102 protein-coding genes, 1 tRNA gene and 11 pseudogenes (1 of these 114 running past the window's edge) are annotated in these 113536 nt (G+C 66.6%); 58 read left to right on the plus strand and 56 right to left on the minus strand.

Going from position 1 to position 113536, the window contains the following annotated elements; translation table 11 throughout:
• Both nudC and KZO24_RS00330 read left to right on the plus strand, forming a co-directional pair.
• Positions 1-179 carry the end of an NAD(+) diphosphatase gene (nudC, locus tag KZO24_RS00325; protein ID WP_370424436.1) on the plus strand. 712 nt of this gene lie to the left of the window's left edge, so only the last 179 of its 891 coding nucleotides appear in the window; the start codon falls outside the window, past its left edge; it ends in the stop codon at positions 177-179.
• A gap of 86 nt (positions 180-265) precedes the next feature.
• Positions 266-682 carry an STM3941 family protein gene (locus KZO24_RS00330; protein WP_486486699.1) on the plus strand — a complete coding sequence of 139 codons (417 nt, stop codon included), beginning with the start codon at positions 266-268 and terminating at the stop codon, positions 680-682.
• Here the strand turns inward: KZO24_RS00330 and KZO24_RS00335 are convergent.
• The gene (locus KZO24_RS00335; protein ID WP_069708889.1) at positions 679-1074 is read right to left on the minus strand and encodes a DUF1489 family protein; all 396 of its coding nucleotides are present in this window, start codon (positions 1072-1074) and stop codon (positions 679-681) included. The genes KZO24_RS00330 and KZO24_RS00335 overlap by 4 nt on opposite strands.
• A gap of 139 nt (positions 1075-1213) precedes the next feature.
• A complete protein-coding gene (gene mgtE / locus KZO24_RS00340; RefSeq protein ID WP_271180975.1) occupies positions 1214-2617 on the minus strand; it encodes a magnesium transporter in 1404 nt (467 codons plus the stop codon).
• 305 nt (positions 2618-2922) lie between these two features.
• Here mgtE and KZO24_RS00345 point away from each other — a divergent pair, with 305 nt between their 5' ends.
• From KZO24_RS00345 to KZO24_RS00355, 3 genes are all read left to right on the plus strand, one after another.
• Positions 2923-3393, plus strand: coding sequence for a peptidylprolyl isomerase (locus tag KZO24_RS00345; protein ID WP_008831009.1), 471 nt, complete (start codon positions 2923-2925; stop codon positions 3391-3393).
• A gap of 116 nt (positions 3394-3509) precedes the next feature.
• The gene (locus KZO24_RS00350) at positions 3510-4568 is read left to right on the plus strand and encodes a L,D-transpeptidase family protein (protein WP_271180887.1); all 1059 of its coding nucleotides are present in this window, start codon (positions 3510-3512) and stop codon (positions 4566-4568) included.
• 114 nt (positions 4569-4682) lie between these two features.
• Positions 4683-5162, plus strand: a complete 480-nt coding sequence (locus KZO24_RS00355; protein ID WP_008831011.1) for a hypothetical protein — start codon at positions 4683-4685, stop codon at positions 5160-5162.
• A gap of 130 nt (positions 5163-5292) precedes the next feature.
• Here KZO24_RS00355 and KZO24_RS00360 read toward each other — a convergent pair whose 3' ends face one another.
• From KZO24_RS00360 to KZO24_RS00370, 3 genes are read right to left on the minus strand one after another with little or no spacing between them, the layout of a single operon-like run.
• Positions 5293-5496 (minus strand): hypothetical protein, encoded by a 204-nt coding sequence (locus KZO24_RS00360; RefSeq protein WP_008831012.1) that lies wholly within the window; start codon positions 5494-5496, stop codon positions 5293-5295.
• Positions 5496-5672: a DUF4169 family protein gene (locus KZO24_RS00365; protein ID WP_271180888.1), complete on the minus strand. Its 177-nt coding sequence runs from the start codon at positions 5670-5672 to the stop codon at positions 5496-5498. Before KZO24_RS00365 ends, KZO24_RS00360 begins: the two co-directional genes overlap by 1 nt.
• A 12-nt stretch (positions 5673-5684) precedes the next feature.
• Entirely contained in the window at positions 5685-7172 is a 1488-nt protein-coding gene (locus KZO24_RS00370) for a helicase HerA domain-containing protein (RefSeq protein WP_008831014.1), read from the minus strand.
• 356 nt (positions 7173-7528) lie between these two features.
• Here KZO24_RS00370 and adh point away from each other — a divergent pair, with 356 nt between their 5' ends.
• The 4 genes from adh (at position 7529) to KZO24_RS00390 (ending at position 13312) form a co-directional block, all read left to right on the plus strand.
• Entirely contained in the window at positions 7529-9049 is a 1521-nt protein-coding gene (gene adh / locus KZO24_RS00375; protein ID WP_271180889.1) for an aldehyde dehydrogenase, read from the plus strand.
• A 231-nt stretch (positions 9050-9280) separates the two neighbouring features.
• Positions 9281-9748 carry a DUF779 domain-containing protein gene (locus tag KZO24_RS00380; protein WP_486486700.1) on the plus strand — a complete coding sequence of 156 codons (468 nt, stop codon included), beginning with the start codon at positions 9281-9283 and terminating at the stop codon, positions 9746-9748.
• Between the two features lie 62 nt (positions 9749-9810).
• Entirely contained in the window at positions 9811-10986 is a 1176-nt protein-coding gene (locus tag KZO24_RS00385; RefSeq protein ID WP_008832867.1) for an FIST N-terminal domain-containing protein, read from the plus strand.
• A 121-nt stretch (positions 10987-11107) separates the two neighbouring features.
• The gene (locus tag KZO24_RS00390; protein WP_370424435.1) at positions 11108-13312 is read left to right on the plus strand and encodes a hybrid sensor histidine kinase/response regulator; all 2205 of its coding nucleotides are present in this window, start codon (positions 11108-11110) and stop codon (positions 13310-13312) included.
• 108 nt (positions 13313-13420) lie between these two features.
• On the opposite strand, the gene KZO24_RS00395 is transcribed toward KZO24_RS00390, so the two are convergent.
• The 4 genes from KZO24_RS00395 to pedF form a co-directional block, all read right to left on the minus strand.
• Positions 13421-14101, minus strand: coding sequence for a response regulator transcription factor (locus tag KZO24_RS00395; RefSeq protein WP_271180892.1), 681 nt, complete (start codon positions 14099-14101; stop codon positions 13421-13423).
• 61 nt (positions 14102-14162) lie between these two features.
• A complete protein-coding gene (locus KZO24_RS00400; RefSeq protein WP_271180893.1) occupies positions 14163-15908 on the minus strand; it encodes a methanol/ethanol family PQQ-dependent dehydrogenase in 1746 nt (581 codons plus the stop codon).
• 500 nt (positions 15909-16408) lie between these two features.
• Positions 16409-17272, minus strand: a complete 864-nt coding sequence (locus tag KZO24_RS00405) for a substrate-binding periplasmic protein (RefSeq protein ID WP_370424434.1) — start codon at positions 17270-17272, stop codon at positions 16409-16411.
• 3 nt (positions 17273-17275) lie between these two features.
• Positions 17276-17719 carry a cytochrome c-550 PedF gene (pedF, locus tag KZO24_RS00410; protein WP_271180895.1) on the minus strand — a complete coding sequence of 148 codons (444 nt, stop codon included), beginning with the start codon at positions 17717-17719 and terminating at the stop codon, positions 17276-17278.
• Between the two features lie 155 nt (positions 17720-17874).
• On the opposite strand from pedF, the gene KZO24_RS00415 reads away from it, so the two are divergent.
• From KZO24_RS00415 to KZO24_RS00430, 4 genes and pseudogenes are all read left to right on the plus strand, one after another.
• Positions 17875-18864 (plus strand): PQQ-dependent catabolism-associated beta-propeller protein, encoded by a 990-nt coding sequence (locus KZO24_RS00415; protein WP_271180896.1) that lies wholly within the window; start codon positions 17875-17877, stop codon positions 18862-18864.
• Positions 18865-19094: 230 nt separating this feature from the next.
• A pseudogene (locus tag KZO24_RS00420) lies at positions 19095-20494 on the plus strand (porin).
• 217 nt (positions 20495-20711) lie between these two features.
• Positions 20712-21209 (plus strand): cytochrome b, encoded by a 498-nt coding sequence (locus tag KZO24_RS00425; RefSeq protein ID WP_271180898.1) that lies wholly within the window; start codon positions 20712-20714, stop codon positions 21207-21209.
• 140 nt (positions 21210-21349) lie between these two features.
• Positions 21350-23602, plus strand: a complete 2253-nt coding sequence (locus KZO24_RS00430) for a TonB-dependent receptor (protein ID WP_271180899.1) — start codon at positions 21350-21352, stop codon at positions 23600-23602.
• Positions 23603-23749: 147 nt separating this feature from the next.
• Here KZO24_RS00430 and KZO24_RS00435 read toward each other — a convergent pair.
• Together KZO24_RS00435 and KZO24_RS00440 are read right to left on the minus strand one after the other, a co-directional pair.
• Positions 23750-24687: pseudogene (locus KZO24_RS00435) on the minus strand (quinoprotein relay system zinc metallohydrolase 1).
• A pseudogene (locus tag KZO24_RS00440) lies at positions 24684-25471 on the minus strand (quinoprotein dehydrogenase-associated SoxYZ-like carrier). The pseudogenes KZO24_RS00435 and KZO24_RS00440 overlap by 4 nt, the downstream one beginning before the upstream one ends.
• 58 nt (positions 25472-25529) lie before the next feature.
• Here KZO24_RS00440 and KZO24_RS00445 point away from each other — a divergent pair.
• Positions 25530-26084: a rhodanese-like domain-containing protein gene (locus KZO24_RS00445; protein ID WP_271180902.1), complete on the plus strand. Its 555-nt coding sequence runs from the start codon at positions 25530-25532 to the stop codon at positions 26082-26084.
• 162 nt (positions 26085-26246) lie between these two features.
• On the opposite strand, the gene KZO24_RS00450 is transcribed toward KZO24_RS00445, so the two are convergent.
• Positions 26247-26657, minus strand: a complete 411-nt coding sequence (locus KZO24_RS00450; protein ID WP_271180903.1) for a c-type cytochrome — start codon at positions 26655-26657, stop codon at positions 26247-26249.
• Positions 26658-26847: 190 nt separating this feature from the next.
• Between KZO24_RS00450 and KZO24_RS00455 the strand changes: the two genes are divergently transcribed.
• Positions 26848-28137, plus strand: coding sequence for a DUF3422 family protein (locus tag KZO24_RS00455; protein ID WP_486486701.1), 1290 nt, complete (start codon positions 26848-26850; stop codon positions 28135-28137).
• Between the two features lie 117 nt (positions 28138-28254).
• Positions 28255-28341 (plus strand) — tRNA-Leu (locus KZO24_RS00460).
• A 145-nt stretch (positions 28342-28486) separates the two neighbouring features.
• Here KZO24_RS00460 and KZO24_RS00465 read toward each other — a convergent pair.
• A complete protein-coding gene (locus KZO24_RS00465) occupies positions 28487-29857 on the minus strand; it encodes a sensor histidine kinase (protein ID WP_271180905.1) in 1371 nt (456 codons plus the stop codon).
• Complete coding sequence (locus tag KZO24_RS00470) at positions 29854-30531, minus strand: response regulator transcription factor (protein ID WP_271180906.1); 678 nt, start codon at positions 30529-30531, stop codon at positions 29854-29856. The genes KZO24_RS00465 and KZO24_RS00470 overlap by 4 nt, the downstream gene beginning before the upstream one ends.
• Before the next feature lie 456 nt (positions 30532-30987).
• On the opposite strand from KZO24_RS00470, the gene KZO24_RS00475 reads away from it, so the two are divergent.
• From KZO24_RS00475 to KZO24_RS00490, 4 genes and pseudogenes are all read left to right on the plus strand, one after another.
• Positions 30988-31533: a hypothetical protein gene (locus KZO24_RS00475; protein ID WP_486486702.1), complete on the plus strand. Its 546-nt coding sequence runs from the start codon at positions 30988-30990 to the stop codon at positions 31531-31533.
• Between the two features lie 160 nt (positions 31534-31693).
• Positions 31694-32221, plus strand: coding sequence for a hypothetical protein (locus tag KZO24_RS00480; RefSeq protein WP_486486703.1), 528 nt, complete (start codon positions 31694-31696; stop codon positions 32219-32221).
• A gap of 221 nt (positions 32222-32442) precedes the next feature.
• Complete coding sequence (locus tag KZO24_RS00485) at positions 32443-34605, plus strand: Y-family DNA polymerase (protein ID WP_486486704.1); 2163 nt, start codon at positions 32443-32445, stop codon at positions 34603-34605.
• Positions 34602-38010 (plus strand): annotated as a pseudogene (locus KZO24_RS00490) (error-prone DNA polymerase). Before KZO24_RS00485 ends, KZO24_RS00490 begins: the two are co-directional and overlap by 4 nt.
• Positions 38011-38107: 97 nt before the next feature.
• Here the strand turns inward: KZO24_RS00490 and KZO24_RS00495 are convergent.
• From KZO24_RS00495 to KZO24_RS00525, 7 genes are all read right to left on the minus strand, one after another.
• Complete coding sequence (locus KZO24_RS00495; protein ID WP_486486705.1) at positions 38108-40429, minus strand: PepSY domain-containing protein; 2322 nt, start codon at positions 40427-40429, stop codon at positions 38108-38110.
• A gap of 22 nt (positions 40430-40451) precedes the next feature.
• On the minus strand, positions 40452-40637 hold the full coding sequence (locus KZO24_RS00500) for a PepSY domain-containing protein (protein ID WP_486486706.1): 186 nt from the start codon (positions 40635-40637) through the stop codon (positions 40452-40454).
• 118 nt (positions 40638-40755) lie between these two features.
• On the minus strand, positions 40756-41283 hold the full coding sequence (locus KZO24_RS00505; RefSeq protein WP_486486707.1) for a hypothetical protein: 528 nt from the start codon (positions 41281-41283) through the stop codon (positions 40756-40758).
• Between the two features lie 74 nt (positions 41284-41357).
• Entirely contained in the window at positions 41358-41882 is a 525-nt protein-coding gene (locus KZO24_RS00510) for a glycosyltransferase (RefSeq protein ID WP_486486708.1), read from the minus strand.
• Positions 41882-42793: a glycosyltransferase gene (locus tag KZO24_RS00515; protein ID WP_486486709.1), complete on the minus strand. Its 912-nt coding sequence runs from the start codon at positions 42791-42793 to the stop codon at positions 41882-41884. Before KZO24_RS00515 ends, KZO24_RS00510 begins: the two co-directional genes overlap by 1 nt.
• Positions 42790-43440, minus strand: a complete 651-nt coding sequence (locus KZO24_RS00520) for a polysaccharide pyruvyl transferase family protein (RefSeq protein WP_486487196.1) — start codon at positions 43438-43440, stop codon at positions 42790-42792. The genes KZO24_RS00515 and KZO24_RS00520 overlap by 4 nt, the downstream gene beginning before the upstream one ends.
• Positions 43355-44065 carry a hypothetical protein gene (locus KZO24_RS00525; protein WP_486487211.1) on the minus strand — a complete coding sequence of 237 codons (711 nt, stop codon included), beginning with the start codon at positions 44063-44065 and terminating at the stop codon, positions 43355-43357. Before KZO24_RS00525 ends, KZO24_RS00520 begins: the two co-directional genes overlap by 86 nt.
• 226 nt (positions 44066-44291) lie before the next feature.
• Between KZO24_RS00525 and KZO24_RS00530 the strand changes: the two genes are divergently transcribed.
• The 6 genes and pseudogenes from KZO24_RS00530 to KZO24_RS00555 all read left to right on the plus strand — a co-directional run bounded on the left by KZO24_RS00530 (position 44292) and on the right by KZO24_RS00555 (position 49243).
• Entirely contained in the window at positions 44292-45158 is an 867-nt protein-coding gene (locus tag KZO24_RS00530) for a glycosyltransferase family 2 protein (protein WP_486486710.1), read from the plus strand.
• A 287-nt stretch (positions 45159-45445) separates the two neighbouring features.
• A pseudogene (locus KZO24_RS00535) lies at positions 45446-46009 on the plus strand (polysaccharide pyruvyl transferase family protein); the annotation flags it as partial.
• Positions 46010-46354: 345 nt separating this feature from the next.
• Positions 46355-46621 (plus strand): spike base protein, RCAP_Rcc01079 family, encoded by a 267-nt coding sequence (locus KZO24_RS00540; RefSeq protein ID WP_417629279.1) that lies wholly within the window; start codon positions 46355-46357, stop codon positions 46619-46621.
• Positions 46622-46623: 2 nt separating this feature from the next.
• Entirely contained in the window at positions 46624-47784 is a 1161-nt protein-coding gene (locus KZO24_RS00545; RefSeq protein WP_486486711.1) for an arabinofuranosidase catalytic domain-containing protein, read from the plus strand.
• An 8-nt stretch (positions 47785-47792) separates the two neighbouring features.
• Positions 47793-48911, plus strand: a complete 1119-nt coding sequence (locus KZO24_RS00550; RefSeq protein WP_486486712.1) for a putative Ig domain-containing protein — start codon at positions 47793-47795, stop codon at positions 48909-48911.
• Positions 48881-49243, plus strand: a complete 363-nt coding sequence (locus KZO24_RS00555; RefSeq protein WP_486486713.1) for a hypothetical protein — start codon at positions 48881-48883, stop codon at positions 49241-49243. The genes KZO24_RS00550 and KZO24_RS00555 overlap by 31 nt, the downstream gene beginning before the upstream one ends.
• 158 nt (positions 49244-49401) lie before the next feature.
• On the opposite strand, the gene KZO24_RS00560 is transcribed toward KZO24_RS00555, so the two are convergent.
• Entirely contained in the window at positions 49402-50196 is a 795-nt protein-coding gene (locus KZO24_RS00560) for a glycosyltransferase family 2 protein (protein WP_486486714.1), read from the minus strand.
• Positions 50193-51173 (minus strand): glycosyltransferase family 4 protein, encoded by a 981-nt coding sequence (locus KZO24_RS00565; RefSeq protein ID WP_486486715.1) that lies wholly within the window; start codon positions 51171-51173, stop codon positions 50193-50195. The genes KZO24_RS00560 and KZO24_RS00565 overlap by 4 nt, the downstream gene beginning before the upstream one ends.
• 276 nt (positions 51174-51449) lie before the next feature.
• Here KZO24_RS00565 and KZO24_RS00570 point away from each other — a divergent pair, with 276 nt between their 5' ends.
• The 3 genes from KZO24_RS00570 to KZO24_RS00580 are packed head-to-tail and all read left to right on the plus strand — an operon-like array spanning position 51450 to position 53716.
• Positions 51450-52541, plus strand: a complete 1092-nt coding sequence (locus KZO24_RS00570) for a glycosyltransferase family 4 protein (protein WP_271180919.1) — start codon at positions 51450-51452, stop codon at positions 52539-52541.
• Between the two features lie 36 nt (positions 52542-52577).
• The gene (locus tag KZO24_RS00575; protein WP_486486716.1) at positions 52578-53405 is read left to right on the plus strand and encodes an acyltransferase family protein; all 828 of its coding nucleotides are present in this window, start codon (positions 52578-52580) and stop codon (positions 53403-53405) included.
• A complete protein-coding gene (locus tag KZO24_RS00580) occupies positions 53387-53716 on the plus strand; it encodes a hypothetical protein (RefSeq protein ID WP_486486717.1) in 330 nt (109 codons plus the stop codon). The genes KZO24_RS00575 and KZO24_RS00580 overlap by 19 nt, the downstream gene beginning before the upstream one ends.
• A 110-nt stretch (positions 53717-53826) precedes the next feature.
• Here KZO24_RS00580 and KZO24_RS00585 read toward each other — a convergent pair whose 3' ends face one another.
• Both KZO24_RS00585 and KZO24_RS00590 read right to left on the minus strand, forming a co-directional pair.
• Positions 53827-54129 carry a polysaccharide pyruvyl transferase family protein gene (locus tag KZO24_RS00585; RefSeq protein ID WP_486487197.1) on the minus strand — a complete coding sequence of 101 codons (303 nt, stop codon included), beginning with the start codon at positions 54127-54129 and terminating at the stop codon, positions 53827-53829.
• Between the two features lie 203 nt (positions 54130-54332).
• Positions 54333-54824, minus strand: a pseudogene (locus tag KZO24_RS00590) (polysaccharide pyruvyl transferase family protein); the annotation flags it as partial.
• 69 nt (positions 54825-54893) lie between these two features.
• Here KZO24_RS00590 and KZO24_RS00595 point away from each other — a divergent pair.
• Positions 54894-56398: pseudogene (locus KZO24_RS00595) on the plus strand (lipopolysaccharide biosynthesis protein).
• Positions 56399-56402: 4 nt separating this feature from the next.
• On the opposite strand, the gene KZO24_RS00600 reads toward KZO24_RS00595, so the two are convergent.
• Genes KZO24_RS00600 through KZO24_RS00610 form a run of 3 tightly spaced genes read right to left on the minus strand, consistent with a single transcriptional unit; the run spans position 56403 to position 60348 of the window.
• Positions 56403-57869 (minus strand): hypothetical protein, encoded by a 1467-nt coding sequence (locus KZO24_RS00600; protein WP_486486718.1) that lies wholly within the window; start codon positions 57867-57869, stop codon positions 56403-56405.
• 18 nt (positions 57870-57887) lie between these two features.
• Positions 57888-59024 carry a glycosyltransferase gene (locus tag KZO24_RS00605; RefSeq protein WP_486486719.1) on the minus strand — a complete coding sequence of 379 codons (1137 nt, stop codon included), beginning with the start codon at positions 59022-59024 and terminating at the stop codon, positions 57888-57890.
• Positions 59017-60348, minus strand: a complete 1332-nt coding sequence (locus KZO24_RS00610) for an AAA family ATPase (protein WP_486486720.1) — start codon at positions 60346-60348, stop codon at positions 59017-59019. Before KZO24_RS00610 ends, KZO24_RS00605 begins: the two co-directional genes overlap by 8 nt.
• Positions 60349-60499: 151 nt before the next feature.
• On the opposite strand from KZO24_RS00610, the gene KZO24_RS00615 reads away from it, so the two are divergent.
• On the plus strand, positions 60500-60985 hold the full coding sequence (locus KZO24_RS00615; RefSeq protein ID WP_486486721.1) for a hypothetical protein: 486 nt from the start codon (positions 60500-60502) through the stop codon (positions 60983-60985).
• A 457-nt stretch (positions 60986-61442) separates the two neighbouring features.
• The gene (locus tag KZO24_RS00620) at positions 61443-62039 is read left to right on the plus strand and encodes a polysaccharide biosynthesis/export family protein (RefSeq protein ID WP_285019467.1); all 597 of its coding nucleotides are present in this window, start codon (positions 61443-61445) and stop codon (positions 62037-62039) included.
• A gap of 396 nt (positions 62040-62435) precedes the next feature.
• On the opposite strand, the gene KZO24_RS00625 is transcribed toward KZO24_RS00620, so the two are convergent.
• Positions 62436-63683, minus strand: coding sequence for an outer membrane beta-barrel protein (locus tag KZO24_RS00625; RefSeq protein ID WP_271180926.1), 1248 nt, complete (start codon positions 63681-63683; stop codon positions 62436-62438).
• Between the two features lie 210 nt (positions 63684-63893).
• Positions 63894-64766, minus strand: a complete 873-nt coding sequence (locus tag KZO24_RS00630; RefSeq protein ID WP_271180927.1) for a zinc-ribbon domain-containing protein — start codon at positions 64764-64766, stop codon at positions 63894-63896.
• Positions 64767-64929: 163 nt separating this feature from the next.
• Between KZO24_RS00630 and ftsE the strand changes: the two genes are divergently transcribed.
• Genes ftsE through KZO24_RS00650 form a run of 4 tightly spaced genes read left to right on the plus strand, consistent with a single transcriptional unit; the run spans position 64930 to position 67832 of the window.
• Positions 64930-65643, plus strand: coding sequence for a cell division ATP-binding protein FtsE (ftsE, locus tag KZO24_RS00635; RefSeq protein WP_271180928.1), 714 nt, complete (start codon positions 64930-64932; stop codon positions 65641-65643).
• Entirely contained in the window at positions 65640-66560 is a 921-nt protein-coding gene (locus tag KZO24_RS00640; protein ID WP_036525963.1) for a cell division protein FtsX, read from the plus strand. Before ftsE ends, KZO24_RS00640 begins: the two co-directional genes overlap by 4 nt.
• A 31-nt stretch (positions 66561-66591) precedes the next feature.
• On the plus strand, positions 66592-67131 hold the full coding sequence (locus tag KZO24_RS00645; RefSeq protein ID WP_008829997.1) for a YdcF family protein: 540 nt from the start codon (positions 66592-66594) through the stop codon (positions 67129-67131).
• Entirely contained in the window at positions 67128-67832 is a 705-nt protein-coding gene (locus KZO24_RS00650; protein ID WP_271180929.1) for a lysophospholipid acyltransferase family protein, read from the plus strand. Before KZO24_RS00645 ends, KZO24_RS00650 begins: the two co-directional genes overlap by 4 nt.
• On the opposite strand, the gene KZO24_RS00655 is transcribed toward KZO24_RS00650, so the two are convergent.
• The 3 genes from KZO24_RS00655 to hisC all read right to left on the minus strand — a co-directional run bounded on the left by KZO24_RS00655 (position 67829) and on the right by hisC (position 70761).
• On the minus strand, positions 67829-68608 hold the full coding sequence (locus tag KZO24_RS00655) for a transglutaminase-like domain-containing protein (RefSeq protein ID WP_271180930.1): 780 nt from the start codon (positions 68606-68608) through the stop codon (positions 67829-67831). The two genes, KZO24_RS00650 and KZO24_RS00655, sit on opposite strands and share 4 nt — an antisense overlap.
• Before the next feature lie 114 nt (positions 68609-68722).
• Positions 68723-69637, minus strand: a complete 915-nt coding sequence (locus KZO24_RS00660) for a prephenate/arogenate dehydrogenase family protein (protein ID WP_271180931.1) — start codon at positions 69635-69637, stop codon at positions 68723-68725.
• Positions 69634-70761, minus strand: coding sequence for a histidinol-phosphate transaminase (gene hisC / locus KZO24_RS00665; protein ID WP_370424431.1), 1128 nt, complete (start codon positions 70759-70761; stop codon positions 69634-69636). Before hisC ends, KZO24_RS00660 begins: the two co-directional genes overlap by 4 nt.
• 57 nt (positions 70762-70818) lie before the next feature.
• On the opposite strand from hisC, the gene metX reads away from it, so the two are divergent.
• The 4 genes from metX (at position 70819) to KZO24_RS00685 (ending at position 73744) form a co-directional block, all read left to right on the plus strand.
• Positions 70819-71928 (plus strand): homoserine O-acetyltransferase MetX, encoded by a 1110-nt coding sequence (gene metX, locus KZO24_RS00670; RefSeq protein WP_008829992.1) that lies wholly within the window; start codon positions 70819-70821, stop codon positions 71926-71928.
• The gene (locus KZO24_RS00675; protein ID WP_271180933.1) at positions 71925-72359 is read left to right on the plus strand and encodes a GNAT family N-acetyltransferase; all 435 of its coding nucleotides are present in this window, start codon (positions 71925-71927) and stop codon (positions 72357-72359) included. The genes metX and KZO24_RS00675 overlap by 4 nt, the downstream gene beginning before the upstream one ends.
• Positions 72356-72967, plus strand: a complete 612-nt coding sequence (metW, locus tag KZO24_RS00680) for a methionine biosynthesis protein MetW (RefSeq protein ID WP_008829326.1) — start codon at positions 72356-72358, stop codon at positions 72965-72967. The genes KZO24_RS00675 and metW overlap by 4 nt, the downstream gene beginning before the upstream one ends.
• Positions 72968-73054: 87 nt before the next feature.
• Positions 73055-73744, plus strand: a complete 690-nt coding sequence (locus tag KZO24_RS00685; RefSeq protein WP_271180934.1) for a hypothetical protein — start codon at positions 73055-73057, stop codon at positions 73742-73744.
• 3 nt (positions 73745-73747) lie between these two features.
• Here the strand turns inward: KZO24_RS00685 and KZO24_RS00690 are convergent, their stop codons facing one another.
• Positions 73748-74377 (minus strand): LysE family translocator, encoded by a 630-nt coding sequence (locus KZO24_RS00690; RefSeq protein WP_008829328.1) that lies wholly within the window; start codon positions 74375-74377, stop codon positions 73748-73750.
• 132 nt (positions 74378-74509) lie between these two features.
• Between KZO24_RS00690 and KZO24_RS00695 the strand changes: the two genes are divergently transcribed.
• Positions 74510-75454 carry an acyl-CoA thioesterase gene (locus tag KZO24_RS00695; RefSeq protein ID WP_486486722.1) on the plus strand — a complete coding sequence of 315 codons (945 nt, stop codon included), beginning with the start codon at positions 74510-74512 and terminating at the stop codon, positions 75452-75454.
• Positions 75455-75595: 141 nt separating this feature from the next.
• Here the strand turns inward: KZO24_RS00695 and KZO24_RS00700 are convergent, their stop codons facing one another.
• The gene (locus tag KZO24_RS00700) at positions 75596-75982 is read right to left on the minus strand and encodes a VOC family protein (protein ID WP_008829330.1); all 387 of its coding nucleotides are present in this window, start codon (positions 75980-75982) and stop codon (positions 75596-75598) included.
• A gap of 175 nt (positions 75983-76157) precedes the next feature.
• Between KZO24_RS00700 and KZO24_RS00705 the strand changes: the two genes are divergently transcribed.
• A complete protein-coding gene (locus KZO24_RS00705; RefSeq protein ID WP_008829331.1) occupies positions 76158-76829 on the plus strand; it encodes a glutathione S-transferase family protein in 672 nt (223 codons plus the stop codon).
• Between the two features lie 133 nt (positions 76830-76962).
• Here KZO24_RS00705 and KZO24_RS00710 read toward each other — a convergent pair whose 3' ends face one another.
• Positions 76963-78735, minus strand: coding sequence for a bifunctional metallophosphatase/5'-nucleotidase (locus tag KZO24_RS00710; RefSeq protein ID WP_486487198.1), 1773 nt, complete (start codon positions 78733-78735; stop codon positions 76963-76965).
• A gap of 55 nt (positions 78736-78790) precedes the next feature.
• On the minus strand, positions 78791-79039 hold the full coding sequence (locus tag KZO24_RS00715) for a metallopeptidase family protein (protein WP_486486723.1): 249 nt from the start codon (positions 79037-79039) through the stop codon (positions 78791-78793).
• A 381-nt stretch (positions 79040-79420) separates the two neighbouring features.
• Between KZO24_RS00715 and nagZ the strand changes: the two are divergent.
• From nagZ to tatC, 6 genes and pseudogenes are all read left to right on the plus strand, one after another.
• Positions 79421-80430 (plus strand): annotated as a pseudogene (gene nagZ / locus KZO24_RS00720) (beta-N-acetylhexosaminidase).
• A gap of 1 nt (position 80431) precedes the next feature.
• Positions 80432-81235 (plus strand): segregation and condensation protein A, encoded by an 804-nt coding sequence (locus KZO24_RS00725; protein WP_486486724.1) that lies wholly within the window; start codon positions 80432-80434, stop codon positions 81233-81235.
• Positions 81232-81861, plus strand: a complete 630-nt coding sequence (gene scpB / locus KZO24_RS00730) for an SMC-Scp complex subunit ScpB (protein ID WP_271180939.1) — start codon at positions 81232-81234, stop codon at positions 81859-81861. Before KZO24_RS00725 ends, scpB begins: the two co-directional genes overlap by 4 nt.
• Positions 81862-81970: 109 nt before the next feature.
• The gene (locus KZO24_RS00735; protein WP_008829337.1) at positions 81971-82213 is read left to right on the plus strand and encodes a twin-arginine translocase TatA/TatE family subunit; all 243 of its coding nucleotides are present in this window, start codon (positions 81971-81973) and stop codon (positions 82211-82213) included.
• Between the two features lie 20 nt (positions 82214-82233).
• Positions 82234-82620: a Sec-independent protein translocase protein TatB gene (gene tatB, locus KZO24_RS00740; RefSeq protein WP_486486725.1), complete on the plus strand. Its 387-nt coding sequence runs from the start codon at positions 82234-82236 to the stop codon at positions 82618-82620.
• Between the two features lie 155 nt (positions 82621-82775).
• Positions 82776-83605: pseudogene (gene tatC, locus KZO24_RS00745) on the plus strand (twin-arginine translocase subunit TatC).
• Between the two features lie 102 nt (positions 83606-83707).
• On the opposite strand, the gene KZO24_RS00750 reads toward tatC, so the two are convergent.
• From KZO24_RS00750 to KZO24_RS00760, 3 genes are all read right to left on the minus strand, one after another.
• Positions 83708-84037: a GIY-YIG nuclease family protein gene (locus KZO24_RS00750; protein ID WP_271180942.1), complete on the minus strand. Its 330-nt coding sequence runs from the start codon at positions 84035-84037 to the stop codon at positions 83708-83710.
• Positions 84038-84305: 268 nt separating this feature from the next.
• A complete protein-coding gene (locus tag KZO24_RS00755) occupies positions 84306-85997 on the minus strand; it encodes an amidohydrolase (protein ID WP_271180943.1) in 1692 nt (563 codons plus the stop codon).
• Positions 85994-86929 (minus strand): NAD(P)-dependent oxidoreductase, encoded by a 936-nt coding sequence (locus tag KZO24_RS00760; RefSeq protein ID WP_069708942.1) that lies wholly within the window; start codon positions 86927-86929, stop codon positions 85994-85996. Before KZO24_RS00760 ends, KZO24_RS00755 begins: the two co-directional genes overlap by 4 nt.
• Before the next feature lie 104 nt (positions 86930-87033).
• On the opposite strand from KZO24_RS00760, the gene KZO24_RS00765 reads away from it, so the two are divergent.
• The 3 genes from KZO24_RS00765 to KZO24_RS00775 all read left to right on the plus strand — a co-directional run bounded on the left by KZO24_RS00765 (position 87034) and on the right by KZO24_RS00775 (position 90944).
• Entirely contained in the window at positions 87034-88290 is a 1257-nt protein-coding gene (locus tag KZO24_RS00765; RefSeq protein WP_271180944.1) for a threonine ammonia-lyase, read from the plus strand.
• 237 nt (positions 88291-88527) lie between these two features.
• Positions 88528-89445: an arginyltransferase gene (locus tag KZO24_RS00770; protein ID WP_486486726.1), complete on the plus strand. Its 918-nt coding sequence runs from the start codon at positions 88528-88530 to the stop codon at positions 89443-89445.
• 332 nt (positions 89446-89777) lie between these two features.
• The gene (locus KZO24_RS00775) at positions 89778-90944 is read left to right on the plus strand and encodes a nucleotide sugar dehydrogenase (RefSeq protein ID WP_271180946.1); all 1167 of its coding nucleotides are present in this window, start codon (positions 89778-89780) and stop codon (positions 90942-90944) included.
• Positions 90945-91674: 730 nt separating this feature from the next.
• On the opposite strand, the gene KZO24_RS00780 is transcribed toward KZO24_RS00775, so the two are convergent.
• From KZO24_RS00780 to KZO24_RS00815, 8 genes are all read right to left on the minus strand, one after another.
• A complete protein-coding gene (locus KZO24_RS00780) occupies positions 91675-92088 on the minus strand; it encodes a hypothetical protein (RefSeq protein ID WP_373877732.1) in 414 nt (137 codons plus the stop codon).
• Between the two features lie 284 nt (positions 92089-92372).
• Complete coding sequence (locus KZO24_RS00785; protein ID WP_271180948.1) at positions 92373-92759, minus strand: DUF1801 domain-containing protein; 387 nt, start codon at positions 92757-92759, stop codon at positions 92373-92375.
• Complete coding sequence (locus KZO24_RS00790) at positions 92756-93388, minus strand: lysozyme (protein WP_271180949.1); 633 nt, start codon at positions 93386-93388, stop codon at positions 92756-92758. The genes KZO24_RS00785 and KZO24_RS00790 overlap by 4 nt, the downstream gene beginning before the upstream one ends.
• Positions 93389-93686: 298 nt before the next feature.
• Complete coding sequence (gene glnA / locus KZO24_RS00795; RefSeq protein ID WP_271180950.1) at positions 93687-95096, minus strand: type I glutamate--ammonia ligase; 1410 nt, start codon at positions 95094-95096, stop codon at positions 93687-93689.
• Between the two features lie 104 nt (positions 95097-95200).
• Entirely contained in the window at positions 95201-95539 is a 339-nt protein-coding gene (locus KZO24_RS00800) for a P-II family nitrogen regulator (RefSeq protein ID WP_008832116.1), read from the minus strand.
• 379 nt (positions 95540-95918) lie between these two features.
• A complete protein-coding gene (argC, locus tag KZO24_RS00805) occupies positions 95919-96842 on the minus strand; it encodes an N-acetyl-gamma-glutamyl-phosphate reductase (RefSeq protein ID WP_271180951.1) in 924 nt (307 codons plus the stop codon).
• A complete protein-coding gene (locus KZO24_RS00810) occupies positions 96839-96931 on the minus strand; it encodes a hypothetical protein (RefSeq protein ID WP_486486727.1) in 93 nt (30 codons plus the stop codon). The genes argC and KZO24_RS00810 overlap by 4 nt, the downstream gene beginning before the upstream one ends.
• 483 nt (positions 96932-97414) lie before the next feature.
• Positions 97415-98797, minus strand: coding sequence for a leucyl aminopeptidase family protein (locus tag KZO24_RS00815; protein ID WP_486486728.1), 1383 nt, complete (start codon positions 98795-98797; stop codon positions 97415-97417).
• Between the two features lie 49 nt (positions 98798-98846).
• On the opposite strand from KZO24_RS00815, the gene KZO24_RS00820 reads away from it, so the two are divergent.
• Both KZO24_RS00820 and map read left to right on the plus strand, forming a co-directional pair.
• Positions 98847-99674 carry a DUF4163 domain-containing protein gene (locus tag KZO24_RS00820; RefSeq protein ID WP_036525992.1) on the plus strand — a complete coding sequence of 276 codons (828 nt, stop codon included), beginning with the start codon at positions 98847-98849 and terminating at the stop codon, positions 99672-99674.
• A gap of 37 nt (positions 99675-99711) precedes the next feature.
• Positions 99712-100542, plus strand: a complete 831-nt coding sequence (map, locus tag KZO24_RS00825) for a type I methionyl aminopeptidase (protein WP_271180953.1) — start codon at positions 99712-99714, stop codon at positions 100540-100542.
• Positions 100543-100759: 217 nt separating this feature from the next.
• Here map and KZO24_RS00830 read toward each other — a convergent pair whose 3' ends face one another.
• A complete protein-coding gene (locus tag KZO24_RS00830) occupies positions 100760-100981 on the minus strand; it encodes a hypothetical protein (protein WP_486486729.1) in 222 nt (73 codons plus the stop codon).
• A 29-nt stretch (positions 100982-101010) separates the two neighbouring features.
• Here KZO24_RS00830 and KZO24_RS00835 point away from each other — a divergent pair, with 29 nt between their 5' ends.
• The gene (locus KZO24_RS00835; RefSeq protein WP_486486730.1) at positions 101011-101784 is read left to right on the plus strand and encodes a hypothetical protein; all 774 of its coding nucleotides are present in this window, start codon (positions 101011-101013) and stop codon (positions 101782-101784) included.
• Positions 101785-101849: 65 nt separating this feature from the next.
• Here KZO24_RS00835 and KZO24_RS00840 read toward each other — a convergent pair whose 3' ends face one another.
• The 6 genes and pseudogenes from KZO24_RS00840 to KZO24_RS00865 form a co-directional block, all read right to left on the minus strand.
• Entirely contained in the window at positions 101850-102740 is an 891-nt protein-coding gene (locus KZO24_RS00840; RefSeq protein ID WP_486486731.1) for a TonB-dependent receptor, read from the minus strand.
• Positions 102741-103381: 641 nt separating this feature from the next.
• Complete coding sequence (locus KZO24_RS00845) at positions 103382-104008, minus strand: TonB-dependent receptor plug domain-containing protein (protein WP_486486732.1); 627 nt, start codon at positions 104006-104008, stop codon at positions 103382-103384.
• 288 nt (positions 104009-104296) lie between these two features.
• Complete coding sequence (locus KZO24_RS00850) at positions 104297-105553, minus strand: adenosylmethionine--8-amino-7-oxononanoate transaminase (protein WP_271180979.1); 1257 nt, start codon at positions 105551-105553, stop codon at positions 104297-104299.
• A gap of 20 nt (positions 105554-105573) precedes the next feature.
• Positions 105574-106204, minus strand: a pseudogene (gene bioD / locus KZO24_RS00855) (dethiobiotin synthase).
• Positions 106205-106552: 348 nt separating this feature from the next.
• Positions 106553-107473 (minus strand): annotated as a pseudogene (locus KZO24_RS00860) (methyltransferase); the annotation flags it as partial.
• A gap of 114 nt (positions 107474-107587) precedes the next feature.
• A complete protein-coding gene (locus tag KZO24_RS00865; protein ID WP_271180959.1) occupies positions 107588-108751 on the minus strand; it encodes an aminotransferase class I/II-fold pyridoxal phosphate-dependent enzyme in 1164 nt (387 codons plus the stop codon).
• A 265-nt stretch (positions 108752-109016) separates the two neighbouring features.
• Between KZO24_RS00865 and ybeY the strand changes: the two genes are divergently transcribed.
• The 4 genes from ybeY (at position 109017) to KZO24_RS00885 (ending at position 112304) form a co-directional block, all read left to right on the plus strand.
• Positions 109017-109523 carry an rRNA maturation RNase YbeY gene (ybeY, locus tag KZO24_RS00870; protein WP_271180960.1) on the plus strand — a complete coding sequence of 169 codons (507 nt, stop codon included), beginning with the start codon at positions 109017-109019 and terminating at the stop codon, positions 109521-109523.
• 7 nt (positions 109524-109530) lie between these two features.
• Positions 109531-110448, plus strand: coding sequence for a hemolysin family protein (locus tag KZO24_RS00875; RefSeq protein WP_008831117.1), 918 nt, complete (start codon positions 109531-109533; stop codon positions 110446-110448).
• A gap of 55 nt (positions 110449-110503) precedes the next feature.
• The gene (locus tag KZO24_RS00880) at positions 110504-111388 is read left to right on the plus strand and encodes a LysR substrate-binding domain-containing protein (protein WP_486486733.1); all 885 of its coding nucleotides are present in this window, start codon (positions 110504-110506) and stop codon (positions 111386-111388) included.
• A gap of 193 nt (positions 111389-111581) precedes the next feature.
• Positions 111582-112304: a DUF2059 domain-containing protein gene (locus KZO24_RS00885; RefSeq protein WP_271180961.1), complete on the plus strand. Its 723-nt coding sequence runs from the start codon at positions 111582-111584 to the stop codon at positions 112302-112304.
• 119 nt (positions 112305-112423) lie between these two features.
• Here the strand turns inward: KZO24_RS00885 and KZO24_RS00890 are convergent, their stop codons facing one another.
• Positions 112424-113443 (minus strand): PhoH family protein, encoded by a 1020-nt coding sequence (locus KZO24_RS00890; protein ID WP_036525997.1) that lies wholly within the window; start codon positions 113441-113443, stop codon positions 112424-112426.
• Positions 113444-113536 lie beyond the last annotated feature (93 nt).

A 113536-nucleotide genomic window follows, 5' to 3' on the forward strand; every position in this document is an offset into this window, starting at 1 on the left:
ACGACCCGGCCATCGTCATCGACGAGACCGAACTGGAAGACGTGCGCTGGTTCACCCGCGAGGAATGCGTCGATGCGCTCGAAGCGGTAGCCGTGGGCGAGATGGGCCGCGCTTTCGGGGCGCCACCGAAGCACGCGGTGGCGCATGTGCTGCTCAAGTGGTGGGTGGAGCGCGGATGACCGGGGCTTTCGTTGCACACCCCGCGCCGGGCCGTGTGGTTCTGCTTGTGCTTGGAGCGTTTGCTTTCGTAGCCATTGCGCTTTGGATGGTGGGCGCATTCGGTCCGCCGCCTTCTGTCGGGCGCCATTCGCCTGAGGTGACGCGCATCATCGGCTGGCTCGGGATCGTGTTCTTCGGGCTGGCCGGGCTCAGCGGCATCCGGCGGCTGATCGCAGGTGACGAGGAAATGCGCATCGACGCGCAGGGCATCCGCTGGACCCGCTGGTCCGACCGGACGATCCCGTGGCGCGAAATCGTTGATGTCACGGTCTGGCGGCACAAACGGCAGAAGATGATCATGCTGCACCTGCGCGATCCCTCGCGCTATCGTGGCCGGGGGATCATGGGTGTTCTAGCGCGCGGAAACCGGGCGCTGACGGGCGGTGACGTGGCTTTGGTGATGACGGCGATGGACCGCAGTTTCGACGAGGCGATGGCCGCGATCGCTCGGTTCAGAACCTAGACCAGCCCCAGCTTCGCCAGTTCGCGTGCCAGCTTGGGCGGCATGGCGTCGCTCGCCGTCTCGCCTTCGGCAAGGTCGCGCGGGGCGGCTTCCTCGGTCAGATAGCGCCAGCCCTGATGCGCGCGCTTGGGCTGGGTGACGACCGGGATCAGGCGCGGTTCGAGGTGGATGTGCCAGCGGCCGTCCTCGCGCTGCGAGAACCGTACGATCGGCGATCGGCCGATCAGCGCATGCTCGAAGATCCAGTAGAGCGAGCCGCCGATCATCTCCTCGTGCCGCTTGGGGAGATAGCGGGTGGTCATCAGTGCCTCATCCGGGTGGCTTTCCAGCCATGCGCGCAATGAGGCGGGGCTTTCGGCGGAGAAGGCGATCTTGGTCATGTTGAGCGGCATGGGTGGGAGATAGGGCTTTCCCGGAGGTCAAGAAAGACCCAGGCTGTTCTTCTCCATCGTCATTGCGAGCGCAGCGAAGCAATCCAGGGCAGTTCAGCGCCGTACTGGATTGCTTCGCTGCGCTCGCAATGACGATGGGTCAGGCCAGCCCCACCACCACCGCGAGGCCGAGGAACGAGAAGAAGCCCATCGTGTCGGTCGCGGTCGTCACGAACACCGCCGAGGACACCGCCGGATCGACGTTGAACTTGTCCAGCGCCACCGGCACGAGGATACCCATCAAACCGGCGACCAGGTTGTTGATGACCATGGCCGAGGCAATCACGGCGCCCAGCAGCGGGTTGGAGAAGATCAGCCACGTCCCCACGCCGATCAGCAGGCCCAGCGCGAAGCCGTTGGCCAGCGCGATGCGGATTTCGCGCAGGATCATCCTGACGGTGTTGGAATCGGTCAACTGGTTGGTGGCGATGGCGCGTACGGCCACGGCGAGGGTTTGCGTGCCCGCATTGCCGCCCATGCCCGAGACGATCGGCATCAGCACTGCCAGCAGCGCGAACTTCGCGATCGCCCCCTGGAACAGCCCGACGACCGAGGCCGCCAGCATCGCCGTGGCCAGGTTCACCACCAGCCATGTCAGACGTGCGCGCACGGTCAGCAGAATCGGCTCGTTGATGTCGCCGTCGCCTGCACCGGACAGCAGCAGGGCATCCTCGCCCGCTTCTTCCTGAATGATGTGGACGATGTCGTCGACGGTGATCTGGCCGATCAGGCGGCCCGCAGGGTCCACCACCGCCGCCGAGATCAGCGCGTACTTCTGGAAGCGCAGCGCGACTTCTTCCTGATCCATGTCGGCCGGGATCAGCGTCTGGTCGCGGGCCATGACGTCGTAGAGCGGGATGTTGCGCGGCGTGCGCAGGATCCACGAAAGCGAGCAGGTGCCGATCGGGCGGTGCATCGGATCGACGATGAACACTTCCCAGAACTCGGTCGGCAATTCGCGATGTTCGCGCAGGAAATCGATGAGATCGCCCACCGTCATCGATTCGTGGACCGCGACGAGTTCGCGGCTCATCAGACGGCCGGCGGATTCTTCGGGGTAGGACAGCGCCGACTCGATCGCGGCGCGGTCTTCCGGCTCCATCTCGGCAAGGACGGCCTGCTGGTCGGCCTCGTCGAGATCCTCCAGCATCGCGACGGCGTCGTCGGTGTCGAGCTGTTCGGCGATCTCGGCGACGACGTCGGCCGGAAGCGCTTCCATCAGCGCCTCGCGGACCCAGTCGTTCAACTCGGCAATGACTTCCGAGCCCATCAGGTCGCGGATCGCGCCGGCCAGCGTCAGGCGCTCGCGTTCGTCGAACAGCTCGAACAAGTCGGCGATGTCGGCGGGGTGGAGCCCTTCGACGAGGTCGTAGACGCGATCGGTGTCTTCATCGTCGAGCGCGTCTTTGACGCTGCGCACGAATTCGGGCTTGAGGCGGTTGTCCTCGTCCAGCGATTCGGATTCGGGCGCGTCCTGACGCACGGTGTCTTCCGTGTGGTCCATCGGGTCGTGCTTGAGGTCCGCGTCGCTCATGCGGGCCGGTCTACGCAGCTATCTCGCAATTGCAACAGGGCTTTGCCATGGTCACTCGGGACTGCGCGGGCTTCGACAAGTTCAGCCGTGACCCTTCGACAAGCTCAGGGTGAGCGGAGGTGGTGTAAACCTCCCAAACCCGCTCAGGCTGAGCCTGTCGAAGCCCCTTCGGCATGGTGCCGGTTCACGCCCCCTCGTGACATTGCCGCGCCATCGCCTATATCGGGCGCCAAAGTTTACCGGCGCGATCGCGCCCGGCCTCATGGAGACAGGCAATGGCTGACGAATTCCTCACACTCTCGCTCGATACCGGCAACGGCGAAGGCGGCGACGTCAAGATCAAGCTGCGCCCCGACCTGGCCCCCGGCCACGTCGAGCGGATCAAGGAACTGGCCGGCGAAGGCTTCTACGACGGCGTGAAGTTCCACCGCGTGATCCCGGGCTTCATGGCGCAGGGCGGCTGCCCCAACGGCACCGGCATGGGCGGTTCGTCCAAGCCCGACCTGAAGGCCGAATTCAACGCCGAGCCGCACGTGCGCGGCGTGTGCTCGATGGCCCGCACCAGCGCGCCGCACTCGGCCAACAGCCAGTTCTTCATCGTGTTCGACAACGCGACCTTCCTCGACAAGCAGTACACCGTCTGGGGCCAGGTCGTCGAAGGCATGGAGCACGTCGACGCGCTCCCCAAGGGTGAGCCGCCGCGCGAGCCGGGCAAGATCGTCAAGGCGACCGTCAGCGAAGGCTGATCGGTCCCGAAACGGAACATGTAAGGGCGGTCCCGCGGGGCCGCCCTTTTCGTTTGCGGAGCTTTCCCGGTTTCGGGGCGTTTTCAAAGCAACAGAACCATAACTTTGGGTGATGCTTGAAACGTCTCGTTCCCCTCAGCCTTTCGTGTTTCGTGCTGCTGGCCTCCTGCGGGCCGCAGACGGAACAGGCGAAGGCTCCCGCGAAGAGTTCCGACACTCTGGCTTTCGCCGATGCCCCCGGCGGCGGCGAGACCGAGGCGGCCGACAGCCTGCTGATGCGGGCGCAAGTGGCGCTCGACCGTGCCGGGTTCTCGCCCGGCGTGATCGACGGGAAGGACGGGCAGTCCTACAAGCTGGCGCTCGGCGGCTTCCAGGAAGCGCGCGGGCTTCCCCGTAGCGGACAGCTCGATCCGGCAACCCAGCAGGCGCTGTTCCCCGGACAGGGTATGGCGGCGACGCGGCTGGTGGTGATCCCCGATGCCTTCGCGCGCGGGCCCTTCACGCGCAACCTGCCGACCAGAACCTCCCAGCAGGCCGGCTTCGACCATCTCGGCTACCGCTCGCTGACCGAGGCACTGGCCGAGCGGTTCCATACCACCCCCGATACGCTGGTGGCGCTCAACGGCCACGGCACGAAAGTCGGTTCGGGCACCACGGTGCGCGTTCCCGCGATCGCCAACGTGCCCGTCGCGAAGATCGAGGGTGACGAGCGCGGCTGGTCCGACACGCTGCAGCGCCTCGGCGTCGCGGGCGATCAGCCGACAGCCGAGAAGATCGTCGTCGACAAGTCCGAGGGCACGCTGCAGGCCTTTGACAAGCAAGGTAAACTCATCGCGCAATTCCCCGTCACCACGGGCAGCGGCCATGATCCGCTCCCGCTCGGCAAGTGGGAGATCAAGGGCACCTCGCGCAATCCGGATTACCAGTACGATCCGGACCTGTTCTGGGACGCCAACAAGAACGATACCGCAAAGCGCCTCGCCCCCGGCCCCAATGGCCCGGTCGGCGTGGTATGGATCGATTTGTCCAAGGACCACTACGGCATCCACGGCACGCCCGAGCCCGCGAAGATCGGCCGCACCGAAAGCCATGGCTGCGTGCGCCTGACCAACTGGGACGCGGCGCGCCTTGCACAGATGGTCCATTCGGGAACCGAAGTTCTGTTCCAGGCGTGAAAACGGACGGGTCGAGTCCTTAACGGGGCAGGGCGAATCCGGGCCTCTTGTCCGCAAGATGCGTGGAATCTAGCCGATTGGCATCGTTTCCAAGGATACAGGGAGTCCCCGCCCATGAAGATCCGCCTGATCGCCCTCGCGGGCATCTGCGCTTTTGCCGCAAGTTCCGCCAATGCGGCGACCGTCACCGCCGAGGCCAATGTCGCCCGCTCCGAAGGCAGCTGGGGCGGCGAACTCGCCGTCGGCGTGCCGGTTATCCAGGACGGTGGTTTCGCGATCACCCCGGCCGTCGGCGCGTTCTTCCACAAGCGCGACCATGACGGGTACTACGAGGACAACTCGCAGTGCTTCCGCCGCTCCAACGACGAGCAGGTCGGCGACGGTCATTGCGATAATTCGGGCACCAAGATCTTCGGCAAGGTGGAGGCGACTTACACGCTACCGATGTCGTTCACTCTTGGTCTCGGCGCGCGTTTCATCGGTAACGACCTGCGCGCCTACGGCACCGCCGCGATGCCATTGGCGCCGTTCCTCTCGGGCAAGGTGAACGTCGGCGATCACTATGTCGCGGCGGGTGTGCAGGCGAAGTTCTGATATCGAGGGGGCTTCGACAGGCTCAGCCTGAGCGGAATTGAGAGGTTTGCACTACTCCTGCCATTGGGAGGCCTACTCCAACCCCGCTCACCCTGAGCTTGTCGAAGGGTCGAAGTCCCCGCAGCCGAATTCAGCTTTCCAGCAGGTCCACGTAAGCCACCACATCGTTGTCGGTGGCGAGAAACAAGCCATCCTGCACGTCCTCGCTCTGTAGCGAGGCTATGCGCATGGCCTCGGACAGCGGGCCGTAGAACAGCGTGTTCGCCGCGCCGCCCTCGGCCCCGCCGTCGAGATGGTAGAGGCGCACGCTGGCGTCGTCATACGTGGTGCGCATCAGTCTTCCCGTTTGGCCCCGTCGAGGGTGCGATCGATCCGTGCGATCTCAGCCTGCGAGGCGGATTTCTCGGCCTTGGTGCGACCATGCTGGGCGCGGTTTGCCGCCGCCTTGGCCTTGTCGGCGGCGCGGGTTTTGGCCTTGCGGGCCATGCGCAGGTTGATGATCTCGGCCATGATGGCCCGACCTTACGCCTCGACCGGCGCGGTTGTCACGCCGAGATCCGGCAGGCCGACCGAGCGCTTGCCCGAGAAATCGGTGCGCACCACGATCAGGCCGTCCTTCTCCAGATAGTCGAGCAGACGCTGCACGCGGCGGGGCGAACTGGTGCCGTAGATCCGCGCGAGGTCCATGTCGTCCGGGCACGGCTTGCCGTCGATCGCGGCGCGGGCGATCACATAGAACGTCGCCAGCGCATCGTCGGGCACGTGCTTCGACAAGTTGATGAGGTCTTCCCAGCGCGCGTCGTCGGGGTTCTCGATCCCTGCGAGCGCGGCGGCGAAGCCCCGGCGGAACATCGTCGCGTCGAGGCCGCGCACCGAGATGCCCTTCATCCGGCAGCGGATGGTGAAGTCCTGGAACAGCGTGGTCGCGGACTGGAACGTGCAGTCCGGCTCCTCGGCCATCACGTTCATGATCTCGATCATCGCCGCGCGGGTTTCCTCGGCGCCGGGCTCGTTGCGCTCCCTTTCACGCTCGCGTTCGCGGGCCTGCGCGGTGGTGGGTTCGAGCAGTTCGGTCGCGGCGATGCGGCGGGCCAGCGTCTCGGCATCGTCCACACGCGGAGCGGGGCGGTGGAACTCGGGACGGTCCGGCTCGACGTGGAGATTGTCGTGCAGCAGTTCGCGCAGTTCCTCGGTGGTCGCCGTGGGCAGCGGGGCGAGGCCCGGCGTCACCGACTTCGCGCCGGTCTGCACCGTGCCGACGCTGACCGACACCGGCCGCCGCGCGATCGCAGGGCCAAGGCCCAGGAACTGCCCGCGCGCGAGGTCGCGGATCGTCTCGGCCTGCCGCCGCTCCATGCCGAGCAGGTCGGCGGCGCGGATCATGTCGATGTCGAGGAAAGTGCGGCCCATCAGGAAGTTGCTGGCCTCGGCCGCGACGTTCTTGGCGAGCTTGGCAAGGCGCTGGGTGGCGATCACGCCCGCCAGACCGCGCTTGCGGCCGCGGCACATGAGGTTGGTCATCGCCGCGAGGCTGACGCGGCGGGCCTCTTCCGAGACTTCACCGGCGGCGGCGGGGGCGAACATCTGCGCCTCGTCCACCACCACGAGCGCGGGATACCACTGCTCGCGCGGGGCATCGAACAGGGCATTGAGGAACTGCGCGGCACACTTCATCTGCTGGTCGATCTCCAGCTCGTCGAGCGCGAGGACCACCGAGGCGCGGTGCTGGCGGATGCGCGCGCCGAGGCGGGCGATCTCGGCCTCGCCATAGGCGGAGCCGTCGATGACGACGTGGCCGAACTGCTCGGCAAGGCTGACGAAGTCGCCCTCAGGGTCGATCACCACCTGCTGGACGATCCCGGCGCTCTCCTCAAGGATGCGGCGGAGCAGGTGCGACTTGCCGGACCCGGAATTGCCCTGCACCAGCAGGCGGGTCGCCAAGAGTTCCTTGATGTCGATCTCTACCGGCTCTCCGCGCTGGGCGGTGCCGATGACGATGTTCGCGCTCACGTCCGGGCTAGTGCCAAAGCGGGGGCGGGGTGCAAGCGGGGCGGGGCGGTTATCCGGAAAGTTGCTTGCTGTACCTGCGCGCGCTTACGCCGCCACCCCCGCGTCGTTACTCCAACGTCGTCCCCCCACTTCGTCATTGCGAGCGCAGCGAAGCAATCCAGAGCAGTCTCAAGCCGCCCTGGATTGCTTCGCTGCGCTCGCAATGACGAAGTGGGGGGACGAGGCGCGACAAAGGGTGACCGCCCGATTCGCAGCACATCTCGCCCGCCATCGTCCCAAGGTACAATTGGCCCGGCCGCCCCATCGGCCCACATTGCCTGTCGAAACCCCATGGGGGTCAGGTTCGGAGATTTGGGATGCTGGAACAGGCGATTGGCAAATTCGCGGGCGAGTCGCTCATCCGCGAGAAGTTCGACAACTTCATCGGCGGCAAGTGGGTGGCCCCGGTCAAGGGGCAGTACTTCGACAATATCTCGCCGGTGACCGGGCAGGTCGTGTGCCAGGTGGCGCGCGGCACGGCCGAGGACATCGAACTGGCGCTCGACGCCGCGCACGCCGCCAAGGCCGCCTGGGGCAAGGCCTCGCCCACCGAGCGCGCGAACACCTTGCTCAAGGTCGCCGACCGCCTCGAAGTCAACCTCGACAAGCTGGCGCTGGCCGAGACGATCGACAACGGCAAGCCCATCCGCGAGACGACCGCCGCCGACATCCCGCTGGCGATCGACCACTTCCGCTACTTCGCATCCTGCCTGCGGGCGCAGGAAGGCTCGATCGCCGAGATCGACCACGACACCATCGCCTATCACTTCCACGAACCGCTGGGCGTCGTCGGCCAGATCATCCCGTGGAACTTCCCGATCCTGATGGCCGCGTGGAAGCTGGCCCCGGCGCTGGCAGCGGGCAACTGCGTGGTGCTCAAGCCCGCCGAGCAGACCCCGATGTCGATCCTGGTGCTGGCCGAGGTAATCGCGGACCTGCTGCCGCCGGGCGTCCTCAACATCGTCAACGGCTTCGGCATCGAGGCGGGCAAGCCGCTGGCGCAGAACAAGCGCATCGCCAAGATCGCCTTCACCGGCGAGACGACGACCGGCCGCCTCATCATGCAGTATGCGTCGGAAAACCTGATCCCCTGCACGCTGGAACTGGGCGGCAAGAGCCCGAACATCTTTTTCGCCGACGTGATGGATCACGACGACGACTTTCTCGACAAGGCGCTCGAAGGCTTCACCATGTTCGCGCTGAACCAGGGCGAGGTCTGCACTTGCCCGAGCCGCGCGCTGGTGCATGAATCGATCTACGACCGCTTCATCGAAAAGGCGATCGCGCGGGTCGAGGCGATCAAGTTGGGCAGCCCGCTGGACGCCGCGACAATGATCGGCGCGCAGGCATCGAACGACCAGCTGGAGAAGATCCTCAGCTACATCCAGATCGGCAAGGATGAGGGCGCCAAGGTGCTGACCGGCGGCGAGCGTGCCGCGCATGACGGTGAACTGGCGCAGGGCTACTACGTGCAGCCGACCGTGCTGGAAGGCCACAACAAGATGCGCGTGTTCCAGGAGGAAATCTTCGGTCCGGTGCTTGCCGTGACCAAGTTCTCGACCGACGAGGAGGCGCTGGAGATCGCCAACGACACGCTCTACGGCCTCGGCGCCGGTGTCTGGACGCGCGACGGAACCCGGGCCTACCGCATCGGCCGCGGCATTCAGGCCGGGCGCGTGTGGACCAACTGCTACCACGCCTACCCCGCCCACGCGGCGTTCGGCGGCTACAAGCAGTCGGGCATCGGGCGCGAGAACCACAAGATGATGTTGGACCATTACCAGCAGACCAAGAACCTGCTCGTCAGCTACAGCCCGAAGAAGCTCGGCTTCTTCTGATGGACCCAAGCCGCGTCATTGCGAGGCTTCCGGAGCGTGGTGTCGCTCTGGATTGCCGCGGGCCTTCGGCCCTCGCAATGACGAAGGCGGGAAGCAATATCGCCTCTTCCCTTTCGTCATTGCGAGCGCAGCGAAGCAATCCAGGGCGGTATTATCCATGGCTGCAGGCGCCAAGAGCTCTCAACCCGGCGTCCCGCCACCATAACGGCGCCGGATACCTCGAAACGGCGGATGGCCCCCACGCCATCCGCCGCTTTTCGGCGTCATGAGCATGGCCGATCTCCCCCGCGCATCCTCGCCACACCGGCGGCGGAAGAATGGATCGAGCGGCTGCGCGCCATCCACGGCCCGCTGATGTTCCACCAGTCTGGCGGCTGCTGCGACGGCTCCGCGCCGATGTGCTTCACCGAGGGCGAGTTCCGTGTCGGCGCGCAGGACGTGCTGCTCGGCTCGCTCATCGGCAATACCCGCGTCTGGATCGGCGCGGCGCAGTTCGAGTACTGGCGCCATACCCAGGTCACCATCGACGTCGTGCCCGGACGCGGTTCGGGCATGAGCCTGGAGGCGCCTGAGGGCGTACGCTTCATCGTGCGCAGCCGCATCTTCACCGATGAGGAGAACGCGGCGCTCGAAGCGGCAGGTGACCCACTACGGGGCGATGATGCGAACGCGCTTGGCGGTGGGGGCGGTTCGGCCTAGACTTTCGCGCTTGGGTCACGGACCGCACCGAAGAGGGCGGCCGGAAGGAGAGGGACATGCGAATGGCAGCACAGATTCACGACGGTGACCGCCCGCTGGTGGCCTGTGCCTCGCACGCGCAGGACCCGGCTGATGCCGTCGCAGAACTGGTCGAGGCCATTGGCGGCGTGGAACTGGCAGGCGCGCTGCTGTTCTGCTCGCACCGCTACCCGCGCGAGGAACTGGCGCGCGTGCTCACCGCCCGGCTGCCGGGGGTGCCGCTGATCGGCTGCACCAGCGCGGGCGAACTCACCAGCCGGGGCTACGATACCGACAGCCTGCTGCTGATCGGCTTTCCCGCCGCCGGCTTTTCGATGGCTTCGCTGCGGTTCGAGGATCTCGACAACTTCGACCCCGTGACCGCGCAGGGCGCTATCCGCCAGCTCGTCGCGGGGGCGCGGCTGGACCACGGCGCGGCGGACGATCTGCATCAGGTGGCGCTGTTCTTCGTGGACGGCCTGTCGCACCGCGAGGAACTGCTGACGATGACCGCGCAGCATGCGCTGGGCGACGTCCAACTGATCGGCGGCTCCAGCGGCGACGGACTCTCGTTCCGCGAGACGGCGGTGCTGCACGAAGGGCGCTTCCACTCCGACGCGGCGGTGATCGCGGTGCTGACCAGCCGCCGCCCGATGCACGTCTTCTGCGCCAACCACTACCGCCCCGGCCCGGCCAAGATGGTCATCACCGAGGCGGACCCGGAAACCCGCACCGTCTACGAGATCAACGCCGCCCCCGCCGCCGAGGAATACTTGCGGCTTTCCGGCTCTCCGGGCGAGGAACTCGACGTCCACTTCTTCGCCGCGCACCCGCCGATGGTGCGCACCGGCGGCCAGTTCCACGTCCGCTCGGTGCAGAGCGCGAACCCCGACGGTTCGCTGACCTTCTATTGCGCGATCGACACCGGCGTCGTCCTGACCATCGGCGAGCCGGTGGACCGGCTGACCTGGATGCGCGAGCTGTTCCAGTCGGTCTCGCGCAAGGTGGGGGAGATCGACCATATCATCGGCTTCGACTGCGTGCTCAACCGGCTGGATGCCGAGGACCGCCAGATTCTGCGCGAAGTTTCCGACATCTATGTCGAGAACAACGTGCTGGGGTTCAGCACGTATGGCGAGCAGTTCCTGGCCGCGCACATGAACCAGACCTTCAGCGGGCTGGCGATCGGGCGGGCGGTGGATGAACCGGCACGGCCATGACGATGCCGTGCCCCTCCTCGTCATTGCGAGCGCAGCGAAGCAATCCAGAGCCGTTTAAACCACTCTGGATTGCTTCGCTGCGCTCGCAATGACGAAGTGGGTGTGAGGTCGGGAGACGATCATGGCCCTGACTGACCCCGAAACCCGCGACACCGAAACCGCCCGCCTGCGCGCCCGCATCGCGCAGCTGGAGAAGATCAACGCCGCGCTGATGGACCGCGTGGAACGCTCCACCGACATGCAGGGCGGGGCGTTCTCGATGTTCGAGACGGCGATCTCGCTCGACGCCATGGTGCGCGACCGCACCGGCGCGCTGGAAGTCGCGCTGGAGCGGCTCAACACCGTCAATGCGCAGCTCGCCGCCGCCCATGGCGATGCCACCGCCGCCCGCGTGATGCTGCGCGATGCCATCGAGTCCCTGTCGGACGGCTTCGCGCTGTTCGATGCGGAAGACCGCATGGTCCTGTGCAACCGCGCTTACCTGAAGATCTTTCCCAATTTTGAGGGCGTGCAGGGCGATGCGCCCGAATTCGCCGAACTCGCCAGCCGCCTCGCGCAGACCGGCGCCACCATGGGCTCGCGCATGGCACCCGAGCGCTGGCTCAAGGACCGCATGGCGCAGCATCAGCGGGCGCAGGGCGCGCACGTGCAGGCGCTGGCCGACGGCCGCTGGATCCAGATCAACGAGTTGCGCACAACCGAGGGCGGCACCGTCGGCATCTATACCGACATCACCACCGTCAAGGCCGAGGATGCCCGCCAGCGTGCCCGCGAACTGGCCGAACGCAACCTGGCGCTGCAGGCGACGCTGGACACGCTCTCCGAAGGCGTCTGCCTGTTCGACGCCCAGCGCCAGCTGCAGGCGTGGAACGAGGGGATGCTGACGGTGCTGGCGCTGGCCGAGGACGGTCCCCCCATCGACACGCATGAGGCGCTGTCGGGCTGGTGCACCGGCGAATGCGGGCTGGACCGGGTGGAAGCGCTCGACTGGCGCGAGGGCGGCGGCGCGCGTGTCGTCGCCAACTGCACGATGCGCGGGAGATACTTCACCGTCCGTTCGGTATCGCTCAAGAACGGCGGCATGGTCTTCACGTTCGATGATGTGACCGATCATATCCAGTTCGAACGCTCGCTGACCGAGACCGCCGAGACGCTGGAGCGCCGCGTCACCGAGCGCACCGCCGAGCTGGTCGAGGTGAACCGCCAGCTCGTCGAGGCGAAGAACGAGGCGGAGACGGCGAACCGCTCCAAGACCAGCTTCATTGCCGCCGCCAGCCACGACCTGCTGCAGCCGCTGAATGCGGCGCGGCTGTTCGTTTCGGCGATGGACGGTCAGGCCATGGCCGAACGGCCGCGTTCGCTGGTGCATCAGGCATCCACCGCGCTCGATTCGGTCGAGGATTTGCTCGAAGCGCTGTTCGAGATTTCGCGCCTCGATGCGGGGGCGATCCAGCCCGAGTTCGCGGACCTCTCGCTCGGGGCGATCCTATCGGCCCTGCGCGTGGAGTTCGCGCCGCTGGCGAGCGCGGGCGGGCTGGCGTTCACGGTTCCGCATACCGCGCTGTGGGTGCGCTCCGATGCGCGCCTGCTGCGCCGGGTGCTGCAGAACTTCGTGTCCAACGCGATCCGCTATACCGAGCAGGGCAGCGTGACGGTGGAGGTGGTGGAGCAGGGCGCGGACGTCGTCGTCACCGTGCGCGATACCGGGCCGGGCATCGCCGAGGTCGATCGCGACGAGATTTTCGAGGAGTTCCGCCGCGTCGGCAAGACGCAGAAGATCCCCGGCAAGGGGCTGGGGCTCGCCATCGTGCGCCGCGTCACGACGATGCTGGGGCATGGGATCGAGCTGGACACCGCGCCGGGGGCCGGAGCGGCGTTCTCGATCCGCCTGCCGCGCGTCGATGCGGTCGCCCGCGCGGTGGAGCCTGGCGCCGCAGTGGCCGCGCCGCGGGCCGGTCCGGGCGGGCTGGTGCTGGTGATCGACAACGATCCCGGCATCCTCGCTGGCATGGAGGCGCTGCTGGAGAACTGGGGGCTCGACGTCGTGACCGCGCACGATCCCGCCGACGCAGCGGCGCTCGCGGCACTGGAGCAGGGACCGGCGATGCTGATCGTGGACTATCATCTCGACGATCGGCTGACCGGCGACCGGGCGGTGGCGATGCTGCGCGAGAAGGCGGGGCGGATGATCCCGGCGATGGTCATCACCGCCGATCGCGGGCCGGAGACCAAGGCGCAACTGGCCGAACTGGCGCTGCCGTTGCTGAACAAGCCGGTGAAGCCCGCCCAGTTGCGGGCGCTGCTGCGACAGATGGATGTGCTTTAGAGATTTCACCTCAGCCTGTTCGTCATTGCGAGCGCAGCGAAGCAATCCAGAGCGGCTTGAGGCTGCCCTGGATTGCTTCGCTGCGCTCGCAATGACGAGGTCGGGGGATCAGCCTCGAAACCCGGCCTTCCCCGCCATGATCACCGCCTGCGTGCGGCTGAACACGTTCATCTTCTGCAGGATCGCCGAGACATGCGCCTTCACCGTCGTCATCGAGACGTCGAGTTCATAGGCGATCTGCTTGTTGAGCCGTCCGGCCACCAGATGCCCCAGCACCACGCGCTGCTGCGGGGTGAGGGTGTCGATCCGGGCGCGGATCAGGTCTTCCTCGGCCGCCGCGCTTTCGTCGCCGGGGAGGTCGGGCATGTAGATCTCGCCCGAGAGCACCTGTTGCAGCGCATCGACGATCGCCGCGCGCTTCAATGACTTGGGCACGAAACCCGCAGCCCCCGCTGCCAACGCATCGCGCACCACGTTGCGGTCGGTCACGCCCGAGACCATCACCACCGGCGTGGCGGGGAACTTGTCCCGCACTGCCTGCAGGCCCGAAAGGTGCGAGACGTCGGGGATGTTGAGGTCGAGCAGCACGAGATCGACGTCGCCCGCTTCGTCCAGCACCCTGAGCGCCGCTTCGAGGCTGTCCGCCTCGAGGATCGTGCAATCGGGGAAGGCATCGTCGAAGATCGAGCGTAGCCCGTCGCGGACCAGCGAGTGGTCGTCGACGATCAGAACGCGGTCGGGTGCCCCATATTCGCCCATGTTGTTTTCCGTGACGGCGAGTGTTTCCATGTCTTTATCCCGGGGAGGGATGGCGCGCCAGCGGTAACCGGCGCGCCATTTTGGGGTTGCGTTACTTGGGGATCTTGAACACCCAGAGCATGCCGCCCTGGCTGATTTCCTTGAAGGTCTTGGCCACTTCGCCGCCCCACAGCGGCACCGCGCCGCCCCAGCCGGACATGACGCCGACGTACTGCTCGCCGTCCTGCTCCCAGGTGATGGGCGAGCCGACTACGCCCGAGCCGGTCTGGAACTTCCACAATTCCTGACCCGTCTTGGCGTCGAAGGCCTTGAGATAGCCTTCGGGCGTGCCGGTGAAGACGAGGTTGCCGTGGGTGGTCAGCACGCCGCCCCACAGCGGGGCCTTGTTCTTGTATTCCCACACGATCTTGCCGGTCTTGGGGTCCATCGCGCGCAGCACGCCGATGTGGTCCTCGGCGATCGGCTTGATGGTGAAGCCCGCGCCCAGATAGGCCGCGCCCTTCTTGTAGGCGATCGGCTCGTTCCAGATGTCCATGCCCCAGTCGTTGGAGGGGACGTAGAACAGTTCGGTGTCCTTCGAGTACGCCATCGGCATCCAGTTCTTGCCGCCGAGGAACGACGGGCTGGAGAACACCGGCTTGCCCTTTTCGGTGCCGCTCGGCGCGCCCGGACGGCCCGCGTCGATCACGTTGGGGCGGCCGGTCTTGGGGTTGATGCCGTCGGCCCAGGTGGTCTGCATCACGAAGCGATTGGCGGAGATGAACTTGCCGGTCGTCCGGTCGAGCACGTAGAAATAGCCGTTGCGGTCGGCCTTGGCGCCCAGCTTCATCGCCTTGCCCTTGATGGTGGCGTCGAAGGGGATGAACTCGTTCACGCCGTCGAAGTCCCAGCCGTCGTGCGGGGTGGTCTGGTAGTGCCACTTGATGACGCCGGTGTCGGCATCGATGGCGAGTGTCGAGGAGGTGTAGAGGTTGTCGCCGGGGCGCAGGTGGCTGTTCCACGGCGCCGGGTTGCCGGTGCCGAAGTACACGAGGTTGGTGCCCGGATCGTACGTGCCGCCCAGCCAGGTCGCGCCGCCGCCGGTCTTCCACAAGTCGCCCTGCCAGGTGGCGTTGAGCTTGCCGGTCATGCCGTTGGGCTGGCCGTTGAGGGTGCCGATGTGGCCCTCGATCACCGGGCGCTCCCAGATCAGCTCGCCGGTATCGACGTTGCGCGCCTGAACCGCTCCGACGACGCCGAATTCACCGCCCGAGTTGCCGGTGATGACCTTGTCGCCGACGATCAGCGGCGCGGCGGTGGCGGAGTAGCCCGCCTGATAGTCGCCGGTCTTCTTGTTCCACACCACCTTGCCGGTGTTGCGGTTCAGCGCCACCAGATGCGCGTCGAGGGTGGCGAAGATGATCTTGTCGCCGTGGATGGCGGCGCCGCGGTTCACCACGTCGCAGCACGGCATGATCGCGTCGGGCAGGCGGGCGTTGTATTCCCACTTCTTCTCGCCGGTGCGCGCGTCGAAGGCGAACAGGCGCGAGTACGAGCCGGTGACGTAGATGGTGCCGTCATAGACCAGCGGCTGCGCCTCCTGCCCGCGCTGCTTCTCGCCGCCGAGCGAGGAGGCATAGACCGGGAGCAGCTTGGCGACGTTGGAGGTGTTGATCTGGTCGAGCGGGCTGAAGCGCTGCTGCCAGGGGCCCATGCCGTACGTCAGCACGTCGCCGGGGGTGTCGGCGTCCTTGAGCAGGTCGGCGCCGGTCGGGCCATCGGCGGCCGAGAGCGGTACTGCTGCGAGGCTGCTGGCTGCCGTCAGGGCTGCGAGTATATATGTGAAACGCCGCTTCATCCTGTCCCTCCGTTTTTGGGTATTCGGCCGGGGGTGCGTGTCTCGGGAAAATGCCCCCGAACCCCGATCGTCGCCGTGCAGCCTAGGACTGTAAGAGGGGCGGCAAAATTGCACCTTGGGAGGATGGGACAGGTCTTGCGCGAGGGGGCTTCGACAGGCTGCGCCTGACCCTTCGACAAGCTCAGGGTGAGCGGAGGTCGTGTAAACCTCTCCACCCGCTCAGGCTGAGCTTGTCGAAGCCCTGGCGGCGCGCACCTGCCTCCTCCCCTCACTCCTCGTCACCCTGAACTTGTTTCAGGGTCCATCGGGCCGTTGAGACCGGAGGGGGCAAGCCACCGGCCGCGCGTGCGGTTTGCTGTCGCATGTCCTGGGGCAGGCGGCACAATGGACCCTGAAACAAGTTCAGGGTGACGGCGTGTTGTGACGTGAGGGAGGGCTGCGTGGCGTTCCCGGTTCGGGGGCGCCGGTCGCAGTCGGCACCCCCGTCCCCCTCCGGAGCCTTAGGCCGTTTGCGAGGCCAGCGCGGGTTTCCACTCGACGCCGTACTTCGCGAAGATCGCCTTCATGCGGCCGTCCTTCGCCATGGCGGCGAACTGTTCCTCGATGGCGAAGCCGAGGTTGCGGCTGTTTTCCTTCACCGCGATGCCGATATCCCAGCCGGGCGAGAGCATCGCGGGCAGGAAGCCCTTGCGGCGCAGGATGCCCGCGTCGGGCGCATCGTGCAGGGCGGCCTCGATCTGCGCGGTGCTGGCGACGGCGGCGTCCGCCTCGCCCTTGCCGACGGCCATGACCGCCTCGTAGCCGGTGGGGACATGGATCACGTCCTTCGACAAGGCCCCGCCCGCATGGCCGAGCAGGTAGAAGTCGGGGATCGAGTCGAGTTCAGCCGCGATCCGTTTGCCCTTCCAGCGCACCGGCATCGCCTCGCAGTCCGCTGCCTCACCGCAGGCGGCGCCGAAGCTCTCGCGGTAGTAGGGGGCGAGGAAGGTGACGTTGTCCTCGCGCGCCATCAGCTGGCGGTCGAAGGGGACGTGCAGCATCACGTCGCAGGGCTGGAAGCCGAGCAGCCCGCCGCGCCAGATGACGTTGCGCAAGTCGTCGGACAGATCCTCGTCCGCCGTGAACAGCGCGATGTCGGCCCGCACGCCCAGCTTCTCGGCAAGGGCATGGGCGAGATCGACGTCGATGCCGGCCGGCTTGCCGCCATCCTCCCACGACCACGGGCGGTTGTCGGCGTAGAGGCCGACGCGCAGCGCGCCCAGTGCCTTCACCTTCTCCAGCGGCGCGGCCCAGAGCGCGGCAGGCCGCAGGGACGCAAGCGCCCCCACGGCTCCCAGACCCCTGAGGAGGGACCGGCGGTCCACCGCTTATTCGTCCGTGTGCTTGGATTCCAGCCAGGCGCGGATCGCCCAGCCGGCCTTCTGGCCCAGCACGTCGCCGAAGGGCGGCATGTAGACCTTGCCGTCATGCGCCGAACCGTGGCGGAAGCGCTCGACGAACCATTCGTCGCCCGAGGCACCCAGTTCGAGGTAGCGCAAGTCAGGCGCGATGCCGCCGGAAATGGCTTCGAGGCCGTGGCAGCGCGCGCAGTTCTGGCCGTAGGCGGACTGGCCGATGGCGATCGCCTTCTCGTTCTTCGAGTAGGGGTTCTCGGTCTTCCACACGTCGTTGCCGCCTTCGATATCGGGCAGGGCAGAGGTGTCCACCGGCTGCGGCACCACGTCGCCGTGGGCGTAGAGATTGGTGCCGATCGAAAGCGAGGTGATGGCGGCGGCGACGGTCAGGACCGCGCGGCCGATGCGAATGGTCATGGATCAGGTGTCCTCTGCGACTTCGGGTTGCGCTTGGCTTCTCTTCCCGAATGTTGCTTTCGGATAACCTTGGGTCCGGGCGGGTGACCAGTTGGCCAATGGTACAAGACCAAGGTCGCATTGCTGCGGACGCTGGAAGGCGTAGGTTTTGCAGTATGGAGAGAAGCCTGAAGACTTTCGCGCTGGCGCTCTGCGCCCTGTCTGCCGCCCCGTCGCATGCGCAGGATGCCGATGGCGCCGTCACGCGCGCCTATGTCAGCAACGAGCGGTCCTCGACCGTCACCGTCATCGATCTGGCGAGCGGAAAGGCCGTGGCGCAGTGGCCGGTGGGCAAGCGCCCGCGCGGGATCACCATGACGCGCGACGGCCGGTACGTGCTCGTCTGTGCCAGCGCCGACAATGCGGTGGAAGTGCGCGACCCGGCCACCGGCGCGCTGGTGGCCACCTTGCCTTCGGGCGCGGACCCGGAGCAGTTCTTCGCCTCTCATGATGGCAAGCTGCTTTACGCCGCCAATGAGGACGACGGCGCGGTGACCGCGATCGACCTCTCCGCGCGCAAGGTCGCCTGGCAGGTGACGGTGGGCAAGGAGCCCGAAGGCGTCGCCGAAAGCCCGGACGGAAAGTGGCTGCTGGTCACCAGCGAGGAGGACAATTCGGTCGCCTGGATCGACCTCGCCACCCACACCGTCGCCGGGGAGACGGAGACCGAGGCGCGGCCCCGCCATGTCGAGTTCACGCCCGATGGCCAGCAGGTCTGGATCGCGGCGGAAGTGGGCGGGGTGGTGCAGGTCGCCGATGTCGCGAGCAAGGAGGTCGTGAAGACCATCCGCTTCGCCCCGCCGGGTGCGCCGGACTACAAGGTCATGCCCTGCGGCATCCGCTTCACGGCGGATGGCAAGACGGCGGTGGTGGCGCTCGGCCGGGCGGACAGCGTGGCGCTGGTGGACGTGGCGAGCGGGGAGGTGCGCGGCTACGTCAAGGTCGGCGCACGGCCGTGGCATCTCGCGATCCTGCCCGGCGGGGGCAGTGCGCTGGTGGCCAACGGGGCGAGTGATGACCTCTCGCTGGTGGACCTCGCGGCGATGAAAGTCACCGCGACGATCCCGGCGGGCGAGGGGCCGTGGGGCGTGGCGCTCGGACGGTAATCCCTCTTTCGTCAATACCCCCGTTTCGTCATTGCGAGCGCAGCGAAGCAATCCAGGGCGGCGTAAACCGCCCTGGATTGCTTCGCTGCGCTCGCAATGACGAGGTGGTGGGCGGGTGCCATCCTCCCAAAGTACCACTGCCCAAAGTCCAATTTCGCGCCGCCCGCCCCGGCCGCATGGTCCGCCTCAGTCGCAGGAATAGACGACAACTTCCAACGGGGGACGGATCCATGATTTCGCGGATCATTTTACGCGGCGGTGCCGCGCTGGGCGTACTCGCCCTGGCTATAGCACCCGCCTACGCAGGCAGCAGCGAAGCGCTTCTGAAGCGCCTGCACGAAAAGGGCATTCTCAGCGACGAGGACTACACCGAGCTGCTCGCGCAGGAGCAGGCCGAAGCTTCCGCACCCGCTCCAACTCCGGCACCCGCCGCAGCCGCGCCCGCCGGTGACTCCGGCCTTTACGTCAAGCGTACCGAGAGCGGCATCGGCCTCGAAGTCGGCCCGGCGACGATCAAGTTCTCGGGCTCGGTTAACGGCTTCTACGTCCACGACAACCCGGCTACCGCATCGGCCTCCACCGCCGTCACCGGCGGCGTCGCCAGCGTCGGCACGCGCAATTCCAGCGCGGTGCGCAACGGTCTGCTGCCGGGCTTCCTCAAGGTGGAAGTCAGCACGAAGCAGGAGGGCTGGGACATCGGCGCCTTCTTCGGCATGTACCCGGGCATCAACTCGGCCGCATGGGGGGCGCTGGGCGCCAACAACGGCGGCCAGCCGACCGCGCTGGCGACGGCGGGCATCGATTTCCGCCAGACCTACCTGACCTTCGGCAAGCCCACCGTCGGCACCTTCAAGATCGGCCGCGACATCGGCCTGTTCGGGTCGGAGGCGATCCTCAACGACATCACGCTGCTTTCATCCGGTACGCCGGGGGCAACGTGGCGCCGGGCAACACGACGCTCGGCCGCATCGGCGTGGGCTATATCTACACCGACTTCCAGCCGCAGATCACCTATACCTCGCCCAGTTTCGGCGGCGTGCAGGCATCGGTGGGCGTGTTCCAGCCGCTGTCCTCGCTGACCGGCCCGGCGCAGGAGAACTCGCAGCCCGGCTTCCAGGGCAAGATCACTTATGACGCGACGCTCGGCGGCATCGGCCTTCGCGCATGGGCGGGCGGCGTGACGCAGCGCCACAACGAGATCACCGGCCAGAGCTACACCGGACAGGGCCTCGACTTCGGCGGCAAGGTCACAGCGGGTCCGATCACGGCGGTCGGTTACTATTACACCGCCAAGGGCCTCGGCACGACGGTACTGGGGCTGCACGACACCGACGGCTTCGGCAACGCCCGCAAGAGCGACGGCTTCTACCTTCAGGCGCTCGCCAGCTTCGGCAAGTTCGCGGTAGGCGGCAGCTATGGCGAGAGTTCGCTGCATTATGCGAACGCTGCCGATGCGCTGGCCAGTCCGAACCTCGTCGACACCAATTCGAGCTGGGTCGGGCAGGTCCGCTACAGCCTGACCAGCTGGGTCACGCTGATCGGCGAATACACCCATTCGAAGGCCAAGGCGCATTCCGGCAACGAGGCGTCGAGCGACGCCCTCGCACTGGGCGGCATCCTGTTCTTCTGATGCACCGCCTTCGTCATTGCGAGCGACCGCAGGTCGCGCGGCAATCCAGCGGCGGATCAATGCCGCCCTGGATTGCTTCGCTTCGCTCGCAATGACGAACGGAGGGGTAAGTTCGCAGACTTGTTTGACCATCACCCGGAGTCGCAGCCATGATGGAATATCGTAAGTTACCTCCGGAACGCCCGCCCGAAGCGGGGCCGCACAGGAGGCCAGACCCATGAACACCACCCAATACAACGCCGGCGCACGCACGCTGCACTGGCTTATCGCGCTGCTCATCATCGGCAACCTCGCCAGCGGATTGTTGCACTTCGCGATACCCGTCCACAAGGCGATCGGGCTGACGGTGCTGGTGCTCTCGCTGGTGCGGCTCGGCTGGCGCATGGCGTGGAAGGCGCCGCCGTACCCGGCCTCGATGAGCCGCGCCGAAGTCGGCCTCGCCCATGCGGTGCATGGCGTGCTCTACCTGTTCATGATCGCGATGCCGCTGTCGGGCTGGATCATGGCGTCGGCGGGCAAGTACCCGCTGTCGTGGTTCGGGGTGTTCGAGTGGCCCAAGCTGGCGGTCGTCAAGGGCAGCGCGATCTTCAACGCGGGGCACGAATTCCACGAGATCGGCGGCTGGGTGCTGCTGGCGCTGGTGCTCGGCCACGTCGCGGCGGCGCTGCGCCATCATTTCATGCTGAAGGACGGCGTGCTGCGCCGGATGTTGTAACGGTGCAGACCCCACCTCGTCATTGCGAGCATAGCGAAGCAATCCAGGGCGGTCTGCTCGGCCCTGGATTGCTTCGCTATGCTCGCAATGACGAGGTGGGGGTGCCAAACGGGGAGGGCGCCGCAAAGGCGCCACGAGGGATGCGAAAGACAAGTCTTATCATCGCCGGGCTGATGGCCTCGGCCTCGCCGGTTCTGGCCGAGGAAGCGCCCATCGTCGTCACCGCGCCGGGCGGCGCCATCGACCTCGACGAAGCGCGCGAAATCGACCCGCAAGCGCTCGACATCGCGGGCAAGCGCGATCTCGGCCGCGCGCTGGAACGCACCGTGCCGGGCCTGACGCTGGCCGAATCGACCGGCAACCCGTGGCAGGCAGCGATCACCTGGCGCGGGTTTTCCGCCTCGGCGCTGCAGGGCGCGGAGCAGGGGATGGCGGTCTACCTCGACGGGGTGCGCTTCAACCAGCCGTTCGGCGACGTGGTGCTGCTCGACGTGGTGCCCGAGATGGCGCTGGCGAACGCGCAGCTCAATGACGCCAACCCGGTGCTGGGCCGCAATGCGCTGGCGGGCTCGCTGCTGCTGACCACGCATGACGGGTTAAGCCTCTCCGGCCTGCGCCTGCAGGCGGACGTGGATACGGTCGGCAGCGTCGGCGGCAGCGCTTCGCTGGGGCTGGGGGACAAGGCCGACAACCTCCTGATCGTCGCCGAGGCGCGGCATGACGACGGCTGGCGCGTCGCCTCGCCCTCGACGCTCAGGCGCGTGTTTGCCAAGGGCGTCCACGATGCCGGGACATGGGGGATCGAGGTGCAGGGCCTCGCCGCCGACACCGACCTCACCGGCAACGGCGTCGCGCCGGTCGAACTGCTCGATGCCAAGTGGAACGCGGTGTTCACCACGCCCGACGTCACCCACACCCGCTTCGCGCGGCTGGTCGCCGCACCGTGGATCGCAGCGGGCGAGACCGGGCGCATCGAACTGCGCGCGCACTGGCAGACCCTCAACCGAAAGAGCGCCAACGGCGACCTCGCCGACTTCGGGCCTTGCGAGGACGATGCGGGTTACCTCTGTCTAGGTGACGACGACGAGTTCGAGGAGCCCTTGCTGGCCAACGGCGCCCGCGTGGTGAACGACCCGGCGGTGGACGACTACGCCGTGTTCAACCGCGGCCGCGAGCGCACCCGCAGCGGCGGCGCCATGCTGCAGTGGCTCGACGAGCGCGAGACCGGGAACGGCACTCGCCGCTTCGCCGTGGGCGCTTCGTGGGAACGCGCGCGCACCCGCTTCACCGCCACCACCGAACTGGGCGAACTGGAGGAGGACCGCTCGGTCGAGGGCCTCGGCCTGCTGCTGACCTCGGAAGAGGGCGGCATCACCCCGGTCGACGTCGTCACCCGCATGAGCGACCTGGCGCTTTTCGCCAGCGCCGAAGTTCCGCTGACCCCCGCGCTGACGGTCGAGGCCGGGGCGCGCTGGTCGCGCAACACGGTTAGACTGGACGACCGGCTGGGCGACGCGCTCGACGGCAGCCACCGGTTCAGCCGCCTCAACCCCTCGATCGAGTTCGATTATGCGCTGGGGGCGGATGTGCATGCGACGGCGGGCTTCGCGCTAACCAGCCGCAATCCGACGCCGGCGGAACTGTCCTGCGCCGATCCGGAATCGCCCTGCACGCTGGCGAATTTCTTCATCGCCGATCCGCCGCTCAAGGCGATGACTGCGCGCAACTGGCATGCCGGGCTCTCTGGCGGGAGAGGCGCGCTGTCGTGGCGGGTGAACGGCTGGCGGTCGGACACGAAGAACGACATTCGCATGATCGCCTCGGAAGTGCGCGGACGGGCCTATTTCGCCAACCTCGGCGAATCGCGGCGGCAGGGGATCGAGGCCTCGGCCGACTGGCGACAGGGCGGCTGGCGGCTGTCGGGAAGCTATGCCTTTACGGATGCGAAGTTCCGGCAGGATTTCGCGGCTTCGAGCCCCTCCAACCCCGAGGCGGACGAGGACGGTCTGGTCGAAGTCCAGCGCGGCGATCGCCTGCCGGGCGTGCCGCGCCATTTGGTGAACCTTTACGCAGGCCGGGCAGGCAGAGGCTGGGAACTGGGCTTGGCGATGCGCGCGCGCTCCGGGCAGGTGCTGGTCGGCGACGAAGGCAACGACAATGCGAAGACCCCGGCCTACGCGGTGTTCGACATGATGGGCCGGGTGGAAGTCGCGCCGGGGATCGAGCTGGCGGCGGAACTGCGCAACATGTTCGACCGGCACTACGTCACGATGGGCACGTTCTCCGAGATCGACGAGATCGAACTGGCCGAGGCGCCCGGTGCGGACAATCCGCGCGCCTATGCTCCGGGTGCGCCGCGCAGGCTGACGGTGTCGGTTCGGGCGCGGTTCTGAACTGCGCCTCGCCTACCTCGTCCTCACCCCCACCTCGTCATTGCGAGCGTAGCGAAGCAATCCAGGGCGGTTTGCGCGACCCTGGGTTGCTTCGCTACGCTCGCAATGACGAACGGCGGGAACCACCGGGGCGCCCTGCGTGCTACGCTACAACCTCGGCAGCAACCGCGCCTCAAGCCCCGGATAGAGATGCGAGACGCTGCGCTGCAATTCATAGCGCGCGGCCTTCAGTCCGGCGAACCGCGCGGGTATCGGCAGTTCTCCCGCCTCGGTCATGTCGAGCCCGTCCGACACCGCCTGCGTCAGCGCGGCCTCCAGCCAGTCCAGCCAGTCACGCGTCTGCGCGATGGCGCCGCCGTCCCGGTCCAGCGGCCCGTGCCCCGGCAGCAGCAGCCTATGCTGCACCGCCGTCAGCCGATCGAGCGCCGCCCGCCACTTCACCAGATCCGCATGCGGGGTCGAGGGCGCGCGGTCGTGGAACACGAGGTCGCCCGCCAGCAGCGTCCCCGTCGCCTCGTCGAGCAGCGCGAGATCACCCGCCGAATGCCCCTGCATCGCGAAGAGCCGGAACCTGCGCCCGCCGAACAGGGCCTCCCCTCCGCCACGTCGCCGAGCGGCAGGACGACATGGGTGCCCTTCATCCAGTCCGACAGCAGCCGGTACATGGCATCGGAGAATCCCTCGCCGTCGCGCTCCAGATCGGCGCGGGTGGCGGGCAGGGCGTGGACGATGGCGGGGTCGAAGGCCGCCGCCCCCAGCGCATGATCGGGATGCAGGTGGCTGACGTAGACCCGCCCCACCGCCTTGCCCGTCACCGCCTGCGCCAGCGCGCCGAGCGCCTTGCCATGCTCCAGCGAGACGCCCGGATCGAACAGCACCGCGCCCGCGTCGGTGGCGATGATGGCGCTGTTGGCGATCATGCCGCCGTTGTCGAACAGGATCGGCGCATCGGCGCCGCGCACCATCCACACGCCCTCGGCGACGGGCTCGGCCTTGGGGGCATAGGCTCCGGCGAAGGTCTCGGCGCGGGCGGCGACGGGCAGCGCCAGCGCGGCGCCGATCAGGCTGCGGCGGGTGAGGTTCACCTGGCTGCCAGCGTCGCGCTGCGCGGGGTGACCACGCCGTCGAACTCCAGCCCCGAACTGTCGCGCGCGGCGACCGTGAGCGGCCCCTTCGCATCGTCGACGATGAAGGTGAAGGCGGGGTCTTCGGCCACCGCTCCGAAGACCTGGAGGTCGGCGAGCGGGGTTCCGGCCGAGGAGGTCACGGTCACCCGCTCGATGTTGTAGGCGGCGATGTTCTCGACGAGGCCGGTGTCCATCGGGTGCCGTAACGTCACCCTGAGGCGCGTTTGAGTGCCGCCCAGTGCCCATGCCGCACCGTGCATTTCGCCGAGGTGGTCGGCCCAGTCGCCCTTCACCCGGCTGACCGGCGGGGCCGAGCAGCCGCCGCCCGCCGCATCGATCCAGTTCCCCGAGACGTGCCACACCCCGTCCGCCGTCAGCACCGCCGCGCGCACCGGGGTGCGCTGATCGAGCTTGATCCGCGTCGCCAGAAACGGCGCGGCGGCGCGGGGGCATAGTCCACCGCGACGGGAATCGGGTTGAGGTCGGCGAAGATCAGGATGCGCTTCACCTGTGGCAAGGCGCGCGCATCGACGGTGACGGGAAAGACGCGCTGGTTCTCTGCGATCTCGGGGATTTCGACCTTCACGGCAGGGTCGAAGCGTACCGTGGCGCCGCCGAACAGACGCTCGGCGTGATACTCCCACATCGGCGATTTCAACGGGTCTGCGGGCAGCGCGAAGGCGGCCGGGACCGGCGCGGCGAGGGTGGCGATGAGGGCCAGCAGGATCTTCTTGCGGATCATACCAAGGGCCAATGTAGGCCGGGCCTCGCCCGCGTCATATTGGACCTTGGGAGGAGCCATGGAACGCATCGGACGAAGGCTGGCGATAGGGCTGATTCTGGCCGGAATCTGCGCTCCGGCAGCGCGGGCCGCCGGCGATTTCGACGCAGATGGTTACCGCATTACTCGTTACCGCGCGCCGGTGGACCGGCTGCCCGCGCCCGCCCGCCGGATCGCGTTGGAGGACGCGCTCGGGCTGGACGAAGCGCTGTTCATCGACGTGCTTCCGGTCGAGTCCGGCCACCGTGACCCCGCGACCGGCCAGTGGCGCCTCAGCCAGCCGCACGAGACGGTGCCCGGCGCACTCTGGCACCCGGAAACGGGGCGCAGTCCGGTCGATCCGGTGCTCTGGCGCGGGCTGGAGCAGGCGGTCGCCGAGGCGCGTCGGCGGAGGCCGCGCCTGCCGGTGGTGCTGTTCTGCCGCACCGATTGCTGGATGGGCTGGAACGCCGTACGGCGTCTGGCGAAAGGCGGTGCGCGCCACGTCTACTGGCTCGCCGAGGGGATCGAGGGCTGGCATGCCGCAGGCCGCGCGCTGGTGCGGGCGGAGCCGGTGGTGGTGGCGCCGAGCTGACCGTCACCCACCATCGTCATTACGAGCGCAGCGAAGCAATCCACGGCGGTTTATGCGGCTCTGGATTGCTTCGCTGCGCTCGCAACGACGAACGGGGGTAAGAAAAACCCGCCCGCCGCTGGGTCGCGGCGGACGGGCCTCCTTGAGAGTCGGTCGTGAAACTCAGCGCTGCTTCTTGAGGTAGTCGATGATTTCCTTGCGCTTCGCCGCGTCCTTGAGGCCGGGGAAGCTCATGCGGTTGCCCGGCACCAGCGCGCGCGGATTCTCCAGCCACTTGTCGAGCGTGGCGTCGTCGAGCGTCAGGCCCGACTTCTTCACCGCGTCCGAGAAGGCGAACTTGCCTTGGCCCATCTTGTGGCCATAAGTGCCGAACAGGTTCGGGCCGAGCTTGTCGGGCGCGCCCTTGGCGGCGTTGTGGCATACCGCGCAGCGTGCGAACGAGACCGGCGGCGCGGCCGGAGCGGCGGGGGCGGCCTCTGCGGTCGAGGTCAGCGCGGCCTGCCCGCCCAGGCAGGCCACCAGCGCCAGCACTCCCGCAACGGCGAGGCCCATGCGCTTCTGCCTGATGTTCATGTCGTGTCTCCCGTTATGCCTGTCCTGTGGCCTGTCGCTTTCGCACGGGGCATGGCGGGTCGATATTGGACTTTGGACCGGGCCGGTATTCGACCAAGGGGCATCGTACGAAGCGGCATCGTACCAAGGGTCACTTGTCCGCCTCCGCCCCGCAGGCGCAGTCTGGCGCCGGGCAAAAGGGGGAGCGGACTTGCTGAACGAGCACGAACTGCGCCGCATGGTAGTGAGCGAGATGCACTTGCGACGCTGGCCTCTGGTCCGCGCGCCGGCGTCGATCGTGCAGTTCGTGCGGCTGCTCGATCCGGCCGATCGCGAGGAGGAACTGGCGGCGATGCGCGCGCTGCCCTCGGCCGGGCCGATAGAGCCGTGCAGTCGGCCTCGCCATCTTTCCGGGACCCTCGCGCCGGGGCTCGCCTTCACATGGGAGCGGCACAGCGAGGCGAGTACGACGACGCTGTTCGTGACCGGCGGCGCGGCGATCCGGCCTGCTCTCACCGATGCGCTGGCATGGGCGGGGAGCCTGCCGGGCAAGGTCATCCGCGCCTCGCGCGTGCAGCTGGTCGAGGATGAGGCGGCGGCGCTGGCGCTGCTGCCCGAACTGGGCTTCGCGGCGGACGACCTCGTCACCTGCTACATCGGCGATGCGCCCGGAGAACGGCAGGCGCGGATCTGGTCGGACTTCCGGCTGCGCGAGGACGGCTTCGGGGTGATTCTCGCGGCGGCGTGCGGGATGGCGCCCATTGGCGGGGGCGGTGCGCTCTCGCGCACGGTGCAGCGGCTGCAGGAGTTGGGCAACTACCGCAACCTCGCGCTGCTCGGCCTGCCTGTTGCGCGTGAGGGCTGGCGCGCGCTCGACCGGATCGAGGCAATGCTGGGCGAAACCAACCGCGCCGTCGCTCGCCCCGAAGTCACCGACGACGATCTGCTGGAGGACGTGACCCGCCTCTCGATGGAACTGGTGGCGCAGGCCAGCGCCTCCGACTTCCGCATGAGCGCCACCGCCGCCTACGCCACCATCGTCGAGGAGCGGCTGGCCGAACTCAATATCGCCGCGATCCCGGGGCAGGTCTCGCTGGCGGACTTCACCCAGCGCCGCTTCCTGCCCGCCGTGCGGACCTGCGCCGCGCACCGCCGCCGGGCCGAGCAGCTGTCGCAGCGCACGTCGCAGGCACTGGCGCTGCTGAGGGTGCAGATCGAGACGCAGATCGAGAACCAGAACGGCCTGCTGCTCGCCTCGATGGAGCGCAGCGCTTCGCGCCAGTTGCGCCTGCAACAGCTGGTTGAAGGGCTCTCGGTCGTCGCGGTGAGCTACTACGCGCTCGGCCTGATCGCCAAGATGCTGGAAGGGCTGGAGGAACTGGCACCGCGGATTCATGCGCATGTGGCGACCGCGCTGCTGGCTCCGCTGGTGCTTGCAGGGGTGTGGCTGGCCATCCACCGGATGAAGCGGCGGATACTCGGCCCGGATACTGGGGGCTGAGGAAGGAAAATGACGCTGGATGAAAATAATCTGCAAGACTCACTTGCCGGGTCCGGATTCGTGCGCTAGTGGCGCGCTCCTGCCCCGGAGCGGATGCAAATCCAGCTCCAAGATTTAGCGGTCGTGGCGGAATTGGTAGACGCGCAACGTTGAGGTCGTTGTGGGCGAAAGCCCGTGGAAGTTCGAGTCTTCTCGACCGCACCAGGCAGTATTCGAACAGCACTGATCATAGCCTTCGGGCTCCCCTCGCAAGAGGGGGATCAGCTGTTCGTGTGCCTCCTCTCTCTACTCGTCATTGCTTCGCTGCGCTCGCAATGACGAACGTGAGGGACTGAGCTGGGCACGGGCATCATCCCAGCCGATGCTCCGGAATCACCAGCGAAACCCGCAGGCCCGGCTGCGCATCGGCGAACTCCAGCGCCGCGCCGTGGGCTTGGGCGATCGCCGCGACCATGCTGAGGCCCAGCCCGTCGCCCGGTACGCCGCCCGAACCCTTGCCGCGATAGAACTGCTCGGTCACCCGCCTCGCTTCGTCCGCCGCAAGGCCGGGGCCGTCGTCGCGCACGCTGAGGTCCAGCCCTTCCGGCCGCCGCGTCGCTGAAATTTCGATCCGGCGACCCGCTCCGGCATGCTTGAGCGCATTGTCGAGCAGGTTCGACAGCGCCTGGAACACGAGGTCGAGGTCGAGATCGGCCACCAGAGGCCGCCGCGCCGAAAGCACCAGTTCGATTCCCAGCCGCTCGGCCTCGGGCTGGTAGAACTCGGCCAGATCCTCCAGTAGTTGCACCACGTCGGTGCGTTGCAGTTCGAGCGGATGGCGCCCGTTCTCCAGCCGCGAGATGCGCATCAGTGCGGAGAGGATCTGTTGCAGCCGGTTCGCCTCGACGATCGCGTCGGAGGCCGCCACGCGCATCGTCAGGTCGTCGCCCGCCGCCTGCTCCAGCCGTTCCAGCCGCCCGATCAGCCGCGCCAGCGGTGTGCGCAGTTCGTGCGCCGCGTTGTCGGAGACGCGCTGCACTGCCTGGAACAGCGTCTCGATGCGCGAGAGCATGAGGTTCAGCGTCTCGCCCAGCCGGTCGAAGTCGTCGCCGCTGCCGCGCACCTGCACGCGGCCGGTGAGGTCGCCTTCCATGACCTGCCGCGCGGTCAGTGTCACCGCCTCGATCCTGCGGCCGATGGCGAGGCTCATCAGCCAGCCGATGCCGAGGCCGAGCACCACCGTCACGCCGAAGATCCAGATCGCGGCGAAGTGCAGGATCTCGGCCTCGCTGGTCAGTTCCTCGACGTCGCGGCCGACCAGCAGCCGGGTGCCGTCGGGCAGCATCTGGTCGAGCACGAGCGCGTCGTAGTCGATCTCCACGCCGTCGACGAAAGTGTCGGCCTCGATCAGAGACATGCGTTCGATCGAACGGGCGGGCCAGCCGGGCAGGTTGGAGGTGACGACATGGCCTCCGGGGGCCAGCAGGGCGTGGAACGCCTTGGCACCGTCCGAATGCTGCGCGCGGCGGTCGAGTGCTTCAGCCGTGGCGCCGATCCCGTGGGCCTCCTCGATGGCGCGCAAGGTCTGCGCCTCGCGCTCGACCATGTGGCGGGTCTGGTCCATCGGCACGACCACGCGCAGCCAGTACCCGGCCCCCATCAGCAGAGCCACCGAGAGGCAGAACAGCCCCGCATAGATCAGCGTCAGCCGGAACGAGAGCGAGCGCAGCAGGCGGCTCATTCGGCTCTCAGGGTGTAGCCGACGCCGCGCACGGTGTGGATCAGGTCGGCCTCGCCCTCGGCGGTGATCTTCTGACGCAGCTTGCTGATGTGCTGGTCGATGATGTTGGTCTGCGGGTCGAAGTTGTAGTCCCACACGTTCTCCAGCAGCATCGTGCGCGTCACCACCCGCCCGGCATTGCGCGCGAGATAGGCGACGATGCGCAGTTCGCGCAGGGTGAGGGGGATGCGGCGGCCCGCGCGCGTCACCGTGTGGCCGCCGAGGTCGATCTCGAGGTCGGCCACGCGCAGCACGCTGGCCGCTTCCGCCACGGGTGCATTGCGGCGCGCCAGCGTTTCCAGCCGGGCGAGCAGTTCGGACATCGCGAAGGGCTTGGCCATGTAGTCGTCGCCGCCCGCCCGCAGGCCGCGCACGCGCTCGTCGACGTCGCCCAGCGCGGAGAGGATGAGCACCGGCGTCGCGTCGTCAGTGGCGCGCAGGGCGGCGAGCACCTTGAGCCCGTCCAGCGTGGGCAGCATGCGGTCGAGGATGATCGCGTCGTAGCACTCGCACGTCGCCCGCACGAGCGCGTCGCGGCCGTCGGCGCAATGCTCGACCACGTGCCCGGCCTCGCGCACGCCCGCCATGATGTGCGCCGCCAGCGCGGCATCGTCCTCGACCAGAAGTATCTGCATGTGGGGTGAGCCTTATCCCGGAGAGGGCGCGGCGTCGAGTTGGGGTGAGTGCGGCAGGGCGGCGTGGGCAAATTGCTGCGGTGGCTGTTTACGCCCCAAGGCCGTCGTTCATATACCATCGTCATCCCAGCGAAGGCTGGGACCGCTATGACCATGATGAGTGCTGTCGGCTGGGCACTGGGAGCTTCTCCCGCCTCGCCGAAACGCCGCGACATGACGATAGCGGTCCCAGCCTTCGCTGGGATGACGATCTGATTTTGAGACGGCAACTTGCCACCCTTTAGCGTCATTCCCGCGAAGGCGGGAACCCATCTCCCGAGCGTGCCTCTGGCATCGGCATCAGTTGGGCCCCCGCCCTCGCGGGGATGACAGAGATGGTTCTGGGGTGAACGTCAGTTCACCACATTTTCCGCCATTCGGGCTGTCGGACCGGCGACCCAACATGGGCAAATCTACATGAAGGCTCCACGGTCGCTCCACCTCGCTGCGGCAATGGGGCACGATGCCCCCAAAAACGCCCATTCCCGCATCCATGTTCTCGCCATCGGCGGTGCGCATCAGTTCGGCCATATCGTGCCGGTCGCCTGTGAACTTGCCCGCCGCCATCCGGGGCAGGTGCGCCTGTTCGTGTCGACCGAGGCCGAAGTGGCGGCAGCCATGGCCTATGCGACACAGGGTGCAGCGCCAGAGGTCGTCGTCATGCACTTGCCCGCCGCAGCCGCGCTGCTGCCGGCCTCGATGCACAAGTCCGCGCGCCTCACGCTCTGGGCGAAGCGGCTGCGCGATGCGGCGATGATCCTCTGCGCCGAGCGGACCTCCACCATGCTGAGGCGCCTGCCGGGGATTGCCCGCCGATCCTTCACATCCCTCACGGCGCGGGCGACCGCGCCGTGGGTTTCGAGCCGCGCTTCCGTCTGTTCGACCACGTTATGCTGGCCGGTCGCAAGGACCGCGACCGCCTCGTCGAAGCGGGCTTCCTGCGGCCGGAGGACTGCACCGTGACCGGCCCGGTCAAGCTGGCGAGCGTGCTGGGCGAAAGGCTGGGGGCGGGCAGGCGAGGCCGCCGCTGTTCGATAACGCCCGGCCGACGATCCTCTACAACCCGCATTTCTCGAAGAAGCTCTCCTCGATCGAGGCGTTCGGGCGGCGACTGATCGCGGCGGTGGCGGCGGACGGGCGCTACAATCTCGTCGTCGCGCCGCACGTACGGCTGGCCAAGCGCTGGTCGGCGGCGAAGCGGCGCGCGTGGGAGGCGCTGGCGATCCCGGGGCAGGTGATCGTCGACCTCGGCTCGGCGCGCTGCAACGACATGACGTATACGCTGGGCGCGGACCTCTACGTGGGCGACGTCAGCAGCCAGGTCTACGAGTTCCTCGTCCGTCCGCGCCCGTGTCTGTTCGTCGATGCGAAGGGCGTGGACTGGCGGGACAGCGAGGACTACGCGATGTGGCACTTCGGCGAGGTGATCGCACCGGACGCGGACCCCGTCGCCGCGATCGAGCGCGCCTTCGCCACGCACGGTGCCTACGTCCAGTGGCAGCGCGAACGCATGGCCTATACGATCGACGGCATCGCCTGGCTGGCTGACGGCATGCCGACGTTCGGTTCGCACTGCCCGGTGCAGGAGGCGGCTGACACGGTGGAACGGTTCGCGGGGCTGAGGCCGAAGGCACTCCCGGCGGTGGCCTGATCCCCGTCGGCGCAATCATCCACCTACCCCGTCATTCCCGCGAAGGCGGGAACCCATCTGATGCCTTCGCAACAGGCAATGTCAGGAGATGGGTCCCCGCCTTCGCGGGGATGACAGGATGTGTTCGCAGCCTTCCCAACAGACTTCGACGCACGCTGTGGACCTGCCTTCAGAATAGGAACATAATAAGAACATAATTCCCGATTCGTAAGGCCCGTCCCATGTCCCGCCCTCAGGCCCCCGCCTGTATCGAAGATCCGCCCCCGGGCACGCTCCCACGCCTCGCCCGGGCGCAGCTGCACGAGGTCCATGCGGCGGCCGAGGACTGGGCCTCGGCGCTGGCTTTCGCCTTCGGCATGGTGGACGCAGAGAAGGCGCGCCCCGTCCTCCTGCTGCGCCCCCGCCGCAAGGGCGCGGGTTTCGTGCCGTGCGGGGAGGGGCTGCGCGCGCTTGGTGTGGACCCGGCGCGGCTGGTGATCGTCGATGCCCGTAACGACGCTGCCCTGCTGCGCGCGGGGCTGGATGCGGCGCGCAGCAGCGGTCCGGCGGCGGTACTGATGGAAAGCTGGGGGCCGATGCGCGAATACGATCTCGTCGCCAGCCGCCGCCTGATCCTTGCGGCGGAAGGCTCGCGCATCCCGGTGGTGATCCTGCGCGGCGATGCCGAGCCGCGCTCCAGCGCCGCACACACCCGCTGGACGGTTTCCAGCGCCCCTCCGCCCCGCTGGAGATGCGCGCGCCCGGGGCAACGACGCTGCTCGTCGAACTCGTACGCAGACGCGGCGGCCCGGCGGGGCAGCGCTGGCGGCTGGAATGGAATGAAGACCATGGTGGTTTCCGCGAACTCCCCCTCGACACCCAGCCCGCCACCGAAGAGCGCGGGCCGCCGCTACCTGGCACTGTGGTTCCCCTTTCTGCCGTGCGAACGCGCGCGCCGCTCCGGCGTACTGCCTGACGGAGACGCCCCGCAGGCCCTCGTCGCGCGCGATGGGCAGGCGCTGCGCCTCGCTGCCGTGGACGCCACCGCGATGCGGCAGGGCCTGTCTTCCGGCATGACCCTCGCCGACGCGCGGGCGCGCAGCCCGGACCTTGCCACCGCGCCGCACGATCCCATCGCCGACGCGCGGGTGCTGGAGCAGCTGGCGGGGGCGATGATCGCCTTCACCCCGCTCGTCGCGCTCGATGCCCCCGATGGCCTGCTGCTCGACGTCACCGGCTGCGCGCACCTGTTCGGCGGCGAGGAGGCGCTGGTGCGCCGCGTGGTAAAGGAGGTCGGCCCGACTACCCGCCACGCCCTCGCGCCTCACTCTGCCGCTGCCCGTGCGCTTGCCCGCTTCGGTGGGAAGGACGACGTTCGCACCCTCCCGGTCGCCGCGCTGGAACTGGACGAGGGCGCGCTCTCCGGCCTGCGCCGCGCGGGGCTGGAGACGCTGGGCGACCTTGCCGCGCGGCCGATGGCGGGGCTGGCGGCGCGCTTCGGGGAGCTTGCGGTCAGCCGCCTGCGCGCCATTCTGGGAGAGACCGGCAGCCCGGTCATCCCCGTCCGCCTGACCGAGCCGATCCGGCTGGAGACGCGCTTTCCCGAACCGCTGGGCCGCACCGACGATGCGCTGGAGGTGGTCGAGGACATGCTCACGCAGGCCGGGCGCACGATGGAGCAGCGCCAGCTGGGCGGGCGGCGCTGGGCGGTCACGCTCCACCGCAGCGACAACCAGCGGCGGCGGCTGGTGGTGGAGACGGGCCTTGCGGTGCGCGATCCCGGCGCCGTCATGCGCCTGCTGCGCGAGCGGATCGACACCCTGTCCGACCCGCTCGACCCCGGCTTCGGCTTCGATGCGATCACCCTGGCGGTGCTCCACGCCGATCACCTGCCCTCGCGCCAGATCCTGCTGGAGAGCGGCAAGGAAGAAAACGCCGATAATGTTTCAGCGCTGGTGGACCAGCTCAGCGTGCGGCTGGGCGAGGACAGCGTGCGCCGCCTGATCCCGCGTGACCGCCACTTGCCCGAGAAGGCGCAGGCGCTGGTTCCTGCGCTGCGCCTGCGAGGCGCCCCATGGCCGGAGCCCGAAGACATGCCGCCGCGCCCACTGCTGCTGCTCGACCCGCCGCAACCGGTCGAGGTGATCGCCGGTGTCCCCGACAGCCCGCCCCAGCGCTTCCGCTGGAAGGGCCGCCTTCACGACGTCATTCTGGCCGAAGGGCCGGAGCGGATCGGCGCGGAATGGTGGCTGAAACGCGGCGGCCACATGCCCGGCGCGGCTGGCGAGACGCGCGACTACTACCGCATCGAGGACGGCGCGGGCCGCCGCTACTGGATCTTCCGCCACGGCCTGTTCAGCGAGAAGCCCGACCCGCGCTGGTACTTGCACGGCCTGTTCCCGTGAACTTCGCGGAACTCGTCACCGCCACCAACTTCAGCTTCCTGCGCGGCGCCTCGCCGGGGAGGAGATGGTTGGGCGCGCGCTGGCGATGGGCATGACCGGCATCGGCATCGCCGACCGCAACACCGTGGCGGGCGTGGTCCGCGCCCACCGGGCCTGGAAGGAGATGGGGCGGGCGAAAAGCGGGCTGCGCCTGCTCGTCGGCGCGCGGCTGGTCTTCGCGGACGGCACGCCGGACGTCGTCGCCTATCCGATGACCCGCCACGGCTGGGGCCGCCTGACGCGCCTGCTCACCGTGGGCAACCGCAAGGCGAAGAAGGGCGAGTGCGAGCTGCATCTGGCGGATTTGCTTGAATACGCGCAGGATCTCGCGCTGATCGTGATGCCGGGCAGTGGCGATACGGAAGAGACGTTGCTGGCCACTTTGCAGGCACTGGCCGTTCTCTCGCATCCCGCACTCGCATCCGTACCCACACCTCGTCATTGCGAGCGCAGCGAAGTAATCCAGAGCGGTTTACGCGGCCCTGGATTGCTTCGCTGCGCTCGCAATGACGAGGGAGGGGGCAGGACGAGGGCCTGAAAGCAGGTGAGCGTGAAGTAAGGCGCGGCGGTCAGGTCAAGCTCTGGCTCGCCGCCACGATGCCGCGCGCGGGCCGCGATGCGCGTCGGCTGGCGCAGCGCATGGCGCTGGCCGCCCGCGTGGGCGTGCCGCTGATCGCCACCAACGACGTGCTTTACGCTAGCCCTGAGGACCGCCCGATGCAGGACGTCCTCACCTGCATCCGCGAGGGGCTGACCGTCCAGACCGCCGGCCGCCGCCTCGCCGCCAATGCCGAGCGGCACCTCAAGTTCCCCGCCGAGATGGCCCGCCTGTTCCGCGCTTGCCCCGAGGCGCTGACGGCGACGCAGGACCTGATGGCCTGCGTGAAATTCACCCTCGACGATCTGCGCTATGAATACCCGCACGAACCGGTGCCCGAAGGCTGGGAGCCACAGCCGTGGCTAGAACACCTTACTCTGGAAGGAGCGAAAAAACGCTTTCCTGCTGGATTGCCGCCTGAATATCGCGAGAAGCTGGACGAGGAATTCGGCCTGATCCGAGACCAGAAGATCGCCTATTACTTCCTCACCGTCCACGACATCGTGCATTACGCGCGCGGTCTGAAAAAGCCTATCCTGTGTCAGGGACGCGGCAGCGCGGCGAATTCGCTGGTCTGCTACTTCCTCGGCGTGACCCCGATCGATCCGGTGAAGGAAAAGCTGCTGTTCACGCGCTTCCTTTCCACCGAGCGCGACGAGCCGCCCGACATCGACGTCGATTTCGAGCATTCCCGCCGCGAGGAAGTGATGCAGTACATCTACCGTCGCTACGGCCGCGACCGCGCCGGGATCGCCGCGACCACGATCTGCTACCGCCAGCGCAGCGCCATCCGCGAAGTCGGCAAGGTGCTGGGCATGAGCGAGGACGTCACCGCGCGGCTTTCGGGCACCGTCTGGGGCAGCTGGGGCGGCGACGAACTTCCCGAAACGCGGCTGACCGAGGCGGGCTTCGACCCCGGTAATCCGCAGGTCGAGCGTCTGCGCGACATGGTCGGGCGGCTGCTCAACTATCCGCGCCACCTGTCGCAGCACGTCGGCGGCTTCGTGCTGAGCGAAGGGCGGCTCGACGAACTGGTGCCGATCCACAATGCGGCGATGGAGGACCGCACGTTCATCGAGTGGGACAAGAACGATCTGGAATCGCTCGGCCTGATGAAAGTCGACATTCTGGCGCTCGGCATGCTGACTGCGATCCGCAAGAGCTTCGACCTGCTGCGCGATCATGGCCTGCGCGATCTGGAACTGGCCACCGTCCCGCAGGGCGACAAGCCGACGTACGACATGCTGTGCAAGGGCGACAGCATCGGCACCTTCCAGGTGGAGAGCCGCGCCCAGATCGCGATGCTGCCGCGCATGAAGCCGCGCATCCTCTACGATCTCGTCATTCAGGTCGCCATCGTGCGGCCGGGGCCGATTCAGGGCGGCATGGTCCATCCCTATCTGCGGCGGCGCACGGGGGAGGAGGAGGTGGTCTTTCCGGGGCCACCGGGAGAGATGGAGGATCTGCTCCACAAGACCATGGGCGTACCGCTGTTTCAGGAACAGGCGATGCGCCTCGCGATCGTCGCGGCGAAGTTCACGCCTGCAGAGGCCGACCGCCTGCGCCGCTCGATGGCCACGTTCCGGCGCAACGGTACGATCCACCAGCATCAGGAGAAGTTCGTCACCGGCATGGTGAAGCGCGGCTATCCGCAGGACTTCGCGGAAGGCTGCTTCAAGCAGATCGAGGGTTTCGGCGAATACGGCTTTCCCGAAAGCCATGCGCAGGCGTTCGGGCTGCTGGCCTATGTCTCGTCATGGCTGAAATGCCATTATCCGGCGGTGTTTACCTGCGCGCTGCTCAACAGCCAGCCGATGGGGTTCTATGCGCCCGCGCAGTTGGTCGCCGATGCGCGCCAGCACGGGGTGGAGGTGCGGCCCATCGACATCGCCGCAAGCTGCTGGGACAACACGCTGGAAGGCGAGCGCATCCTGCGTCTTGGCCTCAGGCAGATCGGCGGGTTCAAGGAGAACTGGGCCGAGGCGCTGGAGAAGGCCCGCAAGATCGCCCCCATCGCCAGCCTCGAAGATGCCGCGCGCCGGGCGAACCTGCCTTCGCGCGCCTTGCGGCTGCTGGCGGATGCCGATGCGCTCGGCTCGCTGGGGCATAGCCGGCGGCAGGCAGGGTGGGAGGCGCGGCGGGTTCCGGCGGTGCAGCTGCCGCTGTTCGCCGCGCTCGATGCGCCCGAACTGGCGAAGGAGCCCGACGCCGCGCTCCCGGCGATGGCGCCGTCCGAGGAAGTCGTGGCGGATTACCAGACGCAGCGGCTATCGCTGAAGGGCCACCCGATGCAGTTCCTGCGCGCGCATTTCGAAGGGCAGGGTGCGCTGACTTGCGCTGGGGTCAACGCCGCGCGCGACGGGCTCAAGGTGCGCGTCGCCGGCGTGGTGCTGATCCGCCAGCGGCCGGGCAAGGGCGACGCGATCTTCATCACGATCGAGGACGAGACCGGCGTGGTCAACGCGCTGCTGTGGGCGCGCGAGTTCGAGAAGCAGCGCCGCGCGGTGATGGCCGCCCGGCTGATGGTGATCGACGGCGAAGTGCAGCACAGCAAGGAAGGCGTCGTCCACCTGATGGTCGATCGCGTGACCGATGCCAGCGAGGCGCTGTCCCGCCTCTCCGCGCCGCCCGCGCTGAAGCCGGAGCCGATGCCGGGCGATGCGGTGCGCCATCCGGTCTATGATCCGAACCGCCCCACCTCGGGGAATGCGACACGCGGCCACCCGCGCAACGTGCGCATCCTGCCGCGCTCCCGCGACTTCCACTAAGCCGCCCACCCTCGTCATTGCGAGCGCAGCGAAGCAATCCAGGGTAGTTTGACGCCGCCCTGGATTGCTTCGCTGCGCTCGCAATGACGGACTGGGCTCAGTAGATGTCCCGCAGATAGCGGCCGCCCTCGGCCATTTCCTCCAGCAGCGCATCGCCGAGCACGGCCCGCAGCGCCGCATCGACGGCGGGCGCCATGCCCAGCAGGCTGCCGCAGACGAGGATCGTGGCCCCGTCCCCTACCGCTTCGCGCAGGGCGTCGGCAACTTGCGGGATCACCTCCTGCACGTAGCGGCCGCAATCGGGATCGCGCGACCAGGTGCGCTCCAGCCGCGCCAGCGTGCCGTCCGTCAGCCAGCCTCGCAGCTCGGCGTCGAGGAAGGCATCGTGCTCCCGCGAACGCTCGCCCAGCAACAGCCAGTGACCGGCGCTTCCGGCAGCCGCCGCCTGCCGCAGGTGGCCGCGCAGGCCCGCGAGGCCAGTGCCGTTGCCGATGAGGATCAGCTGGCGCTGCTCTTCGGACACGCGGAAGCCGGGGTTGGCATGGAGCCGCAGCGCGATCTCCGTCCCCAGCGGCGCATGCGCGGTCAGCCAGCCCGAACCGAGGCCGAGGTTGCCGTCCTCGCGGCGGACCTGCCGGATGATCAGTTCGATGCGCCCATCGGTCGGGATCGAGGCGATCGAGTATTCGCGGTGCGGCAGCGGGCGCAATCCGGCGACGATCTCCTCGGGCGTCCTTGCGAGGGCTTCAGGCAGTACGGATTGGCCGATGTGGGCGGCCAGAGTGCGGTTGTGGACTTCCTGAGTGCCGTTGAGTGCCGCTGTGTGCAGCAGCGCCGAGACCGCCGCCGGATCGTTGCATGGGCGGATTTCCGCGATGTCTCCGGCCTGCCATTCAAGCGTTTCCCCGTCCAGCGGCTCAAGCACGACGAGGAATGCCGGACCGCCCTGACTGCCCGGATTGAGCAGTTCCCGCCCGGCCAAACGCCAGCGCCCGTAGCGCGCCGGGGCGAAGTCCGCCGCCATCGGATCGGCGCCGAGCGCGGTCAGTTGCTGCTGCCATTGACGCTCGGCATCGACGTCCTCGCCATCGATCTCGATCGTGTCGAACAGGCGGCGTCCTCCGCCCGCGTGAAGCCAGCGATCGACCTCGTGCCCGAAGGCGCAGAACTGCGGATATTCGCGGTCTCCGAGCGCAAGGACGGCATAATCGAGGTCCTGCGTGACGGGCGGCGAAGCCATTGTTTCCCGCGCGAAACGGCGGGCGCGGTCGGGCGGCTCGCCTTCGCCATACGTGCTGACGACGAAGAGCGCGCGGCGGGTTTCTGCCAGCACCGCGCCATCGATCGACGACAGCGGCAGCACTTTCGCACCGCCCAGAACCGCCGCCGTCTGCCGGGCCAGCCGCTCTGCGCCGCCGGTTTGGCTGGCATAGGCGACCAGCATGTCGCCGGTGTCCGCCGCGTCGTTGGCGACCAGCCCCTCGACTTGCGCCAGTGCGCGCTTGCGGCGCCGCCGGGCGATGTAGAGCAGCAGCCCGGTGACGGTGAACAGCGGCATGGCAAGGCTGGTCACGAAGATGGCGATGCGGCCGGGAAGCCCGAAGATGGCGCCGCGATGGACCTCGAACATGCTCGTCGCGACGACCTTGCCGAGCGCGCGGTCGGCATAGCGGTCGGCTTTGAGCAGGCGTCCGTCCGCAAGGTCGATGCTGAGATTGTCAGTCATGCGGTCATGCCGTGCGCCAGCCAGAAGTACGCGGAACGTCGCTTTTCTGCCACTTTCGGGCAGGTTCACCGAGACCGAATCAAAGTGTCCGCCGGTCTCGCGCTCCACCGTCTGCCACGCCCGGGCGAGCAGCAGGGCAGGTTGCGGTTCCGCTTCGTCCTTGTTCGCCCCGCCCTCGCGCTCCGCCGAACCGGTAAGCACGATCTGCGCGCCTTCGCGATACCATTCGTAGGACCACCATAGCCCGGTGAGCGCGCTCAGAAGGTAGGCGATCACCACCCAGCTGCCGATGATCACGTGCAGTTCGCGGTAGAGGTTGCGCCCGCTCTTGCGCCAGTCGAGCACCAGCCAGGCGCGCCAGTCCAGCGCGCGCCGGGGCCAGCGCAGATAGAGCCCGGACAGGGCGAAGAAAATCAGCGCGATCGTCGAGAATCCGGTGATCTGGCGACCCCAGCCCTTCGACCCGCCGGGCAGGGCGAGCCAGCGGTGGATGTCCTCCACGGTACGGAAGAACCCGGCGCCGACCGGCTGGCCAAGCAGGCGGCCGTCACGCGGGTCGACGTAGCTGCGCTCGCCGCGCCGCTCGCCAGGTTCGGGTGCGAACTGCACCTGCCAGGCGCGTGTCGGGTCGGCTTCTACGGTGAGCCGCTCAACCTTCAGTCCCTGACGAAAGGCGGAGGCGCGGCCAATCACCGTGTCGGGCGAAAGTGCGGGATTACGGCTCGTTCCGGAGAGTCACGATGCCCGGGCTGAGCACGCGCATGATCTCGTTCTCGAAGCTCAGGGTGGCTCCGGTAAGGCCCATCGCGGCTAGTACGAGGCCTGCGGTGATGCCCAGGAACCAATGGATCTGGAACAGAATTCTGCGCGTCACTTCGACCATGCCCCCTATGCGGGGCACGCGGACCGGCGCTCCCCCTGGAGAAAGCACGTGCCGGTTGGCATTGCGGGCTTTCGTTTCCTCTCGTGCCGCCTTCGCTAATGCGACCCAATTGCAATTTCAAGTAATTTTGGCGCTTTTACGCGGCTTTCCGTTTGGCGGTCGAACGCTCGGACCAGGCGGCGGACGGGCATTTCGTTCGCCCGAGAAGAGCTTGGCGGCGCTCGAGATACCGCAGCGGGACATAGGCGTCCTGCCGGGCGATGGCGCGCAAATGCTGGATTTTCAGCAGCAAAACGACCGCTCCCGCAGTAACCACGCAGGCTTGCCAACGCATATCATCCAGACTGCCGAATTTCGCAGCGTGCAGACATTCCAGCAGGGTCGTGAAGGCGAGGAGCGTGCCGACGAGGTCCGCAGTCCGGATTTTCGGCGCCGCCATGGTCAGGATGCACAGGCTCACGACGAAACCGGCGGCGGCGGCTGAGGCTGAGCAGTCCATCTGCAGCACCGCCCAGGCGAGACCTCCGGGGCAAAGGGTGTTGCGGCTCGGGCCGCGATTACCAGATGCCGTGGCGTGATTGTGGGAAAGCTCATGGCTTGTCCCTACCCGCGAATTCTGAAGATCGGGTTTAGTACCCGAATCCTCTTCCAGCTGCTGCAGCATCTTTGAAAACTGTGCGCCTCGACCCGCTTGTGAGGCCGTGCTAGAAACCTGCGCAGGTATTTATTGGACTGGTATTACGACGTTGCATGGCGGGAACTGCTGATCATGGCGGGTGATGACCCGAGGGAAGAGGGCGGCGTTGCCCCGCAGTCGCCCGCTTCGTCGGATGTCAGGCCGCATGCCGTGCAGGTCGGGGCGTCGCCGATCGCCTGGAAATGGTGGCTGTTGGCTGGCCTGTTCAGTCTGGCGATGTGGGCAGGGATCGTTGCACTCTCCACCTGATCGCGAATGGTGGATCGTTCGATTCTTTCGTGCAGGATGGCCTCTACCCGATCGAGCCAGAGCTTTGGCGTCAAGGCAAGTACGCGGGTTTTTGCATAGCCCGCTTCGCTCATTTCCCGAGTGGCTCTATCGTCTTGCATCAGGCGCCGGATGGCGGCGGCAAAGCCCGACGTATCCCTTGGATCAACCGAGATTCCGGCTCCGCGATCGACGATGTCCTGAGCGAGCAGGGCGGTTTCGGCAAGAATGACCGGCAGCCCGCTCCATGTCGCCTCGATCGCGACGAGTCCAAAGGGTTCCGGATAGCGGCTCGGCATCACCAGCATCCGCGCGCGGGCCGCGATTTCGCTGATCTGTGCGGGGAGCGCCGCCCCAGAAGACGGGCATGCGGGTGTAGCGCGGCGACGTGATCGGCGAGTGGGCCTTCGCCGATCACGGCCAATGGCGCACCGGCCATCGCCGCTGCTTTCGCCGCAAGGTCTACGCCCTTGGTCTCTTCCAGCCGTCCGACGAACAGCACCTCGCGGTTGTGTTCTGCCGGAATCCGGTTGCGGGAAAAGGGGATGACCGGATTGGGCAGCGGAACGATAGCATCGTCCGGAATACCGCTTCGCTTTAGAAAACCTCGCATATTCTCATGAATCGCGAGTATCGGCGGAGAAGATCGCGGACGAAAGGCCTGGCGGTGGATTGCCTGACGCGCGCTGCGCCACGCCTTTTGCAGCGCGCCGTCGCGATCGCAGGGCGTGACGAGGCAGGCCCGGGACAATGGCATGTGCGGACAAACTTCCCCGGATCTGAGCCAGGCAAAAGCGCCGTTCGGACATGCGAGGAAGAAGTCGTGAGCGGAAATGACCAGCCTGTCGCGTACCGAAGCGAGGGCTCCGAACACGGCAGGCGATAGGATCTGTGCCCAGCCGTGGAGATGATAGACGGTTCCCGGTGTGTCGTTGGTGGCGATCCAGTCTCTGACCATGACCTGTGCGGCCCGGTTCCAGAGGCCGGTCACCATTGCCCGCGCGCGTCCGCCTGCCGTGAGCCGCTTCTGGCTAAGCGGCACCACATCTACTCCAGCGGTGGTCAATGCCGAGCTGATACCATCGTCACCGGTCATGAAGGTGACCCGATGGCCGCGCCCGGCAAGGCCGCAGGCTGCCTCGACTGCAAGCTTGCTAGCGCCGCCTTTGGGGTCGCTGAGATCGTTGATCTGGACGATGCGATCGATCACTGTACGGTGCTTGCTGCACAGTCCATCGCGGCTTGCAGATTAGCTGCAAATGCGCGGATTTCAGCCCTTGCGCGGGCTATGAGGAAGGATGCGTCGAAACGGTCGGCGATTGCCGCGGCGGTACGCGCGCCCAGTTCCTCGGCTGCGACCTCGGCCGGGTCCAACATGTGTTTGGTGCGTCCGGCAAGCTGGAAGAAACTGTCCAGCTTTTCGTCCCAGCGCAACCCCACCGAAGGGACACCGAAGGAGTGGGCCGCGATGCATGCGTGCATCCTGTGGCCGACGATGGCGTCGCAGCCTGACACCAGCGCGGTAAGGTCGGCAGGTGTGTCGAAGGATCGTCCAAGCACAACCGGGCCTTTGGCGTAGCGGACCCAGGGATGAAGTCGGCGGTGCAGGTACTCGCGGTCTTCGGGGCTGCCGTTGGTGAACAGGACGACCTCGAAGCCGTGCTCCACCAGCGACCGAAGCGCGGCCGGATACCAATGCTCCAGATTGGCGCTGTAAGCCGGGTCGCTGTGATAGCGCACTGCCAGTGGATCGGTGATGCACACTCCGACCTTACGGGCACCGGGCTGGCGCAGGCTTTCCGGGTAGTGGCAACTGGCGAGTATTCCGGGGTCGACCGATAGGTGCGGGGGACGGATTGCCTGGCCGGTGAAGTGCTTTTGCCAGGCACGTTGCGAGGCCGCGTCGCGTACGGAGGCCCAGATCGGCCGAGCCTGCTTCAGTGCCTGCGTGAAGATCTCGCAAGCCTCGGCGCGACCAATGCGATGACACGCCGACGGCGTAGATCGCCACGGGCAATCCAAGCCGGTTCGCCTGCGCCAGTGCTCCTGCAATCTTCATCGGGAAGTTGAGATCGGCGTCGGTGAGGAGGTTGCCTCCGCCCACGACGACCGCCTCGGCGCCTTCGAGGCCGTCCCTGTAGTGTCGCTGCAGTTGCAGCGCGAGAAAGAGGCGAAGCATGGTCCAGGTCGTGAAACGGCGCAAACCAGTCGGTAGCTGTTCGAGGAGCGCGAGTGCGATGCCGCGCATCCGGCCATGTCCGGATGGATAGGAATTGCGCCCGGCAAGATCCACGGAGACGACTTTGGAGCCCGACAGTGCCCGTGCGAGTTCTCGTTCCAGGCATTCGTTCAAGAGCCCGTCGCCGAGGTTGGGACTGTACTTCACATTCAGCAGCACGATCCGCGAGAGCGCGCGGACCTGACCCCGCACGCGGTCATCCGGTGAGGTGGCCTGGCAGATCGCGGTGGGGCTGGCATGCATGCGTGAGAGGCTCCATCGCGCGGCCCAACAAGGTCCGGCAGACGGGAACGCCTAACAGAACGCACCTGAGCTGCGCAGATGGTGAATGGATTTTAACGATGAAGTGAGTGGCGGGCGTTTTATCGTCCGGACAAGGCCAAGTAATCGCCAGGTATCGGATCAAATCCGAAGCCATTCTTTTGCACGAATTCGGCATTTGCCGAAATGGATTACGAGGAAGCGTCGGTTGCCCAGCATCCATGTCGTGATCGCAACCATAGGCCGCGCGCAAGTGGTACGGCAGACGGTCGATATCCTTGCTGAGCAGACGCGCCATGCCGACGAAATCCTTGTCGTCACTGTAGGGCCGGAAGATGTCGCGGGAATTGACCAGGCACGAAGCAAGGCCCGGGTGCTGTTTTCGGAAAAAGGGCTCTGTCGTCAGCGCAACCGGGCGTTGGATGAGTTGCAGGACGCAGCCGACATCATCGTGTTTTTCGACGACGATTTCGTCCCTGCCGCCGACTACCTCGCCCATGTCGAGGCGCTGTTTGACGCCCATCCCGATATGGTCGGCATAACCGGCGAACTGTGTGCAGACGGCGTGCTGCATGGCGGCTTCACGGTCGAGGAGGCCAGGGCGATCCTGGCGAGTCGCTCTGAAGCGCACGCGCCGATGCGGCACCGGCATGAGCTCTACGGTTGCAACATGGCCATTCGCATGAGCGCGGCGCGGGGCATGCGTTTCGACGAGAACCTGCCGCTCTATGGTTGGCAGGAGGACATCGACTTTACCAACCGGCTCGGGCGGAAGGGGCGGCAAGTCTCGACAGGCGCGGTGACCGGCGTGCACCTTGGCGTCAGCGCGGGGCGTACGTCTGGCAAGCGGCTCGGCTATTCGCAGGTTGCAAATGTGGTCTACCTCCAACGCAAGGGGACGATGCGACGCGACTTCGGCAATCGCCTGATGATGCAGAACCTCGTATCCAATGCGTGGCGCAGTTTACGGCCGGAGCCGTTGATCGACCGGCGTGGCCGCCTGCTGGGCAACATGATCGCGATCCTCGATTGCCTGCGCGGACGGGTTGATCCTCGCCGGATCCTCGAAATGTGAGCGCGCTGACTTCATCCTTCGATACGGCGGGCCTAGATACGACAGGCAAACGTTCCGGCGATCACGTACGGCGGCAGGTCTTCGTTTGCGGCGACCTGAAATTGCTGTTGCAGAATCTCGCCCTGACCGATGGGCGTGGCGGGATCGTGCGCCGTTGGGCGCCGCTTCCGGCGCAAGTAGAGCGGCAGGTGGCGGAGGCCGGCGGAGAACTGTTTTCCGGCCGCGCGTTGCTGGGCTTTGCTTACAAAGCGTTCGGATCCCAGATCGTGCTAGGCGGCGGACAACTGGTGCGGGACAATGTCTCGGTCCTGGCGTTGGTCGGTCTGTTGCTTGCCGTCGTCAGTGCGCGGCTAGGTGGGGGCGGGCTCGTCACGCGCGGGCTGGGCGTGAGCATCATCCGCTCGCCATTGCGGCGGGTCCTCTGGCGCGCGATCCTTGCGCAGTGCCCTCTGGTGAACCTGCGTGACGAGGGCTCTGGTCGCAATCTGGTCCGGTTGCTTCCGGGCAAGGCGCAGGCATGTCACGCCGACATGGTGTTCCTGCCGACGGTCGGCGTGCATGCGATCACGCCTGGGCGGGGATTACGACGATGGATCGTCGTGGCACCTTGCGCCGATGCCAGCGAGGGGCGGTCGATAGAGGGTGCAGCGCTTGACGCCGTGGTCGCCGAGGCCCTCCATCGCTTGCCGAACGCGGGGCTGGCCATCGCCTGCCACGATCCGCGTGCAAACATGGATAAGGCCGTTGCTGCCCGCCTGGTCGCGCGCTGGCCGGATCGGGAGATCGTCGTGCTCGACGGTTATGATCTTGCCAGGCTGGTGGAATTGTACCGGGAGGCGGCGCTGGTGGTCACCAATCGCCTCCATGCGCTGATCTTCGCGATCCTGGCGGATGCTCCCGCGCTTGCGGTGGAGGACGGCACCGCCAAAGTGCGGGTGGTCGCCGACCACTTTGCCGTACCTCTAGTGCTTCAGGAGGATCGAACGGCGGTGGCCACTTGTCTGGAGGCGGCGCTGGGATCTCGACCGCGTTCTGCGCGCCCGGACGCGGCAGGATCTCGCCCAGAAAGCAGCACGCAACCTGTGATGCGGCAGCTTACAAACCGCTTTCCTACAGCGAATCGGATGGAACATAAATCGAACATCGGTGCGCTGCGAGTCGTGCCGATCCCTTTCGACATCCAGCCGGAGCATGCCATGTCCGATCCTTTCGAGACTCAATCCGACGCCGCTTTCGCCCCTTCGCGCGCGCCTTACGCGATCGTGCCGAATGATACCGAGCAACTGGCACTGGTGCCCAAGGGCATTTACGTCGGCACCGGCGGCGACATCGTCCTTCGCGGCATCGACGGCACGACCGACGTGATATATCGCAATCTTCCCGATGCCAGCTTCGTTGCCGTGCGCGCCCTTTACGTGCGGGCGACAGGCACCACTGCCGCCGACCTCGTCGGGGAGGCATGAATATGGCCCGCCTCGTTTCCGGCGGCCGCTCCGGCGGCGTCTTCAACCGCGTAAGAACCGTGTCCGGCAGCGGTGCGCTCCTGACGCTCGGGCGCTCGCTCGGTGTCGGCTCGACCTTCACCTTGCGCTCGGGCAGTGATGCCAACCTCCAGCTTTCCGGGAGCAGCCTGATCGCCGCTACTGCCCTTTCGGCGGGAACGAGCCAGGTTGCGCTGATCCGGGAGAGCGTCGGGCTGGGCCAGTCGACGCGAGCGGTGGAGTATGCCGTTACGCTCACCGGTGCGGCATCCGATCCGGTGGAAGGAGCCTGGCTCCCGGCCAATCCCGCGCTTGCGGGCGCTTACGGCCTTGGCAAGCTCGTCGCCGGGTACGATGGACCTGCCCTGCGGGTACGCCGTGCTTCCGATGGTGCCGAGCAGGATATCGGCTTCGCGGGTCAGGCGTTTGATGCCGAGGCCGCGGCTGCCTTCAAGGGCGTGTCCACGCTGGGCGTCGCGGTCGTCTACGACCAGACCGGGCAGGGCCGCCATCTCACGCAGCCAAGCACATCCGCACAACCATCGCTGTGGCTGGGCGAGGGCGGTCCGACCGTCACCAACTACGATACCGACTGCCCGATGCTGATCCCCGCGACCCTGGCGATCCCGCGTGCGGACTGTGCGGTGTTCATGGCCGCACGCACGCCGGGGCAGGCCGCGACTTGCGGCTATTGGGCGTTTGGTTCGACGACCACCGACTATGGCCTCACCAGTCCGCGCACCGCCGGGAACCTGGCGATGCAGCCGATGGTAGCGAGCACCTCGATCCCGGCCACGGCCACCAATGCGCAGGCTTTGGGGGTCGGCAACATGGCCGTGCTCGGCCTCGTGTCGAGCGCATCCAGGCAGGTCGTCCACCGCGACGAGCAGACCGCGACATACCCGGCTGCCGCAGTTGCGATGCTGAACGTCGGGGGTGAGGTCGGTGAGGCGATCGAATACGGCGGGCGCACCGACTGGCGCGGCTTCGTGGTCTACGGGGCGGCTCCGTCCGATGCCGAAGTCACGGGCATCAAGGCCGTGCTCAAGGCGGTATTCGGCACTTGCGAGCCTGCCACGCTGTCGTTCCTCGGCGGAGGCGACAGTATCGTGTTCGGCACCGGGGCGCGAACAACCGCACGATAACGGCGGCCATGCACCATCGCTCGGCGGCCTCGGTGCTGCTGCGCAATATCGGCATCGCCGGGCACCGGCTCGACCAGCATTACAACGATTTCGATACCGTTTCGGCCGCCTATATCACGCCGGGCGTGCCAAACGTCTATTTCGCAGACTACGGTCACAACGACATCAAGACATACGTGACTGACGCCGCGACCGCGATCTCGGCGGTGGAGGCGATGAAGGTCCAGGCGCGGAGCATGGCCGCGCGGCTGCGCATTTACGGATTCTCGATGGTCGTGTGGCAGGAGGCCTATGCCGACACCAGTTTCACCGTGGCGCAGGAAAACGCGCGCGATGCGTGGAATGCCTGGCTGCGCTCGAACCCGGTGGCCGATGACGGTTTGCCTTGCTTCGATGCGGTCGATCTCGTGGCGAGCGATGCGGGCTTCGTGCTGTCCGATGCAGAGACCGATGCAGGGCGCGGTATGGCGATGACCGCGAATTCCTCGGACGGGGTCCATCCGAACGAAGTCCATGCCGGTGCCCGCGCGGCGCACTTGCTGGCGGCATACGAGGCGATCCCGTTCACGCTGAAATATGCCACGCGGCCAGCGCAGCAGGGCCTCGCTTACACGGGTTACCTGCCTCGGCTGGTCAAGGGGACGGGACCTTTCACGTTTGCGTTGGCGTCGGGCTCATCGCCACTGCCGACGGGGCTGTCACTGGATAGCGGGACGGGCGTGATTTCGGGCACGCCGACGGTATCAGGCACGACATCCGGCGTGGTCCTGCGCGTGACGGACAGCCTTGGCGCTGCGGCGCAGGCGAGCTTCAACCTGACCGTCGCGGCATCGGCGACGATCGCGGTGACCGACCAGACCGAGACTTGGAACACTGTCGACGCCACGGCCGTGACCGTCGCCATGCCCGCTGCCGTAAATGTCGGGGACATTCTGGTCGCGGTGATGAGCGTCGATGGTACCGTCACCGTGACGTGGGACAACGCGACGGCAGGCGCATGGACCCAGCGCGCCACCTATGCGGCCAATTCCAATCAGCATCTCCTGACGATCTTCACCAGGACGGCAGACGGCACCGAAGGGGCAAGGTGCTCAACGTGGGACTGTCGGGCTCGCAGCAGGCCGTGACGCGGGTGATGCGGGTGACGGGCGCGAGCGGTGCGGTGGAAATCTCGACTTATGCACGCGGCAATGCCGTCGCCGCCGATCCGCCCGCGCTGACGCCGAGCTGGGGCGGTGCGAGTCTGTATATCGCCGCGCTCGCTCTGGACGGGACGGCGACCATCGCGTCGGGACCGACCGGCTATGCGGGCTTCATGTCGCGCGTATCGAGTGCGAGCGGCCAATCGACCAACGCGACGGCCTGGAAGCTGGCATCGGGGACGGAGGATCCCGCTGCCTACACGATCTCGGCAACCTCGAACTGGGTCACGGCTACGCTGGCGTTGCAGGCCAGCTGACGGATCCGATGCGGCGGGGCGGTCCTCAGGCGGTGCGCAGCGACCGCACCAGGGCGGCCCCGATCAACAATGGCAGGCGGCGGAAGCGGGCCGAAGCGAGCGCGGCGGGCATGACGCTGCACAGGCTCGCCAGCATGGCCGGCCACATCGCTCGCGTCCTATCCCGCGAGATCGCACGGTAGCGTCGGAAGATCTCGCAACCGCGTATAGGCATCCACAACCAGGTGAGGGGGCCGGGTGCCGCCGGTCCGCGCGATCGCGTCAAGTTCCGCGCGGACGGCGGAGCGTTCCTGTTCCTCGACATTTCCTACCGAGAGCGCCGCTTCGTGGCGGCGATAGAACAGGACGTCCACCGGTGGATTGTCGATACGGCCGAACGCTCCGGCGCGAATGAACAGGTCGTAGTCCTCGGCATGGTGGTAGTCGTCGCGGTATCCGCCCATGGCTTTGAGTGCTGCGGCCCGGATCATGATCAGCGGATGCATCGAGACCGCGACGCGCGGCGGAAAGACGGACAGGTCGGTTACTTCGTGACGTCCGCCGCTGGTGCGGGTGCTGGACGAAGTGGGATGGCGATCCGCAACGGCCTGCCCGCCGACGATGACGGTCTGCGGGTTGTCGTCCAGCCAGGCGACCTGGAATGCGAGACGCTCGGGAAAGGACACGTCGTCCGCGTCCATACGCGCGATGTATTCTCCGCGCGAATGGTCGATCGCGGTGTTGAGTGCCGCCACGATCCCGCCATTGGGCTGGCGCACCACCCGGATACGGCCATCGCCTTCCGCCATGCGCGCAAGCAGGACCGGCGAAGCGTCAGTGCTGCCGTCATCGACGATGACGAGTTCAAAATCGGTGAACGTCTGGTCCAGGATCGATCGCACGGCTTCGCGCAGAAACGCCTCACCATTGTAGCACGGCAGGATCACGGAGACGCGGGGAGGCAGCAACCTCATGCCGCTTCTCGCCATGAACGGTCGCTGAGAGCGAGGATGATGTCGAGCAGTTCGGCCCCGGCGCGGGCCCAAGTGAACTGGCGCGCCCTGATATATCCCACATCGACCTTGCTCGCAAAAAGAGGGCCGGCCGGATCGAGCGCGGCGATCGCCTGCGCCCACGATGCCGGATCATCGACGTCTGCATAGAGAACGGCATCACGACATACCTCGGGGACAGCACCGGCAGGCGCCACCACGGCAGGTGTGCCGCAGAGCATCGCCTCCAGTGGCGGCAGGCCGAAGCCTTCCGTGCGGGAGGGACACAGCAGGCACCGTGCGCCGGCGTAGAGCGCGCGCAGGGCCTGGTCATCGCACGAGCCGACGAACACGGCATCGTCCGGAACCGCCAGTCCGGCTGCGACCAGCGCGCCTCGCTGCGCACCCACGACGACCAGCGGCACGCCCGCCGGCGCCTTTTGGGCATAGGCAGCAAAGACCACCGCGTTGTTCTTGTAGGCCTTGGAACTGCCGAACATCAGCGCGTAGCCGCGCGCGGCAAGGCCATGCACGGCAAGCACTGTGTCGTTCGCTGCGTTCTCCAGGATATGGTCCACGCCGTTGTAGAGCACTTGCGTGCGGGTGGCCGGGGAGACGCCCATAATATCGAGCATGCGCCGGGAGTAATCGCTGACGGTCAATACGGTGCTGCTCGACCGGGCCATGCGCGGGGTCAGCAACCGATAGCCCAGGCGCTGGCGGAGCGGGTAGGAACTGTCGGGAAAAAGGAACTGTGCATCGTGAATCAGCGTCACCTTGCGGCGATGGCGCAGCGGCGCAAGGTTGGCGAGGTTCACCAGAACTCCGTCGGCGGCGAGCGTCGGCAGCCTTGCCTGTTCCCAGACTTGCGAGGGTCTTTCATCCAGTTCGCGCACTGCGATGTTGCGCAGCAATGGCTTCCAGTCGCCACTGTGGCGCATCGGCAGCAGCAGTGTCACCCGGGGGCGCCGGGAACGCCCAGACGTGTATCGATCTCCCGGACAAGCCGGTCGGCGACGCGGTGAACGCCATTGAGACCGCCTGCGTAGAACTTCCCGTTGATATATACCGGTAGCATCGACATTCCCGAACAATCGAGCCGCAACATAATATTGCGTTGCAGCGAACTCGACGGTCGATCCTTCGCCTTGCCAAGTTTTAATGGTCGTCGGGTGCCGGCCCATCTTCCCCGTACTGGCCGCGCAAGCCATTCAAGGCGAAGAGAGGGGGCTTCGATGTCGCGGCCTGGTGATGCGATACTGATCAATGGGCGATTCCTCATGCAGCCGGTAACAGGCGTGCAACGGGTCGCGCGCGAACTGGTGTCCGAGATGGACCGGCTGGTGGGCACCGGAGAAACTCCGCTGCATCTGGCGCTTGCCTGCGAACCGGATGCGGACACATCGGACCTGGACTTGCGGCATATCCGGGTGGAACGGCGCGGCGGGGTGAGCGGGCATGCCTGGGAGCAATTCGTATTGCCGCGTATGGTCGCCGATCGTCGCCTGTTGTGCCTGGGAAATACTGCACCGCTTGCGTCGGCGCTGGGCGGGCAGCGCCTGTCGGTGATGATCCACGACGTGTCGTACCTGTCCCTGCCGCGCGCCTATTCCCTGCGCTATCGCGCAGCGCATCGCGCACTGCTGCCGATACTCCTGCGACGTTCCGAACCCCTCTTCACCGTCTGCGATGCCGAGGCGGAGCAGCTGCGCCGCCTGCATCGCCGCACGCACGTCGTTGCAGTGCAGAATGGCGCCTGGACCCGTGACAGGGTCGACCGGACTGCAGGCTATGAGCGGGAGCGCATGGTCCTTTATGTCGGGTCGCTGTCGCGCAGGAAGAATGTGGAACGGGTGATCGAGGTCGCCCAGCACCTTGCCCGGGAAGACGGCGTGCGCACCGTTCTCGTGGGCTCGAGCCATAAGATCCTCGCGCCCATTCGCGCCGGCGTGGCTTCCGATGTAGCGCATATGCTCGAATTCATCGGACAGGTCCCGGATCTAGAGATCCTCGCAGATTATTATCGCCGCGCCGCCTGCCTGCTTTTCCCGTCGCTCTACGAAGCGTCGCCGCTGCCGCCGGTAGAAGCGATGAGCCATGGCTGTCCGGTGATTGCCTCGGCAATCCCGTCGATGACCGAACGCTGCGGTTCCGCCGCGCTCTATTGCGATCCGCTCGACAGCGGGGACATCCTGTCTGCGGTGCGCCGCGTCCTCTACGATCCCGGCAAAGCCGATGCGCTGCGCGAGGCCGGTTTCGAGCGCGTCGCCCGCTTTACCTGGCGCGATCAGGCAAGAAGCCTTCTGGCAGCCATGACCGGGAGTTAATTTGTCCCGTCCAGGAAGCCCGGCAAAGATCGCGTCATGAGCCAAGCGCACGCTACCAATGCCCGTCGCAGGCAACCCGTCCATGGGCTGGACCTCGTGCGCTTTGCGGCGGCGAGCCTTGTCGTGCTCTATCATCTCGGCTTCAAGGCATGGGCGCTGGAAGACAGCAGCTTACATGCAGTTCTAGGCCGTCATCAGGACTTTCCGATCGGCTATGCGTTGAGCTGGTGCGGCTGGATCGGCGTGCAGGTGTTCTTCGTCGTTTCCGGGGCAGTCATCGCCTATTCCGCACGCGGCGTCAGCGCACGCGGCTTTGCGCGCCGCCGCGTGGCCAGGCTGCTGCCGGCGGTGCTCATCGCCGTGGCCATCGCGCTGCCGGTCGCGGTATTCGTGTTCGGCAGCGCACCGGGGCAGGCGATCGTGCTGACTCTGAAGACCTTGGCGTTCGTCCCCTTGGGACCGTGGATCATCGGCCAGTTCTGGACGATCCCGATCGAGTTGGCGTTTTACGCCCTCGTCTGGGCGATCCTTGCATCGGGCGTGCCCGAACGCCCGATGCACGCGCTGGCGTGGCTGCTGGGTGTCGCCAGCGCGAGTTACTGGCTGACCGTGACATTGGGCGTTCGGGGCGCCGGGGGCGGCTTGGTGAACTTTTGCTGCTGCAGCATGGGATATATTTTGCGCTCGGAATGCTCTGCGCGCGGTTGGGCGGCAGCGGCCTCGGGTTACGCCACGTCGGCCTGTCGATTGCCTGCATCTTTGCCGCATCGGTGCAGGTGCGCACGACCGCACAATGGGAGATGGGCGCGCGGGTCGATCTGTCGGCCGGCTGGCCTTGGGCCTATGTGCTGTGGCTTTGCCTGACCGCGATGATCGCGGCGGCATTCCGGTGGCAGGCGCAAGTCGCGACCATCCTGGGGCGCTTCGGCGAAGCGCTGCGCCTTGCAGGGCTGGCTACCTATCCTCTCTACCTCGTTCACATCCACGTGGGCGGTGCGATCCTGCTGCTGACGGCGGAACTGGGCATCATTCCGGCGCTCACTCTCGCATATGCAGGTTCGGTGGTCGTTGCTCTCGCCATCGCCAGATGGCTCGAGCCGCCGCTCCATGCTGCAGTCGATATGGGGCTGCGTCGACTGGGGCGAGGGATGCCGCGTTATCGGCGGACGGGGTAGCCTCCTTTCATAGCGGCTCCAGCGAGGCGGACGCTTCGGATCGTGAAAACTCCCAAGTGTCGTAATGGTTTGATCGCCCCCCGATGAGCCGGGCGCATCGGGGGGCGATATCAGGCCGCCACGCGCTCGGCGCTTGCCGAGCGTGCCCAGGCGACTGCTTCCTCGATGTCCTCGGCGCGGTGCACCAGCGCAGACCCTTGCGTGAACGCATCCAGGAAGCGGGCAATTTTTCCGTAGTGGTTGTCCAGCACGGCATGGGGACGGCCGAGAAGCAGCGAAAGAATATGGACATGGAGTCGGTCGGTGACGATCGCCCGCCCTCGCGCCAGTTGTCGAAATCCGCGCTCGACCCGATGGCGCGCCGCAGCCTCGTAGGCGGATGCACGCGCGCTAGCGGGGAAAGCGAGGTCCACGCGCGCATCACGCCACCGGCCTTGGCGCGGCGCACGGCCGCCGTATCGTCGATCAGCCAGTCCTCGACGGTTGCATGATCGGGAAGCTTGTCGGATTGCGCACGTTCCTTGTCGGTGCGCAGCATGGCGAGCACGTCGATGGAGGGCGCCGCGCCGGATCGCGCCCCCATGGCAAAGGCACTGTCGGGGCAGAGTTCGACCGTGCAGTCGAAATGGCGGCGGGCCAGCTCCAGAGAGGGAACGTCGCGCACCAGCAGGGTGAAGTCGGGGTGCGCGGCGATGATGCGCGCAGTCCGGTCTATCCTTGCCGGGTCGCCATAATGGATCGATTGGGGCAACTGGACGATCCGGCGATCCCGCAACCGCGCGATCACGTCCTCCCGAAATGTCTGGTGATGGTTCCAGATGTCGCCGAAGTTACCTCCTCCATGCAGGAATACGGTGCCTTCAGGCACCGCTGTACGCATCGCCTGTTCGTCGAAATTGTCGAATGCGCAGACGTAGCCGGGGCCTGCGCCACCAAGCGATTTCAGCAGTTGCACTTCACCCAGCCAGATGGCGGAATCTCCGACATTGGCATGGTTTGGAAAGTCCAGAAGTGAGAAACTTGAAGAAGCGTAAGGAGCTATCGTCGTCCACAGTCGTTTTTCGAGATGATCGATTGATGGATTAAAAGAATTTAATCGAGTATTCACGCGATTCAAATCCCAATTACATGAACTGGGTATTGTCTCGCATCTGCGGCAATTCTATTCAAGTCCGTTATGGCAGGGCATCCGGAAATCGCAGGTGGCACTCGTTTGAGCCGGCGCGCCGCCGGTGCCGTGGGGTGGAGCGTGGTCCGTTTCGGTGGAGATCAGGTGTTCGGCTTCGTGGTCTTCGCCGCGTTGGCGCACCGACTGGATCCGGCGACCTTCGGTGTCTTCATCGTCGGTCTCGCCGTGGCGGAAGTGGGCAAGATAGTAGCGCAGGGCGGATTGGTCAGCAGCCTCTACCGTGCGCCAGAGATCACGCCGCGCCTTGCTGACACCGTGTTTTGGGGCAACCTCGGCATGGGAGTTCTGGTTGCGATCGCCTGCTTCGCGCTGCGCCATCCGCTGGCCAATGCCATGGGCAGTCCCGCCGCTGCGCCTGTCATTGCTGCGCTTGGCTGCGTTGTGCCGGTTTCTGCGGCAGGCGCTTCGCATATGAGTCGGACGCTTCGCGCCTTTGGCCATCGTGCGCTGGCGATCCGTTCGTTCGGCGCGGGGCTGATCGGTGGGACGCTCGCGCTGCTGGCAGCCCAGGCGGGGTGGGGGTGTGGGCGCTGGTTGTACAGCGCTTTGCAAGCGAGGCGGTCGGTACGCTCGTTGCCTGGCATGCGTTTCGCTGGCGGCCGGGACTGCACTTCTCGTGGACGACGCTGCGGGCACAATGGCGACTGGGCGTAGGCGTCGCCACTTCGCAATTGTTGCTCGTAGCGCTCAACCGCACGCAGGACATGATCCTGGGGCGAGCGACCGGGCCCGTAGGCGTGGGCGTCTATCGCACGGCGTGGAAGTCGATCGAAGTCGTCGCGCAGGGCGTGATCAGCCCGTTTGCCACTGTCGCGGTGCCGACGCTGGCCAAGCTGCGGCATGACATGCCTGCGTTTCGGCGCGGCTATGTGGAGATGGTTTCGGCCAGCGCGATGGTCGCCTTTCCCGCTATAGCGGGGATAGGCGTGCTCGCCGACGCGCTGATACCCTTGTTGTTCGGCCCGCAGTGGGGCGAAAGCGTGCCGGTGGTGCGGGTACTGTGCCTGCTGGCACCGCCGTTCGCATTGAATTTCTTCGCCGATCCTGCACTGACGGTTCTCGGCAAGGCCGGGATCATGGTCAGGCTGGCCGGGATACAGCTTGCCCTTACCCTGCTGTTCTGCCTTGTCGCGGCGCCATACGGGCTTGTCTGGTTCGCGGTCGCCTACGTCATGCGGGCCTATGTGACGCTCGCGTTGCAACTGGCCCTGCTGCAGCGCGCCACCGGCGTTCTTGCACGAGAGGTGCTGGGCGGGATCGCTCCGGCACTGGGAGCAGCGCTGGTCATGGCGATCGTCGTGTGGGGGACAGGCGATACGATGCCCGTGGAGGGAGATTCCAGGAGCCTGGGTGCCCTGGCTCGCATAGCGTTCCTGGTGACGCAGGGCGGGCTTGTCTACGTGGCCGTCGTTCTGGCGTTCATGGGACGCTCGCGGCGCATGCAACTGGCGGCCTTCCTGCGTCGACTGCGCCTGCAGCGGCAACCGACCTGAAGATTCAGGCCGTAGCCGCCGGGTAAGGCCACGGACCTTGGATGGCAGCCTTCCCGGAACGATGCCTGTCCCCGGGCTTGCCCCCGGTGCGTAACGCGATCGCGCTGCCGGACAGGACTGCGAAGGCAAGCCCGGGATCGCAGCTTGGCGACGACACCGAAGCGACGCCGATAGCCACGACGACCGACCATGCCGCGGCGGCTGCGACGTCGCGATCGCGATCCCCGCTGCGGCTCCAGGTCGATGCCGCGAGCGGGGCGACGGCCCGAACGGCGTGGAGCACGAATGCGCAGGCGCCGACGATGCCGGTCGATCCCAGTATCGCCGTGGCAAGGCTTGACGAGCGGAACGAGCCCGGACCAATGCCAAGCCCGTGCGAGGTGATGAACGCTGTTATCCCTTGCCCCGCCCAGAACAACCGCTGCCTGCCGGAGAAGGATCCGGCTTTGTCCAGCGTCATGTGCTCCAGCAATCGGCGCATCGCTGCCGCAAGAGCAGGTTCGAGCACCAACAGCGCGCTGGCGAGGATACCGGCGGCGATGCCCGCGAGCGACAGCCACGCAAGCCGGTCGAGAGGCAGCAGGCGCGGGGTCGTGAGGGTGCGCAGCGCCATGAGCGCGCCGAACAGCACAAGCCCGACGTAGGCCGTAGATGAAGTGCTGGTGAGCAGGGCGACGGCGAGAAGCAACGCGGCCGCTCCGGTCCAGCGGGGCTCGACGCGGCGCAGCCAGCACTCGAAGGCGAAGACGAACCAGACTACGGCGAAGCTCGCAAAGGAGGACGCTTCGGGCCACAGGCCATTCATTCGCACGAAGCCGCCCCATTCGTGATCGAGCTGCGCGTAATTGTTGTTGCGGAAGAAATGGAAAGCAGCTTCCGCAGGCGTCCCGCGCAGGATGACACCGGCAAAGCCGGACAGCGCATGGATAATGCCGATCACGGCGCCGGTGCGAGCCAGTATGCGCCCGCCATCCGGCCTGTGGCGCATTACTGCGTGGGTCGCCAGCGCCATCACCATCGTGCCGACCATGTACACGGCGGTCGTCAGGTTCTGCGTGGTGAAGCGCAGGGGTTCGGCGGCGAGGATCCGGCCGAGCTGGGTTCCGTACCGGGCGCAGATCTGGCCGCGGAGAGGGGTGACGTCGATCTCCCCGGCAAAGATACGCGGCAGAAGCAGTGCGGCAAGGACGCTGTAAGCGACGAAGACGATCAGCCAGACATTGCCGCGCAACGCCGAGCCGAGATCGGCCGTCCCGACACCTCCGGGAGCCAGGCAGCGCAGCAGCAGGAAACCCAGCGCGAAGTGCGCGGGCGAGACCGACGATCCTCCCAGCGCCGTGAGATTGATCGCTGCCGAGCCGCCCAGCAGCGTCGCGCATATCACCAGCACGAACAGTGCGCGCACCGATCCCAGGATGAACAGGGCGAGCGCGATGATCAGCTCGATCGCCCCGATGAGGGTCAGTTCCATGTCCGTCTCCCCGTCACATTAACGATCGCAGTATCCCGGCGTCGAAGGCGGCGGGGAAAAGCGGCGGGCCTGCAGCATGGCCAGTTCGGGTTCGAAGGAAGGTAGCCAGTCCTCGAACCTCGACACCGCTTCGGTGAGTGCCTCGACGGTCTGCTCATCGAAGAACAGTCCGGTCTGGCGGTCGACGACCGTGTCGAGAGCGCCGCCTTTCCCGAAGGCCAGTACCGGCCGTCCCGAGGCCATGACCTCGACCGGGACGATCCCGAAATCCTCCTCGGCGGTGAAGACGAATCCGCGGCAGCGCGCGTAGTGTCGGCGCAAGTTCGCGAAATCGAGCCGGGGGATGATCGTTACCGTAGGGCCCGCCATGCGGCGCAGGCTCGCGGCCATGGGCCCGTCCCCCACCACGGTCAGTGGCAAGCCGAGGCGGTTGAACGCTTCTACCGCAAGGTCCGGGCGCTTGTAGGGCACCAGTTGGCCCACCCACAGGTAGTTGTCGTCGACTTCGCGGGACAGGGCGAAGAGGTCCACATCGACGGGAGGGTGAACCACGGTCGAAGGCATTCGCCAGGCGCGTTCGATACGGCGCTGAATGAAGTGCGAGTTGGCGACGTAGCGGTCGACGCGCGAGGCGGATGCGACGTCCCAGGTGCGCAGGCGGTGGAACAGGAAGGGCATCACCGCACGGTTCAAAGGCCCGGTCCCTTCGCGATACTGGTGGTAGTGGTCCCACAAGTATCGCATCGGCGAATGGACGTAGCACACGTGAAGAGCGTCGGGATCGGTGATGACGCCCTTGGCCGGGCCGCTCTCGCTGCTGATGACCAGATCGTAGCCGCGCAGGTCCATTTCCTCGAGCGCCATGGGCATGAGCGGCAGGTATTTCTGGTAGTGCCGGCGCGCTCCGGGCAGCTTCTGGATGAAGCTGGTGGTCACCTTGCGCCCGGCGATGGTGCGCGAGACGCGCGCGGGATCGTAGACGTGGGTGAAGATGTCGGCTTCGGGGAAAAGGCGCAGCAGCCGTTCGATTACCCGCTCCCCGCCGCGCATGGTGACCAGCCAGTAGTGCACGATCGCCACCTTGCGGAAGCGCTGGCGGACATGGTGGAGCAGGCTGTCGTCGCCGTCCTCCGAGACCGGGCGCAGGTTAAGCATAGTAGTCCTTGTACGCCTTGTAGAATGCGTTCTCGTCGAGGCCGAACGCGGCCTGCTTGCGCACGTCCACGCGGGTGAGGATTACCCCGGCAAGGCCGACCGCACCTTCCGGCAGCAGCCGGAGAAGCGAGCGGATCGCGGCTTCCGGTGTCCGGCGCCAGCGCGCGGCGATGACGGCGGCGTCGGCCTTGCCCAGCAGCAGCCGGGCATCGGCCATCGGCAGTACCGGCGCGGTGTCCATGATGACGGCGTCGAAGCTCTGCGCGGTCGTAGCGAGCAGGGCGTCCATCGCGGGACCGGTGAGCAGCGCGTGGTCTTCTTCGCGCCCGGCGCTCAGCGGCAGGATCGAGAGCCTTGTACGCGGGTCGGTGACGATCGCGTCCTCCAGCCTGGCATCGCCGCGCAGCACTTCCAGCAGCCCGATGTCGCGCGTGCCGCCGACCCACCGGCTGACGCCCCGTCGCCGCACGTCGCAGTCGATGAGCAGGATCGCGTCCGTGGCCCCGTTTCCGTCGCCCGCCATCGACCGGGCGAGGCACAGGACCACGGTCGTCTTGCCCTCGGCAGGCAAGGCGGAAGTCACCGCTATGATCCGTGGATTCTCGACCGCGAAGGCGATCGAGGCGCGCAAGTTGCGGAATGCCTCCGCGAAGGCCGAGCGTGGCTGATCGACGATTGCCTCAACAGGGGCGGCCAGCGCCCTGCGACCCGTGACCGAAGCCAGTTCGGGGATCGAGCACAAGTAGCGCAGCCCCAGACGCCTCTCGATCTCCTCGCCGGTGGCAAAACCGCTGAACATCAGTTCCGCCGCGATGGCGCAGGCAAGGCCAAGGCCGAGGCCGATCGCGCCGGCCAGCACCATGTTGAGCAGGACGTCGGGGCGGGCCGGCCTGTCGCTGGGCTGTGCCGGATGGAGTACCCGGGCTTCCGGCTGACGGATGCCGATGCGGGCGGCAAGTTCCTTGTAGCGGCCGAGGTAGCTTTCGTAGAGCTGGCGCGAGGCCTGTGCCCGTTGATCGAGGTCCTGGAGGTCGACCATGGCCATATTGTCCCGCCGAAGGGCGCCTTCGGATGCGTGCAGCGAACCAGAGAGCGAAGCCAGGCGACGCTCGGAAACCGCTGCCCGGGCGGAGAGGTTCGACACCACGCGACCAATCTCCTCGGCGATCCGGGCATCCACAGATGCGAGCTGATTGCGCGCGCGAGCGAGGTCGGGGTGGCGCGGGCCGTACTTGCCGGAAAGCGAAGCGATCTCGGCGGCATATGCGGCCTGCTGCTGGCGCAAGGACGCGATCACAGGCGAGCCGAGCGATCTCGCCGACATCCTCGCCGCTCGATCCCGAACCGAGTTGCTGTCGCGCTGTCGCCAGCCGGGCGGCATCTTCCGCTGCCTGCGCGCGGGCTGAAGTGACTTCCTGGTTGTAGGCGGAGATTTCCTGTTCGGTGAGCGAGCGGTCGCTGGTGCTCGGTAGGTCGTGCGCGAGGCGGTAACGGGAAAGCGTGGCGGCGTCGGCGGATGCCTGCGCGCTTGCCTTGTCCATCCGTGCGCCGACTTCGCGCAGGGCACGAGTGTCGGCGGCATCCTTCTCGGTGACGCTGCCTTGCGTGTACTGCGCAGCGAAGGCGTTGGCGATGCGCGCCGCTTCCCGGGCATCCTCGCTCTCGAAACTGATCGAGAGCGTATAGGTCGCGCCGGAGCGGAAGGCGGAGACTCCGTCGGCGACATAGTCAATCGCTGCCTGTCGCGCTTCGGCGCCGCTGCGCCCGTCAGTGGCGAAGCGGCGGGCGAGAGCCAGGCGGTCGACCACGGCCGCGATGTTGGCGCTGGACGTGATGACCTCTACTTGCGTGTCGATCCAGGTCTCGCCCATGCCGCCCTGAGCGGCGAGACGATCCTCTTCGGTCAGGGGGCGATCGGCTCGACTTTCGGGTCGAGCGTGACCTCGGCGGTCGAAAGGTAGGTGGGGGTCTGGGTTGTTGTGACGACAAAGCCAGCGGCGAGTGAAGTCAGGAGCGCTCCCAGTATGATGTGCCATCGACGACGCAGAAAGCCGATCAGGGCGCCGGGATCAATCCGGTCTGTATCGATGGCAAGGGCCGGTCGCGACACGGGAACGAGGGCGCCGGGCGGCGGCGCAAGGACGATAGGTTGATTCACGCTGACACCACCCCTGTTTTCCGGCGGCGCTGCAATGGCCTGCTGGAATCGAGTGCAATTTCGGCTGGTTTGCACTGGGCACGCAAGTAACAGTTGCGCGATTTCAAAAATGTAACGGTTTCAAATTTGAAATTAACGAAGTTAATGGTGAAATAAATTATTTATAACCTGAATTTCATTTTTGTAATTGGAGTATTCTGTGAGGGCCGGTTTTCATCGCCGTACTTGGTGCGATGCACGGCGAAATGGAGATTGGGCAAGTGTCGAAGGTCTGCAATCCGCATCGGCGCTTGATCGATGCCGTCGTGGCAAGCGTATTCGCTGTGCTCGTGCAGGGGTGCGCGACTTCGGGCGCCTCGCCCCTGACTGCGGCCGAAGCCCGCATGGGGATGGAGGCGTACCGCCTTGGAGCCGGCGACAAGGTGCGTGTCACCGTCTACAACGAACCCAACCTCTCCGGTGAGTACGCCTTGTCCAGCGCGGGCAGGATCGCTTTTCCGCTGGTCGGGACGATCGATGCCAACGGACAGACGGTGGAAGACCTGTCACGCATGCTGACGAACCGGATCGCGGATGGTTACATGACTGACCCCAAGGTCAGCGTCGAAGTTCTGACCTACCGGCCCTACTATATTCTGGGTGAAGTCCAGAGGCCCGGGCAATATCCTTATGTCGCTGGCATGTCGGTCGAACAGGCCGTCGCAGCGGCGGGTGGTTTCAGCTATCGTGCGAATGCGCGGCGCGTGAACCTGCGTCGTGGGCCGCAACCAGGCGAAAAGTCGGTAGAACTCAACGCCGGACTGGTTGTTATGGTAATGCCGGGCGATACCATACGTATTCTGGAGCGGTACTTTTGATATTTTGAAATGGGTTCTTCGGGTAAGTAAAGCCAAGGCGTCGTGAATTGTGATGGCTCGGTCTCGAGCAGGACTTGAGTGTAATTTCAGTAACGAGCTGTCGTGTCCGTTGGGCAAAGGGGGCATGCGCCACTGTATCGAGCCGTGAGATGCAGTTTGAGCCAAAGTCCATGATGCTACCGCATGTGCTCAGGCGAGCTATGGGATGCCACACATAATTCCCGGCGGATTAAGGGCGTGAAACTGGCGGATGGTCATAGGGACGTCGTGTGACGTTCAGCAGATGCTGGAGTGGAGCCGCCAGTAGTCGGATCAACGTGCCGGGGTCGCCTCTGTCCGCATCACGGCCATCGCCAACCGCATGCTTGTGGATTTACTGGTAACAGCGGGTCGGCATCATAGGGTGTACCTAAGCGACACCGACATCCGCCTGCGATCAAACTCACGCCCGCCAGCGCCATTGCTGCGGGTGCTCTGTAAGCCCAACTGGGCTGCAAGCCGCAAGTTGCGACGGAGAAGCCAGTCGGCGCCCAGGCTGCCCGAGAGATCGCTTTGTCTACGCTCGGTCCCCGCATATTCGCTGACGGTACGATCCAGGCGCCCCCACATGAGCAGATTGCGCCGGGCTTCGTAGTCAATGCGGGTGCCATATCGCCTCTGCCGGATGCCTGCGATGCCGACGAGGGGCGAGCGCTGGATCGACCGGCGTGCCTCGATCGTCCAGGTCATCAGGCGGGTTGGGCTCCATTCGAGACCGGCGCTGAAGTCGAGCCCCTTGATGTGTGGAAAGGCCGTGTCGTCGTAGCGCTGGTCCTGGTAGCCGACTGCGGCACGGCCCCGGATCAGGCGCGTGACCCCGAAGGCGAGGCCGCCGCGCAGCGACCAGCCGCTGGAACTGCGGTCGAACGTGCCCGTATCGTCCGGATAGCGGGCTTGATTGTAGCTGCCCTCCACGAATGCCGCGACGCCGGGCGCCACGGCATAGCCCGCACTCGCGCCAAGGCTCCAGGTCCGATAGTCGCGGTCGCCCTGCCCGATTTGCACGCTGTCGGTTCGATAGGGCGCGTAGCGGTAGGAATCGAGACTTGCCTGAGTTCCGAGGATCAGGCGTCCTGCGGTGTGCTCGGCCTCCAGACCCAGTTCCAGTGCATTGTAAGCGATGCGCGGGCCGCGCAGCGTGGTGTCCCCGATCGTGCCGCGCGCTTCGTAGGCGCGCGAATAGCTCGCGCGGGCGGACAGGCGGGTCCGGGTGCCCAGATCGAGGCGGCCGCCAAGCCGGGCGTCATAGGTTTCGGTATCTTCGTTGGTCTGCGACAGGCCGCGAGCCAGCGCTGCATCGGTGTCCAGCGAGAGGGCGTGGCGGCTCCAGGTGGAGTGCGCGGAGAAGCTGCCCGATACCACCGCCAGCGCATCGTGCACCCTGTCATCGCGCGTGGCATAGATGTTGTCGTCCCAGGCGATGCGCGCTTCGCTTGAGGCCAGGCCTTCGAAACTGCCGAGGCGGATGGGGACTGGATCGAACTCGGGACGGGCGCGCTTCTGGACGGAGATCGCCACATCGCCGTAGAGGTGGTTTGTGGAGGCGTCCTGCGCCTGCACGTTCGGCGCCGCACAGGCGCCGATCAGGCCCAGTAGATACGGCATCAGCGCCGGATTCGTTCCGAACCGACCCAGCCTGTTCGCCGCTTTTCGCCTCAAGGTCGCCCGCGCTCCAAGATCTCGTGCCCCCGCGAGAGTTGATGCCCGCTTGACGGTGTTTGCGGGCACGGCACGCGCGCAGCAAATGAACCATTTGTCACGGGTGAAGCATTCGCCACGGGCTGGGCGCGTCCTCCTGCGAGGAGGGCGTTCAGATCAGTCGGGCTTCCAGCCGATCTCTGCAGCGGAAGCGGACTTGGGGATGTCGGTCAGCGCTTCGTTGACGGTGATCGTCTCGCCGGGTGCAAGGCGGTTCTTCGCAGGCACCACTTCCTTGGCGTAGACGACGGTTTCGCGCCGGTCGCGCAGGACGACGAGAAGCGAGGGGACCTTGCGGGTCTCGGCGCCGATGTTGGTGATCGTGCCGCTGACGCTGAAGAACTCGGTGCCGTCGGGCAGCGGCTTGCGATCCTGGCGGCCGCGCGGAAAGTCCAGCTTGAGGTCGGGCTGGGCTTGGCTGAACGTCGCGCGCGGGATCGGCAGCCAGTCGGGCAGCCCGCCCACGGCGACGGCGACGGCGAGGCCTAGCGTCGCCACCGCAAAGGCGATTGCGGCGAACGTGCCGATCCGCGACCAGTTGCGGCGCGGACGGAACGGCGGTGAGAAATCGAAGCTCGATGGGCCTTCGTCGGAATAGGGCTTGATCGAGGTGTCGTCGTAATAGACCGGACCGGGGCGACGCGAGGGTGCCGGCGGCGGCATCGGTTCGGAGCGCGGGGCCTCGGCAGCCGGTTCCGGGGCGCGGGGAACCACGACGGCGGGGCGCGGCGCCGGTCGTGCTGCAGCCTGAGGGATCGGTTGGGAAACCGGCTCCGGAGCTGGCTGCACGGGCGCGGCATGTACCGGCGGCGGGCTGACGGCCGCTTCGGCCTCGACCGGCGCGGCGAAAGCGCCTTCGGTTTCCAGTTCAGCCGGTTCCTGGAACCAGCTGTGCCGGCACTTGGCGCAGCGCACGGTCCGACCTTCCACGCCGATGGCGCTGTCGGGGACAGCGTAGCGCGTGGAACAGGCAGGACAGGCGATGATCATGATCGCATCCATAAGCACGGCTTGCTCGCGCGCGACAAGCGCCTCGCCTGTGGGTTCGCGCCATGACGCTCTTTTTCCACATGCATGGATGGCTATAGGCATGAAGGTCGCCCGTTCGGCCCGACTGGAACACAGTAGTTCTGCAACACGATCCTTGACGAGCATGACCAGCGACGGGGAAATCATCCACTTCGACAATGTCGGCCTGCGCTACGGCACCGATCGCGAGGTGCTGAGCGACCTGACGTTCACGCTCTATGCCGGGCGGTTCTATTTCCTCACCGGCGCGAGCGGCGCGGGCAAGACGTCGCTGCTGCGGCTGCTCTATCTGGCGCAGCGGCCGTCGCGCGGGGCGATCCGCATGTTCGGGACCGACGCGATCACCCTGCCGCGCGCGCAGTTGCCGGTGATGCGCCGCCGGATCGGCGTGGTGTTCCAGGACTTTCGCCTGATCGAGCACTTGTCCGCCTTCGACAACGTGGCGCTGCCACTGCGCGTGGCGGGCCATGCCGAGAAGGACATCGCCGGGCCGGTGCGCGACATCCTCGAATGGGTGGGTCTGACCGACCGTATCGACGCCAGCCCCGCCACGCTTTCGGGCGGCGAGCAGCAGCGCGTCGCCATCGCGCGGGCCGTCATCGCCCGCCCTGCCATGCTGGTGGCGGACGAGCCGACCGGCAACGTCGATCCGGACATGGCCGCCAAGCTGATCCGCCTGTTCGAGATGCTCAACCGGCAGGGCACGACGGTGGTGGTCGCCACCCATGACCTAGATCTGCTGCGCAAGGTGCCCGACAGCCTCATCATGCGGCTGGACAAGGGGCGGCTTTCCGATCCCACCGGCGCGCTGCGCTATCCGCCGAGGAAGCTGACGTGAGGCGCTCCTCGGTTTTGGGCCGCTGGTTCACCGCCGGAAGCCGGGTCGAACTGATCCCGCAGGGGCGCATGTCCGGGCCGATGCCCTGGGTCATCGCGATCATGGTGGCGATGACTGCCATTGCGCTCGCGGCGGGGCTGGCGCTCGGCAATGCGGTCTCGGCGGCCAAGGCCGAGATCGACGGCGGCGTCACCGTGCAGATCATCGAGCCGCGGGCTGACGTGCGTGAAGCGCAAGCCGCGCGCGCGGTCGAGGCGATCAAGACGATGCCCGGCGTCGCGGGGCTGCGGCAGGTTCCGCAGGCGGAATTGGACGCGCTGATCGAACCCTGGCTGGGCACCGGCATCGCGGCGGCGACCGGCTCGGCGATCCCCGTTCCGGCGCTCATCGACGTGCGCCTGAACGGCCCTGCGAGCGCGGCGCAACTGGCCGCGATCGCGAAGCGGGTGACGCCGGTGGCGCCGTCCGCCCGGATCGATGCGCAGTCGAACTGGCTGCGGCCGGTGTTCGACGCGATGGTGTCGCTGCAGGTCTTGGCGATGGTGATCGTCGCGCTGCTGGCGGGCGCGCTGGCGGCGGCCGTGCTGCTGGCGGCACGATCGGCGCTGGGGGCGAACCGGGACACGATCGAGATCGTCCACCTGCTCGGCGGCACCGACGCGCAAGTGGCGCGGGTGTTCCAGCGCTCGATCGGCTATGACGCGGCAGGCGGCGGTGCAGTGGGCCTCGCACTGGCGATGGTGGTGATCCTCACCCTCGGGCGACGGTTCGAGGGGCTGGGTGCGGGGCTGGTCGACAGCGGCGCGCTGGTGTGGAGCGACTGGCTGATCCTTGCGGTCGTGCCGGTGCTGGCGACGCTGCTCGCCATGCTGACGGCGCGACTTACCGTGCTGCATGCGCTGCGAAAGATGCTGTAACCGGCGCAAACCCCTATATAGCTATTCATCTATGTTCCGCCGCTTCACCGCCTCTGTCGTGCTGCTCTGGGCCTTCGGGTTCCTGTGGTTCGCCGTTTCCCTGCCCGGGCCTTTGCCCGCGAGCGTGAAGACCGACGCGATCATCGTCCTCACCGGCAGCCAGGGCCGCATCGAGCATGCGGTCAAGGTGCTGGAGGCGGGCAAGGCACCGGACATGCTCGTCTCCGGCGTCGATCGCGAAGTGCGCCCGCGCGAATTCGCGCACCAGTTCCGGGTGCCCGCGCGCCTGATGCGCTGCTGCGTGACGTTGGGCTACCGGGCCTACGACACCCGCTCCAACGCGGTCGAGGCGGTGCAATGGGTGACCGAGCATAACGCCAAGTCGGTGCGCCTCGTCACCGCCGACTGGCACATGCGCCGCGCCGCACTGGAGATCGCGCGCGAGTTTCCCGATGACGTGCGGCTGGAACTGGACGGCGTACCTTCGCATCCCAGCCTGAGCACGCTGTTCCTCGAATATCACAAGCTGCTGGCCCGTGCCGCGCTCAACCTCTGGGAAGCCCTGCGATGAATTCCGAAAGGGCGAACCCGCTCGACGTCGTGCGTTCGCTGCTGTTCTATGTCGTGTTCTATCCGGGCACGATCGTGATGGTCACCGCATGTTTCGTGGGGTCGCTGTTCGGCGAGGAGCCGCTGCGCCGCGCCGTGCGCGGCTGGGGCCTATTCCACCGTTGGTGCGCCCGCTGGCTGCTCGGCATCCGCCTTGTCATCGAAGGGGAACTGCCGAACGAGGGCGTGCTCGTCGCGATCAAGCACGAGAGCTTTTACGAGGCGATCGACCTGCCCGCGCAGATGCAGCGTCCGGCCCCTTTCCCCAAGGCGGAACTGGCCGAAATCCCCGGCTGGGGATGGGCCTTGCGCCGCTATGGCGCGGTCGTGGTGGAACGTGGCGAAGGCGCCAAGGCTCTCCGCACCATGGTGTCGAGCGCGCGCGGTCTCGCCGCGCAGGGCCGCCCGCTGGCGATCTTCCCCGAAGGCACGCGGGTGAAGACGGGAGAACAGCCGCCGCTGCAGTCCGGTTTCGCGGGGCTCTACAAGCTGCTGGGGCTGCCGGTGGTGCCGGTGGCGGTCGACAGCGGGCGGCTTTACCACCGCCGCTGGAAAAAGCCGGGGACCATCACCCTGCGCGTCGGCGAACGCATCGCCCCCGGCCTCCCGCGGGACGAGGTCGAGGCGCGCGTCCACGCCGCGATCAACGCGCTGAATATCTAGGCCGCCGCGCTGACCTGGACGGTCTGCGAGAGCATTTCCACCTCGCCGAAGCTGGAGAGGAACGAAACGTCCGCCGCGTCGCGCCCGACGCCGATCTTGGCGACGCGGTCGGGCGTGGTCATCCCGGTGGCATCGACGAGATGCCAAGCGCCGTCGAGGAAGACTTCCGCGATGGCGTGGAAATCCTGCGGCTCGACGCCGATGCCGTAGGCACTTGCGAAGCGGGCCGGGATGGCACTGGCGCGGACCAGCGCGATCATCAGGTGCGCGTAGTCGCGGCAGACACCCTTGCGGCTCTGGAACGTGTCGGCGGCAGTGGTGAAGGCGTCGCTGGAGCCCGGTTCGTACGTGAGCGTTCCGGCGATCCAGTCGCGGATCGCGCCGACGCGCGCGCCTCCCTGCAATCCGGCGAACTCGCTTTCCACGAAGTCGTGGAACGTGTCGGAGGTGCAGTAGCGCGAGGGCATCAGGTAATCGACCGTCTCGCCCGGCAGCCTGTGCGGGGGCACGGCCGGGAGCCCGTCCACCGGGGCGAGGAAGCGATCGACCTCTACCGTGGCCTCGTAGCGGACCGTCAGCGGCGCGGAGGTGCGCAGCCAGATGCGTTCGCCGATGCAAGCCTGCGCGGGAACGCGGGCGAAATGTTCGAGCGGCGGCAGCTCGATGTGAGCGTGCAGCACGCGCTGTTCCGGGATAATCGCAGCCTCGATCTGGAGCAGGACGTCGACGGGGCCGGGCACGGCGTATTCAAGCATAGTCTGGATGGATAGCTGCATGGCGTCGGGCTCTCGAGCAGGAGGTTCGCCCGCTCAAAGCACGAGATGCCCGGTAGCTCCAAGCCCCCATAAACAAAGTGGCCCTCATCCCGGCCTTCGCTGGGATGACGTGCTTTACCGGCCCTCGTGATCCCCGCGGCCGAAGTCCGGCCGCGCGTCGTCCTGGCCTTCCTCGATGATCGAGCGGCGGATCGCGCGGGTGCGAGCGAAGGTATCGAACAACTGCTCGCCGTCGCCGACGCGGATCGCGCGTTGGAGGGCGGTCAGGTCTTCGGTGAAGCGCTGCAGCATCGTCAGCACCGCGTCCTTGTTGGACAGGAAAACGTCGCGCCACATCGTCGGGTCGGAAGCGGCGATGCGGGTGAAGTCGCGGAAGCCGCCGGCCGAATACTTGATGACCTCGCTTTGCGTCACGTCTTCCAGATCGGAGGCCGTGCCGACGATGGTGTAGGCGATGAGGTGCGGCAAGTGGCTGGTGACCGCGAGCACGAGATCGTGGTGCTCAGGCGTCATGATCTCGACGTTGGCGCCCAGCGCTTCCCAGAAGCCGACGAGCTGCGACAACCGCACCATGTCCACCTTGGCGGGCGGGGTGACGATGCACCAGCGGTTGCGGAACAAGTGCGCGAAGCCTGCGTCCGGCCCCGAGTTCTCGGTGCCGGCGACGGGGTGGGCGGGGATGACGACGTGGTCGGGCAGCGCTTCGCCCAATGCCTTGGCGATGGCCTGCTTGGACGAGCCGACGTCGCTGACCAGCGCGGTCGCGGGCAGGGCGCCGCGCACCTGCTCGGCGGCGATGCCCATCGCGCCCGGCGGCACGCAGAAGATCACGAGGTCGGCATCGCGCACAGCTTCGCTGGCAGTGGCGCAGACCTTGTCGACGAGGCCGCGCTCGGCGGCGCGGGCGCGGTGGTCGGGGCTGAGGTCGAAGCCGGTGGTGCGTGCCTCAGGCAGGAACTCGCGCACGGCGAGGCCGATCGAACCGCCCTGCAGGCCGAGCCCGATGATGGCGATGTTCGCGAAGCTCATTTCGGGCTTTCCGCCATTTCGCGCAGGGCCTCGGCGATGGCGTCCATGTCGGCGCTCTTGCCGATGGTGATGCGCAGCGCCTGCGGCAGACCTTGGCCCGGCAGCCAGCGCACGATGTAGCCGCGATCCGCAAGGCCTTCGAACGCCGTTTCGGCGGTGAGGGCGCCTTCGAACAGGATCAGCACGAAGTTCGCCTGGCTCGGCAGCGGGCGCAACCCGTGGTTGCCCAGCGCTTCCAGCTTCGTGACGAAACGGCCGCGCTCGTCACGGTTGTGGACTCGGCTCGCCTCGACGAAGGCGGTGTCGGCCAGCGCCGCCTCCGCCATCGCCTGCCCGGTGGAGGAGACGTTGAACGGGCCGCGAATGCGGTTGAGCGTGGCGACGATCCCGGGCGCGCCGGTGCCCCAGCCGATCCGCTCTCCGGCAAGGCCGAAGATCTTGGAGAACGTGCGCGTCACCAGCACGTTGTCATGCACGGCGGCCAGCGCCAGCGCGCCGTCCTCGTCCTCGGGCGCGACATATTCGCCGTAAGCCTGGTCGAGCACCAGCAGCACGTCGGAGGGAAGGGCAGCGTGCAGGCGCGCGATCTCGCCCTTGGGCAGGTAGGAGCCGGTGGGGTTGTTGGGGTTGGCGACGAAGACCACGCGGGTCTTCTCGGTGACCAGTGCCAGCAGCGCATCGACGTCGGTGCCGTAGTCGAGATCGGGCGCGACCACGGGCGTCGCGCCGCAGCGGCGCGCGGCGATGTCGTAGACCGAGAAGCCGTAGCGCACGTAGATCACCTCGTCGCCGAGGCCCGCATAGCCTTGCGCCGCAAGGTTGAGCAGTTCGTCCGAGCCCGTGCCCATGACCACGCGCGCCGGATCGATGCCGTGGCGCGCGCCGATCGCGGTGCGCAAGGCGGTGCTGTCGGGGTCCGGATAGAGCGCGGGCGCGGCGGCCTTCGCGGCCAGCGCGGCCTCGCTGGTGCCCAACGGGTTCTCGTTGGCGGAGAGCTTGATGAGCGAGCGGCCGTCCTTGCCTTTCGACTTGCCGGGCACATAGGCGTGGATCGCCTCGATCCAGGGCTTGGGAGTCGGGGCTTTCGGAGTGGTGATCGTTTCGCTCATGACGGCCGGCCCCATAACGCACCATGGCGGCTAATGACAGAGTCCGATTGAGCCTCTATTGGGGCTCGGATCATGGCAACCGTGCTCAATCCCCCTATCGAGAACCGCCACCTCGACCTCGACATGCCGCTGCTGCTCGACGGCGGGCAGATGCTGCCCTGCGCGCGCATCGCCTACGAGACCTGCGGCACGCTGAATGCGGCCAAGGACAATGCGATCCTGATCTGCCACGCGCTGACCGGCGACCAGCATGTCGTGTCGAACCACCCCAAGACCGGCAAGCCCGGCTGGTGGGTGCGCATGGTCGGCCCTGGCAAGCCGATCGACACCGACCGTTTCTTCGTGATCTGCGCCAATGTGATCGGCTCGTGCATGGGTTCGACCGGCCCGGCCAGTGACGGCCCGGACGGTACGCCCTGGGGCATGCGCTTCCCGGTCATCACCATCCGCGACATGGTACGGGGGCACATCGCTGTGCTCGATTCTCTGGGGATCGACAGCCTTCACGCGCTTGTCGGCGGATCGATGGGCGGGATGCAGGTGCTCAGCCTTGCCGCCAACTTCCCGGAGCGTACGCGCGCGGTGCTGGTGCTGGCTTCGACTGCGCGGCATTCGGCCCAGAACATCGCATTCCACGAAGTCGGGCGTCAGGCGATCATGGCCGACCCCGAATGGCGCGAGGGCGATTACTATGCCTTCGGCAAGGGGCCGGAAAAGGGCCTCTCCGTCGCCCGCATGGCCGCGCACATCACCTATCTGTCGGAAGCGGGCCTGACCGAGAAGTTCGGCCGCCGCCTGCAGAACCGCGAGGAGAAGACCTTCGGTTTCGACGCGGATTTCCAGATCGAATCGTACCTGCGCTATCAGGGGCTGTCGTTCACCGACCGCTTCGATGCGAACTCGTACCTCTACATCACCCGCGCGATGGACTACTTCGACCTCGCCGAAGAGCACGGCGGCATGCTCGCCAATGCCTTCGCGAAGTCGAAGGCGCGGTATTGCCTCGTCAGCTTCGATACCGACTGGCTTTATCCCACGGCGGAATCGCGCAATGTCGTCCACGCGCTCAACGCGGCGGGCCTGCCGGTGAGCTTCGTTGAGCTTTCCGCACCGTTCGGGCACGACTCGTTCCTGCTCGACGTGCCCGCGCTCGACCGTGTGGTGCAGGGGTTCATCGGATGATCCAGCTTTCCGACGACAAGACCCGCCTCGACGTGGCGCGCGTGCATGGCTGGCTCGCTTCCAGCTACTGGACGCCCGACATCGCGATCGAACAGGTCGAGCGCCAGATCGCGGGCTCGCACTGTCTCGGGGCCTATCACCCCGAACATGGGCAGGTCGGTTTCGCCCGCATGATCACGGATTACGCCAGCTTCGCCTGGCTCGCCGACGTCTGGGTGGATGAGCCTGCACGCGGGGCGGGCCTCGGCCGCCGCATGGTGCAATGGTTCCTCGACCATCCTGGCTACGAGACGGTGCGCCGTTTCGCGCTGACCACCGCCGACGCGCACGGTGTCTACGCCGCGCTCGGCTTCAATCCGCTGATGCGGCCCGAGCGGCTGATGGAGCGTCTCTCGCCCGCCTTCGCCGTGCAGTTGCAGGTGGCGTCATGACCCCCGCGATGAAGACCGGCCTGCGCCCGGACCTTGCGATCATCGCCGAGAACGTCGCGCTGGATTCCAGCGTACTCGACGTCGGCTGCGGCGACGGCACCTTGATGCAGGCCCTGCGCGACGGTTCAGGCTGCGCCACGCGCGGTATGGAGATCGACGCGCTGAACGTAGGCGCCTGCGTGGCCAAGGGCCTCTCGGTGATTCAGGGCGATGCCGACAAGGACCTTGCGTTCTATCCCGACAAGTCGGTGGACTACGCGATCCTGTCGCAGACGCTGCAGACGACGATGCGGCCGGACATGGTGCTGGAGGAACTGCTGCGCATCGGCCGCAAGGCCTTCGTCAGCTTCCCGAACTTCGCGCACTGGCGGGTCCGCACCTCGCTGCTGTGGAACGGCCGCATGCCGGTGACGCGCCTGCTGCCGATCGCCTGGTACGAGACGCCCAACATCCACCACCTGACGGTGAACGATTTCCGCGCGCTGCTGCAGGAACGCGGGATCACGGTGGAGGGACGCTGGTTCCTTTCAGGCGATACCCAGTGCAGCGCGGCGGCGGCGAACTTCCGCGCCGAGCACGCGGTGTTCCTGCTCTCGCGCGGGGGCTGAGCCGCGAGGGTTGCCTTGCTGGGCGAGGCATGATTCTCTCTCGGAACCGGCGGGCCGGGTTGCCCGCGCTCTTCCGGGAGACGACCCTTGCGAATTGACGCCTCGAAAGCCGTCGGAGCCTATGCTGCAGTGATGACGCTGGCGACGGTGTGGCTCGGCCTCACCGCCGTTTCGGCGCCTGCCACCAAATTCGAAACCATCGACGTCCAGCGCATCAACGTGCGCGAACCCGACGGCACCTTGCGCATGACGATCTCCGGCAAGGCCCGCATTCCCGGCCTGATCCTTGGCGGGGTCGAGCATCCGCACCCGAACCGGCAGGAAGCGGGGATGATCTTCTTCAACGATCAGGGCGACGAGAACGGCGGCCTCGTTTTCGACGGCGGGATGAAGAACGGCGTGCCCACAAACGGCGGCAGCCTGACCTTCGATCGCTACCACCAGGACCAGACGCTGCAGATGGTGAGCACTGAGGAGGGCAAGGCGCGCCGTGTCGGCGTCATCGTCACCGATCGCCCGGACAGGCTGATGGACGTGGCGGCGGGGCGCCGCCTGCGCGACATGGCGCCGGGGCCGGAGCGGGCCCGGCTGCTGGCCGAGGCAGGCTTCGAATCGGCCCGTCGCATCTGGCTCGGCCGCGATGCGACGGGAGAGGCATCGCTGGTGCTGAGCGATGCCGAAGGCCGCCCGCGACTGACACTGGGCGTGGGTGCAGACGGGACGCCGGGGGTGAGGCTGCTCGATCCCGCAGGCAACGTCACCCGCGAGATCAAGTGAGCGTCAGTGCGGCCGCGCTTTCAGCAGCGCCAGCCCAAAGCCGATGAAGAACACGCCGGTCACCCGGTTGAACGCCTGCTTGATCGCGGGGCGCGTGAGGTAGCCCGCCAGCGAACGGCCGCCCAGCGCATAGGCGCAGTACCACCCGGTTTCGATGACGGCGAACGTGCTGAGCAGGATTGCGAACTGCGGCACTTTGGGCAGCGCGGGGTCGATGAACTGCGGGAAGAAGGCTGCCGCAAAGAGGATCGCCTTGGGATTGCTGATGGCGATCGTGAAGCCGCCCCGGAACACCGCGAGGCTCGAAGGAGCGGGCGGCAGTTCGCCCTCGGTGGGGTCGAGCGGTGCCACGGGCGAGCGCCAGGACTTCACCCCGAGGTACACCAGATAGGCCACACCGGCATAGCGCAGCACTTCGAACGAACCCGGGAGCGCCAGCAGCAGCGTCGTCAGTCCGGCGGCGGAGGAACCCATCAGCAGGAAGATCGCGCAGAGGCACCCCGCCATCGCGATCGTGCTGCGCCGCGCGCCCATCTCGACGCTGCGCGACAGGACGTGGAGCATGTTCGGCCCCGGCGTACCGGAAACCACGAAGACGGCGGCGACGAAAAGCCACCAGGTATGAAGCGTCACGGTGCGCAGGTCCTTGCACGGGATTGAAGAAGGCGCGGCTTATGCCCGAGGTGCGGACAAGGCAACACCAGTGGCACAAGCTGCAAGATAATCGCTGCCCTTTCGCTTGACCGGAGCCTGCCCGGCTGCGAGGTGCGCCGCCTTCTGCCGGGCGCCTCGCCGCGCCCGCAGCTGACAGACCGGCCAAGGGCGCAGCATCGCCCCCTCCATGCCGAGCCGGTCGTCCATCCCGTGGAGACGATTCCCGACCAGGCCGACGGCCGCGTATCCCATTCGTATTCGGGAGGGCGTCCGGCGACCGTGACCCGAATCGACGAGTATGACATGACCCTGAAGACCACTCCCGCCGCGCACGCGGTGCAGCTTATCGACGCCGTTTTTCCCGGCGACACCAACCACCATGGCACCCTGTTCGGCGGCGTCGCGCTGGCGCACATGGACAAGATCGCCTTCCTCGTCGCCGCCCGCCATGCCCGCGCGCCTTTCGTCACCGCGCGGACCGAGCGCATCGACTTCGAGAACCCCGGCCGCATCGGTGATCTGATCGAGGCGACCGGCCTGATCACCCGCGTCGGCACCCGATCGGTCGATGTCGAAGTGGAACTGGTCGCCGAAAACCCGCTCACCGGCGAGCGCCGCCTTTGCACGCGCGGCCTTTTCGTCCTCGTCGCGCCCAAGGGGCCGGATACGAAGCTCCCGTTCCCGCCGCTGCCCGAGCCCGCGCCTTCGGTGGAGACCGGGCGGCTGCACATGGTCGACATGGTGTTCCCGGCGCAGACCAACCACTACGGCTCGCTGTTCGGCGGCGACGCGCTCAAGATGATGGGGCGCGCCGCCTTCATCGCATCGAGCCGCCACATGCGCCGCCCGATGATCATGGGCACGTCCGACCGCATCGATTTCAAGTCGCCGATCCGCGAGGGCGAGATGATCGAGCTGATCTCCGAGGTCGTCATGGCAGGCCCCGATCTGGTGCTCATCCGCGTCGAACTCTGGGCCGAGAACCTGATGAACGGCGAACGCCGCCACTCGGCAACCTCGACCTTCACGATGGTCGTGGTGGACCGGGCGGCGTGATCACCCTCTTCGACATGCTTCCAACTTTCGTCATCCCCGCGAAGGCGGGGACCCAACTGATGCCCGTGCAACATGAAGCATCGGGAGATGGGTTCCCGCCTTCGCGGGGATGACGGCGGCATAGTCGCAGGCGATCACACTTCAGCCCATGCTCAGCCCGGAATAGACGCCGAGCTTGTTGCCGTCGGGGTCGCGCAGGTAGGCCCCGAAGGCGCCGCGCGCCTGCGGCTTGGCCTCGGGGGCGCCTTCGTCGGTGCCGCCGTTGGCCAGGCCCGCCGCGTGCCAAGTCCTGACCGCATCCTGATCCGGCGCGTCGAACAGGATCGTGCCGCCATTGCCGTGCGTGCACGCCTCGCCGTCGCGCGCCGGGCCGAGCAGGAAGCGCACGCCGCCAAGGTCCCACATTACGATCGGGTACTGATCGGGCGTCGAGCAGGGTGCGAGGCCCAGCGCACCGAAGGTCGCGTCATAGAACGCGCGGGTTCTGGCAAGGTCGTTCGACCCGAGGCGGATTGACTTGAGCAGCACGGTTTCCTCTCCCTTTCCCGTTTGCGGAGAGAGTGTCGGCGCGCACGGCAGGGGTCAACGAGCGGAGGCGCAGGGGCGCGAGATATCGCGCAACGGATGGAGCGCGGACTTATCCACCTGATTCCCGCCTCCGTGAAATGGACGGGGCCGTGCCCTTTCGGCATTCCGGATCGCCATGTGGCACATCTATCAGTTCCCGCTCTGCCCCTTCAGTCGCAAGGTCCGGCTGCTCATGGCAGAAAAGGGCATCGCGTACGAACTCCAGACCGCGCGACCGTGGGAAGGCGAGGATCGCCTCTTCGCGATGAACCCGGCCGGACGCACGCCGGTGATCCGTGAAACCGACAAGGGCCTCGTGCTGTCGGACAGTCGCGCGATCTGCGAATACTTCGAGGAGACGGTGGATCGCTATCCGCTGATCAGCGGCACCGCCCAGCAGCGGGCCGAGATCCGCCGCCTGATCGCGATGTTCGACGAGAACTTCTACAACGACGTTTCCGGCCCGCTGCTGCTGGAGCGGATGAAGAAGCGCCTCGTGTTCCGCCAGGCGCCCGATGCCAAGGCGTTGCGCGAATCGATGAAGCTGGCGCACGACTACCTCGACTACATCGACTACCTGATCGACAACCGGCCCTGGCTTGCCGGCGCGACGATGACGCTGGCGGACCTCGCGGCGGCGGCGCAGCTGTCGGTGGCGGACTATCTCGGCGGCCTCGACTGGTCGAGCCACGAGCAGGCGCGCGGCTGGTATCTGGTGATGAAGTCGCGGCCCTCGTTCCGGCCGCTGCTGTCGGAGCGCATGGAAGTGATCCAGCCGCCCAGCCACTACGCTGAAGTGGACGCCTGAGCGGAACTGCCACGCAGACGATTGCCTTCAATTCCACCGCCGTCATTCCCGCGAAGGCGGGAACCCATTTCCTGACTGAGCCTGTTGCACCGGCATCAGATGGGTCCCCGCCTTCGCGGGGATGACGATGAGGTTACTTGTCGAGGCGAACGGTGCGCTCTTCCTTGGGCACCTGACGCACCGGCACGGCGGCGAGCCACTGCTGGAACGCCTCGTTGTCGATCATGCCGCGCGTGATCTCGGTGCCCTGCTTGAAGGTCGCGAAGCCGTCGCCGCCTTCGGCGAGGAAGTTGACCACGGTGACGCGGTACTTCGCGGCAGGGGCGAGCGGCTTGCCGTTCAGCGTCAGCGACACCACGCGGCTGCCCGAGGGACGGCGCATGTCGTACGAGAACTTCAGGCCGGCCGAGGGCGCCAGCGCCTGCTTGTCGCCCGCGTCGTCGAGCCCGTCCTCGATCACCGCGCGGACCTGCGCGCCGGTCAGCGTCATCGTCACCAGTTCATTGTTGAAGGGCTGCGTCGCGTAGACCTGCCCGAAAGTGACGGTGCCGTCCGGCGCCGGGTCGATCGGGGCGCGGATGCCGAAGGGGTTGGTGAAGGCGATCTGCGCGCCCGCAGCCCGGGTGCCCGCGAGCTGCGAATCGGCAACCAGGTTGCCGAGGTCGCCGCCGCTGGCGCTCTCGCTGCTGCCCTTCGCCGCCGGGCCTGACATCTTGCCGACGGGGCGCTGGATCAGCCCTGCCGCATCCTTCACGTAGCCCGCGACATAATCGGCCACGTCCGCACGCGGCTGGAACTGCGGGTAGGCGGTGGTATTCGGCACGTCGCCCCGGCCGCTGGTGTAGCCCGGCGACTGGACGATCACGTTGCGGGCCTTCTTGGCGATGACCTTGTGGCTGGCGGGGTCGATGGTGAGGGTGATGTCGGTCACCAGCTTGCCGTAGACGCCCGCGCTGGTCAGCAGGATCGGCGAGCCGTCGCCCGACTGGCCGTACTGGCACACGTACTGCCAGTGCGTGTGCCCCGAGACGACGAGATCGACGCCGGGGTTCAGCTTGTCGAGGATCGGCTGGATGTCGCCCGCGAAGCCCTCGCACGAATTGGGGTCCTTGGCAGCCGTCTTGCCGCCCTGGTGGATCAGCACGACGACGGCGTCGGCGCCCTCGGCCTTGAGCACGGGAATCGCCTTGTTGATCGCCTCGGCCTCGTCACCGAAGGTCAGTCCCTTGACCATGTCGGGCTGGACGAGCGTGGGGATCGACTTGAGCGAAAGGCCGACGAAGCCGATGGTCACTTTGCTCGCGCCCTCACCGAAGGTCTTCAGGCCGGTGGCGGGGAACAGCGTCGTGCCGTCGTCCCTGTAGGTCGCGGCGGAGAGATACTTGTAGCTGGCGCCCTTGAACTGCTCGAGCTGGCAGGGCTGCAGGCGCGTGTTCTTCTCGCAGCCGCCGTTCTGGAGGCGCTGGAGTTCCTTCCAGCCGCGGTCGAACTCGTGATTGCCGACCGCGTTGAACTCCAGCCCGATACGGTTCATCACGCCGACCGCCGGTTCGTCGAGGTGGAGCGAGGAGGCCAGCTGCGAGGCGCTGGTGAGGTCGCCCGCCGCGACGACGACGTTGTTCGGGTGTTCGGCCTTGAGCGAATCGACCGCCGATGCCAGCCACGCGCCGCCGCCTGCGGGCACGTTAACCGTCTTGCCATCAGGGCCGGGGGCCTCGACCGAGGCCTTGGGCGGTTCGAGCGCGCCGTGGAAGTCGTTGATGGCGATGATGCCCACTTCCACCGGGGTGGTCGCCGTGACGGGCGCTCCCGGGCGGGTTGCCTGCGGTGCAGCGCAGGCAGCGGTGAAAGCGAGAGCGAGGAGCGGCAGAGCGCGTAGACGGGGGAAGTCATGACCCGGCTCTATCGCACTGCAATATGACGGGCCAAGGGCCAATTTCGCTGATGGCCTGTGCGAATTGTCAGCGCACCTGATCCTCCAGCGCATGCATGGCGTCGTCGGACAGGCCGAAATGGTGCCCTACCTCGTGGATCACCACATGCGCGACGAGGTCTTCCAGATCCACCTCGGTCTCGCACCATTCGGCGAGAAGGGGCTGGCGATAGAGCGTGATGCGCGGCGGGAATTCGCCCGAGATCCACACCGAATCGGTGTCCATCGACCGGCCGTGATAGAGTCCGGTCAGTTCCCAGGCATCCTCGATGCCCATGGCGCCCAGCGTTTCCTCGTCCGCGAATTCCTCGATGTGGACGGTGATCCCGTCGAGGTGTTGCGCGAAGGGCGCAGGAATCCGCGCGAAGGCGGCGTGGGCGAGGCGCTCGAACTCGGCGGCGGAGGGGGAGGGCCGAATGTGCGGGTCATGGGTGGAGGTATGCCCACCCCGGCCCCTCCCGCAAGCGGGAGGGGAGCAACACAGGATCGCCCTCCCGCAGGCGGGAGGGGAGCAACACAGGATCGCCCTCCCGCAGGCGGGAGGGCCGGCAGGCTTGGCGGTTTACCGCCTAGCCGAACGGGGTGGGCATCACACCATCCACACCCGCATCGTCCCCCATTCTTGCGAAACCGCCGCCATTCTGCGACCAAAACACGCATGGTTCCGGCAATCTTCGGCCTCTCCGGCCTGACCCTCGGCGACGACGAACGCGCCTTCTTCCGCGACGCCGATCCGGCGGGCTACATCCTGTTCGGCCGCAACGTCGAAAGCCGTGCGCAAGTCCGCGCCTTGACCGACGAACTGCGCTCCATCCACGGGCGCGAGCATCTGTTCGTCTGCATCGACCAGGAAGGCGGCCGCGTCGCCCGAATGAAGCCGCCGACCTGGAGCGCCTATCCGCCCGGCGAGGCGTTCGACCGGCTCTACGACCTTGCCCCCGCCAGCGCCATCGAGGCGGCGCGGGTGAACGCGCAGGCGCTCGGCCTTGACCTTGCCGAAGTCGGCGTCAGCGTGGACTGCCACCCTCGCTCGACGTGCGCCAGCCGGGCGCGCACGACGTTATCGGCGACCGCGCGCTGGGTGCCGAGCCGATGCGGGTGGCGGCGCTGGGCCGCGCGATCCTCGACGGCTTCGCGCGCTCGGGCGTCGCGGGCTGCATCAAGCACATCCCCGGCCACGGCCGCGCGATGGCGGACAGCCACAAGGAATTGCCCACCGTCACTGCCTCCGCCGAGGAACTGGAACTCGACCTCGCCCCGTTCCGCGCGCTGGCCAAGGCGCCGATCGGGATGACCGCACACGTGCGCTACACCGCGTGGGATGCCGAGAACCCTGGCACCCTCTCGCCTTTCGTGATCGGCGAGATCATCCGCAAGACCATCGGTTTTTCGGGTCTGCTGCTGACCGACGATCTCGATATGCAGGCCCTTTCCGGCAGCGTGCCGGAACTGGCGGCGCAGGCGATCGCGGCGGGCTGCGACATCGCGCTCAACTGCTGGGCGAAGATGGACGACATGGTCGGCATCGCCAAGGCCCTGCCGGTCATGGCCGAGGAAACCGCCGCCCGTCTCGACCATGCGCTGGCCGGAACCGGCCCCGCGACAGCGGCCGATCACGCCGAACTGCTGGCGAAGCGCGACGCCCTGCTGGCGCTGCGGGCGGCCTGACGTGGCCAGTAATCCCGGCCTCTTCGACGACTGGGACGGCGAGGACCGCCAGGGCGCTCAGGCCAACAAGCTGTACCTCGAGATCGACGGCTGGGAAGGGCCGCTCGATCTGCTGCTCGACCTCGCGCGGCGGCAGAAGGTCGATCTGCTGCGCATCTCGATCCTCGAACTGGTCGACGCTTACCTGACCTATATCGAGGAGGCCGAGGCGCTGCGGCTGGAACTGGCGGCCGATTACCTCGTGATGGCGGCGTGGCTGGCTTACCTGAAGTCCGCGCTGCTGCTGCCGCGCGACGAGCAGGAGGACCCGAGCCCCGAGGAAATGGCCCTGCGCCTGCAGATGCGCCTGCAGCGCTTGGGTGCGATGCGCGAGGCTGCGGCGCGGCTGATGGGACGCGACCGGCTGGGGCGCGATGTGTTCGAACGGGGTGCTCCCGAGGGATTGCGCGTCGATCGCAAGTCGCGCTGGCAGGTCGAGTGGTTCGACCTCGTAAGGGCTTATGGCGACGTGAAAATCCGTTCGCAGCCGGTAGTGCACATGGTGCGCGAGCGGATGGTGATGACGCTCGACACCGCGATCGCCCGGGTCGCCTCGATGCTCGGCGTGGCGATCGACTGGATGGAACTGCGCGACTTCCTTCCGGCAGCGCATGGCAGCTGGGAAAGCCCGCAATTGCGCCGTTCCGCGCTGGCTTCGAGCTTCGTCGCGGCGCTCGAACTGGCCCGTACCGGCAAGGCCGAACTGGCGCAGGACGAGACGTATGGCCCCCTGCGCCTAAGGGCACTCAAAGGCACCCAAACGTGACACAAGACGTCCAAAACGCGCCCGACGACGTGTTGCGTGCCGTGGAGGCGACCCTCTTCGCCTCCACCGAACCGCTTACCGCGGATCAGGTCGCGCTCCACCTCGGTTTCGGCGAGAAGGGCGGCGAGGTCCGCCCTGCGCTCGCCGATCTGCAGCGCCATTATGAGCGACGCGGCATCCACCTCGTCGAGCGCGGCGGGCGCTGGCATTTCGAGACCGCGCCCGATCTCGCGCACCTGCTCCGGCGTGAGAAGGAGGACGTGCGCCGCCTCAGCCGCGCCGCCACCGAGGTGCTGGCGATCGTCGCCTACCACGAACCCGTCAGCCGTGCCGAGATCGAGGCGATCCGCGGCGTCCAGACCGCCAAGGGTACGCTCGACGTGCTGATGGAGGCGGGCTGGGTGCGCGTCGCCGGTCGCCGCGAGGTGCCGGGGCGGCCGGTGATCTACGCGACGACGCCAGCGTTCCTCGACCACTTCGGGCTGGGCTCGCTGAAGGAACTGCCGGGCATCGACGAATTGCGCGCGGCGGGCCTGCTCGACCCGGTTGACGAAGACATGATCGAGACGGCGCTGGGCAGCAAGAATCCTCGCATACCGGACAACGCGGATTCCGAAGATGACTGACGTGCGACCGGTGAAGGACATAACCATGACGGGCTGGCAACTTGGCATCAAAGCGCCTACATGCTCCCTATGACCGGTCGGAATCGACCGCGCTTTTGGAGTTGAGGTTATGGGTAGCTTCTCGATCTGGCACTGGCTGATCGTTCTCGTGATCGTGCTCGTGCTGTTCGGACGCGGCCGCGTTTCGGAAATCATGGGTGACTTCGGCAAGGGCATCAAGAGCTTCAAGGACGGCATGAACGAGGAAGAGGCCAAGAAGGCCCAGGAAGCCTCGGCTCCCGCCGCCCAGATCTCGTCGCAGAAGGCCGATCCGGCGCCGACCGCGACCGAAGTGAAGAACGAACAGGCCTGAGCGCTCGGGGCTGATCGGGGATGTTCGACGTCGGTGCATCCGAACTGTTGATGATCGTCATCGTGGCGGTCGTCGTCATCGGTCCCAAGGACATGCCGATGGCGCTGCGCACGGCTGGCCGCTGGATCGGCAAGATGCGCAAGATGTCGAACCACTTCCGGTCCGGCATCGACGCCATGGTGCGTGAGGCCGAACTGGAGGAAATGGAGCGCAAGTGGCGCGAGCAGAACGAGGCCATCATGAAGGCGAGCCCGCAGCTCCCCTCGATGAACCCTTCTGCCGACGACATGAAGGCGCCCGCCATTTCGGAGCCAGTTGCGGAGGTTGCCGTGGCTGGTGACACGGAAACGCCCAAGGCCGAAGCGCCGAAGCAGGCTGAATTCCACTTACCCCCGCCGCCGCCCTGAGGCGAAATGACATGAGTTCCAATCACCTTCGTCATTGCGAGCGTAGCGAAGCAATCCAGGGCCACGAAGACCGTCCTGGATTGCTTCGCTACGCTCGCAATGACGATTTGGGGTCAGGCCCTCCCGCCTCGCACTCTGGCCTGAGGCCGAAATAAATGCAGCCCTTCCGCATTTCCGACATCGACGACACCCAGGCGCCGCTGCTCGATCACCTGATCGAGCTTCGGGCCGCCTGCTGCGGGCCTTCATGGCCTTCGCGCTGGCCTTCGCGGTGTGCTTCTACTTCGCGGGCGACATCTTTGCCTTCCTCGTCCGCCCGCTGACCGAGGCGTTCCCGCCCGGACAAGGCAAGCTGATCTATACCAAGCTCTACGAAGCCTTCTTCGTCGAGGTGAAGATCGCGATGTTCGCGGCCTTCTTCGTCAGCTTCCCGGTGATCGCCAACCAGATCTGGCAGTTCGTCGCCCCCGGCCTCTACGCGAAGGAAAAGAAGGCGTTCCTGCCGTTCCTGATCGCGACGCCGGTGCTGTTCACGATGGGCGCGGCGCTGGCCTACTACGTGGTGATGCCCACGGCGTTCCACTTCTTCCTCACGTTCGAGGGACAAAAGGGCGGGCTCAAGCTGGAGGCGCTGCCGGGCACGGGGGATTACCTCGCGCTGGTGATGCAGTTCATCCTGGCCTTCGGGATCAGCTTCCTGCTGCCGGTGCTGCTGATGCTGCTCAACCGTGCGGGGATGGTCACGCGCGCGCAGTGCGTGGGCGCGCGGCGCTATGCGATCGTCGGCATCTTCATCGTCGCCGCCGTGGCGACCCCGCCCGACGTCGTCTCGCAGCTGCTGCTGGCGGTGCCGTTGCTGCTGCTGTGGGAAGGCACGCTGGTGCTGATGTGGTTCACCGAGCGCCGCGACGCGAAAGACCGCGCGCGCGAGGAAAAGGCCGTCGAGGAAGCCGCCAAGGCTGCCGGACACGCTGCGGCGGAGTAAGGGCTGATAAGGTCCGGCGCCGCGTGCGGGCTTCGACAGGCTCAGCCTGAGCGGGGTTGGGATTTTTGCGCTACCTCCGCTCACCCTGAGCTTGTCGAAGGGTCAGGCTGAGCCTGTCGAAGCCCCCGGCGGCGAGGCGATCCCCGCGCGGGCTTTCCCGTTCCGCGCCAGTTCGCTGACCAGCGACCAGTCTCCCGCCATCATCGCTTCCTTCTTGGCGCGGCCCCAGCCCTTGAGCTTGCGTTCTGCGGCGAAGGCATCGTCGCGAGTCTGGAAATCCTGCGCCCAGAGGAATGTCACGGGCAGGCGGCTTGCTGTGTATCCGCCGAGGGCGCCGGTCCGATGCTGCGCGATGCGGCGTTCGAGGTCATCGGTGTGGCCCACGTAATACGATCCGTCGCGGCAGCGCAGGATGTATGTGTGGAACGCCATGGACTGAGGGTCTGGCGTTGCGGGCGGGCTTCGACAAGCTCAGCCTGAGCGGGTTGGGGTTAAAACTCGGCAAGGGGCGGTCCGAAAAGCAACCTCGTCGTCCCGCTCGGCCCGAGCGGATTGGGGTTAATCCTCGGCAATGGCGCGGTCAGGAAAGCAACCTACCAACCCCGCTCAGCCTGAGCTTGTCGAAGGCCCCGAGGCTGGGCGCGAGGTTCCCGTGCTTCGACGGGCTCAGCATGAGCGGTGTAGGGCGAAAGCAGTGCGCTTACCGCCGCACCCCCGCCTTGCCGCCGTCCTGCGCCGCCGACCATGCCAGCCTGCCGCCGATCCACGTTTCCAGCACATGCGTGCCGCGCAGCGCCTGCGGTTCGGCGGTCATCGGGTCTTCGTCCACGAACAGGAAGTCCGCGCGCATGCCCGGCGCGATGCGGCCGAGGCGGTCCTCGGCGAACAGTGAGTAGGCCGCGCCCGTGGTGTAGGCGCCCAGCGCCGCCTCGCGGGTCAGCACTTCCTGCGGCTGCCAGCCGCCGGTGGGCTGGCCGTCCGCACCGGTGCGGCTGATCGCCACCGCGAGGCCCTCGAAGGGATGCGCGGGCTCTACGGGCGTGTCGGAGCCGAAGGCCAGCTTCGCGCCCGTCGCCGCGATCGACTTCCATGCATAGGCGCCCGCCAGCCGCTGCGGGCCGAGGCGCGCCTCGGCCATGACGCGGTCGGAGGCTTCGTGCTGCGGCTGCATGCTGGCGATCACGCCGTTACGGCCGAAGCGCGGGATGTCGGCGGGATCGACCACTTGCGCATGCTCGATGCGCCAGCGGCGGTCGCCCTTGTAGGTCTGCGACAGTTCCTCGATCGAATCGAGCACGGTGGCGTTGGCCTCATCGCCGATGGCGTGGACCGCGACCTGGAAGCCGTCCATCGCCGCGCGGCTCATCAGGTTGCCGAGCTGGGTCTGGCTCATCTGCGGCAGGCCCTTGGTGGCGGCATCGTCGGCATAAGGCGCCTTGAGCCACGCCCCGCGCGAACCCAGCGCGCCGTCGAGGTAGAGCTTCACGCCGTTCATCTTGAGCCGGTCGTCGTCGATCCACGGTGTGGGGCCGGGGCCGCCGATCAGCGTCATCGCTTCGATGCCGCCCGCGTAGGCGACCACGCGCATGCGCAGCTGGTGCTTGTCGGAGGCGCGGCGGAAGGTCTGCCAGTCCTCGATCGAGGTGCCCATGTCCGCCACGGTGGTGACGCCCGCCGCCAGGAACTGCAACTGCGCCTCGCCGAAGGCGGTGTCGGCATCCTCGGGGCGGGGCTTGGGGCGCTTCTTCTCGACGAGCGCGGTGGCGGCGTCGACCAGCACGCCCGCCGGGGCCTTCGACCCCGCGACGCGCAGCACTTCGCCGCCTGCCGGATCGGCGGTGCTGGCGGTCACGCCCGCAGCGGCCAGCGCGGCGGAGTTGGCCCAGCCCGCGTGCCCGTCGATGCGGGTGAGCCAGGCGGGCTTGCCGCCGGTCACCGTGTCGAGTTCGGCGGCGGTCGGCATGCGGTCCAGCCCCCAGCTCGCCTGGTTCCAGCCGCCGCCGAGGATCCACGGCGCCTCGGGATGCGCGGCGGTCCATGCGGCGATGCGCGAAAGGGCCTCGTCGAGCGACTTCGCCATCGACAGGTCCAGCGTCATCTTCGCGAAGCCGGTCGCCATGACGTGGCCATGCGCATCGATCATGCCGGGCACGAGGATGCGGCCCTTGCCATCGACCTTGTAGTCCACCTTCTTGGGTCGCTTGTCGCCCTTGTGGAAGACTTGGGCGATCTTGCCCTGCGGGTCGATCAGGAAGCCCTCGAAGCGCTCCACGCCGCCCTTGCCGTCAGGGGTGACGCCCTCGACGTTGTCCACCAGCACATCGGCGACGGCGGGAGTTGCCAGCACCGTACCCGAAAGCAGCGTGGCCGCTGCCGCAATCCATGACTTCACGATTTACCCTTCTGGGGGAGCCGCTTGATGATGGCGCTCGTATCGAGCCGCCCGCCGCCCGTGGCCTGCACGTCGGAGAAGAACTGATCGACCAGCGCCGCCACCGGCAGCGAGACGCCCAGGCCCCGGCCTTCCTCAAGGCTGAGGCCCAGATCCTTGCGCATCCAGTCGATCGCGAGGCCGAAGTCGAATTCGCCCGCGTCCATGGTCTTCCAGCGGTTGTCCATCTGCCAGGACTGCGCGGCGCCGCCCGAGATCGCCTCGTAGACTTTGTCCATGTCGAGGTGCGAGGCCTGCGCGAAGCGCACCGCCTCTGCCAAAGCCGCGACGTTGCCGGCGATGCAGATCTGATTGGCCATCTTGGCGATCTGGCCCGAGCCCGCCTTGCCGACGTGGACGATGCGGCTGGAGTAGCTCTCCATGATCGGCCGTGCGGCTTCGAGCGCATCGTCGCGCCCGCCGCACATCAGGGTGAGGGTGCCGTTCTCCGCGCCGATCTGCGATCCGGTCATCGGCGCGTCGACGCAGTGGATCTTGAGGTCGCGCGCCTCGACCGAGATCTGGCGGGCGATGCGCGCCGAGACGGTGGTGTGGTCGATGAAGGTGCCGCCGCGCTTGAGCATGCGGAACACCCCGTTGGGGCCGAGCACGACGTCGGCAAGGTCGTCGTCGTTGCCGACGCAGGTGATCACCACATCAGCGTCCTGCGCCGCGTGGGCCGGGTTGGCGGCGATGCGGTGAGCGAGGCCGGGGTTGGCGTCGCGCCACTTGCGTGCGCGCTCGGGCGTGCGGTTGTAGATCGTCAGTTCGTGCCCGGCCTGCGCGATGTGCCGCGCGATCGCGCCGCCCATGGTGCCGAGGCCGATCATCGAGACCTTGCGCGGGGGTACGGCCGGGGCGGCGGGGGCTTCGGAGGCGGTCTCTTCGGTCATGGCCCGTTCTTAGCGCCTTTTGGCCAAAAGCAAACCGCCATAGGCACCGTCATGGGCCGACTTTGCTTTCCATCCGTCGCCGTTTCCGGTAGGCGCGCGGGTCTATGGACCAGACTTTGCTCAACACCGCTCCCGCGGGCCTCGAAGACGCCCCGCTGACCGCAGCCGACGTACGCGCGGCGGGGATGCGAATTTCGGGCAAGGTCGTGCGCACGCCGACGCTCTACAGCTCCACGCTGAGCGCGATCACCGGCGCCGACATCTGGCTCAAGTTCGAGAACCTGCAGTTCACCGCCGCCTACAAGGAGCGCGGCGCGCTCAACGCGCTGCTGCTGCTGACCGAGGAGCAGAAGGCGCGCGGCGTCATCGCCGCCTCGGCCGGCAACCACGCGCAGGGCCTGAGCTACCACGGCACCCGCCTTGGCGTGCCCGTCACCATCGTCATGCCCAAGACCACGCCGACGGTGAAGGTCATGCAGACCGAGAGCGTGGGCGGCAAGGTCGTGCTCGAAGGCGAGAGCTTCGACGAGGCCTATGCCCACGCCCGCAAGCTGGAGGGCCAGCTGGGCCTTACGTTCGTCCACCCCTTCGACGACCCGCACGTCGCCGCCGGACAGGGCACCGTCGCGCTGGAAATGCTGGAGGACGTGCCTGACCTCGACACGCTCGTCCTTCCGGTCGGCGGCGGCGGCCTGTCCACCGGCATGGGCACCGTGGCGCGCGACATCAATCCGGGAATCCGCCTGATCGGCGTCGAGGCGCAGCTCTATCCCTCGATGTACAATCTGCTCAAGGGCACCAGCCTGCCGATCGGCGGCGATACCCTGGCCGAAGGCATCGCGGTGATCGCGCCGGGGCTGATGACCTCGAAGGTGCTGCGCTCGCTGCTCGACGAGTTCCTGCTGGTCAGCGAATCGCAGATCGAGAGCGCGCTGGCGCTGCTGCTGCAGATCGAGAAGACGCTGGTGGAAGGCGCGGGCGCATCGGGCCTTGCCGCCGTGATCAACAACCGCGAGCTTTTCGTCGGCCGCAAGGTCGGCCTCGTGCTGTCGGGCGGCAACATCGACACCCGCCTGCTGGCGAACGTGCTGCTGCGCGACCTCGCCCGCTCGGGCCGCCTCGCCCGCCTCAAGATCGGCCTGCAGGATCGCGCCGGCGCGCTGTTCAAGGTCGCCAAGATCTTCCACGAACACAACGTCAACATCATCGAAGTCTTCCACCAGCGCATCTTCACGCACTTGCCCGCCAAGGGTCTCGTCACCGAGATCGAGTGCGAGGCGCGCGACAAGGAGCAGCTGCAGGCGCTGATCGCCGGGTTGCGCCGCGAAGGCTACGAAGTGAAGCTGGTCGAGACCGACTGATTCGAAAGAGGCTGGCCTTGGGCGATATCGAGGTATATCGTTCGAGGTAACGATTACATCGACCCATCGCCCCGAATTGGTACGGCGATGGGCCGATACCGCCAGTCCGGCGCGATTTCACCGCAGACCGGTCGGTTTTTGTGGTTAAAAGACTCGCAAGACGCTGCAGCGCTATGCATATTTGGGAAAGCAGACGGACATAAGGCCGGCCGCAACGCTAGAGGAAGATCCAGTTAGGTGACGGCTCCCGTTCGATTTCCCCGCTTCTTCGTGACGAGCCCGGCTCCGTGCCCGTACCTGCCGGGCCGTAGCGAGCGGAAGGTATTCACCGAACTCAAGGGACCGCACGCCGATTCGTTGAACGATGCGCTGGGTCGCATCGGCTTCCGTCGCAGCCAGACTGTCGCCTATCGCCCCTCCTGCATCGACTGCAACGCCTGCGTCTCGGTGCGCGTGGTCGCCTCCGAATTCCGCGCCTCGCGCACGCAGAAGCGCACGCTGGAGGCGCATTCGGATCTCGTCGCCACCGTCTGCCGCCCCTGGTCCACCAGCGAGCAGTTCGAACTGCTCCAGCGCTATCTCTCGGTTCGTCATCCCGAAGGCGGCATGACGACGATGGACGAGGTCGATTTCGCCGACATGGTGGAGCACACGCCCGTCACCAGCTACGTCATCGAATACCGCGAACCCTCGATCGACGGCGTCGTGCCGGGCCGCCTCGTCGGCGCCTGCCTGACCGACCGCCAGTGCGACGGCCTGTCGATGATCTACTCGTTCTACGATCCCGATAGCGAGCGGCAAGGGCTGGGCAACTACATCATCCTCGACCACATTCGCCGCTCGCAGGACATGGGCCTGGGCTTCGTCTACCTCGGCTATTGGGTTGAGGGTTCGGCCCGCATGCAATACAAGGTGCGTTACCGCCCGATGGAGAAACTCGGCCGCGCCGGGTGGGAACGCATCGACACCGCTGAACACGACCGCCTGATCGCCGCAGCCGTCTCAACCCCCGTTGCGACGCCGCCGCGACCGGTCCCAAGGACGGGATGCCCTCTGTCACCAAGGGGTGAGGGGCAAGCTGGTCACGCACGGCTGATTGACCACTATTGTCGGGCATATGGTGGGAAACCGGTGGATTCGGAATTTCAGGTATGAATAGATATCTTCCGAAAGCTTCTTCAGAAAATTTTGTTACAAGGAAGCGTCGCGTTGTGATCTGAGGTCTAAGTTATTCAAGACTTGGTAAGTCAGAATGGCCGATAGTTATTTCGATTGTCATCAATTTTTACTGATGGGTCGTTATAATGATTTCATTTTATCATGTTGGTCAGCATAACGATTGAGATTATGCGATTGCAGCATAAAGCCGTTGACTGTTTGGGTATCTCGCTCGATTAGATGTTCAATCGGAAGCAGTGGACCGAGCCGAGCCTTCGCGAGGCAGGGATTTCTGTCTCGAAAGCACATGATTCACGCGGGTGATCTGGATGAAAATTGCCGTCTTCGGCTTAGGCTATGTTGGGTTGTCGAACGCAGTGCTATTGGCGCAGCACAACGAGGTTGTTGCCGTCGACATATCGCCCGAGCGGGTTGAAATGCTCAATGCCCGAAAGTCGCCGATCATAGATGCGGAAATCGAGGATTTTCTTGCGACAAGAAATCTCAATCTCACGGCGACCCTGGACCCTGCGGAAGCCTTGATTGGAGCGGACTACGTCATTGTCGCGACACCGACCAATTACGATGCCGAGACCAACAAGTTCGATACCTCCTCTGTCGAGGTGGTCATTCGTACCGCGATCGCAGAGAGTTCGACCAGCACGATCGTCGTGAAATCGACGATCCCGGTCGGTTTCGTCGATGATGTCCAAGCGAAACTGGGCACCTCGCAAGTCATTTTCAGTCCTGAATTCCTGAGGGAAGGCAGGGCGTTGTACGACAACCTGCACCCTTCGCGCATCATCGTCGGAGAGCGTTCCGAACGCGCGAAGGTTTTCGCGGAACTGCTGCTGGAAGGTGCCGAAAAGAAGGATGTCGACCTGCTTTTCACGAATGCTCGTGAAGCCGAGGCGATCAAGCTATTCGCGAACACGTATCTTGCGATGCGAGTCGCCTTTTTCAACGAACTGGACAGCTATGCCATCGCCGGCGGCATGGACACGCGCCAGATAATCGACGGCGTCGGATTGGATCCGCGTATCGGCAGTCACTACAACAACCCGAGCTTCGGTTACGGCGGTTACTGCCTGCCGAAGGACACCAAGCAGTTGCTGGCGAACTACACCGATGTGCCGCAAAACCTGATACGCGCCATCGTCGATGCCAATCGCACCCGCAAGGATTTCCTGGCCGACCAGATCATCATGAAGAGCCCCCGGAAGGTTGGCGTGTTCCGGCTCGTCATGAAGGCAGGTTCGGACAATTTTCGACAGTCCTCGATCCAGGGGATCATGAAGAGATTGAAGGCGAAGGGCATCGAGGTGGTGATCTACGAGCCGGCGATGGAGGCGGATGAATTCTTCGGTTCCAAGGTGTTGCGGGATCTGTCGACCTTCAAGCAGGATTGCGACGTCATCATCGCCAATCGCATGACAACGACGATTGCGGACGTGGCGGATAAAGTATTCACCCGTGACCTGTTCGGTTCCGACTGATCCTTCTGCCTTCTCGGCGCGAACTGCGTAGGGAGCTTCCGTCTTCGGCTATCAAGTAACGATCCGAAGGCATATGGCGTCTTTTCATTTGATAGACAGGTCATCATCCATGACCTTTTGGCGATGGCAGCGCGGTGCAGCAGTTTCGCGTGACGCAGGCGCAGAGCGAGGCGTCCGTCATTTCGGTATGTGGCCTCGTAGCCAGCGGCAGCGCCAGCCATTCGGCATGAACCAAAGGCTCTAACGGCAGCGGCTTGAGGTTCGGAACATCGACTTCATCGAACAGCTGACGGCGCGCCTTGCCAAACTGGCACAGCGCTCGTCGGTCATTGCGATCGGCAAGGCTCTCGGCAATCGCTGCATTGAGCTAGGCGAGGCTGTGGAAGATTCTGGTTGCGCAATCGGCCCAAAAGCCAGGGCTCGACGATACCGGCGCAGGCCTCGAGCTTGGCTTTGTCTCGCAGCTTGCGCGGCGGCTTCGGCAAGATCGCCGTACCGTAATCGCGAGCCTATCGGTGCAACTGTGGTTCACCTGGCGATCAAAGTGATAGGCCTTGATCACCGCCACCTTGGCATTGTCGGGCACCAGCAGCTGGGGAACGCCGCCGAAGAAAGCGAAGGCGGCATTTCTGCCTGTGATCCAGTCGGAGAACCGCTCGGTCCATGTCGCGAGGGCAAACGACAGGCTCGATCGTCCATCACGGCGACGAAAATGTGGGCACCGCGGGGCTCACCGGTCCGTCGATCCACCACGATCGGCACCGTACCGCCAGCGCAATCGAGGAACAGCTTCTCGCCGCCGGCATGGCTTTGGCGCATGACCAGCGGCAGGCGGCCAGCGTCGGAACAGATCGCAGAAGCGGCTGTAACGATAACCGTCCGGATGCTCGGCACGGTACTCTTCCCAGAGCACCTGCAGGTTCACGTGTTTGCACTTCAGTTCGCGCGTTACCACCGGCCAATCCGGCTCGGGCAGCTTACGCCGCCCAGGTTTGGCGCCCAAGGCGCCATACAGGCCTCCCTCCAGATTTATGTCGCCAATCTTGGACGGACCCGGCGACTCCAATCCCGAGCGCTCGAAGCGCACGACCATGTCGCGCACTGTGGGCCGAGTAAGGCCGGTCAGCCGGGCGATCTTGCGCATCGGGACACGAGCCTCCCGATGCATTCTCACTACTTCGCGCACATGGCGCATCTTCGGCCTCCTCGTCGGCATCTCCATCCTCCGGCTTCTACGCCGATAGGATGAACCCAACGATCGGGCTTCTCACTCCCTCCCGGGTGGCCGGGCTGACCTCGGAATCCGCAGCCCTCCTGTTACGAAGGGGGCGGCCTGCCTATCTCTAGGCACAACCGGCACCCGTGATGCCGTCATGGTGCATTGTCGCCGGGCTTTCAGATCAGATGGATCTGCTCGTGGCGCCTGCGTTAACGTGCTTTCTTTGCCTGATTGAGCGCCGCTGCCGCGCGCAACAGTGTCGAGAGAGCGGCCTCGTCGATTGTCGCACCCTCATAAATGTCGATGGCGCGGCGCACGTTGCCGTCGAGGCTGGCGTTGAACAGGCCCGCCGGGTCGGGCACCGAGGCGCCCTTGGCGAACGTCAGCTTCACCGCCGCCTTGTAGGTCTCCCCGGTGCAGACGATGCCGCCGCCCGCGTACCACGTGGGCACGCCGCGCCATTTCCATTCCTCGACCACCTCGGGTAGCGCGGCGTGGACGACGGCCCGCACTCTTGCTAGCGCCTCCCCGCGCCAGTCGCCGAGTTCGGCAATGCGTTCGTCGATCAACTGAGCGGGGGTTTTCGTGTCGGTCATGCTGTCCCGTAGAGTTTCGCTTCATCCGCGCGCCGGTTCTTGAGGCCGGTCATCGGCTTGCCGTCGTTGTAGATCCACTTGCCGAACTGGGCCTGTGCCCCGGCGAAGTCACCCGCCTTGTGCAGCTTGCCCAGCGTCGAACTCGTAATCTTGCCGGTGTTGTAATGAAACGAGACGAGCGCGTCGAACTGGTTCTGCGAGGTCGCGGCCGAACCGATGAAGGCGGCCACTTCCTTCACGTAATCGACCATGTCGACGTCGAAACGCGCATCGCACTGCGCCTGCGTCCAGACGACGCCTTTCCTGACGTCCGGGCCGGTCGAGCCCCAGCCGATCGTCCAGGGCTTGCCGTCGACGCTGCCGGGGTCGGGATAGGCTGCGAAGGTGCCGTCCGCGAGGCGCCTGGCGCAGCCCTCCCACTTCTTGATGAGCTTGGCCCCGGCGGCGCCCAGCACGCGCCCGGTCGCCGCAGCGGGGCTTGCGGGGGCTGCGACCGGCTCGGGGGCGAGGCTTGCGGTCAACGCGCCGGTGGAAAGGTCGATCGCCTTGTCCAGCGCGTTGACTTCGGCCTGTGTGAACGAACGGTCCAGCATCTTGCGGACGGCATCAAAGATCGGCTTGCGATTCATGTACGTGCCCTTTCGCTACAGACGGCGCACGCAGTATCGCGTGCAGAACAACTACACTTCGTGCGCCCGAATACGTGTGAATACGGAAATCATACCGCCAGATACGGCCCCATCTCTTGCGGGGTGCGCATGAGGTACATCCACGCCGGTGTTGTAGGAAAGCGGATTCTTGAGGAGGAGCGGCGCTATCCGGAATTGTCATCGAGCCCGAACGCGAAAGGGGCGCCCGGATTGCTCCGGACGCCCCCTCTCGGCGAACTGCCAAACTGGCGAATATCGCCAGCGCTGATCGGATGGATCAGGCGCTGTAGTACATGTCGAACTCGACGGCCGACGGCGTGGTTTCCCAGCGCAGCACTTCGGGCCACTTGAGTTCGAGGTAGGCTTCGATCTGGTCCTCGGTGAACACGCCGCCTTCGAGAAGGAAGGCGTGGTCGGCCGCGAGGGCGTCCAGAGCTTCACGCAGCGAACCGCAGACGGTCGGCACTTCGGCGAGTTCGGCCGGCGGCAGATCGTACAGGTTCTTGTCCATGGCTTCGCCCGGGTGGATCTTGTTCTTGATGCCGTCGAGGCCGGCCATCAGGAGCGAAGCGTAGCACAGGTAGGGGTTGGCCATCGCGTCGGGGAAGCGGAATTCCACGCGCTTCGCCTTGGTGCCCGCACCGTAGGGGATGCGGCACGAGGCCGAACGGTTGCGCGCCGAGTAGGCGAGCAGAACCGGTGCTTCGTAACCCGGGACCAGGCGCTTGTAGCTGTTGGTGGTCGGGTTGGTGAAGGCGTTGAGGGCCTTGGCGTGCTTGATGACGCCGCCGATGAAGTACAGGCAGGTCTCCGACAGGCCGGCGTAGCCGTTGCCGGCGAAGGTGTTCTCACCCTCGTTCCAGATCGAGATATGCGTGTGCATGCCCGATCCGTTGTCCTTCATGATCGGCTTGGGCATGAACGTTGCGGTCTTGCCGTAAGCCTGTGCGACCATGTGCACGACGTACTTGTAGATCTGCATGCGGTCGGCGGTGGTGACCAGCTTGCCGAAGGTCAGGCCGAGTTCGTGCTGGGCAGCCGCCACTTCGTGGTGGTGCTTGTCGCAGGGCAGGCCCATTTCGAGCATGGTGGTGACCATCTCGGCGCGGATGTCCACGGCCGAGTCGACCGGGGCGACCGGGAAGTAGCCACCCTTGGCACGCGGGCGGTGGCCCAGGTTGCCGGTGTCGTATTCCTTGTTGGTGTTGCCCGGCAGTTCGATGTCGTCGATCTTGAAGCCGTTGCCGTCGTAGCCGTCGTAGAACTTCACGTCGTCGAACATGAAGAACTCGGCCTCGGGGCCGACGAACACGGTGTCGCCGAACCCGGCCGACTTGACGAACGATTCCGCACGCTTCGCGGTCGAGCGCGGGTCGCGGGCATAGAGTTCACCGGTCGAGGGCTCGACGATGTCGCAGAACAGGATCAGCATCGGGGTGGCCGAGAACGGATCGGTGTAGACCGCGTCGAGGTCGGGCTTGAGGATCATGTCCGACTCGTTGATGGCCTTCCAGCCCTCGATCGACGAACCGTCGAACATCAGGCCGTCTTCCAGCTCATCCTCGCCGAGGACGGTCGAAACCATGGTCAGGTGCTGCCACTTGCCCTTGGGGTCCGTGAAGCGAAGATCGACCCACTCGATCTCCTCGTCCTTGATCTTCTTGAGGACGTCCTTTGCACTAGCCATTTTCTTGGTTCTCCAGCGTTACTCTTCCGATCCCGAAAGAGGATAGGGTTGTTCGTGTTGCGGGAATGCGACGGCCCCCACCATCGCAGCCCGATCCTGTGTAATTACAGCGCGTCGTCGTCGCGTTCGCCGGTGCGGATGCGCACGGCGGTCTCGACGGGGACGACGAAGATCTTGCCGTCGCCGATGCGGCCGGTCTGCGCGGCGTCGGCGATCGCCTCCACCACGCGCTCGGCCAGAGCGTCGGGCACGACGACCTCGAGCTTAACCTTAGGGAGGAAATCCACGACGTATTCGGCGCCGCGGTAGAGTTCGGTGTGGCCCTTCTGGCGCCCAAAGCCCTTGGCTTCGGTGACGGTGATACCCGAGACGCCGACTTCGTGCAGCGCTTCCTTCACTTCGTCGAGCTTGAACGGCTTGATGATGGCTTCGATTTTCTTCACGCCTGCCTGGACCCCTGCACTTGCACCCGGACTGTATCTTGAGGGAACCGGTCCGGGAACCAGAAGCCTCGCGCGCGATTCCCATCAAGAATCGTGCCAATGCGGTGGCGCTACTGATAGGCCGAGTGTGCGCCTGCGAAAAGACCGCATTTGGGCGATTTACCCGGTCAGTAAACAATCTGTCGCATATGATGCGTCGGATTTGGGAAATGTTGTGTTCAATTTTCAGGCAATGGGTGCCTGAAAATTGTGCATGAAGTTGTGTGCGTAGGGGCGGACCCTCCCATTGGTCCATGATGGCTAGCGAAGCAAAGACCCCCGGGGCAGCATATGCTGCCCCGGGGGTCTTCGCTTCGCTAGCCATGACGAATTTGACGGGTTAGAGCCGCAGGCCCGCCGTCTCGTCGAGACCGGCCATGATGTTGAGGTTCTGCACCGCAGCGCCGCTCGCGCCCTTGCCGAGGTTGTCGAGGATCGCGACGAGGCGCGCCTGCGAGCCGTCCTTGGCGCCCAGAACGCGCAGGGTGAGGGTGTCGACGGGCTCCATCGAGGCGCGCAGCAGCAGTTCGTCGGGCTGGTCGGTCTCCACCTTCACGACTTTGCTGCCGGCGTAGAACTCGGCCAGAGCGGCGCGCAGGGCGTCGGGCGATCCGGCTTGCGGCATCATCGAGAGGTGCAGCGGCACTTCGACGAGCATGCCGCGATGAGCGGGCACCACGGCGGGGGCGAAGATCGGATCGTGGCCGATGCCGGTCTGTGCCTTCATCTCGGGCACGTGCTTGTGGCCGAGGGCCAGGCCGTAGGCGCGGAAGGCGATGTCGGTGTCGTCCTCGAAGCGCGCGATCAGCGCCTTGCCGCCGCCCGAATAGCCCGACACGGCGTGACACACGTAGGGCCAGTCGGCAGGCAGCAGTCCAGCACGCACCAGCGGGGCGACCAAGGCGATGAAGCCGGTGGGATAGCAGCCCGGATTGCTGACGAAGCGGGCCTGCGCGACCGTGTCGTGGCCGACGATCTCGGGAAAGCCGTAAGTCCAGCCTGCCGCGACGCGGTGGGCGGAGGAGGCGTCGATCACGCGGGTACGCGCGTTGGCGATCATGCCGACGGCGGCCTTGGCGGCATCGTCGGGCAGGCACAGGATCACGACGTCCGCGTCGTTCAGCGCCTCGGCCCGCGCGGCGTCATCCTTGCGGCGATCATCGCTGAGCGTGATCAGCGAGAACTCGCTGCGCCCGGCGAGCCGGTCGGCGATTTCGAGGCCGGTGGTGCCTGCCGCACCGTCGATGAAGACGCTGGTGGTCATGCCGCTTCCAGATCCGAGAGAGCTACGTAGCCGACCGCGCCGTCCTCGCCCAACTGGCCCCAGGACCACTTGCCGGCGATATCCAGCACGTTGAAGGTTTCCCCGCAGGCAGGTCGGCGATGACTTCCGCATCGTCGCGGCCGAAGACGCGCAGGATCGCGCCGGACTTGAGCGCGCGCGGCATCGGCACGGCATAGTGCGGCACGAAGTAGCGGCCCGCCAGCTTGATGTGGGCAAGGTCGCCGCGCACGGGCAGGCAGCCGGGATCGGCGCTCACGCTGGGGCCGGTCATGGCCAGCATTTTCTGGGACCCCATGCCGTCCGTCTGGTCAGGGCGAGTATACGAATCCACAGATGCCAACGCGGGTGCGTCTCCAAAGTCAAAGATGGGCGCGCCTAGCCGAGACACGGGATTTTCGCAAGGTTACGAGTCGGGACGCCGTCCTTCGCGAGCGAAACGGGCTGCTGAACCTTCCCTCGTCATTGCGAGCGTAGCGAAGCAATCCAGGGTCGCGCAAACCGCTCTGGATTGCTTCGCTACGCTCGCAATGACGAAGTCGGGTCATCGGTTTTCAGCCGTAGCGCGTCTTTAGCATGTGCCATGCCGCGCGCAGGCCGCGCGCTTCGCCGCCCTTGGGACGGCCCGCCTTCGCGGTGGGGCGCCAGGCGAAGGTATCGAAGTGGGCCCAGTCCACGCCCTTGGGGACGAAGCGGTCGAGGAACAGAGCGGCCGTGCTGGCGCCCGCGAAACCGCTGGAACCGGCGTTGTTGATGTCGGCGACGTCGGACTTGAGGTACTCGCGGTAGCCTTCGTGCAGGGGCAGGCGCCAGCACGGGTCGTCCACCGCCTTGCCCGCCGTGAGCAGGGCGTCGGCCGTCGCATCCTCGCGGGTGAAGAGGGCGGGGAGGTCGGGGCCGACCGCGACGCGGGCCGCTCCTGTCAGAGTGGCGAAGTCGATGATGAATTCGGGGCCCGCCTCACCCGCGCGAGTGAGCGCATCGCCGAGGATCAGGCGGCCTTCGGCGTCGGTGTTGCCGATCTCGACGGTGATCCCGGCACGGCTGCGCAGGACGTCGCCGGGCCGGAAACTGTTGCCCGAGATCGCGTTCTCCACCGCCGGGACCAGCACGTGCAGGCGCACCGGCAACTGGGCGCTCATGATCAGGCGGGCGAGAGCGAGGGCGTGGGCCGCGCCGCCCATGTCCTTCTTCATCAGCAGCATGCCCGCGGAGGGCTTCACGTCGAGGCCGCCCGAATCGAAGCAGACGCCTTTGCCGACCACGGCGATGCGCGGGTTCTTCGGGTCGCCCCATTCCAGTTCGATCATGCGCGGCGCGTGGCTGCGGCCCGCGGCGCGGCCGACCGCGTGGACCATCGGGAAGTCGCGCTCCAGCACCTCGCCGCGCGTGACGCGGATCTCGGCGCGGAAGGCCTTGTGCAGCGCTTCGGCCTCGGCCTCCAGCTGGGCAGGGCCCATGTCTTCGGCCGGGGTGTTGACGAGGTCGCGCACCAGCATGACCGCCTCGGCCTCGGCAGTGAGAGCGGCGATCTGCGCGGGTTCGCCGGTCAGGAGCAGGCGCGGGCCGTGGTCCTCGGCGTCGGCCTTGTAGCGGTCGAAGCTGTACTGGCCGAGAATCCAGCCGAAGATCGCCGCGCCCGGCTCGCCGCCAACACGGCGGTAGGTCCCGGCGGGCAGTTTCTCGGCGAGTTTCGCCATGCACCAGCCGCCGAGCGTTCCGGCGTCGGCCACGCCTGCGGCCACGCTCCAGCCGTCGCCCTCGGGGAGAATGACGTATTCCCCGGCACTTGCGTCGAAGCGAGCGGCCTCCAGCACGGCGCGCTGGGGAACGGTGAGGCCTTTCGTGAATTTCTCCAGTCCGTCCTTGTCGACGAGATGGATGGAGACGGCCTGCTGGCCGCGATCGGGCTGGATCAATGCGTTCTTGTCGCTCATGGCCTGATTCTCTAGCCTCCACCCGAGCCCGAGTGCGAGAGGAATTTTGATGCGATACTCCGGTATGGTTGTTGTTCTGGCATTTGCCGCCGCTGCGTGCAGTGGATCGGGCGACAGCGATCCACAGCCGAGCGCCACGGCGGTGGCCAGCGAAGAGGCGCTGCCGATGGCCTCCACCGAAGCGCCCTCGGAAGCGCCCGCCGTGAAGGGGCGCTCGGAAAAGGAGGAGAACGACCTTTACGAGTTCGGCTATTCCTATCCCGACGCGGCGGCAGCGCTACCCGGCCTGCGGGCGATGCTCGACCGGAAGCTGGACGATACCAAGGGCGAACTGGTCTCCTCCGCACGCAGCGACAAGGCGGAGATGACCAAGGACGGCTTCCCCTATCACGCGCATTCGATGCAGGTGGACTGGAAGGTGGTCACCGACTTGCCGGGCTGGCTGTCGCTGTCCTCGGAGATGTACCAGTATAGCGGCGGCGCGCACGGGATGAGCGGGTTCGATACCCTGCTGTGGGATCGCGGCGCCGACACGGCGCGCAAGCCGATGGACCTGTTTACCAGCCAGGACGCGCTGCGTGATGCCTTGCGCACCCCGTTCTGCGACGGGCTCGACAAGGCTCGCGCGGGCAAGCGGGGCGAGCCGGTCCAGCGCGACAGCGGGCAGATGTTCACCGAATGCATCGACCCGACCGCGCAGACGCTGATCCTGGGTTCGACCAACCGCAAGACCTTCGATCGCATCGGCGTGCTCGTCGCGCCTTATGAGGCCGGGCCTTACGCGGAAGGCAGCTATGAAGTGACGGTGCCGGTGACGGGCAAGGTGATGGCCGCGCTCAAGCCGCAGTATCGCTCGGCCTTCTCGGTGAAACCCTGATCTCGCAATTTCACCCCGGATGCGCTATCTGGGGCGGATGACCGAATACCAGATCGTAGAGCCCGGCCAGGAAGCGCTGCTGCGCGACGGCACCATCAAGCTGCATGGCCCCGACGGCTTCGAGGGCATGCGCCGCGCCGGCGCGCTCGCCGCGAAGATCCTCGACGAAATCGCGCCGATGGTGCAGCCGGGCGTCTCCACCGCGGAGATCGACGACAAGGTGCGCGAACTGACCCTCGCGGGCGGGGCGGTCCCGGCGACGCTGGGCTATCGCGGCTATGCGCATTCGTGCTGCATCTCGATCAACCACGTCGTCTGCCACGGCATTCCGTCGGAAAAGACGCTCAAGGACGGGGACATCGTCAACATCGACGTCACCCCGCTGCTGGACGGCTGGCACGGCGACACCAGCCGCATGTACCTGGTCGGCGACGTGCCGCTGAAGGCACGCCGTCTGGTCGACGTGACGTATGAGTGCCTGATGATCGGCATCGAGCAGGCGAAGCCCGGCAACCGCGTGGGTGACATCGGCGCTGCCATCCAGGCTTATGCCGAGGCGAACCGCTACGGCGTCGTGCGCGAGTTCTGCGGCCATGGCCTCGGCCGCCTGTTCCATGACGCGCCCGAAGTGGTCCATGCCGGTCGCCCCGGCACCGGCCCGCTGCTCAAGCCGGGCATGTTCATGACGATCGAGCCGATGATCAACCTCGGCAAGCCGCCGGTGAAGCTGCTGAACGACGGCTGGACGGCGGTGACCCGCGACAAGTCGCTCTCGGCGCAGTTCGAGCACTCGATCGGCATTACCGAGGACGGCTGCGAGATCTTCACCACCAGCCCCAAGGGCCTGCACAAGCCACCTTACACCTGACACCTCGTCGTCCCGGACTTGATCCGGGACCGCTGGCCATGAACGGCCTCCCTTGCTGCGCGTGGCTGCAATCTATCGCCTAAAGATTTGCCAGCGGTCCCGGATCAAGTCCGGGATGACGAGGTATCGCCCCGGCGCGGGCCTCGTGGATGACCCGGCGCGTATGGCGTGACAGTCTCCCTCGAAACGAAGAGGGAGAGTGATGGTGGCTGACCTGTCAGGCGGTATCCCGGTCGAGCGCGAATTCGTCGTGGCCGAAAAGCCCGACGACGGCATCCGCGATGCGGTCAACGTGTGGATCGAAGAAGAGAACGGCCTCTTCGCCATGCGCGTGGGCGTCGAGGCGGTCGGCGCGCAGTGGGACCGGCACGAACTGTGGCTCGACATTGCCTTCGCCGACGGGCGCCTGTGGTCGCGGCGCGGCGCGGGCGAGCCGCATTCCCCTACGACGCGCAAGGCAGGCCCACGGTGCGCGGGACTGGTCCGGTGCGCTTCGAATGCGCGGAGCCGTTCCGCCGCTGGACGGCTGCCTTCGATGGGCCGGTGGCGCGGACCAGCGCGCAGGAAATCCTCGACAACCCCGATTTCGCCGAAACCGCGTGGAGCAAGGTCGCCTTCACCGTCGACATGGAGATGGCCGCGATCCCTTGGGAGCCGGGCACGATCCTTCCCGAAGCAGCCGAGGCGCTCGGCGGCAAGCAGGGCGACTACATGAGCCCGCGCTACGAGCAGCTGTTCCGCTGCAGCGGCACCCTCGTCATCGATGGCGAGGAGCGCGCGTTTCGCGGCAATGGCCTGCGCATCCGCCGAACGGGTTTCCGCGCCTTCGCGGGATTCTGGGGGCACTGCTGGCAGTCCGCCGTGTTCCCGGACGGCCGCGCCTTCGGCTTCAATTCCTACCCTGTGCGCGAGGGCGAGCCGCCGAGCTACTCGGAAGGCTGGATCATCGAGGACGGGGTGCGCACCGGCGCGCGGCCGGTGGTGATCCCATGGCTGCGGCGACTGGTGACCGGCGGCGAGGACGTGTCCTGCGTGCTGGAGACGGTGGACGGGCGCCGGGTGGAGATCGGAGGGCGGACCTTCGCCAATACGCGCTCTCGCGGCGGGCATGTGCTGCCGCCGGACTGGCCCAAGGACTGGCCGATCGTCCAGCAGGCGCACGCGGTCTATACGTGGGACGGCGTCGAAACGACCGGTATGGTCGAACGATCGAGCAAGCCCAGCGCGATGGACATATCCTGATCGCGACCCGCGAGCGAAACGAAGCAACCGGCAGGAGCGCCGCAGCGCCCCTGCCGGCATGTGTCTTAGAAGTCGGCCGAGATCGACGCCTTGATGGTGCGCGGCTGGCCCTGCAGCACCGAGTTCGCGAACGTGTCGAAGGCCGAAGCCCAGTAGCGCTTGTTCGCGACGTTATCGACGTTGAGGCGCAGCGTGACCGGCACGTCGCCCGCCGCCAGCACGTAGCGGGCGCCGAGGTTGAAGATCGTCCAGTCGGGGATGCTCAGGGTGTTCTGCGCATTGACCCACTGCTTGCCGGTATGCGTGACGCGCCCGGTCAGGGTCAGGCCCTCGACCATCGGGGTGTCCCATTCGAGGTTGGCGTTGGCGGTCCAGTCGGCGACGCCCTTGGCATCCTTGCCCTCGGTCAGCGGATCGTTGGTACGGCGCTGCTTGGCATCGTTGACCGCGACGCCCGAGATCAGCCGCAGGCCGGGTGCCAGTTCGCCGTTGACGGTGAACTCGACGCCGCGATTGCGCTGTTTGCCGAACAGGCCGTAGTATACCAGCGTGTCGTCCGGGTTGTCCGGGGTTGCGTCGATCGACAGGATGTTGGGCTTGTCGATCTGGTAGAGCGCTAGGCTCAGGAACACCGGGCCAACCTTCAGCTTGCCGCCGAATTCGTACTGCTTGGTCTTGTAGGGCGGGATCACGTCCGGATAGTTCACCGCCGTCACCGGCGCGCTGGAGCCCTGCTGCAGCGCCTCGATGCGGTTGGCGTAGAGCGACAGCCCCTCGAATGGCTTGACGACGATGCCGATGATCGGGGTGATCGCGTCGTCTTCGTACGTGGTATCGAGCGAGCCGTCGAAGGCGAGGTAGCTCTTCACCTTGATGTTCTGGAGGCGCAGGCCGCCGGTGATCTGGATTCGGTCGTCCCACAGGCCCACGGTGTCGGAGGCGTAGATCGACCACAAGCTGGTGCGCGAGATCGGGAACGGATCGTCTAGGTCCCCCCACCAGCACCGAGTTCGGCAGGGCGATCTGCTGTACGTCGTAGAAGTTGTTCGCGACGCCGGTGAAGTCGCTGCCATAGCGGAAATCGTAGGCGTTGCGGTTAACCTGCCAGCTCATGCTGGAGCCGAAGTTGAACTCATGCGTGACCGCCGAGCCCAGCTTGACGCGGCCGCCGAAGTCCACCGCCTCGTTGTTGTCGGTGCGCGGCACGTAGAGCGCGGTGAGGAAGCCCGCGCCGGTCATCGCGTTGCTGACCGACTGGCCGCCGTAGATGCCTTCTTCCGAGCCGTCGCGCGCGCCGGCCTTGGCATAGAGCATGAATTCGTCCGACACGTCGTATTCGACGTTCAGGATGCCGAACAGGTCGCGCAGCTTGGTGTAGGTATAGTCTTGTGCGTAGTTCGCATCGGCCTTGGGCACGCGCGGCATCGTCGCCGAGTTGATCGTCACCTTGGGGCGCAGGTTGTCCACGCGAACCTGCTGGTAGGCGAGGTCGAGCGAGACGCGCAGCGGGCCGCCGTCATAGTCGAGGCCGACGCCCAGCACGCGGGTGCGGCGGTCCTCGCCGTCGATGCCGAGCTGGCCGTCCTGATAATTGCCGTTAACGCGCACGCCGAACCGGCCGTCGCTGGAGCGGCGGGCCACGTCGAAGCTGCCCGACCAGTGCGAGATCCGAGGTGTAGCCGAAGGTCACGCGGTTGAGCGGCTGGTCGCCGGCGCGCTTGAGCATCAGGTTGACGCTGCCGCCAAGGCCGGAGCCGCCCGGCGCGGCGCCGTTGAGGAAGGCGCTGGCACCATTGAGAACCTGCACGCTCTGGAAGAGTTCGGGTGCGATCAGCTGGCGCGGGGTGATGCCGTAGAGGCCATTGAGGCCGACGTCGTCGCCGTAGAGTTCGAAACCGCGGATCACGAAGCTTTCGGCGGCGTTGCCGTAACCGTAAGTGGTGCGCACGGTGGGGTCGTTGTCGAGCACTTCGCCCAGCGAGCGCGGCTGCTGGTTGAGGATCAGAGTCTCGTCGAAGCTGCGCACGTTGAAGGGCAGGTTCTCGGCCGCCTTGTTGCCGAGCACGCCGGCGCTGCCGCCGTCGTCGACATGGGTGGCGTTTACGCGCTGCGCGAGGACGATGATGTCATCGCTCGCGGGCTCCCCACTTGCGGTCTGCGCCATGGCAGGCGCCGCGACCAGCATGCCGGTGCACCCCAGCATCAGAGCGAACTTGAACTTCATGAGAATTTCCCCTGCTTGCGATCGTGCCGCACTCGATTGCATCGGCGGCTAACGGGAATGCGGATCATTCGCAATAGCAACATTTTGCGACAGGTTCGTTTTGACGGAAATGTTGCAAAACGGCATCGCAGGCAGGAGGCGTCTGAAGTCGCCGGAAAGCGGGGGTTGACGGGCCATGGAGCACAAAGGATTTGCGCTGCTCACCGATGTTGCGGTCGCGACAAAGCTGCCGGTGCGGCTCGGCTCCATTCGCAATTGCGAAAGCTTACGCCGCCTAATTTCAGGCCACTAGAACGAGACGACGGCCTCGCCGATGGCGTTCCACACTTCGTCGAGCTGGTCGTCGGTGATGCAGTAGGGCGGCATCACGTAGACGGTATTGCCCAGAGGGCGCAGCAGCACGTCGCGGCTGCGGAAGAAAGCCATGAGTTCGGGCGCGAGGCTGTCCATGTAGCCGCCGGTGCCCATCGTACGCATGTCCAGCGCGGCGATCGTGCCGAGCGTGCGCGGGTTGTCGAAGTGGCAGAATCGACCCAGTTTCTCCAGCCAGGCCGACTGGCGGCGGGCGAGGTCGTCGATGCATTCGCGTACCGGCTCCTCGGCCCAGATGGCGAGGTTGGCGGCGGCGGCGGCGCAGGCCAGCGGGTTGGCGGTGTAGCTGGAGGAATGGAAGAACATCTTCGCGCGGTCGGTGGACCAGTGCGCGGCGAAGATTTCCTCGGTCGCCATCGTCACGGCCAGCGGCAGCGATCCGCCGGTCAGGCCCTTGGACAGGCACAGGATGTCGGGCACGATGTCGGCCTGTTCGCAGGCGAGCAGGGTGCCGGTGCGGCCCCAGCCGGTCATCACCTCGTCGGCGATGAACAGGACGCCGTATTTGCTGCAAATCTCGCGCATCGCCCGCAGCGTTTCCGGGCCGTAGACGAGCATGCCGCCCGAGCCGAGGATCAGCGGCTCCAGAATCAGCGCGGCGATGTCGCCCTCGCGGCACAGGGCTTCGAGCGCATCGAGCGTATCCTGCTCGGCTCCGGCGGCGGGGTAGGGAATGCGGCCGACGTCGAACAGCAGCGGCGCGTAAGGCTGGTTGAACACCCCGCGCGCGCCCACCGACATCGCGCCGATGGTGTCGCCGTGGTAGGAATGCTCCATCACCACGATGCGGTGGCGCGCTTCGCCTTGCGCATGCCAGTAGCCAAGCGCCATCTTCAGCGCGACCTCGACGCTGGTGGAGCCGCTGTCGGAGAAGAACACCCGCGTCAGTTCGCTCGGCATGATCGCGGTCAGCCCGGCGGCGACCTGCTCGGCGGGTTCGTGCGTCCAGCCCGCGAAGATCAGCTGGTCGAGCTTCTGGGCTTGTTCGGCCACAGCGGCCATGATGCGCGGGTGGCAGTGGCCGTGCGTGGTCACCCACCAGGACGAGATCGCGTCGATCACCGTGCGCCCGTCCGCCGTGTGCAGCAGCGCGCCTTCGGCATGGGTGACGAGCGGGATCGGCTCGCCGAGGCCATGCTGGGTGAAGGGGTGCCAGACGGGGGAGGCGGCCAGAGAGCCAGAACGCGGCAGGGTCACGCGAAGTCCTCCAGGCGGAAGTTGGCGGCGAAGGCGGCGGCCAGCGTCTGTGGCGTCAGCGGATCGAGGCGGGGCAGGCGGCCGAGGCGCTTGACGTTGCCCATGGCGCAGATGGTGGCCTCGCTGTCCTCTTGCGGCTCGCCGACGAAGGCGACGCCGAGCACGTCCACACCGCGCGCGCGCAAGGCCTCGATCGAAAGCAGCGAGTGGTTGATCGTGCCGAGCATCGTGCGCGCCACCAGCACCACCGGCGCGCCCCAGCGGGCGAACTGGTCGGCGTAAGTCTCGGTGCGCGAGATCGGCACCAGCGCGCCGCCCGCGCCCTCGACCACCAGCGGTCCGTCGACTTCCGGCAGGGCGAGGCGGGCGGTGTCGATGGTCACGCCGTCGATCTCGGCGGCGAGGTGGGGGAGCAGGGCGTGGTCAGGCTATAGGCCTCGGCCAGCACCTTGCCTTCGGGCAGTCCGCCGAGGAACCCGACGCGCTGGGCGTCGGGGCCTTCCTCCTCGATTCCAGCCTGCACCGGCTTCCAGTAATGCGCGCCCAGCGCCCCGCCAGCGCGGCGGCGAAGACGGTCTTGCCGATGCCGGTATCGGTGCCGGTCACGATCAGGGTGCGCTGGGTCATTGGGGGCTCACGTAAGGAAATGTCGGGGCGCGGCGCAAGTGGCAGGTCACCACCTCGTAAGTGACGTTGCATCCGCTTTGGGCGAACCGCGCCATCACCGCGCGCAGCTGCGCCGGGTTGAGAGGCCGGTGCGAAGGCGCGGAAGTGCCTGCGCCGATGGCCTTGACCGCACGTAGGAAGGCGCGCGGATCGAGGTGGGTTTCGGTCACGTCCTCGACCAGCAGCGTCTCGGGGGAGAGCGTCGCGAAGGCCTCCACGGGGGTAGGCGGGAGTGCCGGGGGCGATCCCCTCGGCCTCGTGCGCGGCGCGCCATTCTTGGAAACTGCGCGGTCCCAGCGTGGTGACGACGAGGTGGCCGCCGGGCGCCAGCCACTGCGACAGGCGGGCGAGGGCGGCAGGCGTATCGTCGAACCACTGCACCGCAAGGCTGGAGCAGATGAGGTCGAAAGGCGCGCCCTCGGGGGTGCCATGCTCCCCGTCGAGGGTGGCGAAGCGCAAGGTGCGCACGTCATCAGCAGCAATAAGCGCGGCGCGGCAACGCTCCACCATTTCGGGCGCGATGTCGGTGACCAGCCAGTCGCCGCCGATGCCCTGATCGATCAGCGCGGAGGTCAGGAAGCCGGTGCCGCAGCCGATCTCCAGCACGCGCGGCGCGGGCGGAAGGTCGAGCGCGGCGATGCGCGCGGCGAGGGTCGTGGCGACCTCGCGCTGGATGCGGGCATGGCCGTCGTAGTCGGGTGCGGCGGCGAAGGCGCTGCGGATGCGCTCGCGGCGGCTCATGCGAGCATCCCCGAATGGCGGGGGCGCACAGCTGCGGGGCTTGCAGCGGCAGGAGATGGCCGCCCGCTTCGTGGTCGATGCGGCGGACCTGCGCCCCGATGAACGTGGCGGCGCGCATCTCGGGCGGGAGCAACGGGTCGGCGCCGCCGTGGATCGCCAGTATCGGCACGTCCGGCAGCGACGGGGCGGCGTCGCGCAGGCGCAGGAGGTCGGCGGCGAGCGCTGCGGGGTCGATTTCTCCGAAGGCCCCGGTGGAGCCGCAGGTCTTGCGGAACTCGGCGAGCACGCCGCGCTGGTCGGTCTCGAAGCGGCGCAGCATGCGGTCGAGTACGCGTACCGGGACGCCCGGTCGGCCTGGAACGGCGGTGAACCGCTCGAACCCGTTGATCGCCACGATTCCCATGAGGCCCGGCGGCGGGGCAGCGAGGACGCGCATGGTGCCGAAGGAATGGGTGATTGCGAGGCAGGGGCCTTCGACGGCAGGCTCATGCGGCGCGCCGAAGTAGCCGCGATCGTCGCTGACGTGTGCCCACTCGGGCAGCAGTGCGGCGAGCGGTTCCCAGAAATGGCGATCGAAGCCCCAGCCGTGGGCGAACAAGAGCTTCACCGATGTGTCTCGATCGCGGCGAGCAGGGCGTCGATGTCGGCCTCCGAATGCCCGGCGCGCAGGGCGAGGCGCAGGCGGCTGGTGCCGGCCGGCACCGTCGGCGGGCGGATCGCGGAGGCGAGGAAACCTGTCGCCTCCAGCCTTGCGGAGAGCGCCATCGCCTCGTCCTCCGGCCCGATCACGGCGGGCACGATCTGGGTCGAGGACGCGCCGTGATCGAGGCCAAGGCGGGCCAGCCCTGTGCGCAGCCGGTCGCCCAGTGCGGCGAGGTGCGCGCGCTCGGCGTCCATGCCCGGCAGCAGGTCCAGCGCGGCGTCCACCGCGCCCAGCACGGCGGGCGGCGGGGCGGTGGTGAAGATGAAGCCGCTGGCCGCGTTGGTCAGGTAGTCGATCAGCACACGCGATCCGGCCACATAGGCGCCGAAACCGCCCAGCGCCTTGCTGAAGGTGCCCATCACGAGGTCCACCTTGCCCGGCACCAGCGCCGAAAGCCCGCGCCCCTCGGGGCCAAGCACGCCGGTGGCATGGGCCTCGTCGACGAACAGCGCGGCGTCGTGGCGCTGTGCGATATCGGCGAGGCGCACCATGTCGGCGCGGTCGCCGTCCATCGAGAACACGCTCTCGGTCAGGATCAGGCGGGCGGGGGCATCCGCGCCCTTGTCCGCCAGCAGGGTTTCGAGGTGGCCCAGGTCGTTGTGGCGGAAGCGGTGCTGGCGCACGCCCGCCATCGCGATTCCCGCGTGCATTGAGGCATGGATCAGGCGGTCGGTGAACACCGCGACGCCCGGAATCGCAGCCAGCAGCGCCGGGATCGTCGCCGCGTTGGCCTGCCAGCCGCTGGCGAAGATCAGCGCCGCCTCGCAGTGCTTGAACGCAGCGATGCGCGCTTCCAGCGCAAGGTGCGCCGCGCTCGTCCCCGTCACCAGCCGTGAGGAGCCGGAGCCGGAACCGTCCCGCGCGGCCCACTCGGCCGAGCGCTCGACCAGCAGCGGGTGGCGGGCGAGGCCAAGGTAGTCGTTGCTGGAAAAGTCGAGCATCGTGCGCCCGGCGCGCTCGATCCGGCCGCCGGGCAGCAGGGTCGTGGCGCGCAAGGTCCGGCGCTGTCCGGCGCGGGTAATGCGCTCCAGCGCTGCCTCGAGGTGTGAATCGAGCCGGCTCATGCCTCGCCCGGTATGGCAAGCGGGTCCTTGGCACAATGGGCGGTTTGTCCGGGGGAGGTATGAAGGGGCGTCCGGCGAGGTTTCGGCGATCGTTTCCTCTCTCCCACGGGGCCTTGCCGGATCCCTTTTTCGTCATTGCGAGCGCAGCGAAGCAATCCAGGGCGGCGTGGCACTGCCCTGGATTGCTTCGCTGCGCTCGCAATGACGGGGGTGGGGAGAGTGGAACCACTCGACCCCGGCCACACCGCGCGATAAGGCGCGTTTCATGGACCTCGAAATCGACATCGAAGAACCCTGGGACGCCGCGACCGACTGGGCCGATCTCGCGCAGGCGGCGCTGGAAGCCCTCGTCACCCTCGCGCCCGAGCTGGACAACGAGCGCCTCACCACCAGCCTGCTGTTCACCAGCGACGCCGAAGTCCACGTCCTCAACCGCGAATGGCGCGCCAAGGACAAGCCGACCAACGTGCTCTCGTTCCCCATGCTGGAGCGCGAGGCCCTGCTCGATCTGGACGAGGACGGCCCGCCCGAAATGCTCGGCGACCTCGCGCTGGCGTGCGAAACCTGCACGCGCGAAGCGGCAGAGAAGGGCATTCCGGTCGAACACCATGCCACGCATCTCATCATCCATGGCCTGCTCCATCTGGCGGGCCACGATCACGAGACGTCGGACGAGGATGCCGAGGCGATGGAGGCGCTCGAAACAAAGGCACTTGCAGTTTTAGGCATTCCCGACCCATATGGGGACCGCACTGCAGCAACAGGGATTTAACCGTACGATGGCCGACAATGGCCGCCACGCCGACTCCGGTTTCGGAGAAGGGGACAGTACCAACACGCTTTGGCGTGCATTCAAGCGGCTTTTCCACGCAGAGGGCGACCAGTCCCTGCGCGCCCAGCTTGAGGAAGTCATCAACGAGCACGAAGGTGAGGCCAGCGGCGCGCTGACCGGCGATCTCTCGCCGATCGAGCGGCAGATGCTGCGCAACCTCCTGCATTTCAGCGAGCACGATGCCGACGACGTCGCCATCCCGCGCAGCGAGATCGTGGCGATCCCCGCCTCGGCCAGCTGGGCCGAAGTGGTGGAAGCCTTCGCCGAGCATGGCCACAGCCGCATGCCGGTCTACGGAGAGACGCTCGACGCCATCAAGGGCATGATCCACATCAAGGACGTGTTCCCGCTGCTGGCCCGCAGCGCGCCCCCGCCCGAGGACTGGACGACGCTGATGCGCCAGCCGCTCTACGTCCCGCAATCGCGCGGCGCGCTGGATGTGCTGGCCGACATGCGCGCCCAGCGCATCCACCTTGCGGTCGTGATCGACGAGTACACCGGCACCGACGGCATCATCACCATCGAGGACCTCGTCGAGGAGATCGTCGGCTCGATCGAGGACGAGCACGATGATGCGCCCGAGGAATTGCTGGTTGCAATCGACGCAGGTATGTGGGACGCGGACGCCCGAGCCGAACTGGACGATGTGGCCGAGCGGATCGACCCGCGGCTGGCCGAAGTCGAGGAAGCGGTTGATACTCTCGGCGGCCTGGCTTTCGTGCTGGCCGGACAAGTGCCCGAAGTGGGCGCGGTCCTGGACCACGAAAGCGGCTGGAAGATCGAGGTGACGGACGGCGACGAGCGGCGCGTGACGCGCCTGCGCCTGCATCCGCCCGTGGAAGAGTTGGAGAGCGAGGCCGAATAACCGCTGTCGCCGGACCCTCCGGCGGCGGCCATAACCGAGTGAAAAGACCGCAATAGTGCCAGTACGTCGTCTACCTCCCCTGCGTGCGCTCGAAGCTTTCGTGCGCGTGGTGCGTCTCGGTTCCGCCAAGGCGGCAGCCAACGAGCTGGCGCTCAGTCCCTCGGCCCTGTCGCGCCGCGTCGCCGCGCTGGAGGACTTCACCGGCAAGCGCCTGTTCACCCGCCAGCACCAGGCGATGAAGCTGACCGACGAGGGGCAGGCGTTCTACACCGCGATCGCGCCCAAGCTGGAAGAACTCGCCGAAGCGGTCGAGGCGCAGATCGATCGCGGCCAGGTGCTGCGCCTGCATCTGGGCGTGCCTTCGCTGTTCGGCGGCCAGCGGCTGTTCCCGCGCCTCCCCGAACTGCGCAAGCTGCATCCGCGCCTGCACATCGACATCGACACCGGCGCGCATCTGGAAGACCGCGTCGGCGATACGCTGGACGCCGCGATCATCCTCGCGAAGGAGCCGGACCCGCAGTATTACCGGGTGCAGCTCGATCACAACAAGGTCTACGCGATCACCTCGCAGGCGCTGGCCGAGGAACTGGGTCCGGTGCCGGACGAGGCGAAGCTGTCGCGCCAGACGTTCCTGATCCATCAGGACCTGCCCGACAGCCTCGATGCGTGGAAGCGCGCGATCGACCTGCCCGATCTCGACCCGGCCTCGGTCGACCGCTTCGATCCCGGCCAGCTGGTGCTGGAGGCGGCGGCGCAGGGTCTGGGCATCGCGATCATGCACGACGACCACTTCCGCCGCTCGCACGATACCCGCCTCGCGCGGGTCTACGACATCGAGGTGGAGAGCCCGTACCGCTACTGGTTCGTGTGTCGCCCCAAGTCGCTGGAAGCGCGGCCGGTGCGCATCTTCCACGAATGGCTGCTGCAAGCGGGGCTTTGACGCCCTCCGCACACTGATCGTCATTGCGAGCGTAGCGAAGCAATCCAGAGCGGTTTACGCGGCTCTGGATTGCTTCGCTACGCTCGCAATGACGGGGCTATCGCGACCAACCGTCATTTTCATTTTTCCCATAGCGGCGAACGGGATATGCCCTGCGGCGTCCCGTTCGTGCGGGCTTGTGGGAGTATCTCAGATGCGTTTCGTCCTTACCGCTTGCGCCGCCCTGCTGGCGTCCGCTTCGCCTGCTCTTGCAGCCGAGCCCGTAGCTGCCACCGACCCGGCGCGTCTTGCCGCTGCGAAGCAGACGGTCGACTACGTGTTCCCACTCGGGACCTATGGCCGGATCATGAACGGCACGATGGACAAGATGATGGATTCCATCATGGATTCCATGATGCAGATGCCGCTCAAGGACCTTGCCGGGATCAGCGGCGTCGATACCGAGAAGCTGGGCAGCGGCACCATGGCGCAGATCATGGAGATCTACGACCCGGCCTTCAAGCAGCGCATGTCGGCCACCACCCGTACGATGATGACGGACATGATGGGCCTGATGACCCAGTTCGAGCCCGACATCCGCGACGGTCTGGCGAGCGCCTACGCCGGGCGGTTCGACGCGAAGCAGCTGCAGGAGATGAACGCCTTCTTCGCCACGCCGACGGGCAAGGCCTACGCCGCGGATTCCTACATCATCATGATGTCGCCCGAGGTCATGAACAGGATGCAGGCGCTGATGCCCCGGCTGATGAAGGAAATGCCGGTGATCATCGACAAGGTGAAGGCCTCCACCGCCGATCTGCCCGCCCCGCGCAAGTACGCGGACCTCAAGAGCGCCGAGAAGGACAAGCTGGCCGGGCTGCTCGGCATTTCGCGCAAGGAGCTGGACGACGGCGAGGCGAAGAAGGCGGCGGAGTAACAAGCCCACCCCGTCCGGCTAGGCCCTGCGGGCCAAGCCTCCCGGCCCTCCCGCAAGCGGGAGGGCAATCACGGCCTACTCCCCTCCCGCTTGCGGGAGGGGCGAGGTGGGCCTTTCTCTTAAGCGTCCGGCCCCTCGTAAGCCTCGACGATGCGGCCGACGATCGGATGGCGCACCACGTCCGCTGCGGTGAAGCGGGTCACCGCGATGCCGTCCACGCCCTCCAGCCGGGCGACCGCGTCGGCTAGGCCCGAGTGGCGATCGCCGCCGGGGATATCGACCTGGCGCGGGTCTCCGCACACCACCATGCGGCTGTTCTGGCCGAAGCGGGTAAGGAACATCTTCATCTGCTCGCGCGTGGTGTTCTGCGCTTCGTCGAGGATGACGAAGGCATCGGCCAGCGTGCGGCCGCGCATGAAGGCGATCGGGGCGATCTCGATCTCGCCGTTGGCGAGGCGGCGTTCCACCTGCTCGGGCGGCATGCAGTCGTACAGCGCGTCGTAGAGCGGACGCAGATACGGATCGACCTTGTCCTTCATGTCGCCGGGCAGGAAGCCCAGCTTTTCGCCCGCCTCGACCGCCGGGCGCGACAGGATCAGGCGCTGGACCGAGCCGGTCATCAGCTGGCTGACGGCCTGCGCCACCGCTACGTACGTCTTGCCGGTGCCTGCCGGGCCGAGCGCGAAGATGACGTCCGACTTGGCGAGCTGGCGCATGTAGTCGATCTGCGTTGCCGAACGCGGCACGATCGTCTTCTTGCGGGTGCGGATCATGATCGGCGGCGCGCCTGCGTCACCAGTGATGATGCCTTCGAGGGTGGGTTCGGTGCTCATGGCGATCAGGGATTCGATGGCGCCGGAATCGAGCGCCTGCCCCATCTCCAGCCGGTGATACATGCCCTTGAGCGTGTCGCGCGCGCGGGCGACGGCATCGTCCGGCCCTTCGATCTGGATCTTGCTGCCCCGGGCGGAGATGTACACGCCGAGGCGGTTCTCCACCTGCACCAGATTTGAATCGAATTGCCCGAACAGGGCTCCCAGCAACACAGGTTCGTCGAAATCTATTTCGACACGCGCCCGACGGTGGGTTTCGGGGCGGAATTGTGCCGGATCGACGGCACGGGCTGCTTTGCGGGCCATGTGCTCCTTTCATGCGAGATTGATGTCTCGTTCTACCGTGAAGATGGCTCCACAGGGCGCGCCCCGCAAGGAGGTTTCTGCAAAATTTCCTGC

This window comes from Novosphingobium sp. NFX11, assembly GCF_057376415.1.

Bases quoted from the DNA above. Each gene is read 5' to 3' on its own strand.
- KZO24_RS00330 (WP_486486699.1), top strand. From the start codon at position 266: ATGGTGGGCGCATTCGGTCCGCCGCCTTCTGTCGGGCGCCATTCGCCT.
- KZO24_RS00335 (WP_069708889.1), bottom strand. From the start codon at position 1,074: ATGCCGCTCAACATGACCAAGATCGCCTTCTCCGCCGAAAGCCCCGCC.
- mgtE (WP_271180975.1), bottom strand. From the start codon at position 2,617: ATGGACCACACGGAAGACACCGTGCGTCAGGACGCGCCCGAATCCGAA.
- KZO24_RS00345 (WP_008831009.1), top strand. From the start codon at position 2,923: ATGGCTGACGAATTCCTCACACTCTCGCTCGATACCGGCAACGGCGAA.
- KZO24_RS00355 (WP_008831011.1), top strand. From the start codon at position 4,683: ATGAAGATCCGCCTGATCGCCCTCGCGGGCATCTGCGCTTTTGCCGCA.
- KZO24_RS00360 (WP_008831012.1), bottom strand. From the start codon at position 5,496: ATGCGCACCACGTATGACGACGCCAGCGTGCGCCTCTACCATCTCGAC.
- KZO24_RS00365 (WP_271180888.1), bottom strand. From the start codon at position 5,672: ATGGCCGAGATCATCAACCTGCGCATGGCCCGCAAGGCCAAAACCCGC.
- adh (WP_271180889.1), top strand. From the start codon at position 7,529: ATGCTGGAACAGGCGATTGGCAAATTCGCGGGCGAGTCGCTCATCCGC.
- KZO24_RS00380 (WP_486486700.1), top strand. From the start codon at position 9,281: ATGGCCCCCACGCCATCCGCCGCTTTTCGGCGTCATGAGCATGGCCGA.
- KZO24_RS00385 (WP_008832867.1), top strand. From the start codon at position 9,811: ATGGCAGCACAGATTCACGACGGTGACCGCCCGCTGGTGGCCTGTGCC.
- KZO24_RS00390 (WP_370424435.1), top strand. From the start codon at position 11,108: ATGGCCCTGACTGACCCCGAAACCCGCGACACCGAAACCGCCCGCCTG.
- KZO24_RS00395 (WP_271180892.1), bottom strand. From the start codon at position 14,101: ATGGAAACACTCGCCGTCACGGAAAACAACATGGGCGAATATGGGGCA.
- KZO24_RS00400 (WP_271180893.1), bottom strand. From the start codon at position 15,908: ATGAAGCGGCGTTTCACATATATACTCGCAGCCCTGACGGCAGCCAGC.
- pedF (WP_271180895.1), bottom strand. From the start codon at position 17,719: ATGACCATTCGCATCGGCCGCGCGGTCCTGACCGTCGCCGCCGCCATC.
- KZO24_RS00415 (WP_271180896.1), top strand. From the start codon at position 17,875: ATGGAGAGAAGCCTGAAGACTTTCGCGCTGGCGCTCTGCGCCCTGTCT.
- KZO24_RS00425 (WP_271180898.1), top strand. From the start codon at position 20,712: ATGAACACCACCCAATACAACGCCGGCGCACGCACGCTGCACTGGCTT.
- KZO24_RS00430 (WP_271180899.1), top strand. From the start codon at position 21,350: ATGCGAAAGACAAGTCTTATCATCGCCGGGCTGATGGCCTCGGCCTCG.
- KZO24_RS00445 (WP_271180902.1), top strand. From the start codon at position 25,530: ATGGAACGCATCGGACGAAGGCTGGCGATAGGGCTGATTCTGGCCGGA.
- KZO24_RS00450 (WP_271180903.1), bottom strand. From the start codon at position 26,657: ATGAACATCAGGCAGAAGCGCATGGGCCTCGCCGTTGCGGGAGTGCTG.
- KZO24_RS00465 (WP_271180905.1), bottom strand. From the start codon at position 29,857: ATGAGCCGCCTGCTGCGCTCGCTCTCGTTCCGGCTGACGCTGATCTAT.
- KZO24_RS00470 (WP_271180906.1), bottom strand. From the start codon at position 30,531: ATGCAGATACTTCTGGTCGAGGACGATGCCGCGCTGGCGGCGCACATC.
- KZO24_RS00475 (WP_486486702.1), top strand. From the start codon at position 30,988: ATGAAGGCTCCACGGTCGCTCCACCTCGCTGCGGCAATGGGGCACGAT.
- KZO24_RS00485 (WP_486486704.1), top strand. From the start codon at position 32,443: ATGTCCCGCCCTCAGGCCCCCGCCTGTATCGAAGATCCGCCCCCGGGC.
- KZO24_RS00505 (WP_486486707.1), bottom strand. From the start codon at position 41,283: ATGCTGCAGCAGCTGGAAGAGGATTCGGGTACTAAACCCGATCTTCAG.
- KZO24_RS00510 (WP_486486708.1), bottom strand. From the start codon at position 41,882: ATGCCGAGCCGCTATCCGGAACCCTTTGGACTCGTCGCGATCGAGGCG.
- KZO24_RS00525 (WP_486487211.1), bottom strand. From the start codon at position 44,065: ATGCATGCCAGCCCCACCGCGATCTGCCAGGCCACCTCACCGGATGAC.
- KZO24_RS00540 (WP_417629279.1), top strand. From the start codon at position 46,355: ATGTCCGATCCTTTCGAGACTCAATCCGACGCCGCTTTCGCCCCTTCG.
- KZO24_RS00545 (WP_486486711.1), top strand. From the start codon at position 46,624: ATGGCCCGCCTCGTTTCCGGCGGCCGCTCCGGCGGCGTCTTCAACCGC.
- KZO24_RS00550 (WP_486486712.1), top strand. From the start codon at position 47,793: ATGCACCATCGCTCGGCGGCCTCGGTGCTGCTGCGCAATATCGGCATC.
- KZO24_RS00560 (WP_486486714.1), bottom strand. From the start codon at position 50,196: ATGAGGTTGCTGCCTCCCCGCGTCTCCGTGATCCTGCCGTGCTACAAT.
- KZO24_RS00570 (WP_271180919.1), top strand. From the start codon at position 51,450: ATGTCGCGGCCTGGTGATGCGATACTGATCAATGGGCGATTCCTCATG.
- KZO24_RS00575 (WP_486486716.1), top strand. From the start codon at position 52,578: ATGAGCCAAGCGCACGCTACCAATGCCCGTCGCAGGCAACCCGTCCAT.
- KZO24_RS00600 (WP_486486718.1), bottom strand. From the start codon at position 57,869: ATGGAACTGACCCTCATCGGGGCGATCGAGCTGATCATCGCGCTCGCC.
- KZO24_RS00605 (WP_486486719.1), bottom strand. From the start codon at position 59,024: ATGCTTAACCTGCGCCCGGTCTCGGAGGACGGCGACGACAGCCTGCTC.
- KZO24_RS00610 (WP_486486720.1), bottom strand. From the start codon at position 60,348: ATGTCGGCGAGATCGCTCGGCTCGCCTGTGATCGCGTCCTTGCGCCAG.
- KZO24_RS00625 (WP_271180926.1), bottom strand. From the start codon at position 63,683: ATGCCGTATCTACTGGGCCTGATCGGCGCCTGTGCGGCGCCGAACGTG.
- KZO24_RS00630 (WP_271180927.1), bottom strand. From the start codon at position 64,766: ATGATCATCGCCTGTCCTGCCTGTTCCACGCGCTACGCTGTCCCCGAC.
- ftsE (WP_271180928.1), top strand. From the start codon at position 64,930: ATGACCAGCGACGGGGAAATCATCCACTTCGACAATGTCGGCCTGCGC.
- KZO24_RS00645 (WP_008829997.1), top strand. From the start codon at position 66,592: ATGTTCCGCCGCTTCACCGCCTCTGTCGTGCTGCTCTGGGCCTTCGGG.
- KZO24_RS00650 (WP_271180929.1), top strand. From the start codon at position 67,128: ATGAATTCCGAAAGGGCGAACCCGCTCGACGTCGTGCGTTCGCTGCTG.
- KZO24_RS00655 (WP_271180930.1), bottom strand. From the start codon at position 68,608: ATGCAGCTATCCATCCAGACTATGCTTGAATACGCCGTGCCCGGCCCC.
- KZO24_RS00660 (WP_271180931.1), bottom strand. From the start codon at position 69,637: ATGAGCTTCGCGAACATCGCCATCATCGGGCTCGGCCTGCAGGGCGGT.
- hisC (WP_370424431.1), bottom strand. From the start codon at position 70,761: ATGGGGCCGGCCGTCATGAGCGAAACGATCACCACTCCGAAAGCCCCG.
- metX (WP_008829992.1), top strand. From the start codon at position 70,819: ATGGCAACCGTGCTCAATCCCCCTATCGAGAACCGCCACCTCGACCTC.
- KZO24_RS00675 (WP_271180933.1), top strand. From the start codon at position 71,925: ATGATCCAGCTTTCCGACGACAAGACCCGCCTCGACGTGGCGCGCGTG.
- metW (WP_008829326.1), top strand. From the start codon at position 72,356: ATGACCCCCGCGATGAAGACCGGCCTGCGCCCGGACCTTGCGATCATC.
- KZO24_RS00705 (WP_008829331.1), top strand. From the start codon at position 76,158: ATGTGGCACATCTATCAGTTCCCGCTCTGCCCCTTCAGTCGCAAGGTC.
- KZO24_RS00715 (WP_486486723.1), bottom strand. From the start codon at position 79,039: ATGGGCATCGAGGATGCCTGGGAACTGACCGGACTCTATCACGGCCGG.
- KZO24_RS00735 (WP_008829337.1), top strand. From the start codon at position 81,971: ATGGGTAGCTTCTCGATCTGGCACTGGCTGATCGTTCTCGTGATCGTG.
- tatB (WP_486486725.1), top strand. From the start codon at position 82,234: ATGTTCGACGTCGGTGCATCCGAACTGTTGATGATCGTCATCGTGGCG.
- KZO24_RS00750 (WP_271180942.1), bottom strand. From the start codon at position 84,037: ATGGCGTTCCACACATACATCCTGCGCTGCCGCGACGGATCGTATTAC.
- KZO24_RS00760 (WP_069708942.1), bottom strand. From the start codon at position 86,929: ATGACCGAAGAGACCGCCTCCGAAGCCCCCGCCGCCCCGGCCGTACCC.
- KZO24_RS00765 (WP_271180944.1), top strand. From the start codon at position 87,034: ATGGACCAGACTTTGCTCAACACCGCTCCCGCGGGCCTCGAAGACGCC.
- KZO24_RS00775 (WP_271180946.1), top strand. From the start codon at position 89,778: ATGAAAATTGCCGTCTTCGGCTTAGGCTATGTTGGGTTGTCGAACGCA.
- KZO24_RS00780 (WP_373877732.1), bottom strand. From the start codon at position 92,088: ATGCGCAAGATCGCCCGGCTGACCGGCCTTACTCGGCCCACAGTGCGC.
- KZO24_RS00785 (WP_271180948.1), bottom strand. From the start codon at position 92,759: ATGACCGACACGAAAACCCCCGCTCAGTTGATCGACGAACGCATTGCC.
- KZO24_RS00790 (WP_271180949.1), bottom strand. From the start codon at position 93,388: ATGAATCGCAAGCCGATCTTTGATGCCGTCCGCAAGATGCTGGACCGT.
- glnA (WP_271180950.1), bottom strand. From the start codon at position 95,096: ATGGCTAGTGCAAAGGACGTCCTCAAGAAGATCAAGGACGAGGAGATC.
- argC (WP_271180951.1), bottom strand. From the start codon at position 96,842: ATGACCACCAGCGTCTTCATCGACGGTGCGGCAGGCACCACCGGCCTC.
- KZO24_RS00815 (WP_486486728.1), bottom strand. From the start codon at position 98,797: ATGAGCGACAAGAACGCATTGATCCAGCCCGATCGCGGCCAGCAGGCC.
- KZO24_RS00820 (WP_036525992.1), top strand. From the start codon at position 98,847: ATGCGATACTCCGGTATGGTTGTTGTTCTGGCATTTGCCGCCGCTGCG.
- map (WP_271180953.1), top strand. From the start codon at position 99,712: ATGACCGAATACCAGATCGTAGAGCCCGGCCAGGAAGCGCTGCTGCGC.
- KZO24_RS00830 (WP_486486729.1), bottom strand. From the start codon at position 100,981: ATGCGGCTCGCCCGCGCCGCGCCGCGACCACAGGCGCCCGTCGGCGAA.
- KZO24_RS00845 (WP_486486732.1), bottom strand. From the start codon at position 104,008: ATGAAGTTCAAGTTCGCTCTGATGCTGGGGTGCACCGGCATGCTGGTC.
- KZO24_RS00865 (WP_271180959.1), bottom strand. From the start codon at position 108,751: ATGAGCCGGCTCGATTCACACCTCGAGGCAGCGCTGGAGCGCATTACC.
- ybeY (WP_271180960.1), top strand. From the start codon at position 109,017: ATGGACCTCGAAATCGACATCGAAGAACCCTGGGACGCCGCGACCGAC.
- KZO24_RS00875 (WP_008831117.1), top strand. From the start codon at position 109,531: ATGGCCGACAATGGCCGCCACGCCGACTCCGGTTTCGGAGAAGGGGAC.
- KZO24_RS00885 (WP_271180961.1), top strand. From the start codon at position 111,582: ATGCGTTTCGTCCTTACCGCTTGCGCCGCCCTGCTGGCGTCCGCTTCG.
- KZO24_RS00890 (WP_036525997.1), bottom strand. From the start codon at position 113,443: ATGGCCCGCAAAGCAGCCCGTGCCGTCGATCCGGCACAATTCCGCCCC.